This is a genomic window from Haloplanus vescus (genome assembly GCF_900107665.1).
Classification (GTDB): Archaea; Halobacteriota; Halobacteria; order Halobacteriales; family Haloferacaceae; genus Haloplanus; species Haloplanus vescus.
This window is the reverse complement of record NZ_FNQT01000001.1, coordinates 1,042,411-1,153,439: the sequence shown is the minus strand read 5'-3', so window position 1 is coordinate 1,153,439 and position 111,029 is coordinate 1,042,411. Positions and strand designations below refer to the sequence as shown.

The window sequence follows — 111,029 nt, the reverse complement described above, 5'->3', positions numbered from 1 at the left end:
TACAGACTGTGTATATCGGAGACGAGCACCGTCTCCCTGGTGCTGCATCTCATTAACTGCAAAATATACGACTGCGTGCTGGAGATCTTCTACTCGGGATTCAACATTATTTAAATAGTTGAGATACGGTGTGTAAACCCTACGAAGCTGTTCTTCTGTTGGAGATTGTTCTACAGTTTCTTCAAGAGCCAATTGCCGGCGCTCTGCTTTGGATTGTGCTTCATTTATTTGATCTACCAGCTGTGTGATCGGATGTTCCCCGTTGAGATCTAATTCAGAGACGCAATCCTCCAGATGAGAAATTTGTTCGTCAATGCGTACCTTCCGCTCAAGCGATAGTTCAATTGACAAGCTTATCCCTGAATTTCTCGGACTCTGATTCCGAAGCTTGTCCAGCAATTTCGTGGATATCGAATAAAGTTTTCTCAGCTTCTGATAACCCCTCAACAGCCGTCAGTTCCTCTGATGCTCTCTCAAGTATATTGATATTCTCCGCTAATCGAGCCTCTGCTTTCGATGGAGTAATTCTCCAATGATCACAAAGTCGTTGTGAGAGTGCGTAAATATAGTCCTCAGATGATTCCGGGTCACTTAGAGCATTCCTCACCTCTTCAAGAAGTTTTCTTCCCTCTCTAAGCTGTGAACGGAGCTCCTCTTCACTCCAAGATACAGTAAGACCTTCTTCCTCATTCCTGAGCATACCTATGGCTAAGAGCGCAGTATCTGCACGCTCGTTGAAACGGCGATTTTCTTCATATCGCCGTTTCGTTCGCCAGATGCTCATCTCTAGAAGTAGGTTATAGGCGAAAATGCAAATATCTTATTATAATTCTTACGACTATCTACAGGCCGAGATTATGCTTCTCCTCCTATTAGAGAGATCTCGATCTTCCTGCGCAGTAATATATTCATTGTCTATCTTGGAAATCAAAATAGCGGTTTAATACATTCTGGATTCGACTCCTTTTACGAGGTCGGGACATAGAGGGGCGCTCAGATGGATTTGTTGTCTGGAATCGTCGTCGAGTGCTAGTCACAGCATTGAATTTCTCTTGGGATAATATCTGATATTCTGGAACTTCTTCTCGGACCTTTCCTACGTTGTATGTGCCTGCATAGAGCTTATTTCGTAGTATTGTACCGACAGTGTTGGATTTCCAGCTGTTACCGTCTTTCGTCGTTTGTCCGCGTTGATTCAGCAACTGAGCTACAACCGGCATTGAACACTCCTCAAGATATGTTTCAAAGATCCAACGAACGAGTGCTGATTCACCTCCAACTACGGATAACCTTCCGTTAGAGGCCTTTTCATAACCTAGCGGTGGAGTAGAGTTCGGCCACTTGTGTTCCATCGCGAGAGCAGTGTGCCCCATCTTTGTCCGCTGTTTGATGAGCTCGCGTTCGAACTCAGCGGCATTCGCGATATTTCGGAAATTGAATCTACCAGCTGCCGTCGTCGTGTCGATCTGCTCGGTCACGCTGTGAAGAGCGACGTTCCAGTCCCGGAACTTCTTCTCCAGCTGTACGGCGTGCATAATGCTCCTCGAGAAGCGATCGAGTTTCCAGAAGACGACGACGTCGAAGGCCCCCTTCTCAGCCTGAGTCAGCATCTGCTGAAACATCGGCCGATCTGTATCTTTCCCGCTCTTAGCCTCATCTCGGAAGACGTAGACAATATCCCATTCGAGCATTCTACAGCGGCTTACACACTGCCGAACCTGCTCGTCGAGTGAATATCCAAATCGCTGGCTCGTCGACGACGTTCGTGCGTAGATTGCTGCTTGAGTTCCCTTTGTCTCCCCACTGAGTAACGCTTGCTGTGGATTGAGCAAGGCTTCGTGTTTTTCGCTCATCTATCCGAGACTGCTGCTCGACAGTCCAAGAGACGAACACGCACTGTCTCCACTGAGATACCAGCCGCATCCGCTACTACTCGTTGAGTCAGATCTCTCTTTGAGGCTGAATAGACTGCTGCAGCCGCTACACCAGCTGGGTTTGCTCCCGATACTCGGCCCGTATTCACGACCTGTTCCAAAACGTAGTGTGCTGTGGCGACGGTATCGCCATCGAGATTAAGCTCTTGGCGCAGGAACGTGAGATAATCTCTCGGGACTGCTGTGGCTGTCTCGTGGCCGATTTCGTCTGGTAAAATCCGAACTAGTCGCTTGAGTGACTTCGTATCAATCTCGGCCGCCTTAGCGACCGGATGGATTGGAATTGGAACCCCACCGTCCCGTGATGCTAGGACGAGGACTGCACCAATAACGGCTGGCGTCGGCCGACCGTCTGTTGCATTTGCGATTGCGACGTCGCCGTATAGTTTCGCGGCTTCCTGTCGAACGGAACTCGAGACTCCAAGTTCGTCGCCAATTTGCTCCAAACAGAGGAGTGCGTCGACGACGTGCTTCTCGGTGCTATTCGTGACCTTCGAATAGTCTGTCCACGATTCTGTAGTCTGTGTAGTCTCCTCGGTAGATGTATCTGAAGTGGATTCATCAAGATCATCGGAGATAACCACGCCACAGGATGCACAGACCGGATCGAGTCCAAACTCTGATTCTAAGATCGCTTCAGAAGCACACTGAGGACAGCCCTCCAGGCTATCGTTCTCATCGGCTGTCAGCGGTGACTCCGTCATATACTCGCTAGCTGGCGCGCACCGTATATCATCAATCGCCGATTGCATCCTCTATGGGATGTTCTCACCACCAAGTGTACTACTCCGTTCGAGTGATTCCACGGCTGCATCGTTAGTAGCAATTAGAAGGGCTGCGATAGCCAGATTCGTTCCGCGAGAGATAGTCTGGCGCTTGGGGTCATAGATGAGGATGCCTGCCTCGGCAAGAGTAGGCAGATGTGTCTGCGAAAGAGCGTTGTACACGTTCCGGTACGGTTCTCCTGTCGCCAGCTCGGGCCGCACTCTCAGTTCTTCGGCTGCGATCTCACGAGCCAGTTGTCGAATCGGAATAACCGCTTCTTTACTCGTTGCTACGTGCCAGATCGTTCGCCTACGTCTCGGAGCTCGGAGAGCATGATAGAGGATCGAGAGAAACTCAGTCCCGTCATCCATTTCTCTTGTTCGGAGCTAATATCCTACAGAGACTGTCCTGAATCCAGTTTGACTGGGTGGCTGGCCAAGCGACCATGGGCCGCTAGGATAGATGGCCATCTAATTAACTCCTTTGTAGGAATTATTTCTTTCATAGGAGCGAATTCCTAACAAATGTCCTCACTGCCCGTTTGGTGATGAGTGATGGGCCGGGTCGCAAGCCCGATGTGAGCGATGAAGAGATACTTGACGTGTTTAAGCGATCAGATGATCCGATATTAACCGCTTCAGAAGTTTCAGACGCACTCAATATGGGGCGTCGAGGAATGTTGGCTCGTTTAGAAAGTCTTGAAGAGAGAGGATTACTCAAATCGAAAAAAGTCGGTGGACGGAGTGTAGTCTGGTGGTATCCTGGTCATACCTCAACGATGCCTCACGAGAGTCTTTCTTCTTAACCACCATTCGTCTAAGGCAGTTTCAACCACTCTGCTTGGATTTAGTTACGGCGCGTACTATCTCATGGATACGGTTGCTCGGCCGAAAAGATATTTTGAAACCTATCGATGTTTTCTTCGGTTTTAAGGTGTGATCAAAGTCTGATGATTGATTTTCTGGATTCAGTACATTCACCAGTAGGGTAAAGCAAGAAGCCAATTTATACGTCTTAGTGATCCCAGAAAAGAAATCGAGGTCGGATTACTGAAGCAAGGGTAAGCCTACAAAGTAGCACTATTTGAAGTCGAAAATACTCGTCCTGGTGACAACGTCAAAATCAAGATTACCGAAGCCTAGGAGAATTTCGAGCTCGCAAAAGTAATCGAGTGGATCTAGCATGGGAGATAGATCCGAGTAGGTGGTCGAGTTAATCTGACGTAATCAAGAGTTATATTGTCGAAACTAACGCATTTGTCTGGAATCCGATAGTGCGTTCTGGTTTCTGCTCCACTTGTCGGTATTAACCACTAGCTGTACTATTTGCCCTATTACGCTCCTGTATCCATACTATCAGGAACAGCCAAACAAGTAGTCTATAGTGATACCCCGTCAGGGATGACATCCTCGTACGCCTCACTACTCCATCCTCTTTCCTCCTTCCACGGAACCAGTTTGCTGTACGCCCATTTCGTCTTCCCTGCTCCTTTCATTGAGTAATACCAGATGCCACCCAGCTGCGGAGTTGACTGATTAAGTCGATGTCGTCGGTTATTCAGATCCTCTAACCTTCCTCGGATATCCTCGTTAGACAATTTGGGATTGCCGATATCGAAGTGGATGAAGTGATCAAACTCGTCGTATAGTTCCTGATGCTCTTGTCCCGCCTGATAGTAATCGCGGGAACGCAATTTCGGTCCGTAGAACGAGCTAATCAGGGATGTCGAGAGAATTCCGATAGCCAGGTATACTGAAGTCTGAGTGTTTGCATTCGTTCGGAGGATGTAGATGAGTATGCCTCCGAATAGCGCGGTAACCCCGTCGAGAATCCATCCAAGCCAACCGACGTATTTGGCCGCAAACTAGTTTCGCTCGTATGTATAGTAGACCGAACCTCGGTGATCCAGAGCTTTGTTGAACAGCTTTCTACGAGCCTTCCAATCTACGTTCTTACGACCTGTAGTGTCATCCATAGTTTCATACATCACGCAAGCTGCGTATCAATTGTCGAGATCACTGTTTAGCACTTCCTCGTTGATCTCCTTGATCCTTTGGTCGTTACCCAAATGCTTGAGTCTCCGTACTCAACAGATTTTCTTGCGGGCATTTTCGCCTTAGAAATGGCTTCCTCTGAAGCAGCTATGGACTAACTGAGAAGATACTCGGGACTAATCCGTGATAGGGGTGACTACGTCTCTCCTCCTTTGTCCCACCAATTAACATATAGTAGAAAAACAAGAGTGACCCCAAATATAGCCACTGCACCAACTAAAGAATAAATTAATCGTTGCTTCGGAGAGAAGTACACAAGATTACGAGCAACCCCTTGAAATCCACCTGCGAGAACAAGTGCAATCGTGAGATAAGCTACGCTCTTGTTAATTCGAATCTCGCGCTTTCGGTCTTCTTGTCTTTCTTCTCTCTCTAATTTTCGCTCCTCTCGTTCATTTTGACGTTCCTCTCGCTCTTTCTGGTCAAGAACGACTTTGATGCCTTCAGAAGTGAGCTTGGGTGTTCGGGTAGGCCTCCCTACTAAATCCGCTTGATGTAAATTTCCAAGAATCTGCTTCACTTGTGATTCATCAACACCGTCAATCTTCCCAGCTATATCATCTGATTGCAGGTTTGTGTCGTCATCACCAAAGTGATCTTCATATAATATCTCAAGTATTCGGTGTCCTGCTTCTGCATTACCGGTCATAGTCCGTTCATCACAAGAATAGTATAAGATTCCGGTGGGTGTTTTCAGATTTCACCTGCTAACAGGACTATCATTGGAGCTATTTCGAGACAGAGCTGGCGCGAAATCGGTGTTCTTCGTCCACTGCTGACCTACGGGAATCAATCCCTACTCAACTGAAGACACATCAACGGGTCCCTTCCCCCAACGAGGAAGTATTGAGGAGAAAAGCGAATCCAACCGCGACAACTTCCAGATGTCATTTCTCTGTCCGTGACAGATCTCACTGCTCGGATTGAATACAACGCGCGTGTAGATCTGGCCGATTATACATTGAATTCTGCGATGAGGGGAGCGTGATCACTATATTTGAATCCCGCATGATCGTAGTAGCAGTCTTGGGGATCGAGATCTTCGGAGGCAATCATATGGTCGAATCTCTTGCCTTTAACCTCGACTGGATCGACTAATTCCGGCTGTTCGGTTTGCGTGGCATGACTCACATCCAGAATATCGATTTCCCCGTAGCCGTGTTGTGATCGGAAGATGTCGACCATTCCCTTCTCCTCAAGCCCAACGAGAATATTCAGTTCCGCTTCCTCCCATCGTTGAGCAAGCTCATCTTTCTGGTCATGCCGCCAAGGAATAGTCGTCCCATCTGCCAACTCCTCCTTTGGAGAATTGAAATCTCCCGCTAAAATGCAGGGTGATTCAGGCCTCTTCATAATCCGGTTGTACGTATTCTCAAGAATCTTGATCTTCTCTTCACCGTGCATACTGCCAGGGACTGCACGCACATTCCATAGTTCGATCTCACTCCCATTCTGAGTAACCGTGGCATTGAGAATTTTTTCAGGGAAATTGGTATCCCAGTCCTTCAGATCAGCGTTCTTCCATGGCCCGTACCGAATACTCGGACTCAACCGGGTCAGTTCGGACGCATCGCTCAACTCATGCAACGCGATAAGATTGCCATTCACGTGGTTGTAATCTTGGTGTGGCGGTACCGTACTTTCCCGTAGTTCAGCGGCCCACTCCAAAGTATCAACAATATCTGTATACCCAACTTCGAACAGGTACTCCCGCCAACAGTCCCGTTGAATCGTCGTCACCTCATTCAGCATCACCACATCAGGGAGATTCACCTCTTTCTCAAGAAACTCGATTTGGTTCTTGATTCGTTCTATACTCCCATTCGGCGGCACCGCCCCCTGTACATTCCACGACAGTACTCGTAACCCAGAATCGCTGACCATATGTACAGCGCTCAACAATCCCAAATAAGACTATCCTGTAAAGGAGTATACCGATACCCGAGAATTCCTATAGGACGGATTAATCGAAACGCTTGCTGATCCGCAGCACTTCGTCCTCAAGAGTTGGCAGTTCCCGAACGTCATCAGGTCGATACTCCTCCATGAACTCGATGTGCTCGTCTTTGAGCCAGTTGAGCACCTTCCACATCTGCATCACGACTTCATCGCGCTTCTCCTCGCCTACCTCGACGTGGATGTCTCTCATACTCCTGTTGCCTGAATTTGCTTCCGAGTAGCTGGTCTCCGGATCGTACTCGGATAACCGCTCGAGCGCTTCCTCTAGAAGCTCCTCTGAAAACGCATGCTCACGTTGCTTTTGCTCATCACTCTCATCCGGATAATTTACGTAATAGCGAATCATGCCCGGAATATTTCCAGCGATTACGCGCACACGACCCTCATCGAGGTCCTCCACCATGACCGTAGAATTTTTCGTGTTCAAGGTCGCGTTTTCCTGGTACACGGGGAACAGGTACACCTCGTCTGCCTCCTCGCGTTTTCTAAACGAAATGCTCGGGGAGCTCGCCATCAGCGACCCCTCATCTCTGCCTCGGTGGTCGTTGACAAACTGTGCCACTCACTTGGTCGAGTCTTGGGTCGAATCATCCGTTGTCTCTAGTTTGTATGGCTGACTGGTCGACACTGTCCTCCGGCGAATCGTAGGAGACATCAGTGACAATCGGCAGTGGTTGGCGAACAATCGGACTCTCGACGACCGGAGTTCGCTCTTTTTCAACGGCATCCGCTGCGATATCTGATTCCTGTCCGAACAGGTCAATCGCTGCTAACGCCTCTGGATCCACTGATGGGTCCACGAGACCCTTCTCGAAGAGATGGTAGAGGAAAGTTGCCTCACGGTGAGCCTCCTGACGCAGGGCAGCTTCCCGTGACGGTTCAAGATCATCCTCCTCGACGCGGTCCCGAATCTCAGCGATGCGGTTGTTCTTATCCCGCATCGCCGCCAACAACAGATCCCCCTCAGGTGCGGGTTCGGTGTCGAGTTGCACGTCCGCGTGGGCTAGCTTCCCAGCGGCGAACGCGGCCTGTTCGATTGCATCTGCGATGCGGTCTGGGTGCAGATCCTCGTTGGTCCACAACCCAAGTCGAAGAAATGCAATTGCATAGTGGGCGGACGACCGAAGCTTCTGGTGGGCCTGTTGGTCATCGGGGGCGAACAGCAGATGGAGGTCCCGCTCGGGGAGACACGTCCAGAGCAGTTCGAAGTCCGCGAGGCTCTCTTGGATGCGGTCTCTGATACGCTGGCGGGCGTTGCGTTCTGCGCTATCCGAGAGATCTTTTTCGCCGCGGAGATACTGTCTGTCATCGGGTGTTAGGATCCCTCGGGGTCGTTCGTCCAGTTGTGAGTCGGTTGGTTGGTCGCTCATCGCCCGACAAACTCTCGTGTCAGGAGTAACATAAATGAAATCCATTTATATGAAATCGTCACCGGAAACAGATGACGAGATCAGTTAGATATCCGAAAATCCGGGTTTAATAGGTTACTCACACCCTATACTCGGTGAATCCGCACAATTATGTTGGATTTTTGTGATTCAAAGAGCTAGCCCTGCCCAGGCCAGTGATTCTCGACCCAGTAGCGGCTACTAGTAGTTCTTGAATGTGGAACGCCCACATGCCCTTCGTCCCCTACGACGACCGCCCCGTCTCCATCGACGAAGGGAGCCGCGAGGTCCAGCTCCCCCACGAGACGGGCATCTCGCTGACGACGCGAGACCACGAGAACGAGTACAAGCGCGTGTCGATGGCGCGACTGATGACCGAGACCAACTACCTGAACCCCGATATCGAGGTCATCGCCGAAATCAACACGCCCGCCTCCTTCGAGACGTTCGGCGAGACGCTCAACACCGGCCACGGCGTCATCGGCACCACACACGCGGAGGGCGTCGAAACGCTCGTCAACCGCGTCATCGAACAGGGCCTCGCGCCGTATCTCCTGCGCGAAATCGACCTCGTCGTCTTCCCGCATCACGTCGAGGGTGACCGATACGTGGCCGAAGCCGTCGAACTCCTCAGCGAGGCGGAGTACGACGCCCTCGACGGCGGCGGGACGCTCCCCTCGGGCGCCATCGAGAAGGGCGGGCGCACCCTCTACTGGAACGTCGTCGCCCGCCGCGACACCGAGGGCGCGTTCAGTTTGGACTACGCGCACCCGCATCTCGACGACGACCACCGCGCCCTCGGCTTCCGCCTCTTCCATCGCCTCGCCGACGCGACCGACCGCGATGTCGAGGACGTAGAGGACGAATTCCACCGCAAGCACCGCTACGTTCAGTATCTGGTGCGAGAGGGTATCGCTGATTTCGACGACCTGTTCGGGTTCGTCTCCGACCTCCGCACCGACGAGGCGGCGACGGTCGAACGCGCTCGGAGCGAGACGCGGTAATCCGTAAAACGCCGACCGATGCGTCGGTTCTATCCCGAAAGGGAGGGAAAGTAGTGGGGGACTCGTTTGGATTCGTCTCTCGTTTGTACGTCTCACTCACGCCACGTGCGTCGCGTCGTATCGACGTAGTCACGGAGCCGCGTCGCGGTGAACTCGACGGCGACGACGAGACAGAGAATCGCGACGATTGCGGCCATCACGCGACTGTAGTTGCGTGCGCGAAACGCCATGATGAGCGGGTAGCCGATCCCGCCCGCGCCGACGATTCCAAGGACCGTACTCTTCCGTGCGTTGAGTTCGAGGTAGAAGAGCGTCCACGCGATGTACGCGGTCGACACTTGGGGGAGCCGTGCTGCGCTCGTCGCGGTCAGCGTGGCTGCCCCGGCGGACTGCACGGCCTCGACGGGTCTTGGGTCGATTTCCTCCATCTCGTCGGCAAACAGCCGTCCGAGATCACCGATGGTTCCGACGGTGATCGCCAGCACACCGGCGACCGGGCCGAGACCGGCGAGCACGACGAAGAGGAGTGCATAGACCATACTCGGGACGGCACGCACGCCCCCCAGTAGGAGGCGGGTTGGTTCGTGGACCCACCTCGGGGTGACGTTCCCGGCCGCGAGAAGTCCGAACAGGAACGCGAGTGGGAGGCCAAACGCCGTGCCGACACCGGCAATTGCGAGCGTTTCGACAGCGGCCAAGACGAGCATCGGGCCATCGCCGCGAAGCTGGTTCCAGAGTTCGCCGGGGGCAAGCATCTCGTCAAGCAAGATACTCGCGAAGTTCTCCCGGTGTGCGTAGAGATAGGTGGGATTAACCCCGAGCTGGTCAGCCGCCACGACGACGGCAACGATGACGACGAGAAGCCCGACAACGCGATTGAGGTAGCGGCGCCGCCACGCATGCTGGAGATGTGCGAACTCCTCGTCAGGGTCTATATCCGGGTCTATCTCCGCTTCTTGGTTCGGGGAGATATCGTCGGTCATCGTGTCTCTTGGTGTGGTGGGCGAGTTCGTGCGAGCGGTGTGCCAGCGGACTACTCGTAGACCATCGCAATGTCGTCGTCTGAGACGTCGGTAGCGGACGTGTCGAGGGTAATCTGACCGTCAGTCAGGCCGAGATATCGGTCAGCGATGTCCGACGCGAGCGTCGGCTGGTGGAGGCTGATGAGGCCGACCAGATCATGCTCGCGGATGGCATCGGCGAGTAGCGCCAAGATGTCGCGAGCAGTCGCCGGGTCGAGTGAGGCGACCGGTTCGTCGGCTAGGAGGACGACCGGCCGTTGGTGGAGTGCGCGAGCGACACCGACGCGCTGTCGTTCGCCGCCGGAGAGTGTCCGGACGCGCCGGTCGGCCATCCCAGCGAGGCCAACATCGTGGAGACGCGTCACGGCGGCGCGTTTCTCTGCTGGTGCGTGCCAGCCGAAGAGTTCCCGCCATCGTGACTCTCGGGCGAGCCCGCCGTCGAGCGTGTTCTCGAGTGCCGTCTTCCGCCCCGTGAGTGCCCCGCCCTGAAAGACGAGTGCGACATCCGGTGGTGCCAACGGTGTCCCGTCGTACTGGACGGTCCCCTCGTCGGGTGTCTCGAGGCCGTTCACGCACCGAAGTAGTGTCGTCTTGCCAGCGCCTGAGCGCCCGACCAAGACGGTCACCTCTCCCGGGACGAGGTCGACGCTGACACTATCGAGGGCGACTGTCTGACCGTATCGCTTCGTGAGCGCGTCGACGGTGAGAGTCGGTGTCATCGGTTCGGGACGGTGGCTGGGGGTCGTGTGCGAACGGCGTCAGTTCTCGTCGAGATCGCCGATGTCGACGCCCATCTCCTCGACGACATCGCGGACGGGGTCGTACGTGCTGTCGTCGACACGGCCGAACTTGTCGATGCGGTGGTCTTCGAGACGTTCCGATGGAATCTCGAGTAGCCGCTCGGTGATCGCTGTCCGGACGTCTTCGGGTGTGTCCGGCCGCGCAACGATAGGGTCGAAGGGAATTGGGTCGCTTTCGGCGAGTTTCACGATAGTATCGCTGTTGTCAGGATGCTGGAAGTCGCCGTACGCCGCGGCGTCCACGTGGCCTTCCTGAAGCGCTCGCAGCGATGCGTCGTGTCCGAACGCCCACTCGATGTCGAAATCCGCTGGTTCGGTGTCCAGATCGCCGACGTCGAGTCCCGCCTGCGAGAGCAGATACCGTGGGAACATCCCGCCGCTGGTACTGAGTGGGTCGACCATGGCGACGGTCTTGCCAGCGATATCGTCGAGTGACTCGATTTCCGTATCGGCACGCGTCGCGATATATGACCGGTAGAAATCACGCCCGTGCGACCAGTTGAGGACGAGTGGGTTGATGCCGTCTGAGGCCGCAAGGACGTACGTGACTGGCGAAAGGTTCGCGAGTTCGGTGTGCCCGTTCACGACGCTTTCGACGACTGCACTGTAGCTCGTCGTCGTGACGCCCGTGACCGAATCGACATCCTCGAACCCGGATTCGAGCCAATCGAACGTCGGTCGGTAGCTCTCCAAGAGATCTTCGGCGTTCTCGAAGGGGGGAAGTCCGAACTCGATTTCGGCCTCGGCCCACGACCCCACGGGACCCCTGTCAGTCGTCGATGTTCCGAGGCAACCAGCCGCACCGGCGAGTGTGAGACCGCTGAGACTACTGAGATATGTACGCCGTCGCATTATCTACTGGTTGTATTACTCAGAAATAACACCCACGCTTCCGAACTAGCTAAGTGATATCGACCGACAGCGCGGTATTACTTCGCCACGACCCACAGCGGTCCGACCCACGCCATCCCGGGATGCCGGTCGGCGCTCGCCTGCGTCACCCTGAGCGTGTACACGTCGCCGTCGGTGCCGCGCGTCTCGTCCCACTTCATCCCCGTAATCGGGTCCTCGTCCGTCCACTCGTCGGCCACGGTGTAGGTGTCGAGGGCCGCGTCCGGGTCGCTCGTCCCCTCGACGGTCCGCCAGACTGCGTTGTTCTTCACCACTTCGACGGTTTCGATGGGGGCCGTCCCCGCCACGTCGACGCTGACGGTCCGCGGTGATGTCGGCTCGTCGACGGCGACCTCGTCCTCTTGGTCGGCCACGTCGACGCCGTTCACCCGGAAGTCGACGAGGATGCGGTGGGGTTGGGTCGTCGCGTACACCGACCGCGACCGGAGCGCCGTGAAAATCGCCTCGCGCGTGAGTTCCGGCGCCCGGAAGGCGGTGAGGCCGCCCGGATAGCTTCGCTCGTCCCACACGCGCCAGATGTTCCCCCAGCCGAGGCCGGCGTCACGCCACTCGCCCAGTGCGGGGAAGTGCGGGTCGGTGTGGATGGTCGAGTGACCGGGGTTCGGCCCGTGGAAGTCCGCGCCGCCCAGCATTCCGACGCGGTAGCCCAACTCGTGGGCGTCCTGCACGTAGTGACCTGGCTCGTCGATTTCGCCCTGTCCCATCGCCAGCGGGAACTGGTTGCCCTCGCGGCCCGGGCGCTCGCTCGACCCCCACTGGGAGTACACCTCCACCAGGGGCGCCAGGTCGTCGTCGTAGTCGACGCTCGCGAAGTCGAAGGGGTACATCGCCTCCGCGGGGTGGTGGGGAATCGTCACCACTCGCGAGTCGTGGGCGTCGTCCCACTCGCGCAGACGCGCCCACAGGTCTTCGTAGGTGCGCGACTCCTCCCAGAGCGAGTCGATGAGCGTCGCGTCCGCTTCGTCCTCGAAGTAGACGTTGACGTGACCGCCCATGTTCGGCTGTTTCGTCCACTCGTAGGCCGGGAGCGTGACGAACTCGCCTTCGTCGTCGAACGACGCCGCCAGGTCACACAACGCTTCGAAGTACCCGTCGTGCATCCGGCGGCGCTGCCACCCCGGCGGGATGAAAAAGCCCATCGTGTCGTGGTCGGTGTACGCGACGACGTCGAGGTCCATCACGTCGCGCCCGAAGCGATACCCCGCCTCGGCGTGGCCCGACCCGTCGGAGAGCGTCGAATGCAGGTGGATATCGCCCCAGTAGGTCCGGGTGTCGTGTTCGGGGGCGACGCGAATCGGATTCGAGACGAAGCGCTCGCCGTCGACGATCAGGGTCAGGTAGTGTGTCCCCGGCGTGTCGAACTGCACCGTCTCGCGGACGACGCCGCCGTCCGCGTCCGCGAACGCCACACGCTCTGGATGGGTCGCGTCGGGGTCCGTCGCCGCCAGCGTCGCCGTCCCCGTGAACGACCCGTGGAGCCGTTCGCACTGGTCCCACGCCTGCACCGTGAGCTGGCACGACTCGCCCGGTGTTGCCGTCGACGGCACGATTGCGTGCAGGCAGTCGAATCGCTGGCGCCGATTGGCGAGTATCGTCGACGGTGCGGGGGCGCTCCGTGCGAACACCTTCAGCGTCTCGACGGCCTTGACGAGCGGGCCCAGCGCGGCGGCGTTCATACAGAATGAGGGCGGGCGTCGCGCATAGGGATTGTGGCGCGCCACGTCGCCACGGGGGCTGGTTAGTGTTCCTCGACGTCCGCGTCGGGGGCGATGCGCTTGACGCACTCGATGCCCCGCTTTGCCCCCTGTTTGGACACGTATCCCTCGGCGCTGTCGGCGACGATGTTGCCGTTCGCGGCGACGAGCCGCCAGCGCCACTCCGACCCTCTGTCCTCGTACAACTCGAAGACCGGTTGAGCCGCCATACTCGGCGTTCGGCCGAGACTGGTTTACGTGTTCCGTCGACTATTGCTCCGGCACCGTGCCGTCGGTCGTGAACTCGAAGCGCGCCCCGCCCTCGGCGCTCTCGGTCACAGCGACGCGCCAGCCGTGCGCGTCCGCGATGGTCCGCACGATGTTGAGGCCGAACCCCGTCCCCGATGTCACGGTGGTGTAGCCCGTCTCGAACACGTGTTCCCGCTCCGATTCGGGGATACCTCGCCCGTCGTCCGCCACGTAGAATCCGTCCGACAGCGACCCGACGGTGATGGTGATAGGCGACGCGTCGTCGTCACTGGGTCCGTGCTCCACGCTATCATCGGACTTTGTCCGATTATCTGTCGAACCATGTTCGACACTATCGCCGGACTCCGTCCGGCTATCCGTGGAGCCATGCTCCACGCTATCATCGGCGCGTTCCGCGCGCCGATTATTTGTCGAACCATGTTCGACACTATTCCGAAACAGATTCTCGAACAGTTGGACGAGGCGACTCTCGTCGGCGCGCACCGTCCCGAGCTCCCCGTCGAACTCGAGCTGGGCGTCGCCCGCGTCTGTCGTCGACCACGCGTCTTCTACGACTCGCCGCAGGTCGACTGGCTCCACGTCGCTCACCGTCCGTCCCGACCGGGCGAGCGTCAGCAGGTCGTCGATCAGGTCGTCCATTCGGTCGAGCGCATCGTCCGCGCGATCCAGATGCTGGTCGTCACCCGTCTTCCGTGCCAGGTCGACGTTGCCCTGCGCGACGTTCAGCGGGTTTCGCAAGTCGTGGGAGACGACGCTCGCGAACTCGTCGAGCCGTTGGTTCTGTCGGGCGAGCTCCTGTTCGCGCCGAGTGAGGCGCTCCCGCGCCGTTATCGCGTCGATTGCGTGCCCGATGCTCTCTCCGAGGTCGCTGAGTACCTCCTGCTCTCGGTCGTCGAAGACGTTCGCCCGGTTGGCGTAGATGCTCAGAAAGCCGTGGACGCAGTCCATGCCGAGGAGGGGGACGACCGCCATCGATTCGACGCCGGCCTCCTCTAACGCGTCCCACCACGGCTCCAGACGCGGTTCCGAGCGCACGTCGTGGATGGCCTGAATCTCCCGCGTTCGAATCGCCCGCCCACCCGGTCCCTGTCCGTTCGGGTCGTCGGGGTCGACGGTCACCGTCAGCGACTCGATGTACTCGTCATCGTGGCCGGACCACGCCGACGGGCGCACGATTTGGTCGGTGGCGGTGTAGCGCCCGATCCACGCACTGTCGTAGATGTCCGATTCCGTCAGTCGCTCGCAGACGGCCGTTTCGAGTTCGTCGCGGTCGCTGGCGTCGACCACCTCGCGGGTCGCGATGCGGAGCGTGTCGTTGATGCGCGTCAACTGCTCGGCACGCACCTGCTGGCCGGCACTCCGGGCGTCGTAGACGCCGACGACGAGGCCGACGAGTGTGCCCATCGTGGCCGCTTCGACCACGAGGTTCAGGCCACGCGGGATGAGCTCGCCCCGTATCGCCACGCTGAGGAAGAGCCAGCCGATGGCGCCGCTCAACGCCAGCACGCCCACGCCGCTCCAAGCGAGGACGCGCCCGGCGAACTGCGGCGGGACGAGGCGTTCCTGTCGAATCAGCACGCCGCCGCCGACCACGACCAGCGACAGGATAAGCGGCAGGACGACTTCCACGAGCACCAGCGCTGGCCGCGCTCGCAGCCGCACGGCAGATTCCATATGCACGGCCGCGAGACAGAGACCGGCAACGGCGATGACGGTCCCCACGACTCGCGCCGACAGCCGTTCCATCGTCCAAACGGTTTCGGCGTACGGCCATATATACCCTTGCCGATGCCGGTGTGAGCGCAATTGGCCTCGCTCTCTGTACGGATTCGACACTGCATGCACCGGCCGTCGAGCGTACTGCTCACGCCACGACCGAAATCAGTTCTGAGAACGCCCGTCGAACGTTTATATGCGATGGGGAGACACCTCGCCTCATGCACCGACGCCGAGGGGTTTGGCACCGTCACGGGAGGCCCTCGTGACGACGGACAGTCACGAGACTGACGCGGCGCGCAGTGACGCCGTCTCGTCGCCGACCCCTGCCTACGCCTCCTCGCTCGACCGCGTGCTGTACGCACTCTTCGCCCGCCACGCCGACGACAGCCGACACGTCCGCGACCGGAAGCGATACCGGGGGACCGACCTCCGACTCAGTTTCGACGTGTATCTCGCTCGCGTCTACGGCCTGTCGTGGCTCGTCACATTCGCCGTCGCACTCCCCGCCGTCGCCGTCGCCGTGACGCTCGCTGATTCCGCGCCTGCGGTCGCACGACTCGTCGGCCTGCCGGCAATTTTCACGCGCTTCGGCGTCCCCGTCCCGCCCGCGGCGGCCCTGTTCGTCGCTGCCGGACTCGTCCTCGCTGGCGTCGCGAAGGCGGTGACGGTCCGTCTCGGCGGACGGTATCTCCGCTGGGTGGCGAACGCTCGACGGACCGATATCGAGCGAACGCTCCCCAGCGCAGTCCGCTATCTGCACGTCTTGTCGTCGGGGAGTCAGAGCAACCGCGCGATGCTTCGGAAAGTCGCCGATACCGACCCGTACGGCGAGACGGCGGTGTCGATTCGGAAGGTGTTGAACACCGCGGCCCTCACCGGCAGCCTCCACGAGGGGCTTCGCCGTATCGCCCGCGATACGCCCTCTCGTGACTTGCTCGCACCTTTCCTGCTGAAGTTCAGCGAACACGCCCAGCAGGGTGAGGCGGAACTCGCGAACTACCTCGAGATGGAGAGTCGGATGCTCGCTCACCAGCAGGACCGCGCCCGCCAGCGCGCCGCCGGCCTCCTCGAACTCCTCTCGGAGATATTCATGGTGTTGCTCGTGTTGCCGACGCTGCTCGTCATCGTGTTGACGGTCCTCGCCATCATCGCGCCCTCGCTCTCGTCGCCGGTCACGACGCCGTTCGGGACGACCACCTCACGAGCACTCATCGTCTACACGAGCGCGCTGTTCGTCCTCGGTCTGGGCGTCGGCGCGAGCATCGTCGTCAGCGGCCTCCGCCCACCGGGACAGACCGTCACGTACGACCGGCCCGAGACTGGCGTGGCGACGCTCGCCTCGGCGACGATAAACCCCGCGAGCGCCGCCGTCGTCGCCCTCGGCCCGGCGTTGCTCGCCGTCGCGGCGCTCTACGCCGTCGGCTATCCGCCCGCGGACATCGCGCTCCTCGGCTACGCCGCCTACGCCCTCCCAGTCGGTCTGGTCGGCGTCCGTCGTGCCCGCCTCGACGACGCCAAAGACCGCGAAATCAAGGACTTCGTCCACGCCGTCTCGGGGCACGTGAATCTGGGTCGTCCCTTCCCACAAGCGGTGGAAATCGTCGCTCGCGACGTCGACTTCGGCCCGCTCGACCCGGACGTGGCCGACCTCGCCCTCAACCTCGGCTTCACGTCGCCCGAGACGGGGCTTGACGAGAACGCCCGGACCGCCGCGCTCGAACGCTTCGTCGAGACGGTCGGCACGCCACTGGCCGAACAGACCGTCGGACTGGTGACGGGCGCGCTCGACTCCGGCAGCGACGCCGGCACCGTCTTCGACACGCTCCAGACCGAGATCGGGCGTCTCTACCACGAGAAACGACAGCTTCGAGCCAATCTACTCGCCTACGTCGCCGTCGGCTGGACGACGGCGCTGCTCGTCGTTGGCATCGCCGCCGCGGTCGGCATCCACGTCTTCGACGGGTTCGAACAGCTTGCGACCGTCCGCGGCACCACCGGCCACGTCATCGAAGCGTCGGCTATCGACATCGAACGCGACCGCTACCGGCTCTACGTGGTCACGCAAGCGACCATGCTGGCCTCGGGGTGGTTCGCCGGCACCGCGAGCCGCGGGCGCTACGAGGCGCTCTTGCACTCTGGCGCCCTCGTCGTCGTCTGTCACGTCGTCTTCGCCGGGGTGGGGATGATATGACCGCTCGGGCGCAGTCGTCCATCGTCGGCGTGGCCGTCTTGCTCGCGGTGGCCGTCGTGAGCATCGCGGCGCTCACCGTCGCCGTCGGCTCCGTCATCGACGAGGGTGCGAGCGAAGCGGCGTCGCAGGACGTCGCGGCGTCGATTGACGACGCCTTCGACACCGAGCGGAGCGGTCCCCACACCGCCCGCCTCCCACTCTACGACGGTCGCCTCCGGACCGTCGAGCGCTCGGTTCGAATCCTCGACGGGCCAAGCGTCGCCTTCGAGTACGCCGCCGACGGCCTCGTGTTCACCGCCGCCGACCGCGAGGTCCGGTATCTCTCCGGGGCGACGATTCGCAGTACCGGCGGGAACGCCGCCTTCTACACGCCGCCGCCAATCACGACGCGGAACCGGTCGCTCTTCCTGAACGTCGCCACTCTCGACACCACTTCGGTCGCCGTCGACGGCGCGACGGCGGTGACGCTGCGGACGAACGTCACTCACGACCGTCGAGAGTTGAGAGGTAGTGGCACCGCAATCGCTATCGAGACGCGAACCCCCGCGGTCTGGGAGCGGTGGTTCGAGAGCACGGACGCCACGACCACCCGCCGCGACATCGACGACGACGGCGTTCCGAGCGTCGTCGCGCGATTCCCCAACGTTCGCTCGACGTACGTGTTCGTCCACGACCTGCACCTGGAGGTGGGACGGTGACCGACCGCGGATTCGTGCCTGTCGTCGGAAAGACGCTGGAAGCCGCTCTCGTCTTGCTGTACGTCTCCTCGCTCGTGACCGTCCTCCACGGCGGCGTCCTGCCGGAGTACCGGACGACGGCCGCGGCGGAAGTGAGCGACCGCACCCTGGTTACGACCGCCGAGCGAATCGAGGCGACGGTCCCGACGCCGGGGACCACCGTCACCGTGACACGCCCCGTCTCGATTCCCGACACCATCGACCGCGCGACGTATCGCCTCCGCGCCGTGGACGGGACGCTCGTTCTCGACCACCCCGAGTCGAGACTCTCGGGGCGGATTCCGCTCTCGCTCCCGGCGAACGTCACCGTCACCGGGACGTGGCGGAGCGACGACCGGACGGTCGTCCGGGTGCGTGGTCGCCCCGACCGAATCCGGGTGATTCTCGCGTGAGAGCGCAGACCAACCTGTTCGCCCTCGTCGTCGCCTTGCTCCTCCTCACGGGCGTGACGGTAATCGGCGTCAGCGTCGCGGACGCGGCACTCACCGACGCCACGGGCGACCCGCGCGACCGGCACGCGGCGACGGCCGTCGCCGACCGCCTCGTCGCCGCCGACGCCCCCGTGACGGTTCGGGCGAACGCACTCGACTCCGAGGCGGTCGACACGCTCGACGCGAGTCTGGTCGAGACGTTGGCACCGCCCGCCGCAGACGCTGACTTCCGAATCACGCTCGACGGTGCCCCTGTTGTCGAGCGTGGGTCGCCGGACAACGGCGTCACGGTCCGCCGTTCCGTGGTCGTCGTCAATCGGTCCGCTCGGAGCCGAGCGGCCGTCGACGTGGCTCGCGAGTCGACGGTGAGCGTCCCGCAGGGCGTCGGGCGGGTGGCCGTCTCCGTCGACCCCGGTTCGAACGGGACGATTACCACCGTCCGGGCGAACGACCGCGTCGTCCTCCACGACGACACGGGTCTCGACACGAACGCGACCGTCCACCTCTCGCGGTACGCGTCGACGCCGCTCCGAGTCGAGGCGACCGAGAACGCCACGGGGCGAGTCACCGTGACGTATCGCCGCCAGACGAACGAGCCACGAGTGCTCCGGGTGACCGTCGATGTCTAGGGGACAGCTCTCGCTGTCGCTGGTCGAGGCGGCCGTCGGCGTGGTTCTCGTCCTCGGTGTCACCGCCGGCTTTGCCCTCGGCACGGCCGCGCCCACGTCGGCGACGCCCCGACTCGACGCGCTGGCTCACGACACGACGACGGTCCTCGGGTCGGACCCGGTCGACGACGGACAGCGCGCGCGACTGGTCGCGCTCGCCCGTTCCGAGAGTTCGTTCACTCGGGTGCAGGTATCCGCTCGCGAGCGCATCCGTGCGCTGTTGCCGGTGGACGTGCTCTTTCGGGTGCAGACGCCGGTCGGGTCGTTCGGTGCGCCGCGCCCCCCGACGGCCACCGTCGGCTCCGCGACGGCATCGACACGATACGGGTCGGTCACCGTCTGGGTGTGGTACGGATGACGCGCCGTCGCGGCCAACTCGTCTTGCTCGCGGCGGCCGTCGTCGTCACCGCGCTGGTGCCGATGTTGCTCGCGTACGCCCAAGTCGGCGCCAGCGACGCCGTGGTCGACCCTACCGCCGACGAACGTGCGGCGCTCGAAGACACCCGCCGGACGCTCGAACGCTCTGTCAGTGAGACGACGCTCGCTCTCGCGAACCGCTCCGGCCCGGACGCACACGGTACCGTCGCGACCCGAGCCGGCACCCGATTCGAGCAGACGGCCGCGACGCTCCGCGAGAGCGGCACCGAGCGCGGGGTCGCGGTCAGCGTCGAGCGCAACGCCACTGCCGCCCGAGAGTGGGCCAGCGACGCCTGTCCGCGCGGCCCGGCACGGACGTTCGGGACCTGCGTCGCCACCGATGGCGTCGTCACGCAGACGCGCGCGAACACGACGGCCTTCGTCGCTGTCGCTGTCGACGTCTCGATTCGCGGTCCGGACGCCACCGCCTCCGCGACGTTCGTCGTCCGCGGCGTTCGTGGTACCGTCGCCGACCCGAACTCACCGTGACCTCCACTCACGGCGCCTCGCCCGCCGACACCGCACTCGCCGCGGGAAGCATCACCGTGACGACGGCGCCCTCGCGCTCGGCGTTCGCGATGCTGACCGTGCCGTCGTAGGCGTCGACGATCCAGCGCACCAGCCAGAGGCCGACGCCGTCGCTGTGTTGGAGTGCCGTCTCCGTCGCCCCGTTGTGGACGGCCAGTTCCGCGTCGCCGAAGCCCGGGCCGTAATCCCTGACGCGGAGGGTCACGTCGTCGCGTCGCCCGGTCGCGTCGCGGACGGTCACCTCGATGTTCGGGTCGGGACGCTCGTTCGCACAGCCGTGGTCGACGGCGTTGCGGAGTAGGTTGTCGACGACGGGTGAGAGCAGTTCGTTCGCTCGGACGTACGTCTCGGGGTCGACGTCCGTGTCGACGGTCACGTCGTCGGTGCGCCGGACTTCCGCGGCGCGGTCCCGGACGAGCGACGTGAGGTCTATCGGCTCCGTCTGCGTCATGGATTCGAGGTCGTCGAGGTGGTTCGCGGCCTCGCTCAGCCGTTCGATGTGGGCGAGTTGGTCGCGAATCACGTCGCCCGAGGACAGCGGCGTCTGCCCGCCGTCGGCCGCGAGGTCGAGGTGGCCACGAATCAGGTTGAGGCTGGTGCGGATGTCGTGTCTGAACAGCCGCAAGAAGACGGTATTGCGCTGGTTGAGCGTGCGTGTCCGCTCGTGTTCGGCGCGGAGTTCGAGGATAGAGCCGACGAGCACGCCCACGATGCCGCCGGCCGCGATGTCGACCATGACGACGGTTCGCCACTCGATGGCGCGGAACCACTCGGGCGCGAGCGCGACGACCAGAATCACAAGCAAGGTCGGGAGGCCGAGGCCGAGTGTCGACCACCCGGCGACGCGCCAGACGCGCTCGTCGTCAAGCGTGCTCCGCGCGAGGCCGACGCCCGTCGCGAGGAAACTCCCGGCGACCATGATTCCGATGCTGACCCCGAGAATCGACCGGGAGTTCCCGTTCGGCGCGACGAGGCCGGTGCTGAAGAGACCACAGAGCACGACGCCGACTGCGACGAGGTAGCCAACCCCCAAGTCCCCCTTCGACACCATTCACCCGCACCCTCGATAACCCATCATATAAGCGACGCGATTCGTTTATCACGCGTGATTCTTCCGTCCGTCGACCGTCGGACTAAAACCCGGCCCGCGCCTACCGGCGGTAATGACTGACGCGCCGCCGGAGTACGCCGAGCGACTTCGTGAGAACCGCGCCGAGAAAGACCGGATGTTCGCCGAGCGTCGCGGGTCGCCCATCCCGCCCGAGGAGCGCGACGACTTCGAGGGCCTCGATTACTTCGACCCGGACCTGGACTACCGCGTCACGGCGACGGTGTCCGTCCACGACGACCCCGACCCGGTCGAGATGGAGACCAGCGACGGGCGGACAGTGCGCTATCTCTACGTCGTCACCTTCGAGTTCGACCTCCGCGACGACACCCACACGCTCGCGGGCTACCGACAACGGGAGTCTGACGACGATGTCTTCGTCCCCTTCCGCGACAAGACAACGGGTCAGCAGACCTACCGCGGCGGGCGCTACATGGAACTCACGCCGGACCGTGACCTCACCGACGGCGACGAGGTGGTGCTTGATTTCAACCTCGCGTACACCCCCTTCTGTGCGTTCAGCGACGCCTTTTCCTGCCCGCTCCCGCCCGAAGAGAACTGGCTGGAAATCGTCGTCCCGGCGGGCGAGCGCGACCCCGACTGGTAAGCGGCGGAACCGTTTTGGCGACCCGTTCCTTTCGGAAGACGAATGGCTTCGTCACGACTCTGCACCGTCCTCGTCGCCGGGTTGGTCCTCCTGAGCGGATGTTCGGGGGGCCTCGCTGGCGACACGTCGACGGCGACTGAGGCACCGACCGCGACTGCGACATCCGAACCGACCACCGCTTCGTACACCCAGACACCCCATACCGGCTGTCAGCCGGGGGCCATCCGGCAGAACGGCACCTGCCAGCCCGTCGCCTCGGGGAGCAACGCCAATATCTTCGACGCGGAGAACCTCTCCGCAGTCACCACGGAACGGACGACGATCAACGGTACGTCCGGCTATCTCGTCCGCCCGGCTGACAACGGCACCTACCCCTCGGTCGTCATGATTCACGAGTGGTGGGGGCTGAACGAGAACGTCGAGCACATGGCGGAGATTCTCGCCGGTCACGGCTACGTCGTCTTCGCCGTCGACCTCTACGACGGCGAGGTGGCGACCAATTCCTCCGAGGCGGCCAGTCTGTCGGGACAGGTGCGCGAGAACCCCGACGTGGCGGTGTCGAAGATGAGTCGCGCCGTCGACGGCCTACGTGACCGGTCCGATACCACCGACAAGGTGGCCAGCCTCGGCTGGTGTTTCGGCGGCGGCCAGAGCCTCCAGCTGAGCCTCAGCGACGCCGACCTGAACGCCACCGTCATCTACTACGGGACGCTCACGACGAACGAGTCGACGCTTCGCCGCATCGACGACCCCGTCCTCGGCATCTTCGGGTCCGAGGACCAGGTCGTGGGCATCGAGAACGTCCGCGAGTTCGACCGCACGCTCGACGACGTGGGCGCCGAACACGAGGTGTACGTCTACGAGGGTGCGAGCCACGCCTTCGCCAACCCGAGCGGTGAGAGTTTCCGCCCGAACGCGACGCGAGACGCGTGGGGGAAGACGCTGCGCTTCCTCGACGAAAACCTGAAAGACTAGTCGAGTAGCGCCGCGACCATCTCCGCGACGTGTTGCTGTTCGTCCGCGTTGATGGTGTGACCCATCCCTTCGTAGAGCCGTTCGGTCACGTCGGCGTGCAACTGCTCGAGCACCTGCGTCGTCTCGTGGACGCGTTCGGCGGGGATATGTGGGTCCACATCGCTACACCCGACGAAGACGGGCGTGTCCTCGAGGTCACCGTCGTAGTCGTCGGGGTCGATGCGTTCGCCGATGAGGCCGCCGCTCAGCGCCGCGAGACCCCCGTAGCGGTCGGGGTTGCGGGCGACGAATTCGCTGGCGAGACACGCGCCCTGCGAGAAGCCGAGGAGCATGACTCGCTCTTTGGGAATCCCGGCGTCGCCCGCCGTCTCGATGGCGTCCGCGACGGCCTGTAACCCCGACGAGCGCCCGGGTTCGTTCGTCTCGACGGGCGCCGTGAACGGGTTGGGGTACCACGTGTTTCGCTGGGCCTGCGGGGCGAGGTAGGCGACGCCCTCGCGGTGGAACCCTTGGGCCATCTGGACGATGCTCCGGGCCGTCGCGCCCCGGCCGTGGACGAGGACGACGGCCGCCGTCGCCTCGTCGAGCGACGTGCCGGCCGTCACGAGCGGTTGGTCTTGGTGTGGCCCCGTCATCGCTGTGCCTCCACGACGGGTGCGAGCGCTTCGGTCCGTGCCGCGCGACGGCTATCTGTCGTCATGACCCGTCGTAGGCGGGCGACGAGTATAGGCGTTCGCCGACGTGCGCGCCACCCGGTGACATCGGCGGCACCTGCCCCCAAACGGCTTAGTACATCCAATACATTGTGATACATATGCCAATCGACGCCGAGCGGTTCGAGGCCCTCGACGACGATGACGGCGCTACGTCGCCGGGGACGAACGCACACGAACTCCTCTCTTTTCTCGAATCCAACCCCGACCAGGCGTTCACCCAGAGCGAACTCGCCGCGGCGACGAGTGTGACGAAAGGCTCTCTCGGGCCGACGCTCGTTCGGTTGCGGGACGCAGGCCACGTCGAACACCGGGGGAACTACTGGCGCATCAGCGACCACGCCCGAAGTGTGACGGCGGCGACGAACCATGCGAGCGACGTCGCTGCGAGTTACGAAGACGAACCGCCAGCCTACGACGAGTGGCAAGCACACGCGGTCGACCCCCGAGAGACCCGTGAGTGACCGGTACCAGAAGGGGGACGTCTTCTGGGCGCCCGACCCGTTCAAAGACGGCTCGAACCCTCGCCTCTGGTTGGTCCTCGCTGCCGAGCAACTTCCGTTTCCGGGCGAAGAGTATCTCTGTGCCGCGCTCACGACGAGCGACCTGCCCGCAAATCACCGCATCGGTGACGACTGGGTCGCCGGCCGCAATCCCGACACGCAGTCGTACTGTTCGCCCTGGGTCATCGGGACGATCAAACATCGCGAAATCGCGGACCCACAAGGGACTGTCACGATGGCGTTCACCGACCGCATGATCGAGCGGTGCGAACGGTTCCTTCGCGGCGGGTAGTCGCCCCCGGCGTCATCGGCTCAGATACCGAACGCCTGTTCGAAACGCGTCGTCGCCTCGTCGGTGCCGGCGACGATGACCTCGTCGTCGACCTCGAAGACGAGTGTCTCCGGGTCGAAGTCGACGACCGTCTCGCCCTCCCTGACGACGGCGACGACGGTACACCCCGTCTCCGTTCGCACGCGTTCGTCGACGATGGTGCTCCCGGCCAGGTCGCCGACGGGGAGGCGGACGACGCTCACCTGCTCGCCGTATGCGAGCACCTCCTCGTCCTCGAACACGGTGGAGGCGAGCATCCGCCCGCTGACGGTCGCCAGCGACTGGACGTAGTCGCCGCCCGCGCGGTAGAGTTTCTGGACGTCCGCCTCCTCGTTGGCCCGGACGGCGACGTAGAGGTTGGGGTTCAACTCGCGGGCGATGAGCGTCGCGAAGATAGCGGTCGTGTCGTCGCCGACGGCGACGATCAGGCCCGACGCACTCGGCACGCCGGCTTCCTCCAGCGTCTCCGGGTCGCGCGCGTCGCCCACCACGTCGACCGCATCGCCCGCCGTCTGGTCGAGGACGGTCAACTCGGTGCCGGTCGACGAGAGTGCGTCCGCGGCGGCCTGCCCGGAGTCGCCGTAGCCCGCGACGACGACGCGCTGGGGGCCGAATCGGCGGACGGTCGACGCCGTCGCCTGCTTGAGCGTCTCGACCTGTGCCGACTCGCCGGCGACGAGGAGGCGCGTCCGCCCCGCCAACTCGTCGTCGTCGGCGATGGGCGTCCGGAAGTCGCCGTCGACCCACGCCCCGATGACGTTCACGCCGAAGCGCTCGTGCAGGTCGGCCTCGCCGAAGGTCTGGCCGTGGAGGTCGCTGTCCGACGCGACGGTGAGTTCGACGAGTTCGAAGTGGTCGCCGACTTCGACGCCGGCGTCGACGTCGGTCGTGACCGTCGTCGGCACCTGCTTGGCCAGACTCTCGCCCAGCAGGTGGCGGGGCGAGAGCACGTCCGTCGCGCCCGCGGCCCGGTGATAGCGGGCGAGCGACGCGTCCTCGACGAGCGTGATGATTCGCACGTCGGGGTCGGCGTCGCGGGCGGCGAGGGCGATGCTGGCGTTCGTGTCGTCGTCCGCGTCGGCGACGACGGCGATGGCCGACTCCAAGCCCGCCGCCCGCAGGTCGTCGGTCGATTCGGGGTCGCCGTGGACGACGCGATACCCCTCCTCGTGTAACTCGCCCGCTCGCTCGTCGTCCGCTTCGAGGAGGACGTACTCACGCTCTCGGGCGTCGAGTTCGCCCACGAACGCGTCCGTCCGCGGCGTGTGTTCGCAGATGATGACGTGGTCGGTGGCGTCGGGCATCGACTCGGGCGCCGACGGCGAGAGCGCCCCCCGAAGCCACGGCACCGCGAACACGTCGACAGCGGTGAGGATGAGGCCGATGCCCGTGAGCTGCATCGCGATGGCGAGGACGTTCATCTGCGGGGTTCGCCACGGCGCGTCCGTGCCGTAACCCGTCGTCGTGAAACTCTGCACGACGACTTCGAGCGACCGATACAGCGGTTGGGGGCGCCCCTCCCAGACCGCCATCCCCGTGTTGTACACGAGGGTAAAGAGCAGCGTCGTCGCGACCACCAGCCCGAGATAGTAGACAGGGCGCCGAGTACGAAGCGGCATGGTCGGGCGTTCGCCGCCCCGGTAGTTATACCGTTTCCCCGTCGCGCGTGGGATTCTTTACCTGCCCGCCCCACCACCGACCGATGCTCTATCGCCTCCGCGCAACTGGTCCGGTCGTTCTCGTCCCCCTCGCGTGGGGCGTCGTCGCCGCTGCCCATCGCTCACTCGTCACCGAGCGAACGCTCCTCGTCGCCCACTTGGTCATGTTCGCGCTCCTCGTCGCGTTCGCAGCGCTCTCGCGGGCCGACATGACCGCCGGCGCTCTCCGCGTCTGGTGGCTGCTCATCGTCGCCGGACTGGTCCCCACCGCCGCCGGCGCCGTGGGCCTCCTTACCGATTTCCGCCCGCTCCTGTGGGTCGCGCTCCTCGGCTGGGCCGCCCTCCCTGCCATCGGGTTGTGGGACACGGGCCAGCGCGGCGCTTCGCCCGCCGTCGGCTACCTCGCGAGTGGTGCCCTCTCCGCGCTCGGCGCCGTCGCGTGCGCCCTCGGGGTGGTCCTCGGCACGCCCGCGATACTCGCCGGTCTCGTCGCCGTCGGGGTTGGACAGACCGCCGGTATCGCCGCCGCCGTCCTACACTAAGCGGTCGTGCAGGTCGTCGGTCACGTCCGTGGTCGGCGCGCTCCCGCCGATGTCGGCCGTGTGCGGCGCGTCGTCGTCGGCCAACTGCGCGGCCACGCCGTCCCACAGCGCCTCGGCCACCGCGTCCTCCTCCAGATGCTCGAACATGAGCGACCCGGAGAGCACCATGCCCAGCGGGTTGGCGATACCCTCGCCCATGATGTCGAAGGCGCTGCCGTGGACGGGTTCGAACATCGAGGGGTAGGTGCCGTCGGGGTTGATGTTCGTCGACGGTGCGAGGCCGAGCGACCCCGAGATGCCGCCGCCGATGTCGGTGAGGATGTCGCCGAAGAGGTTGGAGGCGACGACCACGTCGAACTCGTCGGGGCGGCGCACCATGTCCATGCTCGCGGCGTCGACGAGGAGGCGTTCGACCTCTACGTCGGGGTAGTCCTCGCTCACCTCCGCGACCATGTCGTCCCAGAAGACCATGCTGTGGGCCTGCGCGTTCGATTTCGTGACGTTCGTCAGTTTGCCGCTTCGCTCGCTCGCCGCCTCGAAGGCGGGTCGGAGAAGGCTCTCCGTCCCCTCGCGGGTAAACACCGACGCCTGCACCGCCACCTCGTTGGCGAAGCCCTCGTGTTCTCGGCCGCCCACGTCCGCGTACTCGCCCTCCGTGTTCTGCCGGTAGACGACGAAGTCGATGTCGCCGCCCTCGTAGTCGCGCAGGGGACTCTGGACGCCATCGAAGAGGTAAGTCGGGCGCTTGCAGACGTGCTGGTTGAAGCCCTTCGTGATGGGGAGACGGAGGCCGCGGAGCGTGACATGGTCCGGGACTTCGGGGTGGCCGACGGCGCCGAGGAGGATGGCGTCGAAGTCCTCCAACTGGTCCAGTCCGTCGTCGGGCATCAGCGCACCCTCGTCCAGATAGCGCTGGCTCCCCCAGTCGAACCACGTCGTCTCGACGCCAACACCGTGGGCGTCCGCCACGTCGATGAGCAGGGGTTCGACCGCCTCGACGACTTCGTTCCCGATTCCGTCGCCCGGAATGACTGCGATGTCGTAGGACATGGGGCGTGGGTGTCGGGGTGCGGTGATAAAGGGTGTGGGCTTCGGTGAGTCGTGAGTGACTGCCGAGGCAGGCTTCCTCGACTCACCGAATCTCCGCCGCCGAGGAGACAGTCGCCGTCGCCTACGAGGAGTACGCCGAAACTCTCCGGGGGATGGGCGTCGACCCCGCGCCCGTCTGTTAGTCCTCCGAGCGCAAGCGGGCGACGATGTCGTCGGTGCGGTCGGTCGAGCCGAGGTCGACGACCTCTGCCCCGACGGCGATTTCGCCGGGGTCGATGACTTCAGCACAGATGCCGCCCCGCCCGTCGCCGAGAGCGCGCGACTCCCTCCTGTTCGGCGAGTTCTTCGACGTGCGAACACGGCGGGCGGGGTCGCGTCCCCGTCAGCGTCGCGTCGCCGACGCGGAATCGGTGGTCGAGCAGGTCGTGGAGGTCGACGCCCTCGGTGACGAGGTTGCGTCGATGCTGGCCGGCGTCGAGCGACAGGCCGAGTGCGTCGTCGATTTCGGCGATGGCCTCGCTCGCTATCAGCGTCACCTCACACACGTCGTAGGGGGTGTAGTGGCCCCGACCCTCGCAGTAGCGGTCGCCGCGAAGCCCGCCCTCGACGGCCTCGACGCGCTCGACCGACTGCATCGGCTCCGAGCCCGCGTCGGCGACGAAGATGTCCGTGACTCGTGACATACCGTCGGTTCGGCCGCGGCGCGGATATACGCTCTGCCGACGCCGTCTTGTGGCTGGCGTCGAACGATAGTCCATGGAGCAAGACCTCTCCGGCGACGTGGTGGACGTCCTCGGCCAACTGTTCGACGCGGGGGCGACGGCGCTCGACGCCCGCGACGCCGACACCGCTCGCCAGGTGCTCACGAGCGCCGAGACGGTGGCGACGAACAAGCTCCCCCACGGCGAATTTCGGACGGCGGTCCTGGCGGACTGCGAGCGGACGTTGACGCTCCTCGACGCCGAGGAATTCGACGATGCCGCGGCGAAGTCTGCCGATATCGCCCACCGGTTCGAGGACTGAGTCCAGCTTTTATGCCGATTTGGCTCCACGGCCTCCCATGCGCCTGCACTGGCACCGGACGGACCTGCGCCCGTCGGACAACCTCGCCTTGGTCTCTCCCGACGCGGACTCGATTCTCCCGGTGTACGTCTTCGACCCGCGGATTCTCGACCACGCCGCCCCCCCGCGGGTCGCGTTCGTCCTCGACAGCCTCGCCGCCCTCCGAGAGTGGTATCGCACCCGCGAGAGCGACCTGATAATCCTCCGGGGCGAGGCGCCGACCGAACTCGCTCGTCTCGCCGAGGCCACCGACGCCGACGCGGTGTCGTGGGCGCAGGCCTACTCCGGACTCGGGCGACGGCGCGACGACCGGGTGCGTGACCGCCTCGCCGACGCCGGCATCGAGACCCACACCGTCCACGACCACCTCCTCCACGAACCGGGGTCGATAACGACGAACGACGGCGACCCCTACGCCGTCTACAGTTACTTCTGGAAGAAGTGGCGGGACCGCGAGAAGGCGTCGTCGGTGGCGGCGCCGGGCGCCGACCGCCTCGCCGACGCCCCCGAGGAGACGGCCATCCCCACCCTCGCCGACCTTGGCTTCGACGACCCCGAGGCGACGATTCCGGCGGGCGGATATATGGAAGCTCGCCACTGTCTCAACGACTTCTGTGGGGACGACATCTACCGCTACGAGGACGCTCGCGACGCGCCGGCGACGGATGCCACCTCGCGGCTCTCGCCCCACCTCACACACGGCACGGTGGGGATTCGGACCGTCCACGACCGGGTGGTGCGCGCCCGCGAGGAAGCACCGGACGACGCGGCCCGCGAGGCCGTCGAGACGTTTCGCGGCGAACTGGCGTGGCGGGAGTTCTACCACCACGTCCTCTACTTCAACCCCGAGGTGGTCACGGAGAACTACCGCGGCTACGAACACGACATCGAGTGGCGCGACGACCCCGAGGCGTTGCAGGCGTGGAAAGAGGGGAAGACGGGCTACCCAATCGTCGACGCGGGGATGCGACAGTTGCGCCGCGAGGCGTACATGCACAACCGCGTGCGGATGATCGTCGCCTCCTTCCTGACCAAGGACCTTCTCCTCGACTGGCGCGAGGGGTACGACTGGTTCCGGCGGAAACTGGTCGACCACAACCCCGCGAACGACAACGGTGGCTGGCAGTGGGCAGCGTCGACGGGCACCGACTCTCAACCCTACTTCCGCATCTTCAACCCGATGACGCAGGGCGAACGCCACGACCCCGACGCCGACTACATCCGCGAGTACGTCCCCGAACTCGGGGGTGTCGACGCCGACGTGATTCATGGGTGGCACGAACTCTCGGACGCGGAGCGTCGTGACGCCGCCCCCGACTATCCGGCGCCCATCGTCGACCACGGCGAGCGTCGCGAAGCGGCGCTCACGATGTTCGAACGGGCCCGCGGCGAGGCGGACTAACGACCCGTCGTCTTTTTGTGCTGGCGCGTGAGCGTCTGTCACCGATGACGAACGACGACCCCACGGTGCCCATCGTCTGTTCCGCCTGCGAGACGACGACGCGGGTACCGCTCCCCGACGTGGCCGAGGCAGTGGAGCGACACAACGAGAACGTCCACGACGGCGAGGAGATAGCGATGGTCGACCCCGACCTCGCCGACAGCCTCGCCGACCTCGTCGCCGAGGACATGGGGCTTCTCGACGAGGAGTGACCAGTCCCGAGTCGCGTCCCTTTAGCGGCTCGACCGCCAACTGGGTACATGAGCGACTCAGACCCCATCACGATTTACTCCGACTACGTCTGCCCGTTCTGCTATCTCGGCCGGAAATCCCTCGCCGAGTATCAGGCGGAGCGCGAGGACACTCTCGAAATCGACTGGCGGCCCTTCGACCTCCGGTCGGGGAAGCGCAACCCCGACGGCACCATCGACCACTCGGCCGACGACGGAAAAGACGACGACTACTACGCGCAGGCTCGCGAGAACGTCGAGCGACTCCAGGAACAGTACGATGCCGACATGGCCCAGACCATCGCGACGGACGTCGACTCCCGTCCCGCACAGGCCGTCTCCTTTCACCTGAAGGAGACCGAACCCTACGAGACGTGGCTGGCCTTCGACGAGGCGGTCTTCGAGGCGCTCTGGACCGACGGGCGCGACATCGGCGACGCCGCGGTCCTTCGGGACTGCGCCGAGGCGGCCGACGTCGACCCCGCCGTCGTCGTCGCCGTCCTCGGCGAGACCGAGTCGACGGATATCGACAGCGACGCCCACTTCGCGGACCTCGACGACCGCTTCGAGGCGGCCCAGCGACAGGGCATCACCGGCGTCCCGACGTTCGTCTACGGCGGTCACGCGGCCCGCGGCGCCGTCCCTCCGGCCCAGCTTCGACGACTCGTCGAAGGCGCCTGAACGCGGTTTTCGGACGCGGGCCACGACTGCGAACACCACGTCGCCGGATTCGACGACTGATAATCGGGCCGGTTGACTGATAAGCCGTCGGGTCAATGCCCGACCGAGACCGTATGGATTCCCGCGTCGCCGTCGCCCTCGCTCTCGCCCTTCTCTGTGCCGGAGCGTCGCCGCTCGTGACGGCGCAGTCGCCGCCCTCGCCAACCGTCTCCGTCGGCGTCGACGCCCAACCCCTCGACCGCGGCGACACCTACCACACCCAGACCGACCCGGTCGTCGACGTGACCGCAGACGCCCAAGCGCCAATCGACCGCATCGAGGTGCGTGTCGACGGCGCGACGCGGCACGCCTTCGAGCCGTCGAGCCAGCACTTCGAGCGCAGCATCGTGCTCGACCTCGAAACCGGCGCCCACCGACTCACCGTCGTCGCTCGGGCCGACGGGGTCGCGACCCACGAATCGACCGTCGTACTCGACGACGAAGCCCCGGTCGTGAACTACTCCGACCCATTCGAATCGGAATCGGACGACGTCGACGAACCGCCGACGGACGAACTCACCGTGAACCGTGGCAACGTCACCATCAACGGGTCACTCACCGATATCTCGACCGTCGATACCGTCCGCGTCGACCACGAGTACACGTACGAGACGGTCCACAGCGCCGAGCGCGAGGGCAAGCGCCAACACCTCATCGCCGGCCCCGGCGGCAACTTCTCACAGCCAGTCTTTCTCGCACTCGGCGACAACGAATTCACGGTGCAGGCCGAGGACGCCGTCGGCAACGCTCGTATCCACCAGTTCACCGTCACTGTCGAGGACGACACGGAACCCTCGCTGACGATTACTGATATCAAGTGGGAGTCGCCGACCCGCCTCTACATCGAGGGATACGCCACCGACAACGTACAGGTACAGAGCGTCTGGGTGGAGTCCGGTGAGGACGCGGGCGGGGATGACGACGAAGACGACAGCGAGGACGACGAAGACGACACTCTCGATGTCACTCGCCACCCGTTCGTCTTCTCGCAGGGCACCGCGCCCGACCGCGACAGACACAACGCCACGTTCGGAACGACGGCTTACCACCCGCCTGACACGGACTACGTCGTCATCGGCGTCAACGACACCGCCGGCAACGAGCAGACGTGGAACTACACGCTCTCGGAGTTCCTCGCGCCGAATATCACGATTCACGACGAGCAGACGGGCTACGTCGCCGACCGACGGGTCGCCGTTGGCGGACGCGTCACCGACGGGCAGGTGCGCTCGGTCCGCGTCGAGACGCTCGACCCCGAAACCGGGCAGATAGTCGACATCCAATCCACGACGCTCGACGCGAACGGCTCGTTCGCGACCCGTCTCGACGGGGCGCCCGACGAGACCCGAATCCGAGTTCGGGTCCGGGACGCGAGCGGGGCCGAACATCTGGCGAACACGACCGTCACCGACCAAGAACCCACGCCGAGCGACCCGGCGGGAACGTCCAGCGCGGCGGCGGACGAGGGTGACGCCCCAGCGGTCCCTGTCGAATCCGGGTCGAACGGGATTCGCATTCCGTTCGTCGGTATCGTCGTTCCCGTGCCCCAACTCGGGAGCCTCCTCGGAGCCTCGGTCACGGTCCCACTGCCGTTCGTGGGGCCAATCGACGTGCCGCTACTGGCGATTGGCGGGCCGGTCGTCCTCGTCGCTATCCTCGTCCGTCGCCGGTGACGCTCAGGCGCCGCGCGGGTAGCGGGTCAGCCCGATTGCGAGGAGACACGCCGCGAAGACGGCGCCGACACCGGCCGCGATTTCGACCGGTGCAGCCGAGATGACACCGATTCCGACCCCGCCGAAGAGCGCGAGGCCCATCGCTCCGAGCAGATAGTCGACACGCCGCGGAACCTCCGGCGTCGAGCGAACGTGCGAGTCCGTCATCGTGGTAATTACATCTAATTACCCACAGGTGTATCTTTCGTCTCGTCGCCACGAACGACGGAGACGTTCGGCCAAACAGATTTGTCCGTGCGCGGCTTCACGTCCCGTATGGCACACTCGGACCCGCCGGAGGACACCGACCCGGCGCGCTGGACGGTCACCGTCGACGGCGCCGTCGCCGACGCGCAGACGATGTCGGTGCCGGACCTCGCCGACGTGGCGACGGCCACCGTCGCGGCGTCGACGGGCTGCGAAGGTGAGAGGCCGGCCGAACAGTGGCGTGGCGTCCGCGTCGGCGCGCTACTCGACCGGGTCGCGCCCGACGCCGACGCCTCGCACGCCCTCGTCCACTCCTCTGACGAGGCGTTCGCCTGCGGGTTCGAACTCGACCGACTCCGAGACGCACACCTCGCCGTCCGTCTCGACGGCGACCCGATTCCCACGGACCGGGGCGGCCCCGTCCGCCTCCTCATCGACGACGCCGACTGCTGGGAGCGGGTCAAGTGGGTCACTCGCATCGACGTCCTCGACGCGCCGCCGGGCGACGCCGACACCGCTCGCGACGTGGTGCCCGCGGACGACTGATACGGACCGTTTTCCGGTGGATGCCCGTCTCGGCGAGCCACCGGTGATGACTTACGTGAGCCGGGACGCACTCCTCGTCACCGTATGGTTGGGTCACGAACCCTGACGGCCGTCGCCGGACTCGCCGCGAGTCTCCTCGTGAGCGCCGCCGCGTGGTACTACTTCGACACCCTGTTGTTCTTGCTCGTGTTGCCGTTCGTGCCCCTGCTGTGGCGCCGGAGTGCGTCGACGCCGTCGGTCCGGCGCTGTCCGGCCTGTGGCTTCAGCAGTCGCGACCCGTCGGTCGAATACTGCCCGCGAGACGGCACGCCGCTGGACTCGCGCGACGAACGGTAACCACGTTCACCTACATTTATACCGTGTCACGACAATCAACTGTCGTCAGTATGGGGGGAGCGGACGGCAGTGAGTCGAGTGGTGTGCCCGAGGCGTCCCGGCCGACCGCGACGTTGCTGTTGACCGACGACGAGACGACGGTCGACGCGCATCTGGACGTCGACCCGATGACGAACGTCCTCGTCGTCTCGGCGGCGCGGACGATGCGGGACGTCGTTGAGGCGTGGCGCCAGCGTGCCGGAACCGTTCCCGCCACCCTCGGCGTCGTCACCTACGCCGAGTTCGACCGCTCCGCGTCCGCGACGGACGGTCCCTCGCGTCGCTCGCTCTCGGGTGGCGACGTCACGCTCACGTCGATGTCGGACCCGTCCGACCTCCGCCGACTCGGCACCGCCATCACGCTCTATCTCGACGACTGGGCCGACGCCGACCGCGAAGCCCTCGTCTATCTCGACGCCCTCGCCCCCTTCCTCGACGCGAGCGACGCCGAATCCGGCTTCCAGTTGCTCCACCTCCTCGTCCAGAGCGCGGCGCGCGCCGACGCGAGCGTCGTCGTCCGCGTTGATACCTCGGCGGTCGACGAGCAGACGATTCGGACGGTCCAGTCGCTGTTCGACGAGGTGTGTACGCCCGCCGCGACCGACGACCCCGACTTTCGAACCCTGTTGTCGAACCGCCGCCGACGGTTCGTGTTGCGGACGCTGTTGGACGCGTCGGTATCCTGTCTCGAATTGGAGCGACTGGCGACGTTGCTCGCTCGCCACGAACACGACGACCCCAGCGGCGACGACTGGAACCGCGCGTACACGGCGCTGGCGTCGATTCACGTGCCGCGACTGGCCGAGGCGAACCTCGTCGCGTTCGACCGCGAGGACGAGACGGTGCGACTCACCGAGGGTGACTGGTCGGCCGAGCGTCTCGACCGCCTTCTCACCGACGAGTACGAGGACTGACTACGGATTCGGGTCGACGTGAATCTCGCCGTCGCCGTACACCGTCACATGGCACCCGGCGAAGTCGAACGAGACCCTGCCGCCGCGTCGCGGCGTGCCGTCGTGCTTGGGGCTGAAGAGCCGATTGAGCGCGTCTGGCTGAATCACGTCGTTGAGGTTGACGTCCGTTGGCTCCTTCCCGGTCGCTTCGAGGACGGCGTGGACGACGGTCACGCTCAGTTCGACGTCGCTCGTCTCGTGATGGTCGACGACGGTCACGTCGTCGGTGGCGTGACAGTCGGTATCTGTGGGTGAAGTTCGCATGGTAAAACGGCTATCCTATCTAACATTTATCTCAGACGATATTAAAACTGTGTGTCGCTCTCCGGGGTGTCGATTTCGGTCGTCGCTCAGTCGTCGAGCACGTCGGTCAGGCCCCACTCCTCGGCCCGCGACCGTGCCTCCTCGCGGGCCTGTTCGCGGATGGCCTCGATTTGGGACTCGTCGGCCAGAAAATCCTCGACAGCGGTGCCGTCGTCGGTACCGAGGCGGTCCTCGGGCGCCGCGTCGCGCGTCCGCGTCACCAGCGCTCGGTCGCCACTCAGACGCTCGGCCGGCAGCCCGGGCGACACGCGGCAGTCGTCGCTCGCGTGGGCGTCTTCGAGCGCCGACGCGTCGAGTTCGTAGAGTTCGACCCGGAACGGCCCCGGCCCTGCGACGTCAGCGAGTGCCTCAGCCCCGCCGCTGTCCGTGTCGGTGCAGTACGCCAGCACCGGCACGCCGTCCTCGAACGTGACGACACCGCGCGTCTCCTCGCCCAGCAACACCGCGTCCTGCGGTTCGAACACGGCGTAGCCCGTCAGCTGTCGGTCCAGCGCGAGCGAGAGCGTCGTCCCCGGGTCGTCGACGACGCGCGACCGGTGCAGCTCGCCCCGTGGAATGTTCATACTTCGTCCGGGATGACCGCGCTCTGGAAGCGCGCGGCGACTGCCTCGCTCTCTCCCTCACGCACTTCGAGTCGACGCGCCGCCTCGCGGAACGCCTGCGACGCCGGCGAGTCCGGCGCGTGTGCCAGCAGGGGTTCGCCCGCGCGCCGCGCCGCCCGCGCCGCCTCGCTCTCGGGGACGACGCCGAGGGTCTCTCCGCCGAAGTACTCCTCGGCCTGATCGACGACTCGGTCCACCGCCTCGTCGTCGCGGACGCGGTTGAACAGCGTCCCGGCCGTGGACGTACCGTACGACCGGGCGTACTCCTGGACCTTGAGGCCGTCAGAGAGCGCGGGGACCGTGGGCTGGAGGACGATGACCGTCCGGTCCGCGAGCGCAATCGGCAGCACGGCACTCTTCGACCCCAGCGCCGCGGGCGAGTCGAGGAGGAGCACGTCCGTGTCGGCGGCGAGTGTCGCCACCACGTCACGGAGTCGCTCGGGGTCGGCGTCGCGAAACGCCGCGAGGCTCGTCCCGCAGGGGACGACCTTCATACCGAACCGCTCGTAGACGGCGTCGGACACGTCGGCGTCGGCGTCGGCGATAAGCAGGTCGTGGAGCGTCGTCGTCGCCTCGTCCAAGCCGGTGTGAAAGAGCAGGTTCGCCATCCCGGTGTCGGCGTCGACGACGGTCACGTCGTGTGTCTCGGCGAGCGCCATCCCGAGGGCGAGCGTGCTCGTCGTCTTGCCTGTCCCGCCCTTACCGCTCGCCACGGCGAACGCCTCAACCATCGGCGCTGAGTTGCGCGCCACCGTGGTTAAACGTTCGGCTGACGGGGCGTCAGCGCACGGGGGTGACCGTCGCGCGCTCGTCGGTCACGACGCCCGCAGACGCCTCGTACTCGCCGTCGGGGTGGCGGGCGTGGAGGCTGGCGGCGACGGCATCGCGGACGCACGCCCGCGCCGCCGCGCCGACCGGCGTCGCACTGCCCGAGAACTGCGCCGGGTCGCCATCGGGGTCACAGGCCGCGACGACGGCGTCCGTCGTCGTTCCCGGCACGCCGACGAGTTCGAGTAGCGTCGCCGCCTTCGCCTCGGCCGCGACGGTCAGGAGGTTCGGGAGCGCGCCCGGGGCGAGCGACCGCGTCGTCCCGACGACGACGTTCACGGTGCCGGCGTGGTCGTCGCCCGCGACGGACACCGCGTCGTCGCCTTCGTCTCGCTCCGGACGCGGGTCGACCGGAAGCGCGGCGGGGTTCGTGACGCCCGTGGTGGCGACGGCTTCGACGCTCCCCAGTCGCGCCCGGCGGGCGTGACGCTGGTCGACGCCCGTCAGGAGTACCGGGCCCGCAGGCTCGTCGCCGAACCCCGCGTCTGCAAGTCGCTCGGCCACGTAGGCGTCGAGGTCGGTCCGCGACCACTCGTCGGGGACGGTGCAGTTGTAGGCCGCGGGCGCGCGACACTCGCCGCCGTCGTGTCCGGTCGAGAGCCAGCGCGTGGACGGGCGCGCGAGTCGGCAGACGCCGTCGCGGACCGTCGCCTCGAAGGTCACAGCAGCGCGTCGAGGAGGCGGTCATTCTCGTCGGGGCGGCGGACGGCGACCCGGACGTGCGAGTCGAGGCCGCGGAAGGTGGTCGCGTCGCGGATGACGATGCCCTCGTTCCGGGCGTCGTCGATAACGCCGTTCACCGACCCGTCCTCGACGCGGAGGAGGAGGAAGGGGGCGTCGGAGGGGCGAACATCGAAGCGCGCGTCGAGTGCGTCGGCCATTCGCTCTCGCTCCCCGCGCACCCTGTCCCGCGTCTCGGCGACGAAGCGGGTCTGCCGGAAGCAGTGGGCGGCCACGTCCGCGGCCGGCGTCGAGACGCCCCAGGGCGGGCGCGCAGCGTCGAGTCGCTCTCGGAGGTCGCCCGTCGCGACGGCCAGCCCCGCCCGGAGGCCGGGCAGTCCGAAAATCTTGGTCAGCGAGCGCGCGACGACGACGCCGGATTCGCCCGCGAGCGTCCGCGCGTCGGTGAAATCGAGGAACGCCTCGTCGACGAGTAATACGGTGTCCGACGCCCGGCACCGCTCGGCGTAGCCCACGAGGTCGGCGCGCGGATACCCGTCGCCAGTCGGGTTGTTCGGGTTGCAGACGACGACCAGTTCGTACGGCTCCGGGTCCGTCTCGAGAATCTGGTCGTGGGCGACGAACGTCGGGTCGGCGCCCTGCAGGCGCACTTCGCGTTCGTACTCGCCGAAACTCGGCATCGGGAGGAGCGCCTCGTCGCCGTCCGACAGCGTCGTCTCGACGGTGAGACGGAGCGCCGCCATCCCCCCGGCGGTCGGCACCACGTTCAGCGGTTCACACCCCAGGTACTCGCCCGCGGTGGTTCGGAACTCGCAGTAGTCATCGCGGGGGTAGCGGGTCGCGGCGCCCAGCGCGGACTCGTAGACGCCAGCGACCCCCCGCGGCCGGTTCGGGTTCGTGTTGGCGCTGAAGTCCAGTAGCGTCGCGTCCGACGCCCCCCCGTGTGGCACGCGGTCGAGGCCTGCCACGGCGTCAGGATCCATGACTGTCGGTACGACGCTCCAGTACCTCAAGCGTTCCGTCCGAGACGGCCTCCATCACGTCAACGCCTCGTACTGTCGGCTGTAAGTCGAGACAGGCGTTCGACACCACGGAGTGCCGAACGTCTTGCATCAGTTACAGCCAACAGTCTCCGCCACCCACAGGTCGCGCGGTCGATTCACGTTCACGGCGAGTCGCGGGTCGTCGCTGACGTACACGTCGTCGTCCCCCGCCGCGACGACGTTGACGCCCGTGGGCGCGAGGGCCCGTCCCTCGCGTTCTAACGTCGTGTCGACGCTCACCCCCAGCCGTCGCTTCAGGTCGACGGGGACGGCGACCACGAGCGACCCCGACGCGGCGTCGAGCACGTCGTTTACGCTCTCGCTGGCGAGCAACGGGAGGTCGGCGGCGACGGTGACTGCGGGCCGCCCCACTCGGTCGAGCGCCGCCGTCAGGTCGCTGACGTACCCCTCGCCCGGCGTGTCGAGGACGGTCACCTCGCGCTCGCGGAGGTGAGCGCGCGTCGCGGGCGTGTGCGGCGAGACGGCGGCGTAAACGTCGTCTACTCGGCTCGCGGCGAGGGCGTCGCACACGCGGTCGACGGTCGCGACGCCGTCGACGGCGACGAGCGGTTTCTCCGTCTCGCCGCCGAGGCGCGTCCCGCGCCCGCCACACATCACCAGAGCGTCCACACGACCACCCCCGCGTGCAGCGCCGCGATTCGCCCGAGTTCGTTCGCGGCGCCGAGCACGTCGCCCGTCACCCCGCCCAGTCGTCGCGTCCCCCAGCGTCCGACGAGGGCCGCGACGGCGGGGCCGGCGAGTAGGGTCGCGACCAGCGCCGGTTCGCTGCCCGGCGGTGCGGCGACGACGGCCAGCGCCGCGACGGGAACGACCGGGAGTAGGCCCGTCCAGTCCGCGGCGCCGACGACGGCGGAACCCAGTCCCTCGTGGCCGGACGACCCGAGGGCGGCGAGGCCGGCCATCCCCGCCTTGGCGCTCACCTCCGCCGCGAGCGCGAGACGGACGGCCACCCGCGGCCCAGCGCCCGCGACGCCGAGGGCGCCGAGGGCGAGCGTGACGAGTGCGAGCGTCACCGCGAGCGCCCCGCCGACGCCCGTCTGGGAGTCTTTCAGCGCGGCCCGACGGTCGGCGTCGGCGCCGTGGGTTGCGGCGGCGTCGCCACAGTCCGCGAGGCCGTCGGCGTGCGTGACGCCCGTGAGGAGGTAGAGCGCGAGGAGATAGCCCGCGACGGCCGTCGAGACGGGCACCGGGAGCGCGAGGGGGATGGCGGCGAGGCCACCCACGACGTAGCCGGCGACGAGGAAGGCGACGGGCGTGGTTCGGAAGGCGTCCCACGCCGCCTCGCCGCCGCCGACAGGGAGGCGCGTCAGGAAGGCGAGCGCGCCGCGAGCGGCCGTCAGCACAGCGCGACCACCCCCGTCAGTCCGAAGGCCAGCCACCCGGCCCGGGAGACGACGGCGACGCCGCGTTCGGCCTCGGCGGGCGTCGGATGCGACGCCGACGGGCGCAGGTCGTACGCGCCGTGCTTGGTCAGGCGGACGCCGAGGACGACGGCGAGGGTCGCCATCGGCCACCCGGCGTTCGGCGACGCGGGCCGACGGGCGAACGACCGCGCCTCCCGGAGCGCGGCGGGGCGCCCCGCGACGACGGCGAGGAGGGCGGCGCTCACGCGCGCGGGCACCCACATCACGATATCGTCGAGGCGTGCGGGCGCCCAGCCCATCGGTATCGAGCGATAGCCGAACGTCGAATCGAGCGTGTTGACGGCCTTGACCCACGCCGCGGCCCCCGCCGCCGCGGGGAGGGAGATGGGTGCGAAGAGGGCAAAGCCAGCGAGTGGGGCGACGAGGCCGTCGCTCAGGTTCTCGGCGGCGCTCTCGACGGCGGCGCTCCGCACCTCGCCGGCGTCGAGGTCGGTCGCGTCGCGGCCGGCGAGCGCTCGTAGCCGCGTTCGGGCCGCGGAGAGGTCGGTATCGCTGGCGGCGACGACGGCACGCGCCTCGTCGAGCAGCATCCGCCGACTGGTGGCGGCGAAACAGCCCAGACCGGCGATGACGGCGCCGATGCGGGGGTCGAGTCGAGCGCCCAGCGTCACGACGGCGGCGGCGGCGGCGGCGACGAACAGGGGGACGGCAAGCGCCACTGCGGCGCCCGCGAGTCGGGGGTGTCGCCACTCGCGGTCGAACGGGCCGAGCGCCCGCCCCAGCCACGCGACGGGATGGAGTGCTGCGGGCGGTTCGGCGACGAGGCGGTCGAGTCCCGCCGCGAGCGCGACGCTGCCGGCCGCCATCAGCGACACGGGTCGTCGCCTCCGGCCGGGAGTTCGGCGTCGAGGTCGGCAAGCGACGTAGTGGTGAGGTCGACGAACCGGCCGCCGACGTCTCTCACGCCGCCGTCGGCGTCGGCGTTGTCGCCGACGTGAATCAGCTCGGTGGCGTCGCTCCCGAGTTCGGTCGCGAGCGTCTCGAAGGGGCGCGGGTGGGGCTTGCGGAACCCGCAGGCGGCGCTCGTGACGACGGCGTCGAACGCGTCCCGGAGGTCCGCGCGGACGAGCGTTCGCGAGACGAGTTCGGGGACGCTACAGTTCGAACACAGGCCGACGGGGCCGTGCGAGCGCGCGGCGTCGAGGGCGATGTCGACGCCGGGCCGACGGGATACGTCGGGGTCGAAGGCGGCGACGACGGCGCGTCTGACGACGCCGTCGGGGGCGTCCACGTCGCGGCTCCGGAGCGCTGCGGCGACGTGGGCCGGGAGCGGAACTTCGGTGTGCCGTGGCACGTCCAGATGTGGCGTCGCGTAGGCCGTCGCCCAGTCGTCGGGGACGGCGACGTCGCGCGCCCGCAGCTCGTCGGCGACGGTGGCGGCCGGGTCGGACGGCATCGCCGCTGTCACGAGCGTTCCGAAGAGGTCGAACGACACGGGCACGGGTTTCCGAATGGTTGGAACGGAGCTACTTGACCGTCGCGGTCCGACCGCTCGTCGGCTGAGTGACAGACAGGCGTCTGACACTCGCGAAGGTTTGAAATAACCGGGGACCGTCACCAAGTATCAATGAGTAAAATCACGTTCCGCGCCGACGACGATCTCGTCGAGCGCCTCGAGGCGTTCGACGCCTCGAAAAGCGAGGTGATGCGCGAAGCGTTGCGCACGTACCTCGACGACGCGGAGCGTGAGGAATCCGGCGACGACGGCGTGGGTCGTCTCGAAGCGCTGCTCGCAGAGCACGCGTTTGCGCCCCGCGACCCACCCGATATCAACGTAAACGTCACTATCGACGGTGAGACGGCCACGCCGTCGGACGTCTCCGTTGACCGTGGCGCCGAACCGTCGGCGCGTAAGACGGACCGCGAGGAACCCCGAGGTCAGTCCCAGTCGCGTAACACGTGCTCGCAGTGTGGCGAGACACTGTCGAGCGGCCACGTTTACTGTCCCAACTGCGGCGAGAAGGGCACACGTCGGGTGTTCTGCGACTGTGGCGACGAAATTCGTTCCGACTGGGCGTTCTGTCCAGGCTGTGGGCGTCGGACGCCAGCGGCGGACGTACTCGACAAATCGTAAGCGTCACTCGCCTGTTTGTCTTACAACGGCCGTTAGTTTTATAAGGTATTGGTTGCTTGGTACTTCCGCGTAAGACGGTCGTCTTACAGGGCGACTGGCCGCACGGCGATACCGCCGCTGCCGGCCGGCTCAGGCCTGGAGACACGAGATGGGGCAATGCCCCGCGCCGTCTTACCGGGGGAATGCAACAATGGAGCGTGTGACACTACGAATTCCGAAGCAGCAGATCGAGGAGGTCGAACAGATGGTCGAAACGGGCGAGTTCCCGAATCGAAGTGAGGCCATCCGTTCGGCAGTCCGCGAGATGCTCAACGAACAGAGCGAGTCCCGTGACGACAACCGTAGCCGCAGCTGGGCCAAGGTGTAACCATGGATGGGTTCATCGACGAGGCCATGAAGCACGAGGAGCGGGAGGATCGCAGCGCGGATGACGACGACGAGTTCGGCAATCCGCGCATCGTCATCGTCGGTGCTGGCGGCGCCGGTAACAACACCGTCAACCGCCTGTACAACATCGGCGTCGACGGCGCCGAGACGGTCGCTATCAACACCGACAAACAGCACCTGAAGATGATCGAAGCCGACACGAAAATCCTCGTCGGCAAGTCGCTCACGCAGGGGCTGGGCGCCGGTGGCGACCCCTCGATGGGTGAGCGAGCGACCGAGATGGCCCAGGGGACTATCAAGGAAGTCCTCGGCGAGGCCGACCTCGTCTTCGTCACGGCCGGTATGGGTGGCGGGACCGGCACCGGTGCCGCCCCCGTCGTCTCCAAGATCGCGAAAGAACAGGGCGCCATCGTCGTCGGCATGGTGTCGACGCCGTTCAACGTCGAGCGCGCCCGCACCGTCAAGGCCGAGGAGGGACTCGAGAAGCTTCGCGGCGAAGCCGACTCGATCATCGTCCTCGACAACAACCGCCTGCTTGACTACGTGCCCAACCTGCCCATCGGCAAGGCCTTCTCCGTGATGGACCAGATCATCGCCGAGACGGTCAAGGGCATCTCCGAGACCATCACCCAGCCCTCGCTCATCAATCTGGACTACGCCGACATGTCCACGATCATGAACCAGGGCGGCGTCGCGGTGATGCTCGTCGGCGAGACGCAGGACAAGAACAAGACCCAAGAAGTGGTGAGCGACGCGATGAACCACCCGCTGTTGGACGTCGACTACCGCGGCGCGTCCGGCGGGCTGGTCCACATCACCGGCGGTCCCGACCTCACGCTGAAAGAGGCCGAGGGCATCGCCAACAACATCACCGAACGACTGGAGGCGAGCGCCAACGTCATCTGGGGCGCCCGCATCCAGGAGGAGTACAAGGGCAAGGTCCGCGTCATGGCGATCATGACGGGCGTTCAGAGCGCGCAGGTGCTCGGCCCGTCGACGCAGCGACAGGCCGAGAAGTCCCGAAAGAGCCTCAACGGCGAGGACGTTTCGGAATTCGACGCGAGCGAGAACGTCGGTCAGGACCAGGCGTCTTGGTCCGACGGCGGCCGCGATCAGGTCGACCAGCGCAACGGCGTCGACGTGATCCGGTAACCGCGACCGCTGCTTTTCCGTTCTCGCGTGTCTTACACCGCTTCGATAGATTCGACTAGGCGACACTTTCGGCAGATGCGACCGCCCGTGCTCGACCCACAGCGCTCGCATTCGCCGAGGTCTCTCGTGTCGTCGTCGCGGTAGCGCTGGGCGGCCAGTTCCGCGAGTTCTTCGTAGCCAGCCATAATCGAGTGACGCGTCCCCGGATGCTGTTCCTCCATCTCGAGGAGCAGCTGTTGAATCTCGCCCCGATACGCTTCGCTGGCGTGGGGACACTCCGTGATGTGAGCCGGGAGGTCGGACAGGTGGGCGTACAGCGCCACCTCCTTTTCCGGCACGTCACGCAGGGGTTTGGCCCGTGGCACGAAGTGGGCACTCTCGGCGCGGCGGTCGAAGGGACCGAGACTCGCGTCGAAGTGTTTGGCCATCTGCTTCAGGTCGCCCTCGAAGAAGTTCATGAGCGCCGTCTGCGCTTCGTCGTCGAGGTTGTGTCCCATGAGGAGTTTGTCGGCCTCCAACTCCTCGGCGTACGACTCCAGCAGGTCGCGGCGGAACACGCCACAGTAGGCACAGGCGGCCATGTTTTCGGGGTCTTTCTCGACGACGTCGTCCATCTGCACCCCGAGTTCGTCGGCGTACGACACCACCTCGTGTCGGAGGTCGAGGCTCTCGGTCAGTTCGCGACAGGCGTCGAGGCTCTCGTCGCGGTAGCCCTCGATACCCTCGTGAATCGAGAGCGCGACCAGTTCGACCCGTGGGTCGCGCCCGAACGTCTCGTCGAGGATGTGGGTGAGGACAACGCTGTCCTTGCCGCCCGAGAGGCCAATGACCCACGTTTCGGGGTCGTCGGGCGTGGCGTCGGGCGACAGCAGTCCGTCTTCTCGGACCCGACGGCGCACGCGTTTCTCGACCGAGGCGCGGAAGTGTTCGTCGCAGAGATGCGCCCCCGAGTAGGCCGCGTGCATCACGGCGTCGCGGCCACACTTGTCGCACTCCATCGGCGCCCCCTTGCCGGGCGGGCCGTATCACGGTTTCGTTGGACAACCGCTTTGTGCGACGAGCGGCAAAGCGGAGTGATGGATAGAGACGCTGCGTTGGACCGTGCCGCCGATATCGTCGACCTCGTCGAACGCGCGGCGACCGACGAGACGTCGCTTCTCCCCGTTCCCATCCGCGAAGTGTGGGTCTACGGCGACGTTGCGCTCGGCCTCGACCCGATCGACCGCCTCGACGTGTACGTCACGAAGGACCTCCACATGCGCGGTGACACCGACCGCGGCGCCGAGTTCGAGGAGCGCTACGGCGTCGCAGGCGTCGGCAAGACCGTCGACGCTGAGTGGGCGGCGGCCCACCCCGAACACCTGCGCGCGAACGAGAACGGTCACGTCGCGCCGGAGCAGTGTCTGGCCGCCCACCTCCTCGACGACGACGAACCCGTCCACCTCGAGGTGTGTAACGCCTCCTTCTCCGACAACGTCACCCAGCGCCTCCGTGGTGCGATGGCGCGGGAGGCGTACGACGAGATTCTCGACCCCCGCGGCGTCTGTCTGTGGGCGGAGGGGCAACGCGACGACGACGCGATGGACAAGCTCCGCGACGGCGAACTTGCCTTCCCGACGCTCACGGGCGCGTTGGAGATGCTGGGGCTGGACGAGGACACCGCGACCGAGGCGGCGGACGTGATGCGCGAGCGTCGCGCCGAAGCGACGGGGCGGACGGTGCGGGGCGACGTAGTATAGAGCGAACAGGTGACGCCGGCGGTGGCTCGCGGGGCGGTGGCGTCACGCGACTGCGGCCCGCCCCGCGGCGACGGTCAGGTCACGGGCCGGGTGGCCGCGCCTCCGCATTTCAAGCCTCGGGCACGCGTCCGACGATGACGTCGAAGGGGACCACCTCGGCCCGGCGGTACGTCTCCGCTCGCATCGCTTCGACGACGTCGCGCCCCATCTCGCGCCACGCGGCCCGCAGGTCGTCGTACTCGTCGCCGACCGCTCGCCGGAGCTCTGTCTCGTGGTCTGCCAGTCCCGCGCCCGTCGCCTTTCGCGTCGCGTCCCGCAGGTCGGCCTCGCTGTACGGCGGTTCGATTACCTTCCGGTGGTAGTGGCGCCGAGTCGAGACGTCGACGAGGCCCGCTCGCTCGAATGCGGCTTCCAGACGCTCGCCGGGAGCCACATCCGTTTCGACGCCCGACAGGTACGCGTCCCGAACCCGGCGGTCGAGTTCGGCTTCGCGGTCGACCGTCGATTCGACCGCCACGTCCGCATTGTTCGGTTCGACGGCGGCGACGGCGTCGCTCGCGACGCGGCGGAACTCCTGGAGCGCCGCGACCGGGTCGGGCAGGTTGACGAGGACCGCCTGACAGGTCACGAGGTCGGCACCGTCCTCTCGAAGGGGAAGACGCAGGGCGTCGCCGACGGCGACGGGAAGGTCTGTCTCCTCGCGGGCGACGCGGACGAGTTCGGGGTCGGCGTCGACGCCGAGGACGGTCCCTGGCGTCTCTTCGTCGAGGACGCGCGTGAACTCGCCCGTCCCACACCCCACGTCGAGGACGCGGTCACGCGACGCTAACCGCAGGTCTTCGAGGGCCGCCCGCGACGACCACAGGCCCGCGCGCGTCCGCCTGAGGTACTCCGCCGAGAAGTTGCGCACGGCCCCCTGTATCCGACCGCGTGCCAAAAATCAGTCGTCCTCGCCCCGTCGGCGCGCCGCGAGCGCCGCGACGACGACGGCGGCCAGTCCCGTGACGCCCCCGAATCCGGCTAGCTCGGCCGTCGTATTGCTGTCTGCCGGTGGCTCGGTCGATGCAGCGGTCGAGGTTGAGGAGTTGGTCGCCGTGTCCGTCGCTGTCGCTGTGTCCATCGCTGTCGCCGTCGGCGTCCCTTCGGCCAGCGTCGCCACCACGCCTGCGTGGTCGGAGGGCCAGAGGCGGTCGCCCCCGACGGCGATTCGGCTGTCGGGGTCGGCCCCGACGCGCTCCGCGCTCCCCGCTCGAAGCGCGCCGCGGACGAGCACGTGGTCGACGCGCTCCGTGAGCGACGCCGCGTCGCTCCGGAGGTCCGCGGGGTGACAGCAGGTGTTCCCGACCCCTGAAGCGGCGTCGCGAAACGTCTCCGTGAGGCGGTCGTAGGCGCTGTCACCCGGGCTGCTGTTGAGGTCGCCGACGAGGACGACCGGGTCGCGCCGCTCGGCGAGTAGCGATTCGAGTTCCGCCGCTTGTTGCAGACGCGTCTCCGCCGACACCGATTCGAGATGCGTATTACAGAACGTCAGTCGCTGGTCGCCGACCGTCGCGTCGACGACGCCGTAACCGCGTTCGAGCGAGATGGAACGCCCGTCGTCTGCCAGCGTGGCCGCGGCGTCGAACGTCCCCGTCGTGACGCCCGCCGTCGACGCGCGCTCGTGAGCGAGTAGCAGGTCGCGGTCGGTCAGTCGCACCGCGCGTCGCTCGCCGTCTATCGTCGTCGGCAACTGGAAGTCCGTCGTCTCCACCGCGCTCACGACGCGGTAGGGCAGGCCCCGGTCGTCGAGTGCCGTCGCCAGACGTTCCCGGAAGTCGTGGCGCACGTCCGTCGCCGTCGGCGTCGTATCCGCCGTCGGCTCGCCCGTTCGTATCAGCGGCGCCTCCTGAATCCCCACCAGCGCCGGCTCCGTCCGCCCGAGTTCGGTGGCGACGCCGTCGAGACGCGCCGCCACTTGACTCCGGTCGACCGACTGTAGCAGGTCGCTGACGGCTGCCTCGACCGTCTGGTCGTCCGTTGCCGTCGCGGCGAGGAGGCGAAAGAGGTCGGCACCGAGATAGCAGTTGCGCGTGGCGACCGTTACCGCTCCCGATTGGGCGCGGGCACGCCCCGACGCCACCAGCCCGCCAACGACGCTCGCGCCGGCCGCGAGCGCGCCCCGTCTCGTGACTCCGTCGCTCATTCACTACTCGATATGGTCGGTCGCGGCAAAAGCGGCGCGGACTACGCCTCGTCGTGAAGTTCCTGCACGCGTTCGATGTTCCACGCAAAGCCCTTGCCGTCCTCGTTGGGGGTTTCGAGGACGAACGGCTGGTCGCGCAGGTCCGGATGGGAGACGATGCGGCGCATGCCGTCGACGCCGATTTCCCCCTCGCCGATGTGGGCGTGTTCGTCCTTGTTCGTCCCGCAGGCGTGTTTCGAGTCGTTGAGGTGGATGCAGTGGAGGTTCTCGATGCCGACGATGTCGTCGAACTCGTCGACGGCGCTGTCGACGGCCGCGGGCGTCGAGAGGTCGTAGCCCGCGGCGAAGGCGTGGGCGGTGTCGATACAAACCCCGAGGTCGTGCCGGCTCTCTTCCAGCACCGTGGCCAGATGTTCGAAGTCGCCGCCGAGTTTCGTCCCGCTACCCGCGTCGCTCTCGACGAGGACCGTCACGCCGTCGGGGATGTCGAGCTCGTCCAGAGCGCTCACGGCGTTGTCGAGGCCGCCGTCGACGCCCGCACCCGTGTGCGCGCCCAAGTGGACGTTTACGTATTCGATGCCGAGTTTCGCGGCGGCGTCGACTTCGCGTTGCATGCTGTCGACGGACTTCTCGCGCAGGTCCGCCTTGGGCGTACAGAGGTTGACGAGATACGAGGAGTGAATCACCCACGGCCCCGTCAGATGTTCGTCCGTACCCTCGCGGAAGGCTGACGCCTCGTCGTCGCCGATGTTCGGATTCTGCCAGACCTGCGGAGAGTGGGTGAAAATCTGTCCGCAGTTGCCACCGACGTCGCGCTCGTTGTCGACGGCGTTGTCGACGCCGCCTGCTATCGAGACGTGTGCTCCGACTCGCATACCGTCTGGTGGCGGTAGGGGCGCAAAGGCGCTTCGAATCGGGGGCGAACCGTTTTGGTGACGCCCCGCAAAGGGGGTTCTATGGACCCGGTAGCCGTCGGCGACACCGTGGCGAACGTGAGCGGCACGCTCGTTCGCCCGGACGGGACGGTGGAAGACGTCCCTCTCGGAGATTTGACGACCGACCGACCGGTGTTGCTCAGCTTCTACACGGCCGATTTCAGCCCCGACTGCATCGACGAGTGGTGTTCGTTCCGCGATTTCGACTGGTTTACCAGCGGCGACCACGTCGAAGTCGTCGGGTGTAGCAAGTCGAGCGTTGGCCTCCACAGGCGGTTCATCGACTATCTCGGTCTGAGTTTCCCGCTCTATGCCGACCCCGACCTCGCGGTGTCGGACGCCTTCGGCGTCACCTACCGGGCGCTCGGCGTCTCGCGTCGCTCGCGCCGCTCTTGTTTCCTGCTCGATTCGGACCTGACCGTCCGCTACCGCTGGCTCGGCGAACATTGGCTCGACCCGACTCGGGACACGCCGCCGGTCAGCGACATTCACGACGCCATCACGGAGGAACTCGGCACGCCCGAGACGGAGACGTTCGGGTTTTAGAGTAGCGAGTGAAAGCCATCACACGCCAGATTTCAGGCATCCAGAATCTGGCGTGTAGACAGTTTCACTCGCTGCTCTCTCGTCGGCCCGGCCGTCGCTTCGTCCACTCGTCGCTCGCGTACTTCTCGGCCGCTCGCTCCCGCGCCCGCGCGAGTTCGTCGTCCGTCCACGTGCCCTCGCTTGCGTCCGCCCACGCTTCCAGCGCCGCTTCGAGTGCCGCGACCGTCTCCCGTCGCGTGACATCGGCGTGGTCGTCAACGCCCGTCACTCGCTCGCGGAACGTCTCGGTATCTACCTCGTCGCTGAAGACTGCGAGGTGGCGCTCCGGGCGCACGGTGTACGTGAGCGAGCCGTGTTGGACGATGGCGTCCGTCCGGCGATGCTGGGCGTTGCCGCTCACTTTCCGCTCGGTGCCGTCCGCCTCGACGACCACGTCGTGAGCGGGGTGGCGTTCGCGCAGGTAACATGACGGGGCGTAGGCTGCCGGCTGTTCCGTCTCCGCGAACTGCGCGGACACGCCGAGGCGGTCGAAGGCGTCGAGCAGCGGGCGACAGAGCAGGTGATAGGAGTCGAAGAGGTCGCTCGGCAGGTCGTCGCTCGGCGCGACGATGCTGTAGGAGATGTCGCCGTGCGTGTCGTGATAGATGCCGCCGCCGCCGGTCTGCCGGCGTGTGACGTCGATATCTGCCGCCTCGCAGTGGTCCCAGTCGACCGTGTCGGGGTCCTGATGGTAGCCCAACGAGAGCGTACTCGGGTCCCACTGGTACACGCGGAGGGTTCGGGGCCCGCCGTCGGCGGCGGTTTCGGCCGCGATTTCGTCGAGCGCCATGTTCATCGGTCCCGACCACGACTCCTCGCGAATCAATCGCCACTCGCAGTCGGCGAGGGGCCTGTCACTCCCGTCCATACTCACCGGTCGGTGCTGGCCGACAAATGGGTTTCGCGAGTGGGGACTTCGGACGTTCGTGCCCGTCGACGGCCCCGTCAGACCGACTCCGCGTCGTCGGGGTCCGGTCGGTACTCGCCGAGCAACGACTCGACCGCCGCCCAGTCGACGGGTGGCGCGTGGTCGTCGAGCGCAGCTTCGAAGTCGGCCAGTTGGTCGCCGTAGCGGTCCCGCCACTCGACGGCCTCGTCGAAGCGGTCACCGAGCGACGCCACCTCCTCTTCGAGGCCCGCGAGGCGGTCGTCGAGGTCGGTGAGGGCCTCGGCGTCGACGGCGCCGTGGGCGTCGTTCGGGCCGGGTTCGGGCCAGTTTCGGAGGTCTTCGACTTCGGCACGCAGGTCTGCGAGTAGGAGTCGAGACACCCGATATCTGAGGGTGGCGTCGAACCAGACGGCGGCGGAGTCGACGTCCGCGTCGCCGTCCGCGAGCATATCGAGGGTCTCCTCGACGCCGTCGACGAAGTCCGCGACTGCGTCGGCGTCGTCGTCGAGAGCGTCGAGCCGTCGGTCGGGGTTTCGGACCCACGCCTCGAACTCCTCGGCGTCGACGCCGAGTTCGTCGGCGGTGTGCTGGGCCGAGTTGGCCGCCGCCTCGAGTTGCCGAATCTCGGCCGCCGTCTCGTAGATGGTCCCCGACTCGTCCGCGAGAGAAATGACCGATTGGAGTCGGTCGCCGAGGCCGTCGACCCGAGACGCGACGGCCGCGTGCCGGTCCTCGAAGTCGTCGAGGCGGTCGGCCACGCTGTCGAGGTGTGCGACGGCCTCGGCGGCCTCGCGAGCGTCGTCGATCAGCATCCCTGCGTTCTCGACGCGCGTCTCGGGCGTGGACACTACCTTCGAGACGTGGGCGAGTGCGTCGTCGACCGCCTCGCGGCGGACTTCGCCCTCCTCGGTCACCCGGTTCAGCGTCTCCCGAACCGTGTCGGGGTCGTCGCCAGTCCGGGCGACGACCCTGTCCACGGCCGCGTCCAGCGACTGCCCGTCGAGCGAGTCGTCGTTGTCGGTCACAGACGGCGTTTTCGCGGTGGTGACGTTATAATTTCCGCCTCAGTCATCGTGAGAGTAAGTACGTGTATGTAGTGGTTTGTTTGGTACAGTTTCACGGGGACCTAGTAACCCAACCTCATATAAACGGTCTTTACCAGATGTACGGCTTCTTCAGGTGATGTCTGACGACTCAGACCGAAACAGTCGCGTTTCACGACGGACGTTCATCGCAACGACTGGCACCGTCGGCATCGCCGGCCTGGCCGGCTGCGGCGGCCAGTCCGGTGGTGGCGGGAGTGGCGGGGAGAGCGGTGGCGACTCCGGCGCCACTGCGACTGACTCCGGCATGGACGGCGAAGGCTCGCAGTCGGGGTCCAGCAGCGATGGGCAGAACGCGTCGCTGCTCACCGCGGAGGGGTCCTCGACTGTCTACCCCATCTCGAACACCGGCAGTTCCTACTGGAACTCCAACGCACCGCCGAGCGACGGCGAGTACTGGGGGTCGAACTCGGAGAGCACCGTCCCCGGCTGGGAACAGCTCGGCGAGCCGGACATGCTCATCGCGGACTACTTCGCCTCGAAGTTCGGCTTCGAGCCGACCGAGCAGCGCTCCAGCCCGCCGTTCCCGACGACGGTCGGCCTGAGCCACTCGGGGACCGGCTGTGAAGCCGTCACCGACGGACTGGTCGACATCGGCAACTCTTCGGGGCCCATCACGGCCGAACTCGACTGGAGCGAGGAGCAGGCCCAGAGTACGGTCGTCGACAACGTCGTCGGCCGCGACGGCCAGCCGGTCGTCGTCAGTTCGGACGTCATCGACGCCGGCATCACCGAGCTGACCGGCGAGCAGGTCCGGGCCATCTATCAGGACGAGATCACCAACTGGAACCAAATCGAAGGGGTCGACTACGACCAGGAAATCTACGCCATCGGTCGCGCCGAGGGCTCCGGGACGGACACCGCGTTCCGTCTCAACATGCTCGGTGATGCGAACGCCTCGATGTCGGGCGTTGACACCCGCTTCGGGCAGAACCAGCAGGTCGCGCAGGCCGTCTCCCAGAACGAGGGCGCCATCGCGTACATGGCGCTGGCGTTCACCAGCGAGTCGGTCGTTCCGGTCGGCATCGACTTCGACGGGACGCTCTACGAACCGGACCGCGACGCGGAGCACACCATCTTCGACAGCGACTACCCGCTCAATCGGGACCTCCACATGTACACGCTCATCGAGGAGGACAACCCCGACGGCGGCGGCTACGACGCGCGAGAAGCCGCGTTCATCAACATGTTCCTCAACGAGTTCGGTCAGACCATCTTCGTGGAGGGGAACAACTACATCCCGCTGCCGACGAGCGACCTGCGGTCGATGAAAGAGCAGGTGTCGGCGCTCGCCACCGAAGACCTGGTCATGCCCTAATCCAGCGGGCCGCTCGGCTCGCCGCCTGCAACCACTGCCACTCCGTTTTTATGACATACTCATATCGACCCACTCCACCACGATGGAACCAGTAACACGCAGTGAACGACTGACCGCGGCCGCCGGCAAACAGGTCCAGTGCGTTCGCGATTTCGTCCACGACACCGACCCCGCGGCGCTGGTCGTCGTCACGGTCATCGCCGTCTCCCTGTTGGCGGCGTTCGTCGGCTTCCTCGCGGTGTCGAACCTGACCATCCTGCCGTTCGCCGTGTTCCTCGCGGCGACGGGGTACGGGTGGGTGCGACATCAGGAGGAGACGGCGCTGGTGTTGACGCTGACGATGACGGTTTCGACCCTGCTGATACTCGGGCTGATTATCGTGTTCATCTTCCGGGAGTCGGTGCCGGTCCTTCAGTACGAGAGCGCGACCGTGTTCGGCGTGAGCGTCCCGGGGCTTCGGATGTTCCTCCAGTCCAACTGGGACGCGGTGTCGCCGCCGATTCGATACTCGATGGTGCCGATGATTCACGGGACGGTGATGGTGACCGTCGTCGCGACGGCCGTCGCCGGACCGCTGGGCGTCGCCGCCGCGCTCTTCCTCTCGGAGATAGCGCCCGACGTCGTCCGGGAGTTCGTCAAACCGGGCGTCGAAATCCTCGCTGGCATCCCCTCCATCGTCTACGGCTTCATCGGCTTCACCATCCTCAGCCCGTGGGCGTCCGACCAGTTCCGGACCACCGGGCAGGGGAGTTACCTCTTCGTCGGCATCGTCGTCGGGTTGATGGCGCTCCCGACGGTGGTCTCCGTCGCCGAGGACGCCCTCAGTAGCGTCCCCGAATCGATGAAAAGCGGGTCGCTCGCCGTCGGGACGACCGACTGGCAGACCATGACCTCGATTACCCTCCCTGCGGCGTTCTCGGGGGTCTCCGCCGCGGTCCTCCTCGGCGTCGGCCGCGCCATCGGCGAGACGATGGCCGCGACGGTCATGCTCCGTGGGGTGCCACGCCTCACCGACCCGCTGGTGAACGTCTTCTACGGTCAGGAGACGCTCACGTCGCTCATCGCCCGCAACTACGGCGAGGCAGACGGCTTCCAGATGGACGCCCTGTTCGTCGCGGGCGTCATCCTCTTCGTCACGGTGCTCGTCATCTCGATTGGCGCGCAGTACATCGAGTGGCGAATGCGGAGCAAGCTCGGGGGTGGGGCCTGATGGCGGGCGCGACGCAGTCGCGACTCGTCGAGGGCGACACGACGCTGACCGACGCCGTCGCCGCGGTGGCGGTCGGTCTCTCCGCGACGCTGTTCGTCCTCGCGGTGGCGGCGATGTTCGAGCGAGTCAGCCTCACCGGCACCCTCGTCGGCCTGCCGACGGTGACACTGCTCGGTGGGCTGTTGGTCGCACTCGGCGGCACGGTGGCCGCCTTCGGTCTCGGGTCGTGGGTCGGCTACGTCGAGACCGACCCCGACGCGACTGCCGGCCTGATAGCCAGTTTCGGTGCGGCGGTCCCGTGGTTCGTCATCGGTGGCGGCGTCGCCTCCCAGACGTTCGGCCTCGGCACCGCCGGGGGCGTCGTTGGGGGTATCGTCGCCGGCGGCGTGGCCTTTGCCGCTACCGCTGTCCCCCGCGAGGACGTGGGGTCGACGGTGCCGCTCGGCGCCTTACTCGCATTCGTCGGCGCCGTCTTCCTCACCGGAACTATCGGTCCGGACTGGCTGTGGGACCTCGGCTGGGAACAGCAGGCCTCCATCACGGCCGAGTTCCTCGTCCCGGTCGCGACGCTGTTCTGTGCCCTCTACGGTGGCTGGGCCGCCGCGAAGGCCTACGGCCGGTTCGGCGCCCGCGGCCGACACATGGGTGCGTACGTCCTCGTCTATCTCAACGCGCTCTCTATCGTCGCCTTCCTGTTCATCCTCATCGCCTTCGTCGTCGTCCGGGGGCTTCCCGGCCTCCTTCACGGCGTCCGCGTCGGCGCCGGCGTCGGCCCGCAGGTGTTCGGGTCGGTTCAGTTGCCCGTGTACGTCCCCTTCGTGATGAACGGCGTGGCGCTCCTGAACGACTTCCAGGGCGTCCTCCCGGCCATCGTGGGGACCATTTGGCTGGTCGTCGGCGCGGTGCTGTTCGCGGTGCCGCTGGGCGTCGGTGCGGCCATCTTCCTCACCGAATACGCCGAGCGCGGCCGCTTTACGCAGGCCGTCGAGGTGGCGACGAACGGGCTCTGGAGCACGCCGAGCATCGTCTTCGGCCTGTTCGGGTTCGCCTTCCTCATCCCCCGGTTCGGCAACCGGAAATCGCTGCTGGCGGGGATGCTCACGCTCGGCTTCATGCTCCTGCCACTCGTGCTCATCACGAGTCGGGAGGCGATGCTCTCGGTCCCCGACGAGTATCGCGACGCGAGCGCGGCGCTCGGCGTGAAGAAGTGGCAGACGATTCGAAGCGTCGTCCTCCCCGCCGCGCTTCCGGGCGTCATCACGGGGGTCATCCTCGGCGTCGGCCGGATTGCGGGCGAGACGGCGCCGATTCTGCTGACGATGGCGGGCGGGACGTTCGTCCCCGGAGGCCAGACTGTCGACGTCATCGGCGGCTTTGAGTTCACCGGTTCGCCGCCCTTCGTCGCCAACCCCGAACTCCTGCAGGCGACCTCCGCGCTCCCCTATCAGCTGTACGCCCTCATCACCGCGGGCGTCGGCTTGGGGAGCAACGTCTCGGACCCCGACGGGTTCCGGTGGGCGACGGCGCTCATCCTCCTCCTCGTCGTCCTCTCGTTCTACGCGATTGGCATCGGCGCGCGGTACTACTTCCGACAGCGACTCAAGCACGAATAACCATGAGTAATTCCCAACAGACCACGAGTCAGCATCAGACCAGAACGACGGACAGCGACCAGTCCCTCGAAACCACCAGCGGCGAGACGGTCGAGGAGACGGAGGAAGCGTGGGTCGAGTACGACTTCCAAGGGGACGCGAAGATGGTCGCCGAGGACCTCGACGTCTACTACGGCGACGACCACGCCCTGAAGGGTGTCTCGATGGAGATTCCCGAGGAGAGCGTCACCGCGCTCGTCGGCCCCTCGGGGTGTGGGAAGTCGACCTACCTCCGCTCTCTCAACCGGATGAACGACCGCATCGACGCCGCCCGCGTCGACGGGTCGGTCCAACTCGACGGGAAAGAAATCTACCAGGACGGCATCAACCTGGTCGAACTCCGCAAGCGGGTCGGCATGGTGTTCCAGTCACCCAACCCCTTCCCGAAGTCGATTCGGGACAACATCGCCTACGGCCCGCGGAAACACGGCGACATCGAAACCGGGCTGTTGGCGCGGATGCTCGGCCGCGACGACAGCGAGGAGGAGCGCGAACTCGTCGAGCGAGCGCTCAAACAGGCCGCGCTCTGGGACGAGGTGCAGGACCGCCTCGACGACAACGCCCTCGGCCTCTCCGGCGGCCAGCAACAGCGGCTCTGTATCGCTCGCTGTCTGTCCGTCGGCCCCGAGGTCATCCTGATGGACGAGCCAGCGTCCGCGCTCGACCCCATCGCCACCGCGAAAATCGAGGACCTCATCGACAGCCTCGCGGAGGAGTATACGGTCGTCATCGTCACGCACAACATGCAACAGGCGGCGCGTATCTCCGACCAGACCGCCGTATTCCTCACCGGCGGCAAACTCGTCGAGTACGGGGATACGGACCAAATCTTCGAGAATCCACAGAGCCAGCGTGTCGAAGACTACATCACCGGGAAGTTCGGGTAGATGACCCGAGACGAGTACCAGCAGTCGCTCGCCGACCTCAGCACGGACGTCCTCGACATGGCCGACCTCGTCGCCGGTCGCCTCGACCGTGCCCTGACGGCGCTGGAGACGGTCGACGAGGACGCGGCCCGCGACGTGGCGACGGCCGACGACGAGGTCGACCGTCGCTACCTCGACCTAGAGGCGACGTGCATCCAGCTGTTCGCCCGCCAGCAACCCGTCGCCAGCGACCTCCGCTTCGTCGCGTCGTCGTTCAAGATTCTCACGGACCTCGAACGCGTCGGCGACTTGGCGGTCAACCTCGCCCGGTATACGCTCGCGGCCGACCGGGCGCGGTTCGAGGAGGTCGACCTCTCGGCCATCGGCGACCTCGCCCGCGAGATGCTCGACGACGCGATGACGGCCTACCGCACCGACGACGCGGCGCTCTGCCGAGAGGTCGCGGAGCGCGACGACGACCTCGATACGCTGTGTCAGCGCGCGAGCGAGCGAATCGTTCGCGACCTGATCGAGCGCGAAGTCGACGACGGCGACACTTGGGCGGTCGAGGAACTGATGGACGACGTATCCCGACTGCTGTTGATCGTCCGCGACCTGGAACGCGTCGGCGACCACGCCGTCAACATCGCCGCGCGCACCCTGTACATGGTCGAAAGCGACCCGACGCTCGTCTAACATGGAAACCCGAAAACTCCAGAAGATCGGTGGATCGACCTACTCCGTCTCGCTGCCGAAGGAGTGGGCCCTCGAACACCACCTCGAAGCCGGAATGCCGATTCATCTCTACCCGCACACCGACGGTTCGCTCGTCGTCCGCAGCGCCGCCCACGACGGCGGTGCGCTCGGCTCTACGACGGTCACGTTACCGCGCGCCGACCCCGAGGCGGTCGGGCGGACGCTCCGCGCGGCCGACGCCGTCGGCTACGACCGGATTACGCTCCGGGCCCCCGCTGACGCCACCTTCACCGACGCCGAGCGACGCGCGGTCCGCCAGTTCGTCCAGACGGCCGTCGGCCTCTCCGTCACCGAGGAGACGGACACGCACGTCACCGTCGAGAACGTCCTCGACGCCTCCGAGGTGTCCATCCGACAGTCGGTGTCCCAGCTCCGGTTCACCGCCTGCTCCATGCATCGAACCGCCGCCGAGGCCCTGTCGGCGGAGACGGACGCCGACCGCCTCGCCGACCGCGACGACGAGGTCGACCGCCTCTTCGCCATGCTCACCCGGCATTTCACGCGCTCGCTCGCGGACTTCGAGGAGATAGACGACCTCGACGTGCGGCGCGCCGCCCTCTTCGAGTATTACGTCGTCGCCCGGCAGCTCGAACGCGTCGCGGACCACGCCGTCAGGTTGGGGTCGCTCGCCGACCGCGTCGACACCGACGCCGACGCTCTCGACGAGGTCACTGCCCTCGCCGCCGACGCCCGCGAGACGGTCGAGGTGGCGACGACGGCGGCACTCGACGCCGACCCCGACCACGCACACGACGCACTCGACCGCCGCGACGCACTCGTCGACGACGTTCGAACGCTCGACGAGGCGCTCTTCGAGTCGTCGCCGGCCAGCGCCTACGCCCTCTCGCGGGTGCTTGCCAGCCTCCAGCGCACCGTCGAGTGCGGGGGCAATATCGCCAGCGTCGCGCTGCGGTCGAGCGTCCGTCCCGAGGCCTGAACCGCCCGCGACTCGAACGTCCGCGGTCGACGCGGCGGCGAATCGCCCCTCGCCCCAGTATCACACGTGATTCTATCGGAGTGACGCTTACGGTGCCCCGACCGATATCCCCGGCAATGTCTGCACCGACGATGAAGTCGACACACCGTGATGCCGGTGGACTCGCCCCCGAAGTCGAGGCCGAAAGCGAAGTCGAACAGCTTCGATACGAGCGCGACTACTGGCGCGGCCTCTTCGAGCAGTTGGTCGAGAACTACCCGAAGATGGCCGTCGTCCTCGACACCGAGGACCGCCTCGCACACCACAACGACGTGGCCGAAGCGGTGACCGGCTTCGACGCCGAGACGGTGCTCGGCGAGAACGTCTACGACGCCTATCCCATCTCCGAAGACGACGAGACGTTCGCCCAGACCGTCACTCGCGAGGGCCAGTCGCGGACCGAAGACGAGTATCGGTCCATCCCGACCGCCGACGGGGAGCGGTGGGTTCAATCGACCGGCGTCCCCCTCCGCGACCCCGACGGCGAACTCGTCGGCGCCCTGGAGACGACGACCGACGTGACCGACCTCGTGGACCAACAGCAGACCATCACCGAGGTGCAGTCACAGGTCTCGGAGGAGGTGTCGACGAAGGCAGATAGCGCCGTCGAGACGACCGAACGCGTCGACGAGGCCATCGAGAGCACGCGCTCGCTGGCCGACGAACAGGTCGAGAACATGGAGGAGGTCGCCGAGGAGGTCGGCTCGCTCTCGGCGACGGTCGAAGAGGTCGCTGCCTCTGCCGAGGAGGTTAACGAACGCGCCGCGAAGGCCGAACGCCTCGCGGCCCAGAGCGCCGAATCGGGCGCCGACGCCATCGAGCGCATGAGCGACGTGGCCGAGCGGAGCGACGAGGTGGCCGACCGGACTCGCAACCTCGCGGAACAGGTCGCGGCCATCGACGACATCGTGGAGGTCATCAACGACATCGCCGAGCAGACGAACATCCTCGCGCTCAACGCGAACATCGAGGCCGCGCGGGCGGGCGAGGCGGGCGACGGGTTCGCCGTCGTCGCCGACGAGGTGAAATCGCTCGCGACCGAGGTGCAGTCCGAGTCCGAGCGCATCGACGAGATTATCCGCGAAATCCGCACCGAAGCCGAGGAGACCATCGAGAGCGTCGAGAACGTCGCCGACGAGGTGCACGACGGCACCGACACGATTCGGGAGCTCGTCGACAACCAGCAGACCATCGTCGAGGTTGTCGACGAAACGTCGACCGGCATGGAGGACATCGCCGAGGCGACCGACGACCAAGCCGTCCGGACCGAGGAGGTGGCGAGCATGGTCGACACCGCCGCTGACCGCGCCAAGAGTGTCTCCGACGAAGTCGAGACAATCGCCGACGCGAACGCCGAACAGGCGGCCTTCGTCTCCGACATCGCCGTGGCCATCGAGCGACTCGAATCGACCGTCGACCAGCTGGACATCGACGAGACGGTCACCATCGAGCGCGGCGGCTGACTACGACGGCGTCGACGCCCTCTCACGACCACTCTCCATCCTTCGGACCGTCGAGTGCCGAGCGGCGTCGCCAGCGTCACGCTCCGATTGCGCGTCCGTTTCGATTGTGCCGACAACGTGACGAGCTAGCATACGACGCCCCCGACCGCGGACGGCGGCTACAAGTAGAGCCCCCGCTTGTCGGCGTCTATGCACGACGTACTGATTATCGGTGGTGGCGTCGCCGGTCTGTCGGCGGCCACGTTCACGGCTCGCGCCGGTCTCGATACGCTCGTTCTGGACGCTGGTGGGTCCATCCTCCGGCGCAACGCGCATCTGGAGAACTACCCCGGCTTCCCCGCCGGCGTCAACGCCCGACAGTTGCTCGACCTGTTCGCCGAGGGCACCGACCGCGCGGGGTGTGAACACCGCGAGGCAGAAGTGACTCGCCTCCGCGCGGACGACCCGTTCGTCGCCGAGACAGCGTCGGGCGACCAGTACCGCGCCGACCGCGTCGTCGTCGCGACGAAAAACGCCGTCGACTACCTACCCGACGCGGTCGAAGTCGTCGACCGAGGCAAGCCCTTCGTCGAGACGGACGAGCGAGGGCGGACGGGCGTCTCGGGGCTGTACGCGGCCGGGCGCCTCGCCGGCAAGCCACATCAGGCCATCGTCAACGCCGGCCACGGCGCCGAGGTGGCGGTGACGCTACTCGAAGAGGCGGACCAGCCCTTCTATCACGACTGGGTGGCGCCCGACGGCTACTTCACCGACCGGGGCCGGGACCTGCCCCCGGGCTGTGAGGAAATCGACGACGACGAGCGTCGTCGCCGCGAGGACGAGGCCCGCGAACTGCTCCGGGAGCGATTCGCGGACCCACATCCCTCCGATCAACCCACCCACCCGAGCCTCGACGACGAGTAACTGTCCCGCGGCACCGATACGCCGAACACCCGATTTCCTATCGCGACATACAGTTTATCGCCCCCGACGCGGGGGGCTTTTGTCCCTTGCGCGCCCAGACGACGTATGGTCAAAAACGTCGCCGGCGTGATGGCCGAACTCGAACCCGAGGACTTCTATCTGCTCTCGGGCGTCGAGCAGGGGATGCGGTTCAGCGAGTGGGTGAACCGCGAGAAACTGCCCGATAACGCCGGTCTGACGGCCGAAGAGGTCGAGTATCGGCTCGACCGCTGTATGAAACGCGACTTGGTCGAGCGCCGGACCATCCAGTACGAGGGCTACCAGCTCACCTTCGAGGGGTACGACGCCCTCGCGCTCCACACCTTCGCAGAGCGTGAGTCCATTGAGGGCGTCGGCGCCCCCCTCGGCGTCGGCAAGGAGAGCGACGTCTACGAGGCCCAGTCCTACCGCCCGCTGGCGCTGAAGTTCCACCGCGAGGGGTACACCAACTTCCGCGAGGTGGACAAGGAGCGAGACTACACCGCCGACAACCACCACGTCTCGTGGCTCTACACGGCGCGCAAGGCGGCCGAACGGGAGCACGACGCGCTCGAAACGCTCTATCCGGACGTGGCGGTCCCGCGACCGGTCGACCACAACCGCCACGCCATCCTGATGACGAAGTTCGAGGGCGTCGAACTCGCGCGGGCGAAACTCGAGGACGAACAGGTGGTCGGCGTCCTGGACCTGATTCTCGACGAGGTGGCGGGCGCCTACGACGCGGGAATGGTCCACGCTGACCTCAGCGAACACAACGTCGCCGTCGCATCCTCGGGTATCACCATCTTCGACTGGCCGCAGTCGGTCCCCACCGACCACGCCAACGCCGACGAACTCCTCGAACGCGACGTGTCGAACCTCGTGGGCTTCTTCCGGCGGAAGTATCCGGCCGTCGTGCCCGAGGTGGACACGGACCGCGTCGCACGGGCCGTCGCGGACGGCGAGTTCGAGACGGTGCGCGCGTTCGCGACGAGTCGAAGTTCTTAAGCGGAGTCGGGCGATAGAGTCGGTAACTCGCTGGTACACGGGCCCCAGCGGGCACCCGACTCGTCGGGACGATATGTGACCCGCCTCGCGGCGGCGTTGAATCGCAAGCGCCCGTGGGTAACACCATGGCACGAAGCTTCTACTCTCACATCCGAGACGCGTGGCAGAACCCCGACGACGGGGCACTCGCCGAACTGCAGTGGCAACGAAAACAGGACTGGCGCGAGCAGGGCGCCATCGAGCGCATCGAGCGCCCGACCCGCCTCGACAAGGCGCGCAACCTCGGCTACAAGGCCAAGCAGGGCATCGTCGTCGCGCGGACCTCGGTCCGCAAGGGCGGGGCCCGAAAGCGCCGATTCAAGGCCGGGCGACGCTCGAAGCGACAGGGCGTCAACCGCATCGGTCGCCGGAAGAGCATCCAGCGCATCGCCGAGGAGCGCACCTCGCGCAAGTACCCCAACATGCGCGTGCTCAACTCCTACTGGGTGGGTGAAGACGGGTCGCAGAAGTGGCACGAAGTGATTCTCGTCGACCCCGAACACCCCGCGATTCAGAGCGACGACGACCTGAACTGGGTCTGCGACGACACGCACCGCGGCCGTGCGTTCCGTGGCAAGACCAGCGCCGGTCAGAAGGGTCGCGGACAGCAGAAGCGTGGCAAGGGGACGGAACACACCCGACCCAGCATCGGCGGCGACCGACGCCGCGGCAAGTAACGCGCCGACTTCCTCCGTTTTTTCACCGCTCGTGTAGCAGCGGCACCAGTTCAAGCAGCTGGTCGACTCAAGCGACTACGCCGACTCAGCGACTGTGCTGATTCAAGCAACTGCGCCGACTCAGTCGTCGGCGACGGTGGGCGCCGTCGTCTCAGCCGCGGCCGTCCACTCCAGTCCGCGCTCGTAGTGGAACGCGCGGTGGTCGCGCGTCGGGTCGACGACCGTCAGCGAGAGCCACTCGTTGTCGAGGAGGGTCGTCAGGTCCTCGTGCGCCTCCAGCACGTCGGTCACGCGGTCGACGGGCGCGTGAATCACCGTCGAGAGGCGGAGCGGTTGGTGGTGCGGGTCGTCGTCCCCGGCCAGCACCGACTGCTGTGGCAGGCCGCTCATCAGGTCGCCGCCGTTCCCTTGGTAGACGCCCAAGTTGCCGACCGGGTTGTGTGTCACCTTCGACCCGCTACCGAAGACGGCGGTGTCGACGGTCGAGAAGTAATACTGCAGGTTGATCCACTGGGTCACGACCATGGGTCCGGTCATGACGGCTTCGAGCGCGTCGCCCTCGTCGTCGGTCTTCCAGTCGTAGTCGTGGAGGAACGAGCGGCCGTCGAGGTCCAGATCCGCGGTCAGGTCACGCGGGCCGATGACGAAGCCGGCGTTGCCGGCCAGTCCCCACTCGGGGCGGGTCTCCGCCCAGTCGCTGGCGCGGCGTTCGGCGTCGCCGACGCCGTCCGGGCCGTCGCGTTCCGCGGCGGCGCCGGTCTGTGCGGTGTCGAGGTCCGCGCGCAACTGCGCGACGTCCTCGCGGTGGCTCTCGGGCACGTCGCCGTCGTAGAGCGTCACCGCGTCGGTCGTCGTGTCGTGTTCGGCCGCGAGGAAGTGGGTGTCCTCGGGAATCTCGACGCCGCGGTCGCGGAGCGCCGCCGTGACCTCGGGGTCGTTACAGATGGTCGCGAGGGCGCGGGCGTTCGGCCCGCCGGGGTTGCCGGCGCAGGCGCCACAGTCCAGACTCGCCTCGAACGGGTTGTTCGCCGTCTGACTCGCGTGGCCGGTGAAGACGACGAGGCGGGCGAACGTCTCCCAGCCCATCGTCTCGAAGGCCGCCGCGGCGTAGTCGACGCGTTCCTCGAACGTCATCCCCGTCGGGAGCGAGCCCTCACCGTCGGGGTCGTGTTCGACGCCCGGCGAACAGAACTCGTGGACGTCCGGGCCGGGGTCGTCGTCGAGGGCGCCGGCGCGCGTCGGTGCGAGCGTCCGCGTCGCGAGCGCGGCCCCGTAGCCCAGCCCCGCGCTCTCGACGAAGCTGAACACCGTCGCGACGTTGGACTTGAGCGTCGACAGCGTCTCCTTCCCGGCGTCAAGCGCGGCCGTCACGCGGTCGCGACGCACCTTCGTCGCGTCGTCGGTGGGGCGCTCGACGACGCGGTGAGCGGCGTCGACGACCGGCGGACACGCGTCGACGGCGTCGGAGTCGTACCCCTCGTACCGGATGGGGAGGCCGAACGACCCCGCGTAGCCGAACGTCTCGTACGCCCCCGCCTGTTCGACGTGCCGGCGGATGACCTCCGAGCGCGTGTCGATACAGAAGACGAGCTGCGCGTCCGGGCGCGCCTCGTCGCTGTCGAGGGACTCGCTCGCGTCGGCGACGGCGTCGGTCAGCGTCTCGCGGTACGTCGACTCCCACGCACGGAGCCAACAGGCAGCGAGGGGAACGTCCTCCGCTGGGTCGTCGGGCACCTCGGGCGCCGGTTCGTCGAGCAGGTCCGAAAGCGTCAGCCTGACGGCGAGGTAGCCGGGGAGCGTGATGGGATACGTCGACTGCCACGCGTCGCCCTCCTCGGCCTGTTGGCGGACGAATCCGGTCCAGCCGGGGAGGGAAGTCAGGTGCGCCTCGAAGAGGTCCTGCCACTCGCCGACGGGGCGGTCGTCGAGGAGGTGGCGAATCGCCTCGATTGGCTCCGCGGGCAAGTCGCTCACCGTCTCGCCGTCGGGAATCTCGCCGTCGTGGGGGGCGACGGCGCGGAACGCGGCGTAGAAGCCCTCCTCGCGGTGGGGCATCGACCACTTCGCGTGTCCTTGGTCGAGGAAGGCCGAGAGCCACTTCGTCACGAGTTGGTCGACGCGGTCGGTCCCCGCCGTCGACGGAGTCGTCGACCGCTCGCGCTCCATCCGGTCGAGGAGCGCCTCGGGGTCGGCGTCGTAGCTGTGCGCTTTCAGTTCCCCTTCGAGGGTGTCCGGGTCGATACGGCCGTCCGCCCACGCCCGGCGGAACACTTCGGTGTCGGGGTAGCCGTCGGCACCGAGTGCGGTTTCGGCGCGGGCGACGGCCTCGTGGAACGGTTGGTCTTCCAGGTCGGCGAGTGGGTTGCTGGCCACGAACGAGTGGAGCGGCCAAACGCGGCCGACTGTCGATGCCGCCTGCTCGATGCTGTCGCGAATCGCGGCGTCAGTACTCATTGTAATCCTCCGTGTTCGTCAGCAGCGTCTCGGGAGCCGGTTGCGTCGCGTTCAGGAGCGTCACGTAGAGCCAGTCGCTGCGCTTGTAGGCGCCGCCCTCGATGGCGACGTACGCGCCGAGGAACGCGGCGAGGACGAGGCCGTGGACGGCGGTGAGGTCGGCGGGCGCCGTCACGACGGGGAGTCCCGCGAGCGCAGCGTCGACGGCGCGGTACGCCAGCCCGTAGCCGGCGATGGCCACGAGCATGGCGAGGGGCATGGCGACGAACCGGGCCGACGCCGGCGCCGCACTGGCTTCGACGGCCGTCCGCGCCGCGTGGAACGTCGTCAGGACGACCAGCGCCACCAGCACCAGCCCGCTGCCGAAGTGCGTCCCCTTCCCGGTGAGGGCGACGAACACCGCGCCGCCGGCGAGCGCCGTCGCGGCGGTGAGGGCGGTGCCGAAGACGCCCAGAGACGCCGTCTCGCCTGTCTTCGTGGGCTGTGTCCGCTCGACGGCGTCGCCGACCGAGAGGAACTGATAGGCCTTGAAGAAGCCGTGGAGGATGAGGTGGGTGATGGCCGCCCCGAAGAAGCCGAGGCCGGCCTGCAGTATCATGAAGCCCATCTGCCCCACGGTCGAGCAGCCGAGTTGGCGCTTGATGTCCGTCTGGACCGTCTTCAGCAGTTTGCCGCCGAGCGCGCTCACCGCGCCGACGACTACGACCAGCTGCATGAACGCCGCGTCGAGCGTGACGAGGGGGGCGAAGCGAAGCAACAGAATCCCGCCCGCGTTGACGAAGCCAGCGTGCATCAGCGCCGAGGCGGGCGTCGGCGCCGTCATCGAGGAGAGCAGCCAGGTGTGGAAGGGGAGAAGCGAGGACTGTACCATCGCGACGAGGAGGAGGCCGCAGACGGCGACGGCCCATACTGGCGTCGAGAGGGTGCTCGCTTCCGCGCCGATGCCGGAGACTGTCGTCGCGCCCGTCGCCCACGCCAAGAGGGCGAGGACGCCGGCCAGTATCGCGCCGCTCGCCACGAAGTACCGGCGAGCGAGCGTCTTCGCCGCCTGTGCCTGCGGCCAGCCGCGGACGATGCCGATGAGGTCGGCCATCACGAGGCCCATCCCCAACCACGCGAGGGCGAAGAGCGCAATGTGGTCGGCTGCCACCAGCGTCATCACGACCACCGTGAACGCGAACAGCCGGTGGAAAAAGCGGCCGAGGTGGGCGCTGCCCGCCATGTAGCGCCGCGAGTAACTGTGGACGATACCGCTGAAGAACGTCACGACGACCCACATCAGGACGGTCAGACCGTCGACGGCGACGCCCGGGAACGTCCAGCCGCCACCGGGTCGGACGACGAGCAGTCCCAGACTCGCGACCCACAGCCCCCACACGAGTCGCGTGAGGGTCGTGGGTGCGAGCGGCGACGACGCCTCCGTACTCGGCAACTGTCCGACCGTCGGTGAGTGGTCCGTTCCTGTCATCGTTCGGTTCGTCGACCCGCTGGGGTGGGTACTCCCCGACGCGTCGTCTCTACCCAATTAACGAACAGACTGCCTATTAAGGCCTTCTATTTTACCAGATTGTTCCTCAAAACACCGATTATAGAACGTTATAGTTTCTCATGGTGTTCGGTTTCACGCCGAACGCTACTCGTCCGACTCTGACGCGAACTCGCCGAACGGTTTCGTCTCGTGGCTTCGGACGAGTACCTCGTCGGCGACGGTCAGGCCCATGTCGAGCAGCGCCTGTGCGACGGACGTGATGTCGCTGTCTTCCTCGCCGACGACGGTGACCAGCAAGTTCTGTTCGCCCGTGACCAGCTCCTGAACGGAGACGACGCCGTCGATGTCGAGGATATTCGGAATCATGTCGCCCCGTTCGGATATCGAGGCGGTGCAGAACAGGAGCATCCGGAGCGGGTAGCCCGACTGCTGGTAGTCGATGGCGGCGCTGTACCCCTTGATGACGCCGTCCGATTCGAGGCGTTGGATGCGCTTGCGGACCGTGCTGTCCGAGGTGCCTGTTCGCTCGGCGATGTCGCCCGAGGACATGTTCCGCGCGTCTTCCTGCAGGGCGTGTAGGATGGCACGGTCAACGTCGTCGATGTCGTCGGCCATACGGGGCCTTTCGCGTGCGCGACAAAGGAAGTTCGGCTCCCCGCCGACGGTGGAGTAAATCACATGTCGCTATATGCAATCCATACCACTCGCCAAAAACAGCGAACTGTGTCCAGTAGTTGCGGTCGAAGACGCTCGGTTCCGACGGTGTCTATTGACTCACTGGACGGAACCGCGCCAGTACATCGACGTCCCACTGGTGGAATCGTTCCCAGAGCAACACCGCGGGCGGGAGTGCGACGACCGCGGCCAAGAACGAGTAGGTGACACTGAGCGCAATCAGCACGCCGAAGTTGCCGAGAATCGGGGTGATGGCTAGTGCGAGCGCACCCGTCCCCAGAGCGGTCGTCAGCATACTCCCGAATAGGGCGCCACCGGTTCCGGTCAGTGTCACCATCATCGCTTCGTGTGCGCCCGTCGCCGAATCGTACTCGTCGATAAACCGGTGGGTCGTGTGCACCGAATACGCGATACCGACCCCGACGGAGATAGAGAGGATGGTCGCCGTCAGCGCATTCAGCGTGATGTCCATATATCGCATCGTCCCGAGCAAGAAGGCGATGGCAATCAGTATCGGGAAGACGTTGACGACGCCGAGCAGTGGCTTCCGTTCCAAGACGCCGTAGATGAGCACGAGGAATGCCGCAGTCAGTCCGACTGCGAGGGCGAGTCCCTGAATCGCCGACTGGAAGATACGGTCCATCACCGCTGCACGGACGACGACGCTCCCCGTGGACGTCGCTTCGAACTGGAGCCTGTCTGCTAATTCGGTTCCGCCAGTCGTCACTTCCGTCTGTGAGGCATCGGCGTCGGTCTGATATTCGATTTGGGCGGACCGGTAATCCTCCGTCAGGTACTGTTTGGCCCGGTCACCCGCCGCGGACGCGAACAGCTCGTCGTAAATTCGCTCGAGATTCTGGTCGGGAATCCCGTTGTCGTTCCGGTCGTTTCGAGCGACTAAGGCCGCGAAGTCCTCGTTTCGATTCGCGTGCGATTCGATGACGGTCACGATGCTCTGTGCCTCTGCTTGCCCACCGGGTCCGACTGCGAGTGATTCTGGGGGGTCGTCGTTCGGGGCTGCGAGGGCTTCGAGCGCGTGGTCCTGCTCGAAGTTTCCTCGGGCGTATATCTTCACCGTACTACTCTGGCTGCTCCCGAATTTGTCGTCGAGCAAGTTGATAGTCGACGTAATCGTATACTCCCCTGGATTGAACGGCTCGGGTAATCCCGTGACGTAGGCCGGGAGCTCTTCGGGTGGCAGGAAGTCCTCGTTTTCGAACGAGGTGCCGACGCCAGCGCCATACGCACCCATGACGGCCCCCGAGAGGAGCAATCCTAGGACGATTACCGTCGGCGCGTATCGGCTCACGCGTGCCGGAAACGCCAACACGCGGCCGAGCACCGAGTCCTCGGACGCTATCGGCGACGAGTTGAAGTCTGGAACGCCGAGACGGACGCGTATCTCGTCGGTCACCAACTTGGCGGCGGGTAGAAATATCCCGAAGATGAGGAACGTGAACATAATACCGACCGCCGACGCGATGCCCAAGTTCCGAATCGGCGTCAGGTCGGAGATGACGTTCGCACCGAAGCCGAACACGGCCGTCACGGTGACGATGACGAACGCAATCAGGAGCTGGGCGTTCGCTTCTCGCATCGCTTCGACCGCTTCGAACCCGCGTTCCGTCTCCTCTCGATAGCGGTTGATGATGTGGATGCCGAAGTCGACGCCGACGGCGAGCAGCAACACCGGCACCGAAATCATCTGCTGGCTGAACGGAATCCCCGAATACCCGAGGAATCCGAACGTCCAGATAATCGTCATCACGAGCGCGACCAGTCCCAACAGCACGTCGATGGGGTCGCGATACGCCACCACCAAGAAGAAGAGCAACAACAGGACTACGACGGGCATCACGATGAGGAGCGAGTCCTGCACGGACTGCGATATCTCCGTTTCGGTCGTTCCAGACCCGAACGCACGAACGTCGCCCGGCGTGTCGTCGGCAATCGTTTGAAGGTCCGTCTGGACGGCAGTCAGGTCGTCGTCACCGAAGCTCTCGGGGAAGTCGTGCGAAACCGTGGTAATCGATGTGGACGCCGAGACGCTCGTCGGATTGAAGTCGTTCGACACGACGCCGGTAAACCGGGAGTCGCTTTCAAGCGCTCGAACCGCCTGTCTGATTTCGGACGGACTCGCGCCTTCGAGCGTTCGCCGGTACTCTGCCGGCGTGGTCGCCGACGGGTCGAGTTGCTGTGCGACACTCGGAGCCGGCCCACTCGCCGATTCCATCCGAAGGTCGTCGCGTTCGGCGACGCGTTCGAGAAGGCGAGCGTCACGGACGAGTGCCTCTTTGGTCAGGACGTTGCTGTTCGTCCGAATGAGTTGTGTCGTGGTCTCGGTGTCCGTTCGAAACGGCTCCTCGAAGTTCTGGTCGACTTGGTCTAGGGCCTTCTGTTCGGGTAAGTCGTCTGTGAACGCGTCGAGCCCTCCCGCACTCATCTGGACGGAGCCCAGTCCGCCGACGAAGAGACCTGTGAGCAGCAAAAAGACGACGACGACCGCACGGGGGCGGTCCACGATGGTCGTGTTGAGGCGTTCTGTCGCCGTTTCAATCTTCTCGGCCAGAGACATTACTGGCGCCTCCGGTAGAGGAGTACGATACCGCCGACCACGACTATCCCCGCCCCGAGGACGAGTGGGAGGGGTGGTCCGCCGGTGTTCTGGGGTTCGACGGCGTCGAGTGGCTTCCTGAACGTATCCGAGAGGTGGGTGTTACCGTCGCTATCCGTATACCGGACGTCGAACGAAATCGGGTACGTGCTTCCGGCCGTCGCAGCGGACGCTGCCGTCACCTCGAACGCCAGCGTCGCGGACTCGCCAGGGGCTAACGACTCGATATAGCTCGTGTCCGAGGCACCGGCGCTGAGGGGGTCGTCGGCGAACAGCCGTGCCTCCATATCGGTCACCGTTTCGTCGAGGTTGTTCGTCACTTCGACCGTGACGACTCGTGAGCTGCCCGCGGTAATCGTTCGGTCCGACACCGCGAGTTCGAACTCGTCCCGCTCCGGTTCGATAGTCGCCGGGAGGTCGAGTTTGTCGTAGGTCCGCTGGTCGCCCTCGCCGTCACGATACCGAACCTCGACGTCGAGTAATTTCTCCCCGACCACGGCTTCACTCGTAATCTCGAACGGTACTCGGAAGGACGTGGATTCACCAGGGTCGAGCGACCCGACGGCGGTGGAATCCTCGCTCGGGATGACTGCCTCCGACGTATTGACGGGGCGAATCGCCACGCTCCGCACCGGTTTGGAGCCGGTGTTCTCGAGCGTGCCGACGATGTCCCCGTCTTCGCCCACTCGGAGTGACGAGGACACGTCCGAGAAGGCGAACGATTGGGCGGGCGTCGACTCGACGGTGGTCGTGAGCGGGTCGGCCGTTCGACTGATTCCGTCGATATCGTCGTAGTCCACGACCAAATCGAGCGCATAGTCACGCACGGCCGACCCAGATTCGAGCGCGGCATTGTACGTCAGCGTCCGATTCGTTCCCGCTTCCCAGTCACCGACGGATGCGGTCGAGGACGTGTCGCCGGACTCGAAGGTCAAGGAACTGCTCTTCGACTCCGCAGTGACACTCGCACCGCTCGCGATTTCCGACCCGGTGTTCCTGAGTGTGAACGAGATATCACTGTCGTCGCCGACTTGGGTCGTCGCGTCTGTGCCGACGATTTCGAACCGAGCGTCTTCCTCGATTCGAATCGTTATCGAGTCCGTCTCCGTTCGTGTGGTATCGCTGCCCTCCGTGGGTCCGCTGGGGCCGTAGCGAACGTGACGCGTGTGCGAATATTCGTACTCGACCGGGAGTCGGTACGTTCCCGGTTCGGCATCTTTCGGGACCGTGATGGAGACTGTCTGTTCTGCGCTCCCCGTCTGGAAGTTGCCCAGAGAGACCTGTCCGGTCTGGACGGTGACCGGCGCGTTCCCGTCGTCTACTTCGAACGTAAGCCCCCGCGCGGTCATCACCTCGTCTTCGTACTGCGATGGGCCGTGGGTCGTAATCAGGCCACGGTTGACGACCGAAACCGTGAGGTCGGTCGTCGTGCCAGCCGAGAGCGACCCGGACGACGTCGCGAACGTGACGTCCGGATGGCCGATGACGTTTCCAGACTGTGACGTTTGCGCCGTCGCCATCGTGGGGAGTGCGCCGACGGCGAGTCCCATCACGAGAACCGCGGTGAGCGCGACGGTCACCGACCGTGAGTTACGCGGTGTCTTCCGTGTCATGCTGAAGTCGCATCCGTACGTGAGTCGAATCGAGCGTGTTGCGTTCCCATGAGACGTAGCATCGACTCGAGAGCAATTATAACAGAATCACGTTTTTCTAACCCGGTAAAACGGCGGTATTAGCGCCCAGAAGTGGAGTTTGGAGACTCGACGGCTCTCCGTCATATCCCGCTTTGGTCCTCACACAGCGCCCGGGAACGCCGTGTCGTCACACCGTCCACGACGGCGAGAGTATATAATCATCGATGATTTTATACTGGGTGGGAAAACGAGCGACTGAATTAACTACTCCTGTGCGAACGACTAGCTGTGACCGAGAGCGTTCTGTCGCACGAGATTTACGCTCTCCTCGACGACGAGTACGCTCGCGAAATCCTCAAGTCGACGAACACGACCGAGAAGTCGGCGAAAGAGCTGAGCGACGAGTGTGATGCGTCACTCCCGACGATTTACCGTCGGACCGAGCGACTCATCGACTGTGGGCTCCTCGAAGAACGCACCCAACTCGGCGACGAGGGCCACCACTACAGCGTCTACAAAGCGCGAATCAAACGCCTCACCATCGAATTAGACAATGACGAACTCACCCTCGAAATCGAAGAAGCACCGCCGGAGACTATGGCAGACCGATTCACCGATATGTGGGGTGATATCTGATGGTCGTGCTTCAAGTTAACCTCGCTACCGTTCCGCAGTTCTACTTCGTCCTGTTCGTCGTGGTACTCGTCACGATTGCGATGGGGTCGTTCGTCGTGTACCAGGCCTATCAGGGATATCGTCGACACGGCGGGCGACGGATGCTGTTTCTGGCAGTCGGAATCGGACTCATCACGGTCGTTCCGCCGCTGTTGGCGATTACGGTCGCCTCCGTCGGCCTTCGAGCGAATTTCAGTCTTACAATCTACACCTATCACGTGCCGTTAGCCGAAAACATCATCAAAATAATCGGATTGGCGTTCATCATCTACTCGCTCGCGCTTCCGAGTCAGTCGTCGTAGTCGGGCCGAACGTTCGTTCGCCCGACAGGCCCGGGAGGTGGTCCGTATTTCGTCTCGCCGACCGACAAACGATTTGTGCGCGGAGCGTCCACGTCGCCATATGCAACGACTGCGTATCGCGACGCGCCAGCGAGTCGACTCGCTGGAGGTGGCGTAGCGTGGCCGACCTTCCGCCCGTCTACGGTGGGCAGGCGCTCCACGTCCACCTCGACGGCGAGACGAGAGTCGAAGACATCGACCCCGCCGACGCGCGGCGCTTCCTCGGCGGCAACGGCTTCGCGGCACGGGCCGTCCACGACCACGTCCCGCCGGCGGCCGACCCGTTCGACCCCGAGAACGTCGTCGCCTTCACCGTCGGCCCGATGAACGGCACGCCCTTCCAGTCGACGAGTCGCGGCGTCGTCGGCTTCGTCAGCCCGCAGACGAACGGCTTCTTCGACAGCACCTTCGGGGGCACCTTCCCCCGCGCCCAGAAGACGACTGGCTTCGAGAGCATCGTCCTCCACGGCGCCGCCCCCGAACTCTCCTACGTCCACGTCGACAGCGAGGGCGCGCGCGTCGAACCCGCGCCGGACCTCGCTGGCCTCGACACCTACGAGACGTGTGCCGAAGTCGAGGAACGCGCCGCGGCCGACGCCGACAGCGACGTCCACGTCATCGCGACGGGGCCGGCGGGCGAGAACCTCGTTCGGTTTGCCTGTCTGCTCCACGATTCCGAGATGCGCGAGGGCGTCGCCGGCCGCGGCGGTGCCGGCGCCGTCCTCGGCTCGAAGAACGTCAAGGCCGTCGTAATCGAGGAGGGCGAGTTCGACCCCGAAGTCGCCGCCGACGGCGACCTGCGGAGCCTCGTGGGCGACCGCATGGGCCCGCTGATGGCGGAGACGGAGATGCTCCAAGAGTACGGCACGAGCGGCCTCGTCAACCCCATCAACGAGATGGGGAAACTCGGCCGGCGAAACAACCAGGTCGAGCAGTCCGGCGACGAGGAGGCCGAAGCCATCAGCGGCGAACGCCTCCGCGAGGAGTACGTCACCGAGGACACGACGTGTGCGAACTGCGCCGTCGCCTGCGGGAAACACGTCACCGTCGAGGCGGAGGGCGTCACCGACGCCAAGATTCCCGAGTTCGAGAGCCTCTTCGGCACGGCGACGATGACCGAGGTGTTCGACCTTGACCGCGTGGTCAAGGTCAACGACCTCTGTGACCGACTGGGGATGGACACCATCTCCTTCGGCGTCTCCGTCGCCTTCGCCCGCGAGTGCTACGAGAAGGGCCTCCTGACCGACGACGACTCCCCGCACCTCGACTTCGGCGACGCGGATGGCCTGGTCGAACTCGCGCGCCGCGTCGCCCACCGCGAGGGCTTCGGCGACCGACTCGCCGAGGGGTCGTTCCGTCTCGCCGACTCCCTCGACGACGAGGCCGACGAGTACCTCCACGGCGTCAAGGGACTGGAGTTCGCCGCTCACTCCCCGCGCGGCCTGAAGGGGATGAGCATCGGCTACGCCACCGCCACCCGCGGCGGCTCCCATCACGACACGCGACCGACGCTCCAGTACGACGGCGAACACGACGAGACGACCGAGGGGACGCCCGAATTCGCCGCCCGCACGCAACACTTCACCGCGCTGGGCGACTCGCTCACCCAGTGTCGGTTCGTGAGCGAGGCCGGGTGGGGCAAGCGCGTCACCGACCGCTACCGCGACGCCATCAACGCCGCGACGGGATGGGACCTCTCGACCGAGGACGTGGAACGCATCGGCGAACGCGTCTACAACCTCGAACGCCTCATCAACGTCGAACGCGGCGTCGCGCGCCGGGAGACGGACACCCTCTCCCATCGCATCATGCACGAACCCATCCCCGACGGCCCCGCGGAGGGGATGTACTGCCCGCCGGAGGAGCTCGACGCGATGCTCGACGAGTATTACGACTTCCGCGGGTGGGACGACGACGGCATCCCGACCGCCGAACGCCTCGACACCCTCGACATGGCGGAACTGGCGGACTGACTACCTCCCCGGACGACCGGCGCGTGTCCCCGACTGCTCACCCGCTCACGCGTCGGCCTCGCGGTAGCCGACGACGAGCCAACTCCCGACGGCGACGACGGCGGCGACGAAGACGAACACCCAGAACGCGGTGAACGCGCCGGCTACAGGGTCCTCGACGTAGAATCCCGCTGCGACGCCCCCGACGGCGGCGCTGACGAAGGGGAGTACGAAGGGCCAGTCGGTCCACTCGCCGCCGGTGTTGTAGTACTCGACGGCGTAGCCCCAGACGTTGCCGACGGTGAACTGGAAGATGACGAGGCCGAACAGCCCCGACAGGACGGCCCGAAACAGGGCGTCGCGGGTGAGTGCTTCGGCACGGGAGAGCGAGACGGCGATGCCGGCAAGCAAGACGACGAGCATCACGCCGTGCCACGGGCGGAGTCGGTCGCGAAGGTGGAGGGCCATACTCGCCCCTCACGCGCCGGCGACAAGAACGTAGCGCCGGCGCAAGTCTTCTTCGCGTCTCGCCGCCAAGGTGGGGTATGGTCCTCCCCCTGGCGATGGGCTGGCGACACCTGCTGTTCGAGAACTGGCCCGTCGACCCCGACGTGATGGACGCGCATCTCCCGGCGTCGCTCGACGCCGACCGATACGACGGGCAGGCATGGCTCTCGGTCGTCCCCTTCACCAACGTCGCCGTGCGTCCGAAGGGAGCGCCTCGCGCCCTGGGGATTCGGTTGCCGGAGATCAACGTCCGGACGTACGTCACCCGCGACGGCGTCCCGAGCGTCTACTTCTTCAGCCTCGACGCGCAGGGCCTCGCCAGCGTCGTCGGCGCCCGCCTCGTCCACCACCTCCCCTACTACTACGCCCGAATCTCGCTCGACGCGGTGGACGGCGAAATTCGGTTCCGGAGTCGACGCCGCCATCCGGGCGCCCGCCCCGCCCACTACGCGGCCACCTACGCCCCCGACGGCGACGCCTTCGACGCACCGGCCGACCCCCTCGCCGAATTCCTCGTCGAGCGCTACCGGTTCTACACCGAGGCGCCCGACGGGTCGCTCCGCTACACCGACGTACGCCACGACCCGTGGACGCTCTACCCCGCCGAAGCCACCGTCGCGACCGATACGCTCGTTCGAGCCGACGGCTTCGCCCGCCCCGACGCGGACCCGGTGTACTACTACAGCCCCGGCCTCGACGTGGTGGCCTCCCGGAGTCGGCGCGAGGAGGCCTGAACGTCGATCTCTCGCCGAAGCTTCGGCCTCGACTCGGCCCCGACATCACGTACCCACACGTCATTTCCTATCGCGATATGCGATTTATCGAACCCTCGAAACGGCACGGATTTATCCTTCTCGACCACGGAGGAAGTGTATGAGCGACCTCTCGCTGGACGCCACGCAGTTGGACCGCTACTCGCGGCACATCATCATGGACGAAGTCGGTCCGGAGGGGCAGAAACGCCTGCTCGACTCCAGCGCCGTCGTTGTCGGGGCGGGCGGGCTTGGTGCGCCCGTCATCCAGTATCTTGCGGCCGCGGGCGTGGGAACCATCGGCGTCGTCGACGACGACGTGGTGGAGCGCTCGAACCTGCAACGCCAAGTGATTCACCGCGACGCCGACGTGGGCGAACCGAAAGTCGAGAGCGCGAAGCAGTTCGTCGGCGCGCTCAACCCCGACGTGACCGTCGAGACGTACGAGACACGACTCGACCGCGACAACGCCGACCTGCTGACCGACTACGATATCGTCGTCGACGCCTCCGACAACTTCCCGACGCGATATCTCGTCAACGACACCTGCCGACTCGCCGGCATCCCCGTCTCCCACGGCGCCATCTACAAGTTCGAGGGGCAGGTCACCACGCTCCACCCCGACGGCCCCTGCTATCGCTGCCTGTTCCGCGAGGCCCCCGAACCCGGGACTGTCCCCGACTGCGCGACAACGGGCGTCCTCGGCGTCCTCCCCGGCACCGTCGGCTGTATCCAGGCCACCGAGGCCGTGAAAGTCCTGCTCGGCGCGGGCGACCCGCTCGTCGGGCGCCTGCTCTTCTACGACGCGATGGACATGAGCTTCGACACGGTGCCCTACACCCAGGACCCCGACTGTCCCGTCTGTGGCGACGACCCCATCGACTCCATTGACGACATCGAGTACGTCGACGGCTGTGCCATCAGCGCCGACTGACCGAACGAAATCCTTTAGCGCCCGCGCGGTGCAAGTTTGAATGCGGGACCGTGGGTTAGCCTGGTATACTTCGGGCCTTGGGTGCCCGTGACCCCGGTTCAAATCCGGGCGGTCCCATTCCCACTTTTTGCTCGGTCGCTTGTCGCCGGCGCGGAGCGCCGGCTCCCTCGCGCTCCTTCGCAAAAACTTGGGGAAAACCGCAGGAACGGATTTGGAGCCATTGTGATATTGGTGAAACAGCGGGCTGCGGAACTGTCAGCCCCGGACGCACCGATCACCCCACTCGGCATCTGCTCCGTGCAGGATGGAAACAGCTCGCTGTACTCCTCCTCCCGCAGACGCAGGCGGCCGCCGACGGGATTGAGGCCAGCACCGAGATGGTACTCGGATACGACGCGGAGATCAACACCTACCTCAAGTCTCCGAAATCAGCTGTTGATGGTCATTGGGTGGCCGATATTTAACTATAACATATCATAAAATTCCAATAGGTGTGGGATCCCCTTCGCACATTTCAACATTGTTGTCTGGTCACCAAATTAACGAGCCGGGAAGATCTATATCTATCAAATTATGTCATCTATCCGGTGAGACTGTCCCTTTTCAGCCCCTTTTAGTCAGTATAACTCACTGAGATAGATATGAATAGACGCCGGTTTTTAGAGCTGGCCGGACCATCGGTGGCCGCTATTGGAGCAGGTTGTTCGGGCAATAGTGATCAGAATGATATCCAGGATACCGATGGTGATGGCGTTATCGACAGTGAAGACTATGCACCACAGGATCCAGAAGTGCAAGAGAAATCTGATCTACAGAATTCCTCAACGCCAACACTGACCCCTGCCCCGTCGTCGACGCCGACATTAACGTCAACACCAACTTCGACTTCGACACAGACTCGGACTCCAACCCAGACTCCGTCACAAGAAACTAACCAGCTTACCGTCAATGATGATTACTGGAGGGACCTCTCACACATTACTACGTTCTCTCTCCAGTCTGTAACTGTGAAAGTTACTGAAGATTATCCGGAGACGGATTACGACTCAGCAAAGCTTCTTGTGCAATTCTTCGAGTTCCCACGTAAGGGGATCATTAGAGAGAAATTCAGTGATACATTTGATCAATCTAAGGGTTCAAACGAAGTTACGGTTGATTTTGATCTTGATCCAGATAACGCGGATCAGTCGGCAAATTATAACTTCTTTGTCGGGATTGTCCCGGAAGATGCGGCTGAGGAAGATATTGATTACTCTGCGGTGGAGCCTATTATGGAAACAGATCCCTTCGATGTCACAGATACGGGAATTGAACGGGCAGATTTTGAAGAGCAACTTGAGGATGACTCTGGAGCGAATTATTCACGAAATAGCATTGAAGGGGCCTATCAGCTCGATATCTCAGGCCGAACAGCGGGAGATGATTGGACTATTGACTTTTTCGCGTATAAGTCCGCACATGCTGAGACTGTACGAAAAGATCGCGGGCGGTCACGCCAAGAATACGTTGCGTATGAACTAACAGAGGGGTCGGCTGAAGAATTAGCCTCGCTGTTGCGAGATGAAGCAGATGCACGCGGCTATAATGAGCGTGAATCTGTCGAATTTGCTATCGATTTTACTCAGGCGCTACCTTACGTCCCTGACGATGTCAGTCGAGGATTCGACGACTATACGAAGTTCATTTTGGCGACGATGACTGAGATGGGGGGTGACTGTGAGGACACATCTATAATGTTGGCTTCCATATTAGAGGCGGACTCATTTGGGTACGATATGGTGCTTATTCAGCCACCAGGCCATATGGCGGCTGGTATTCGTGATAACGACCCATCTGGATGGTACTGGGAACTAGATGGGAAGAAGTATTCATATATTGAAACGACTGGACAAGGTTGGGGAGTCGGTGACTGTCCCGAAGAATATCAAGACCAAGACGCACGACTCCACCAAGTTTAAGGGATTCTTTGGGACCTAACTTGTGTCAGAGAAGTATAGCTAGTCGGACAGAACCGGCCGGGGGCGGCGGCGTGATCCGGAGTGAAGAATAGAATCTCCGCTGTTCTTGACTGTAATACGAGGAACTCGGACACCATGAATCTTCGAGAGTACGAGCAGCGTGACAACTGATGATGTGGTTGAATCAATACGAAGTATCGGCCCTGCTCAACGCGGCCAGTTTCTCTCAATACCCTGCTCGAACGAGATCTTCCACAGCACCACCCCCAACAGACACCCACCTACCCACTCGCCGGTGTCCTTTATCCCACCCCCTGCCGTCCGCATATGTATGACCCCCTACGCATTACTCGGCCTCGCAATCGTCGCCGAGGTCATCGGGACGACGGCACTCAAACTCTCGCAGGGATTCTCGCGCCCGCTCCCGAGTATCGGCGTGGTCGTCGGCTACGGGGTGGCGTTTTACGCCCTCTCGCTCGCACTGGAGGAGCTCCCGGTCGGCCTCGTCTACGCGACGTGGGCCGCCATCGGCATCGTCGCCATCTCCGTTCTCGGAGTCGTCGTCTTCGGCGAACAGGTCGACGTGGCCGGCGTCGTCGGCATCGGCCTCATCCTCGTCGGCGTCTACGTCCTCAACGTCGTCTCCGGCATCTCCGCCCACTGAGGGGTTGGCTGTCGCACGGGCTCACAGCGTGACACGAACCCCAAAGCGTTAGTCGCCGGTGGCCAATCGCTTGCTCGATGCCCTCCACTCGATTGCTCGCCCTCGTGGCGAGTGCCATCGCTACGTGTTCGTTCGCTGGTGTCGCCGTCGCACAGGCTCCGATGGGGTCCGAGACGGAGTTGGTGGTTCGTTTCGGCGTTCAGTTCGGCGTCGCCTTCGTCCTCAACCTGATTCTCGGCGGGGCGGTGCTCGGCATCGCCCCCGACTACACGCGGCGGATGCTCGCCGGCCTGCAGGACGACCCGGTCGAACCCTTCCTGTGGGGCTTGCTCGCCGGCATCGCCGTCCCTATCGGACTGGTGTTGCTCGCGATAACCATCATCGGGCTGATCATCACCATCCCCGGACTGCTGGCGCTCTTCGTCGTCGGACTGGTCGGCAACGCCATCACCGTCTGCTGGCTGGGGACGCTCCTCCGAGGGCGAGAGGTGCCCGATGGCCTGTCGATAGTCGCCGGGGCGTTCGTCCTCGCCGCTGTCGGCCTGATTCCGCTCCTCGGCGGTCTGCTCACGACGCTCGCGAGTTTCTTCGGCCTGGGCGTCGTCGCGGAGGACCTCTACGCCTCGTGGCAGTAATCTCTACGCGCGCCCGCGAGAGCGCACGGCGCGGAGGTCGGGATTGCCTTCGATGACGTCGTCGGCGAGCGACTGCGGGTCGGTCGGATAGAACGATTCGAACGCCGCGACGAACTCGCGGGCGCGTGCTCGCGGTGGGCCGACTGGCACGGCCTCCGCGACGATTGATTCCTCGACGAGAAAGCGGAGACGCGGTTCCTCGGCAGTCAGCGGCGTCGTCTCGACGCGGAGGTCGCCCTCGCGGTCGAACACGGCGCCGTTCGACGCCGGGGTGTGGGTCCACGGGTCCGGCAGGTCGACGCTGACGTGGAGGTCCTCCAAAAACGTCTCGAACACCTGTTCGCACTCCCGACAGAGGTGGTACCGCCCCTGTGAGACGACGCGGTCGTCGACGAGGCTGGTGAGGTCGACTCGCCCCGTGTCGGTCGCAGTGGAATCACAGAAACTGCAGGTGTCGTCGATGGCGTCGCGTTGCTCCCAGTGGCGGGTGAGGTCCACCACCGTTTCGCGGCAGTCGGCACAGACGAACTGCAGGTCGGGGAGGGTCACGTCCGGATTCGCGGTGTGACGACACCGAATCCGGCCGTGGCGACGGTCCGGCGACGGCCGGAAGTGGTCGCCACAGGCGTGACACCGTCTGATGGGTGGCATACCCACGAGTCGCGCGCTGACGCGTATAATCGTTGTGCGTCGTCAGACGGGCGTCTGACCTTCTGGGCCGACGGATTCCGTGAGCAACGCGGCCCGACGCCCCCCGGGTGGCACCGCGTCTGCGGTGGAGGCACCCCCTCGCCGGACCCCGGCGCTCTGGCCGGCCGTCGACTCCCCCCTGTGTCCCGCGCGGCGGCACACGTCCCGGTCGAGACCCCCCACACAATTGAGTGTTTATGCGTTACTTACGTTACGAGCGTTACTTAATTGGCGTCGCCGCGTGAGGACGTGACATGAACGTCGCCGAGCGCGTCCACGTCATGCCGCTGGGGTTCGAACACGACCGCATCGTCGAACCAGCGCGGGAGTACCGGGCCGACCGCGTAATTCTCCTCGATTGGCTCGCCGACGACCTCGAACGTCCCGACTACCACGACGACGTGCTGGCCGACCTCGAAGCGGCCGGCATCGACATCGACTGCCGCGAGTGCGAACTGTTCGACCTGTACGACTCCATCGCGGTCATCGCCGAAATCGCGACGGCCGAAGTGACCCCCAGCGACGACGCCGACGTCGGCAACGACGTGTACGTGAACCTCGCGACGGGGAGCAAGATCACCGCCATCGGTGGCATGATCGCCTGCATGGTCACCGGCGACGCCCAACCCTACTACGTCCGCGCCGAGCGATACGCCTCGGGGGCGGAGCCGGTCGGCTACGGGATGGAACTCGCCATCGACCTCCCGACCTATCCCATGGACCGTCCCGACGCCCAGCAGATTGCCATCCTCGACCGCCTCGTCGAGGAGGGTCCGTGTTCGAAGCGGTCGCTCATCCGATTCGGTGCCGACCGCGACCTCCCCTTCATCAGCGACTGTGACCGCCCGTTCGACGCGTCGGGGAAGCCGACCAAGCAGTCCTACGCCCGCCTCCGACGCCACGTCGTGGCGCCGCTATCGGACCGCGGATTCGTCACCGTCGAATCCGTCGGCACGACTCAACAGGTCGAGGCCACCGACGCCGGCCACAACGCACGCCGTGCGTTCGGCTACCTCTTGGAGTAGCCGCCGACTCGCTTCAGTCCCACGTGAGGACGAGTCGAATCCCGTCCCGGTAGTCACCGTCGAGGGTGACCCCCCAGCCGTGGACGCGCGCGAGCGTGCGAACCATGGGAAGACTGGTGCCGATGGTCTCGTTGGACACGGCGTCGTCGTAGTCGAAGTAGCGGTCGGTGTCGCCCTGTGGCGGCTCGCCGTCGTCGGTAATCGTGATGCCGTCGTCCCAGTCTTCGACGGTGACTGTCGAGGCGCCGTTGTCGAGTGCGAACTCGAACGCGCGTTCGAAGAGGAGTTCGAGCCGGCCGGGTTCGGCCTCGACGGTGGCCGCGGTGTCAACGGTGAGCGTCGCGTCAGCGGCGTCGGGCCACGCCGCGCGCGCCGTCGCCGCGACGTCGACCTGCTTGGTGTGGGTCACCGTCCGGCCGTACTGGGCGAGCGTCGCGAAGTCGTTCATCAGCCGCGTCGTCCGATCGGTGGTGTTCGTCGCCGTCCGCAGGGCGTCACGAGCCTCCGCCACCTCGCCCGATTCGAGCTGGCTCATCGCCCACTCGACGTTGCCGCGGACGATGGTCACCGCGTTCCGGAGTTCGTGACGCATCCCGCCGGCGAGGTCCTCGAGCTGTCGGTTGTGTCGTTCGAGCTCTCGACGCTGTCGTTCGAGCGCGGTCACATCCGAGAAGACGAGGATGCGGCCGAGCGACCCCTGTCCGACCTCGAAGGAGTTCTCGCTCACCACGAAGTGTCGGCGGTCGCCGTCGACATCGAGCGAGACGGTGTCCGCGTCGCTCGCGAGGGCATCGGCCAGCGCCGGAACCGCGTCGACCGGGCTCCCGGCGGCAGCCGACAGGTCCGGAAACAGTTGCTCGGCCGAGCGGTTGTACTCGCGGATTCGCCCCTCGCGGTCGAGAAAGACCGTCGGTCCTTCGACGCCCTCGGTGAGTTGGACGGCGAAAAAGCGGTCCTCGAAGACGAAGAGGACGCCGAGCGCGAACGCCGCGACGCCGAGTGGGGCGTGAATCATGTCGATCAGGTACGGCGTCGCGTAGCCGACGATGTCGAGGACGACCGGCAACCCCGCGATACCGACTAGGCCCGCGAGCGGCGTCGCGTCGTACTCGGAGTCGACGAACGTCTCGAAGAGGGCGAACATCCCTACGGCCGCGAGCGTGTAGGAGAGCCCCGTTACAATCCAGTGGAAGAGCCCTTGCTGAATCGCCAGATGGGGGAACGGTTCCGCGACGACCATCGTCGTGAAGTAGAGGTGGTGGTACGGGTTCGTCACCTTCACACCGACGACGAACAGGTAGAGCAGGACGGCCGCTTGACGGTACGCGGGGCGGCGGTGATAGAACCGCCCGGTGTACGCCGAGCAGAAGTAGAGCCACGCGAAGACGGTGCTGAACCCGAGTATCAGGCCGACGAGATACACGCCGGTCTTGAGTCCGCGACCGGGGAGTACGAGGAGGACAGCGTGTGCGACCGCCCAGCCGCCGCTGGTCGCGAGGAGCGCGACCAGTCCACGGCGGGTGCCGGCGTCCTCTATCTGACGGGCGCGGGCGATGCCCCCGAGGCAGACGAGTCCGGCCAGCGCGAAACCGAGCGCATACGCGACGGTAGGCGAGAGTAACACGTCCTAGTAGAGTGTCCGTCTCGTAACCAATCCTTCGGTCGCCCCCTGTCGTACGATTTGGGGGATTTGACCGCCGCTATGCCCATTTTCACCGTCTCTCTCCGTGTGCATCCCCATCACGGAAGCCTTATCCGTTGATGGCCCCTCGTGTAGATTGCAATGGCAACTGGTACGGTTGATTTCTTCAACGACACTGGCGGTTACGGCTTTATCGAAACTGAGGACGCGGACGACGACGTGTTCTTCCACATGGAAGACGTGGGCGGCCCGGACCTCGAAGAAGGACAGGAACTCGAATTCGAAATCGAGGACTCGCCGAAGGGTCCGCGCGCGACGAACGTCGTTCGCCTGTAACTCGGCGATCGTTTTCGATACAGTACTCCATTTTTACCGACGCATCGACTCGTAGCGACAGCGCGATTCTCAGTCCTGAGAAGGTATCCCACATCTTGAAACCCTCTGGCCGCCGACGGGAGGGTGATGGAGCCCCCCGTGTCGCGTATCGCGCTCGCAATCGTCGTCGTGGCGACGGTCGTCGCCGGGGTCGTACCCGCGACGGTCGTCGGCGCGTCGCCGTCGATCACCGTCACCGTGCAGGGGTCGACGCTCGAACCCGGTGATTCGACGCTCGTCGAGGAGGACCCGACGGTCGGCGTCTCGGTCGACGCCGAGCAGTCGATTCGGGTCGTCTCGGTTCGCGTCGACGGAACGACCGTCCGCCGGGAGACGCCGAATTCGACGGCGTTCGACGACACGTTCGACCTCTCGCTGTCGAGCGGCGAGCGAACGCTCACGGTCGTCGTCAAGACCGACACCGTCACCAGTCACACCGTGACGGTCACGAAAGACGACACGCAACCGTACGTCCAGTACGAGACGCCGTTCCAAACGGAGGAGTTCGCGTCACCGCCGGAGACGGTGACTGTGAATCGTTCGCAGGTCGCCCTCGCGGGCAACTTCACGGACGTCACCGGCGTCAGTCATCTGCGCGTCGTCCGGCAGGCGGAGTACTCCGTCGGCACGGAAACGCAGACCGACCGCGCCGTCTACACCGCGTCGGGCTTCGACGGCTCGTTCTCGCAATCGATTTTCCTCGGCGTCGGCCAGAACAACGTCACCGCACAGTACTACGACGAACTCGGTAACGTCCGCACACACGAGTTCGAACTCATCCTCAAGGACACCGCGCCGCCGTCGCTGTCGGAGCTGTCCGTCGTCCGTACGTCACCGGACTCGCTACGGATTCACGGCACCGCGACGGACAACGGACAGATTCGCCACGTCGCCATCCACCCCGCGGACAGTTCGGGCACGGCGTATCTGGTCGAACCCGGACTCGAACGCCCCGACCCGACGCGCCAGCGCGTGACGTTCGACACGAACCGCTCGCTGTACCCCGGGAGCACCGCCGTCGTCATCGAGGCGACCGACACCGCGGGCAACACCGTCGAGCGAACGGTGACCGTCAGTCGGACCGTCGAGCCAGAACTCCGACTCAACCCGGCCGGCACGCGGTTCGTCGACGAGGACACGGTCGCGGTTCGCGGCCGTGCCGCTGGCGGCGAAATCACCTCGGCGACCGTCGAGACGGTCGACCCCGAGACGGGCGAGGTGGTTGACATCGCCTCCGTCCACGGCGGGTCGGTCGTGACCGACCTCGACGTCGACACGCAGCTGGACGCGCCCGACAACCGGACGGTCACGGTTCGCTTGCGCGTCATCGACTCTGCGGGCGCCGAACACGTCGTCTCGCTCAATCGCACTCGCGAAGTCGAGACGCCGACGGCGACGCCCACGGCGACGCCGACGCCCACGCCCGCCGCGACGGCGACGCCCGGGCCGACGCCGACGGCGACGCCCGCCCCGCCCGCCGCCGCTGGCGTGACGGTCCCCGTCCTCGGCGTGACGATACCGATGCCGGACGTGCTGGGGGCCTCTATCGGGGTTCCGGTCCCCGTCGTCGGCCCGTTCGACCTCCCGCTGGTTCCGGCTGTGGGACTGGTCGTCTTCGGACTGCTCGCCGTGGCGCGTCTCCGGTGAAGCAATTTGGCCTAGACGTTAATTGTCTAGATTCGATACTAGCACCGGGGTGATCTCATTTCGACTCATACCCGCCCGGTGAGCACGCTTCATCTGGCTGATTCGGAGACGACGGTCGATGCCACGGCGTGTGAACGGGTCGCGCCGCGGCCCGACCAGTCTGACGTCATCACCGTCTCCTTCGCCGGATCGACGGCTCGATGGCTCGACGAGTGGCACGCCTCGGCCGGCGTCCCGCCTCGCGCGACGGTCGTCATGAGCGACGGCGCCACGTGGGACGCCGGCGACCCGCGCGAACGCCTCGATTCGGCGGCCCCAGACGACACCGACCTACAGGTCGAACTCGTCGACTCGCCGGGGAACCTCACCGATCTCGGCGTCACGCTGACGGAACTGCTCGAATCGCACGACGAGTACAACCCACACACGACGCTCTGTCTCCGGTCCCTGACGGTGCTCTTGCAGTACTCCGACTCCGACTCGGTCTATCGGTTCCTCCACACGCTCGCCGGCCAGCTCGACCGAGTCGGCGCCACGGGCCACTTCCACCTCCACGGGGACGCGCACGACGACGACGTGGTTGCCAGCCTCGAACCCGTCTTCGACCAGGTCGTGCGCGACGCTTAGAGCGTCGTGACGAGGCCAGCGGCGACGAGCAGACAGCCGATTCCGAGCGCCTGCACGACTCGTTTCCACCGCGTCGACACCGTGTCGGTGCCGTACTCGCCGCCCGTGCCGTCGGGGCGACGGCCGGCGGCCTGGACGCGTACGACGGCGCCGGGTGCGAGCACGCAGACGAGACCGAGGAGGGCGCCGAGGACGATTGCGAGAAGGGTTCGAACGTCGGCCATCTACCGGCGGAGGCGCTCGATGCGTTTCTCGACCGGAGGATGCGTTGAGAGCAGGTTCGCGAGGCCGCCGCGGCCGTCGAAGATACAGAGTGCGTTCACCTGCGTGTCGACTTCGCTGTCGCGGCCTTCGGCGCCGCGACTAATCTTTTCGAGTGCGCGCGCGAGTGGTTCGCCGGTGCCGATGGCGTCTGCGGCGTCGCCGTCGGCGACGTACTCGCGGTACCGGGAGATGGCGAAGACGAACACCATCACCAGCATCTGCGTGAGTTGGCCGACGACGATGGCGAGGAAGAAGTCGGCGATGTCGTTGTCGCCCGTCATGAGGACGGCCCACTGGGCGACGATGGCGACGATGGAGGCGACGCCTTGGCCGAGCACCATCATCACCACGTCGCGGTTGCGGATGTGTGCGAGTTCGTGTGCGAGGACACCCTCGACTTCCGCGTCGTCGAGCGTTCGCAGGAGTTCCTCGCTGACGACGACGGTGCCCGCGCCCTTGCGTCCGACGGCGAAGGCGTTGGGCACGCCCATCCGGGCGATCATGAGTCGTGGCTTGTCGATGCCCATGTCTCGCGAGAGCGATTCGACCCGGTGGTGCAGGTCGGGGGCACGCTCTTCGGACAGGTCCTCGGCGCCGACGCTCCGGAGCGCCATCCACTTACCTATCTTGTACTGGACGCCGACGAAGAGGACGCTCCCGACCAGTACGAGCCAGAGCGGCCACTGGAAGACACCCATCACGACGGCCGCCGCAACTGCGTAGAACGCGAACAGGATCGAGCCGACGATCGCCATTCGGGCTTTCAGTCCAACGTGGCGCATGGACGGGTGTCGACTCCGAGACCACTAAGACCCCGCGGTTCGGCGCTCGTGACGCCGACCAAGTGGATGTCTGACGCACATTTATACGTCAGGGGGCGCCTGATACGGGCATGAGCAACAGGGTGGAGGAGCTCGAATCTCAGGTCGCGGAACTGCAGGCCGCAGTCGATGGCCTCACCGAGGAACTCGTCGAGACGCGAGAGCGGCTCCGACAGCTCGAATCCGACGAAGGCGTCGACAACTCGCGCACACCCGAACCCCGCGAGTCGTCCGGCGTCGAAGTGGACGACCACGACACGCCCGACCCGGCGGCCGAGACGGACGCCGACGAGACGGTTGACGCCGAGGCCGACGCCGAACCCGAAACTGATTCGGCGGCCGACGCGGACACCGAAGACGACGACGGCTCCGACGGGAACGACATCATCGTCGCCTGATCGGGGTCAGCCCCCATGCATATCAACGAACTGGTACTCGACGACTTCAAGAGCTTCGGCCGAAAGACGCGGATTCCGTTTTACGAGGACTTCACCGTCATCACCGGGCCGAACGGCTCCGGCAAGAGCAACATCATCGACGGCGTCCTCTTCGCACTCGGCCTCGCACGGACGCGAGGTATCCGCGCCGAGAAGCTGACGGACCTCATCTACAACCCCGGCCACGAGGACGACACCGAGCGCTCCGGCCCGCGCGAGGCGAGCGTCACCGTCGTCCTCGACAACTCTGACGGCACGCTGGACCGCTCGCAGGTAGTCAACGCCGCGGGCACCGAGGACGTGGGCGACGTGGACGAAATCGCCGTCAAGCGCCGGGTCAAAGAGACCGAGGACAACTACTACTCGTACTACTACCTCAACGGTCGGTCGGTCAACCTCTCTGACATCCGGGACTTGCTGGCGCAGGCCGGCGTGACGCCCGAGGGCTACAACGTCGTCATGCAGGGCGACGTGACCGAAATCATCAACATGTCGGCGGGGGAGCGCCGGACGATCATCGACGAAATCGCCGGCGTCGCCGAGTTCGACGCGAAGAAGGAGGACGCCTACGGCGAACTCGACACCGTCGAGGAGCGCATCGACGAGGCCGACCTCCGCATCGAGGAGAAGGAGGACCGCCTCGACCAACTCGAAGACGAACGGGAGACGGCGCTCGAATACCAGTCGCTCCGCGAGGAGAAAGAGGAGTACGAGGGCTACCTGAAGGCCGCCGAACTGGAGGACAAGCGGACGACCCTCGAACGCACGGAAAAGCGAATCGAGGCCAAAGAGCAGGAACTCGCCGACCGGCAGGCGACCCTCGACGAGGCCGAGGCCGAGGTGGACGACCTCGAAGCCGACCTCGCCGACCTCACCCGCGAAATCGAGCGGAAAGGCGAGGACGAACAGCTCCAGATAAAGAGCGAAATCGAGGAGATCAAGGGCGAAATCGGTCGCCTCGAAGCCACCATCGAGAACCAAGAGGAGAAAATCGAGTCCGCGGAACAGGAGCGCCGCGAGGCCTTCGTCACTCTCGACCGCAAGACCGAGGAGCTCGACGACTTGGAGGACGAAATCCGCTCCATCAAGGTCGAGAAGGCGTCGGTCAAAGGCGACATCGCGGACAAGCAGGACGAGCTCGCGTCCGTCGAGGAAGAAATCGAGAACGTCGACACGGCCTTCGACGAACTCAAGGAGGAACTCGCGGAGCGCAAAGAAGAGATAGAGGAGCGAAAGACCGAGCGCAACGACGCCCAGCGAGAGAAAGACCGTCTGCTGGACGAGGCGCGTCGGCGCTCGAACCGCATCAGCGAGGCCCAAGACGAACTCGAAGCGGCCCACGAGCGGATTCCCGACCTGAAAGCCGAGATTTCGGACCTGAACGGCGAACTCGACCGGGCCGAGAAGAACCGCGAGAAGATTCAGTCGGGCATCGAGGAGCTGCGCGAGGAGAAGAGCGACCTGCAGGAGGAGTTGGACGACATCGAGGACGACCTGCGCTCGAAACAGAACGAGTACGCGGAACTCGAAGCGCGGGCGAGTCGCGACGGCGACGACTCGTGGCCCCGGTCGGTCACGACGGTCCTCAACGGCGGCATCGACGGCGTCCACGGCGCAGTCGGGCAGTTGGGAAGCGTCGACGCCGAGTACGCCACCGCGTGTGAGACGGCCGCTGGCGGACGACTGGCGAACGTCGTCGTCGACGATGACGGCGTCGGGTCGACGTGTATCGACTACCTGAAATCGCGCAACGCCGGCCGTGCGACGTTCCTTCCCCTCACCGAGATGGACCGGCGCGGCCTCCCCCACGAGCCGTCACACCCGGGGGTCGTCGACTTCGCGCGCAATCTCGTCGACTACGAGGACCGCTACGCCGGAATCTTCTCGTACGTCCTCGGGTCGACGCTCGTCGTCGAGGACATGGACACCGCGCGCGACCTGATGGGCGACTACCGGATGGTCACGCTGGACGGCGACCTCGTGGAGAAAAGCGGGGCGATGACCGGCGGGTCCGGCGGTGGCTCGCGCTACTCCTTCACCAAGAGCGGCAAGGGGCGACTCGAACGCCTCGCCGAGGAAATCGAATCCTTGGAGGACGACCGTCGGTGCGTCCGCGAGGCAATTCGCGACGTGGAATCCCGCTTGGACGACGCGCGCGACCGCAAGAGCGACGCGACCGACCGGGTTCGCGACCTCGAAGTCGACATCGAGGACGTGGAGGACGAAATCGATGCGACCGAGACTGAAATCGAGGAACTGGAGACGGAACTTGAGGACCTCCGTGCCGAACGCGACGAGGTCGATGCGGAGATGGGCGAGTTAGAAGACCAGATTTCGGCGCTCGACGACGACATCGCGGCGTTGGAAGAGGATATCGCGGAGTTGGAGGAGGAACTCGCCGACTCGCGCGTGCCAGAGCTCACCGCCGAGAAGGAGGAGATAGAGGGCGACATCGACGACCTCGAAGACCGGATGGACGACCTCGACGCCCAGCTCAACGAGCGCCAACTCGAAGTCGAGTACGCGGAGGAGTCCATCGAGGAGCTGGAGGCGACCATCGAGGACGCCCAGAACCGGAAGGCCGAGGCCGAAGAGCGAATCGAGGCGGCCGAAGCCGACATCGAGAGTCGGGAGGCGACCCTCGAAGAGAAGCGGGCGGCCATCGAGGACTTGGAGGACGAACTCGCGGACCTGAAAGCCGAGCGCAGCGACCTGCAGGACGAGCTGCGGGAGGCACGGGAGGAGCGAGACACCGCCCGCGAACGCGTCGCCGACGTGGAGGCGGCCATCGAGGACTTGGAGGACGACGTCGAGCGCCTGTCGTGGGAGATAGACGAACTCGAAACGGAGGTCGGCGACTACGACGCCGAGGAGATTCCGGACCACGACGAGGTGGCCGAAAACGTCGAACGCCTCGAAGCCGAGATGGAGGCGTTAGAGCCGGTGAACATGCTCGCCATCGACGAGTACGACGAGGTGCAGGACGCCCTCGAAGACCTGCAGGAGCGCCGCGACACCCTCGTCTCGGAGCGCGACGCCATCGAGGAGCGCATCGAGGGGTACGAGGCGATGAAAAAGGAGACGTTCATGGAGGCGTTCGACGCCATCGACGCCCACTTCCAGGACATCTTCGAGCGCCTGTCCGCGGGCACGGGCGAGTTGCACCTGGAGAACGAGGCCGACCCCTTCGACGGTGGGCTGACGATGAAGGCCCAGCCGGGCGACAAGCCGGTCCAGCGACTGGACGCGATGAGCGGTGGCGAGAAGTCGCTGACGGCGCTCGCCTTCATCTTCGCCATCCAGCGTCACAACCCAGCGCCGTTCTACGCGCTGGACGAGGTGGACGCCTTCCTCGACGCCGCCAACGCCGAGCGCGTGGGCGAGATGGTCGACGACTTGGCCGGCGAGGCGCAGTTCGTCGTCGTCTCTCATCGCTCCGCGCTGCTCGACCGCTCCGAGCGCGCCATCGGCGTCACGATGCAGGGCGACAACGTGAGCGCCGTGACGGGTATCCGACTCGACGACGGCGACCCAGAGGTGGCCGCGGATGACTGAGCACGTCCCCGACGACGTGACGCTGCCCGAGGCCGACGATGACGAGGTGGAACCGGTCGAGGTGCTGGTGCAGTTGGCCGAGGAGGGCGACATCGACCCGTGGGACATCGACATCGTCGACGTGACCGACGCCTTCCTCGACCACCTCGACGAGACGGACCTCCGGACCTCGGGGCGGGCGCTCTTCTACGCGAGCGTCCTCCTGCGGATGAAAAGTGACGCCTTGCTCGACGACGGCCCGGACGAACCGGAGCCGGAGCCGTGGGAAGTCGCGATGGAGGGTGGCGACGCGCCGCCGATGGACGGCCACGACCCCATCGACGCCTTGGACGAGGAGCTCGACCGGCGACTGGAGCGCAAGCACGCCCGCGGGTCGCCGGAGACGCTGGACGAGCTGGTCCGCGAACTCCGGGAGGCTGAACGGGACTCGTGGTGGAAGGAGTCGCGGTCGTACGACACCTCGGAGTCGCCGGCCGGGTACGACCGCGGGACGCAGACGCTCGACTACCGCGCGGCTGACGACGTGCGTCCCGGCGGCGAACCCACCGAGAACGACGTGACGGAGACGACGCACACGGAGGACATCGAGACGACCATCGAGTCGGTCCGCGAGGAGGTGTCCACTCACTACGACGCGGGGCGCGCCGAGGTGCTGTTCGCAGAGGTGCGGACGGCGGGCGGCGCGCCCGTGGATACGTTTCTCGCCCTGCTCTTTCTGGCGAATCGGGGCGAGATTCGACTCCGGCAGGACGACCTCTTCGGCGACCTGTGGATTCGTGACCCGTCGGCGCCGACGGTCGGCGACGAAGCGGTGGCAGACTGAGGCTGACGAAGCCGTCGCGGACTAGTTTGGCAGGTTGTCGGTGACGGCGAGGACCATAATCAGGCCGAGAATCGCGAGGAGGAGGATAGCGACTCGGATGTCGACCAGGAAGGAGACGAGGGCGGCGATGCCGGTGTCGTGGGCGAGTTGGACGGCTTCACGCTCGACGACGGCGTAGGGTGGGACGTGGACCGCCGCCAACACCGCGACGACGAGGACGAGTAGGTAGTCGAGGCCGTCTCTCTCGCGCATTCATCCCCACTGGACCGCGCGAGGGCTTAAGCGTCGTGGCTCAGCTCAGACGAGCAACCCCGATTCGAGCGCCGCGATGAGGAGCGTCAGGACGGGCACGCTCAGGAGTGTCGTGACGAGGACGGTAGTGCTGACATACTCGGCGACGGAGAGGCCGTCGCCCGCGGACTCGCCGCCGAATTCGACGACGAGCAAGAGCGGCGTGATGGCGGCCGGCGTCGCGGATTCGAGGACGAACGTCCGCGCGACGGTGGGGTTATCGAAGCCGACGGCGAGGGCGACGCCGACGGCGACGGCGGGCGCGACGGCCATCTTCAGAAGCGACGCGACGCCGACCTGCGGGAGCGCGGCGCCGTAGTCGGTGTCGGTGAGCTGTATCCCGAGAATCAGGAGCATCAGCGGGATGGAGGCGTTGCCGACGAGTTCGAGCGTCGCCATCGCGGTGCCGTCCGCGGGGGGTGCGACGCCCAGCCAGCGGACGAGGAGTGCGGCGGCGACGGCGTAGACGAGGGGAATCTCCAACGCGCGTTTCATCCCGCTCAGGCCGTGGGAGCCACCGCTTCGCTGCGCGATGTAGATGCCGATAGTGTAGACGAGCACCGTCTGTACCGTCAGGTAGACGACGGCGGTGCTCCGGCCGTCGACGCCGAAGGCGAACTCCGAGAGGGGGACGCCGTAGTTGCCGGAGTTGGGGAAGGCGCTCACGAGGACGAGTGCGCTCAGGATGGGTTCGTCGAGGCCGAGCACGCGGCCCACCACCTCCGCGACGACGAGCATGCCGCCCAGATAGGCGGCGGTGGCGACGCCGATGCGGGCGAGCGTCGCCCCCGAGAACGACGCGGTGGCGATGCTGTGGAAGATGAGTGCGGGGACGAGGACGTACACCGTGACGGTGTTGAGCGGGCCGATGTCGATATCGCGGGCCCGCCCAAGCGCCATCCCGACACCTGCGAGGGTGATGATGGGGAGGATGGCCGTCGCGAAGATAGAGAGGAGCGAGCTCACGCCGCCACCTCCGACTGCCTGGAGCGCACGTTACGCGAGTCGCCAGGTGTCCGTCCCCGCCGGTTCGACCACGTCGCGGCGCACCATCTCCGTGAGCACCTCGTCGAGGCGGTCCGGTTGGGCGATTTCCATCTCGATGCGCTGGATGTCGTGTTCGGCCGCCAGCAGGCGTCGGATGTCGTCGCGGTCGAACGTCTCGGCGTCGGCTCGCTCCATGACGCCGGCGACGATGTCTATCATGTCCTCGATGAAGTTCCAGGGGTAGACGATCCACGCCCACTCGTCGAGTCGTTCGCCGACGAAGTCGGGGTCGAACTCGCTGGTGTCGAGGAGTTGGAGGGTCGCGGTCCGCACGTCGTTGGGGTTGCGGCCGGTGACGTAGTCGTGGGCGTGACTGAGCGACCCGCCCGTGTCGGCGATGTCGTCGATGATCAGCACGTCCTTGCCCTCGACGCTCCCCTCGGGCATGGGGTAGCGAACCTCGGGGTCGGCGCCTTTCGACGCCGTGCCGACGTAGTGTTCCATCTTCAGGCTGGTGAGGTCGTCCAGCCCGAGGAAGTCACAGCAACACCGGCCGGCGAACCAGCCACCGCGGGCCAGGGCGACGATGACGTCGGGGTCGAACTCTGCGGCCCGGACCTCGTCGGCGACGTCCCGACAGAGGCCGTAGATGTACTCCCAGTTGGTGATGGTGCAGGTGAAATCGTCCGGGAGATCGCTCATACCACCGACTGTGACGGCCGTGGGGTAAGGACTTACGACTCGGCCGAGACCCCTAACGTCTTGTCGTCGCCCGTTCACGTCGGAGGTATGGAGACGCGCCGAACGCTGTTGATCGACGCGTTCGCGGACGAACCGCTCGCGGGTAACGTCGCGGGCGTCGTCCCCGACGCGACGGGACTCGATGCCGAGCAGATGGTGGCCATCGCTCGCGAACTCGGGGCGAGCGAAACGGCCTTCCTCTTCGACGACGGCGACGCGGACCGTCGCGTCCGGTATTTCACCCCCGAACAGGAGGTCGACCTCTGTGGCCACGCGACGGTCGCGAGCCTGGTCCACCTCGACGACGAGGGTGGACTGGACGAGGGGCGGCTTCGGACGAACGCCGGTGTCCTCGACGTCGAGGTGACCGACGAGGGCGTGGCGTGGCTGGAGACGGAGGACCCGTCGGTCGAGACGGTCGACGTGGACTACGAGCGCGTGGGAGAGGCGTTGGGTATCGACCCCGCGGCCATGCAGGACGTGGGCGCCGACCTCCCGGCCGCCGTCGCGTCGGTCGGCCTGCCCTTCCTGCTCGTGCCGGTGAACTTCCTCGAACGCCTCGCCGAGGCCGACCCGGACATGGCCGCAGTCGAGGAGTTGGCGGCGGCGTACGACGCCACCGGTGTCTACGCGTTCACGTTCGACGCGCTCGATGCGGAGTCGACGCTCCACGCACGGATGTGGGCGCCGGGCGCGGGCGTGCCGGAGGACCCGGTGACGGGCACCGCGAGCGGCGCCTGCGGGGCGTACCTCCACACGGTCGACGCCTTCGACGACCCGCCGGCGTCGATGCGCTTCGAGCAGGGCCATTTCGTCGACCGACCGGGACTGGTCCACGTCGAAGTCGACGGCGAGACGGTCCGTGTCGGCGGGCGAGCGGTCACGTCGCTCGACGGCACGCTCGCCGTCCCTCCGTCCGACGAGGACGACATTCTCGAAGCCTGAAACGGCTCTCGCCGGGGGCGCAAATTTGGCCGTAGTTGCACGGTTCGAAACCTTCTTTATCGTTCTGGTGGGATTCCTGCGTACGAAATGGCTGTAGCTTGGCTGGAGGACGTGCGATCCGCCGATCTGGGGACGGTCGGTGGCAAAGGAGCGTCGCTCGGCGAACTCACGGGGGCGGGACTGCCGGTCCCCCCGGGATTCGTCGTGACGGCGGGTACCTATCGGACGTTCATCGAAGAGGCTGGCATTGACGAGGAACTGTTCTCGGCGGTCGACGTCGACTCCGAGGACTCGGAAGCGCTCGAAGCGGCCCACGAGCGCGCACACGAACTCATCGTCGAGACGGAAGTCCCCGACAAGGTACGCGACGAAATCGTCGAGGCGTACCGGACGATGGGTAACGGCGAGGAGTTCGTCGCGGTCCGCTCGTCGGCGACGGCGGAGGACCTGCCGGACGCGTCCTTCGCTGGCCAGCAGGAGACGTTCCTGAACGTCACGGAAGACGACCTGGTCGACCGCGTACAGGAGTGCTGGGCGTCGCTGTTCTCCCAGCGAGCCATCTACTACCGGAACCAGAAGGGCTTCCCGCACGAGGAAGTCGACATCGCTGTCGTCGTCCAGACGATGGTCGACGCCGAGAAGAGCGGCGTGATGTTCACCAGCCACCCCTCGACGGGTGACCCGCGCATCATCATCGAGGCGGCATGGGGTCTCGGCGAGGCGGTCGTCTCCGGTGCGGTGTCGCCCGACAACTACGTCGTCGACCGCAACTCTGGCGAGGTCGAACAGGAGACGGTCGCGACGAAGAAGGTGATGCACGTCAAAGACGAGGCGACGGGCGAAACCATCGAGACGGACGTCCCCGAGGAGAAACGCGACGAGCGCGTTCTCACGCAGGAGGAAATCGACCGCCTGATCGAACTCGGACGGAAGGTCGAAGACCACTACGGCGAACCGCAGGACGTCGAGTGGGCCGTCGCCGGCGGCGAGGTCTTCATGCTCCAGTCGCGTCCGATTACGACCATCGACGACGACGCGAGCGGCGCCGACGAGAGTGACGAGACCGATGACGAGGAGAGCGACGAGCACCTGCTCTCGGGCCTCGGCGCGAGTCCGGGGGTCGCCTCGGGCGCCGTCCGCATCGTTACCAAACTCGACCACCTCGACCAAGTGCAGGAGGGCGACGTCATCGTCACTGAGATGACGATGCCCGACATGGTGCCGGCGATGAAACGCGCCGCCGCCATCGTCACCGACGAGGGTGGGATGACCTCCCACGCGGCCATCGTCTCGCGCGAGCTCGGCGTCCCGGCCGTCGTCGGCTCCGGCGGTGCGACGCACACGCTCGAAGACGGGCAGGTCGTCACCGTCGACGGCGAGATGGGGACGGTCCGCGAAGGCGCCGTGAACGTCGACTCGTCGGCGAGTCCCGGCAGCGACGACGACGAGACGCCGGTCGGCAAGCGGCCAAAACCCGTCACGGCGACGGAGGTGAAGGTGAACGTCTCGATTCCGGAGGCGGCGAGTCGCGCCGCGAAGACCGGCGCCGACGGCGTCGGTCTGCTCCGACTCGAACACCTCGTCCTCTCGCTGGACAAGACGCCCGAGCGCTACATCCGCGACGAGGGCGTCGAAGCGTACATCGAGGAGCTCATGGACGGCGTCCAGACCGTCGCCGAGGAGTTCTATCCCCGGCCGGTTCGGGTGCGCACCATCGACGCCCCAACCGACGAGTTCCGCCAGCTCGAGGGTGGCGAGGAGGAGCCACACGAACACAACCCGATGCTCGGCTACCGTGGCATCCGTCGGAGCCTCGACCGCCCCGAAGTGTTCGAACACGAACTCGAGGCGTTCAAACGGCTCTACGACATGGGCTACGAGAACCTCGAAATCATGTTCCCGCTCGTCACCGACGGCGACGACGTGGCAGCGGCGCGCGGTCACATGGAAGCCGTCGGCATCGACCCCGACGAGCGTGACTGGGGCGTCATGATCGAGACGCCGGCCAGCGCCCGCGGCGTCGACGACATCATCGCAGAGGGCGTCGACTTCGTCTCCTTCGGGACGAACGACCTCACCCAGTACGTGCTGGCGGTCGACCGCAACAACGAACACGTCTCCGACCGGTTCGACGAACTCCACCCGGCCGTGCTCGAGATGATCGGCGACGCCATCGACGACTGTCGGGCGGCGGGCGTCGACACCAGCATCTGCGGGCAGGCTGGCTCCGACCCCGATATGGTGGACTTCCTCGTCCGCAAGGGCATCACGTCCATCAGCGCCAACATCGACGCCGTCGCGGACGTGCTCGACGAAGTGGACAAGGTCGAGGAGCAACTCATCCTCGATTCGGTCCGCTGACCCCGGAGCGCAACGGCTAAACGGCGCCGCCGGTACGGTGTAGGCATGGAGCAGGCGGTCCCCCAAACCTTCGACCGCGTTCTCTCCAGTATGTGCACCCGGCCACACCCCGTGGCTCGGGCGGCAGCGGAGCGATTTCTCGCGACGAATCCCGGCGACCCCGAGACGTACCGCGCAGTCGCGGACTTGGAGACGGAGGTCGTCGAGACGCTGGGCGAGCTGACGGGTCTCGACCAGCCACGCGGCTACGTCGCCAGCGGGGGGACCGAAGCCAACATTCAGGCGGTGCGGGCGGCGCGCAACCGAGCGAGCACCGACGACCCGAACGTCGTCGCGCCGTCCAGCGTCCACTTCAGCTTTCAGAAGGCGGCTGAGGTGCTCGGGGTCGACCTCCGCATCGCGCCGGTGGGCTCGGACCGACGCGCCGACCCCGAGGCGATGGCGTCGCTGGTCGACGACGACACGGCGCTGGTCGTCGGCGTCGCGGGGACGACGGAGTACGGTCGGGTCGACCCCATCCCCGAACTCGCCGACCTGGCGGCGGAGGCGGACGCGCTCTGTCACGTCGACGCCGCGTGGGGCGGGTTCGCGCTGCCCTTTACCGACCACGAGTGGCACTTCGGCCACGCAGCGGTCGACACGATGACCATCGACCCACACAAGATGGGGCAGGCGGTCGTCCCGGCGGGTGGGTTGCTGGCTCGCGACGCGGCGACGATGGACGCCCTCGCGGTCGAGACACCGTATCTGGAGTCCACGTCGCAGGCGACGCTCACCGGCACCCGGAGCGGTGCGGGCGTGGCGAGCGCGGCGGCGGCGCTCGACGAACTCTGGCCGGACGGCTACCGAGAGAACTACGAGCGCGCACAGGCGAACGCGGAGTGGGTCGCGGACGCACTCGCTGACCGCGGATTCGACGTGGTCGACCCCGTCCTCCCACTCGTCGCCGTCGACCTCCCCGACTCGCTGTTCGCGGCGGTACAGGACCGTGACTGGCGGCTGGCGCGCACCGCTCGCGGCGAGTTGCGACTCGTCTGTATGCCCCACGTCACCCGCGACACCCTGTCGGCATTTCTCCGTGACCTCGACGCGTGCCGGGACGAAATCTGAAAGACTTACCTTACCCCCGTCAGAGGGTGAGGTGTGGAAGCGTTCGTCCCCCTCGCTGTCACCGACCTGTTTGGCTTCGAGTGGCTGACGCGACTCGTCCGAAGCGCCACGGGGTGGGGTGGACTCCTCATCATCTTCGTCTACTCCTTTCTCATCGCCTTCGCGCTGCCCGGCGTCAGCGAAGTCGTCCTCCTGGCACCGCTCGATTTGGGGCTCCCGACGTGGGCGCGACTCGCGATTATCATTCTCGTTTCGGCGACGGGCAAGGCCGCCGGGAGTGTCTTCGCGTTCCACCTCGGGCAGGAGGCCAAAGAGGCCGGGCCGGTGATTCGATTCCTCGAACGGTCGCGGTTCGATGTCATCGAGTGGTCACAGCGCCGAACCGTCGAAATCGCGAGACGCTGGGGGTACGCCGGCCTCGCACTCGCGCTCTCGGTCCCCTTCTTCCCCGACACGCTCTCGATTTACGCCTTCGCCGTCCTCGAAGAGGACTACGTGCGCTTCGCGGCGGCGACGTTCGCGGGCAGTGTCGGGCGCTTGTTGGTCACGCTCGCTCTGAGCGCGGGCGTCCTAGCGGTCCTGTAGCGCCTCGGGCGGGCCGCCCGGCAACTGGTCCCGGTCGTGGCCCTCGGTGAAGTCGATGTCGGGGCCGGTGGGGACCAGTCGCTTCGGGTTCAGGTCCGCGTGGCTCTCGTAGTAGTGACGGACGATGTGGTCCATGTTCACCGTCTGCTCGATGCCCGGTGTGGTGTAGAGGTCCTTCGTGTACCCCCAGAGATTGTCGTACTCGTGGATGGCGCGGCGGTTACACTTGAAGTGCGTGTGGTAGACGTGGTCGAACCGGACCAGCGTCGCGAACATGGCGAGGTCGGCCTCGGTGAGACGGTCGCCGGCGAGATAGCGCTGGTCGGCCAGTCGGTCGTCGTAGCGGTCGAGTGCGTCGAAGAGGTCGGCGACGGCGTCGTCGTAGGCGGCCTGCGAGTCCGCGAAGCCGGCGCGATAGACGCCGTTGTTGATGGGGTCGTAAACGTCGTCGATGAGTCGGTCCACTTCCTCCTGATAGCCCTCGGGGTAGAGGTCCACGTCCCGCGTCGCCAGTTCGTGACCGGCCACGTCGAGCATTCGCATGATCTCCTCGGACTCGTTGTTGACGACTGTCTCCTCCTGCAGGTCCCAGAGGACGGGCACGGTCGGTCGCCCGGTGAACCCGTCGTCGGCGCGGACGTACAGTTCGCGGAGGTAGTCCACGTCGTGATGCGGGTCGGGGTAGGTGTCGGAGAACTCCCAGCCGTCGTCGTAGCGAACGGGTTCGACGAGCGACATCGAGATGGCGTCGTCGAGGCCCTTGAGCGAACGTGTCATCGCGACGCGATGCGCCCACGGACACGCCCGCGAGATGTAGAGGTGGTAGCGGCCGGCCTCGACGGGGAACGCCTCGTCGGGGCCGATGCGGTCACGAAACGCCGACTCCTGACGCGTGAACTCGCCGTCCTCGTTGGTCTCGATGTTCTCCTCTGCGGTCCACTCGCCCTCGACGAGTCGACTCACTGGTCGCTTCCCTCCGAGTTCATACGCGTATCTGGTCGCTGAACGGCGAAAAGCCTTCGGCGGGATGGCGCAAACTATATGAACCACTTGGTAATACTACTGGGTGGTATGTCTTCGTTCGACGAATTCAGCCAAGTCGGTGAAGCGGACGTAACACGCGCAATCGGACAGGAGTGGACCGAGGAGTTCATGGACTTCTCGGACTCGGACGTGCTCATCATCGGTGGTGGGCCGTCGGGGCTGATGGCGGCCAAGGAACTCTCCGAGCGCGGCGTGAAGACGATGGTCGTCGAGAAGAACAACTACCTCGGCGGCGGGTTCTGGCTCGGCGGCTTCCTGATGAACAAGGTGACCGTCCGCGACCCCGCACAGGACGTGTTGGAGGACCTCGACGTGGACTACAAGCCCGCGAAGGATACGGAGGGCCTCTACGTCGCCAACGGGCCGGAGGCGTGTTCCGGCCTCATCAAGGCCGCCTGTGACGCGGGCGCGAAGATGCAGAACATGACGGAGTTCACCGACATCGTGATTCGCGAGGACCACCGCGTCGGCGGCATCGTCATGAACTGGACGCCGGTCCACGCGCTCCCGCGCGAAATCACCTGTGTCGACCCCATCGCCGTCGAGGCGGACCTTGTCATCGACGCGACGGGGCACGAGGCCGTCGCGGTCAACAAGCTCAACGAGCGCAACGTCCTCGACGCGCCGGGCATCGAACACGCCGAGGAGCACAATACCGGCATGGACAACACCGGCGACGACACCTACGGCGCGCCCGGCCACGACTCGCCCGGTCACGACTCCATGTGGGTCGGCCAGAGCGAGGACGCCATCGTCGAGCACACGGGCGTCGTCCACGACGGCCTCATCGCGACGGGGATGGCCGTCGCCACCACCTACGGCCTGCCGCGCATGGGACCGACGTTCGGCGCCATGCTCGTCTCGGGCAAGCGCGCCGCCCAAGCGGCCATCGACGAACTCGGCGTCGACGCCGCCGACGTGGAGCTCACGTCCCGCGCGCCCGCCGACGACTGACGCAGACGCATGCCCGAGACGGTCACCATCTATCGCGCGCCCACCACCGTCGCGGACGCGGACGCCCTCGCTGACTGGCTCCGCGACCGAATCGACGCCGAGGTGCGGGTGCGCGACCGACTGCTCGGCCGCGTCGACGACGGGGTAGCCGAAGAATTCGCGGCCGCCCGCGTCACCGACCCACACGACCCCGAGACGGGCAACACGATGACAGGCATCGTCCGCTACGAGGAGCGAGCGCTCTCGAACCCGTCGCGGGCGGGCGGCATCGTCTACGACGGGCGCGACGTTCAGCGGTCGCTGAACGCGCACGTGCCCGGCGAGCAGAGTCTCGACCACCTGCACATCGCGCTCTTGGACCGTGCCCTCGGGACGTGGGGCGACCACGACGGGCGCTGGCACAAGCGGGTGGCCGTCCTCGGACAGCCGACGCTTGTCTCGGTGCCCGGGCTGTACGAGGCGCCGGCCAAGCCCGAGGCGTACTACGAGGCCAAGAGCAAGCACGCCCTACTGACGGGTGACGCGCCGCCACGCGAGGTGTTAGAGGCCGAAATCGAGGGGGACTTCCTCGTCGCGGACGACCCCCGGACGACCGACGCGCTGAAGGGGTATCTCCTCGCCGCCGTCGATTTCCTCGACACCGGGTCGGCGTTCTGTGACGACGAGCGCTGTCGCCTCCACGACGCCCATCGCCAGCCCGGTGTCGTCCGGGCGCAGCTGCGCGACCCGACCTTCTGCGAGGCGCACGCGGCGCGCTACGACTAGTTAGGTCTGGTCGCGGACGACTCGGGCCGCCGCCGGGGCGTCGTCGGCGAGGACGTACGTGATGGGTTCGATGCCGAACCCGCCGGTCTGGTAGAGGACGAACGGCGACCCTGGGTCGGCCGCGCGCACCGCCTCGACGATTGTCTCGCGAGTGGCGTCGCCGCCGGAGTCCTCGCGGTCGGCATCGAACTCGACGGTCGGGTAGCCGGCGTCTCGCAGGCCGTCGACAAGGGCGGAGTCGTACCGGATGTTCACCGCGCCGCGGACCGGCGCGCCGGCCTCACGGGCCGACAGCAACACGGCGGCGACGTGTTCGCTGACGCCGAACTCGGGGTCAGAGGGCACCGTCGCCGTCCCGCGAACGTCGAAGATGCGGCCCGGGACGCCCGCCACGTCCTCAACGTCGGTCGCCTCGGGGAGACACTCGACGAGGTTCGAGCCGACGTTGGGGACGAGGCTCGCGAACGCGGACGTGTTGCGGAGGATGCGGAGGCCGCGCCGCACGGAGGAGCGGACCTGTTCGGTGGTGCGCGCGCCGCTCTCGGGGTCGTGAACGTCGAAGGAGGCGTCGTACTCGCGGAGTTCGGGCATGACCTCGCGGTGGCGTTCGGCGAGCGAGTCGCCGTTCTCCAGTCGTCGGATGAGCACTTCGAGTTCGATGAGCGCCTGCACGCGACTCATATCGCCCGTCGACAGTCCCTCACCGATTCGCTCGACGAGCGACTGGACGCGTTCGTCCTCGCTGAAGCGCTCGCTGGTCGCCACGTCGCCGTGGGCGTACTTCGAGACGGCGGACTGCGAGATGCCGAGGGCGTCGGCGACTTCGCGCTGGGTGAAGCCACGCTCTCGGAGGTCCGTCGCGAGCATCGACCGGACCGTGGGCAGGAACTCCTCGACGACGAGTTCTTCGACGAACTTCATGATTCGAATTCGGGGTCGGAGCCGATGCGCGAGGCTTGCGGGCCGTCCTGGTCTTGATACTTCGAGCCGCGCTCGCTCCCGTACGGGCGCTTGGCGGGCGAGGAGAGTTCGGTGAAGACGAGCTGGGAGACGCGCATGCCGGGCGTGAGCGCGACGGGGGCGGTGCCGAGATTCGACAGTTCGAGCGTCACCTGTCCGCGATAGCCGGGGTCGACGAAGCCGGCGGTGGCGTGGACGACGACGGCCAGTCGGCCGAGCGAGGACCGGCCCTCGACGTTGGCGACGAGGTCCGCGGGCATCTCGACGCGCTCTTTCGTCGTGCCGAGCACGAAGTCGCCGGGGTGGAGGATGAACTCCTCGCCCTCGTCGACGACCGTCTCGTCGATATACTCGCTCACTTCCTGTTCGCGCGTGGGGTGGATACAGGAGATGTTCGTCCGTTGGAACTCGAGGAACTCGGCGCCGAGACGAAGGTCGACGCTCGCGGGTTGGACCTGCTGGTCCACGTCGTCGAGGGGGTCGATGACGAGGTCACCCTCGCTCAGGCGCGCGAGGATGTCGGTGTCCGACAGTATCATAGCTATGCGCGGGACGCCGAGGAGTAAAATCCCCCCGATGCGGCTGCCTCCGGCGAGCCGAGCGAAGGGTTCGCGTTCGCTCGTCGTCGCGTCGTCAGTTCGTGATGTCGGTTGAACGGCAACGCTTTTTTGAGACGGTCCGAAACCAGTAGCGTATGTCTGATGAGGTCAAGCGTGGACTCGACGGTGTCGTCGTGTTCGAGTCCAATCTGAGTTACATCGACGGCGATGCCGGCGAATTGGGCTATCGCGGCTACGCCATCGAAGACTTCGCACAGGAGGCGAGCTTCGAGGAGGTGTTGTCGTTGTTATGGAACGGCGCGTGGCCGACCCCGGCCGAACACGAAGAGTTCGTCGCCCGACTGGCCGCAGAGCGCGACCTGGCGCCGCCCGTCTACGACCTCATCGAGGAACTCGCCGCACAGGACGAGAACCCCATGGCGATGCTGCGGACGGTCACGTCCATGCTGTCGGCGTACGACCCGGATACCGACGCCGAACCCGACGACCGCGAGGCGAACATCGCGAAGGGCTGTCGCATCACGGCGAAGATTCCGACCGCGCTGGCGGCGTTCACCCGACTCCGCGACGGCAACGAGCCCGTCGCCCCGCGTGAGGACCTCACCCACGCCGAGAACTTCCTCTACATGCTGAACGACGAGGAACCCGACGCGGTTGCGGTCGACGCCTTCGACACTGCCCTCGTGTTGCACGCGGACCACGGGTTGAACGCCTCGACGTTCGCCTCGATGGTGACCACCTCGACGCTCTCGGATCTCCACAGCGGCGTCACGAGCGCCATCGGCACCCTCGCCGGGAGCCTCCACGGCGGCGCCAACCAGAACGTCATGCGGATGCTGAAAGAGATAGACGAGAGCGACGCGGACCCCGACGAGTGGATCGAACAGGCCGTCGAGGAGGGCCGCCGCATCCCCGGCTTCGGCCACCGCGTCTACAGCGTCCGCGACCCGCGAGCCAACATCCTCGCCTCGTACTCGGAGCGTCTCGGCGAGCAGTCGGGCGACCGGAAGTGGTACGACTACTCCGTCACCATCGAGGAGCATATGGCCGAGATGACGCGGTTCTCGCCCAACGTCGACTTCTACTCCGCGTCGATGTACTACCAGATGGGCATCCCGCTGGACATCTACACGCCCATCTTCGCCCTCTCGCGGGTCGGTGGCTGGATTGCACACATGCTCGAACAGTACGACGACAACCGCCTCATCCGGCCGCTCTCGCGCTACGCCGGCGAGCGCGGGCGCGAATTCGTCCCCCTCGACGAGCGGTAGTCGGACAGCGATGGACGTCTTCGTCTACGGGACGCTCACCGAACCCGACCGCGTCGCCACCGTCCTCGACTCCTTTGTCTTCGTCGGCGCCGCGGTCCTCGAGGGCTGTCATCCCGTTGCCGGCCGCTATCCGACGCTCGCGCCCGGCGGTGAGACAGCTGGTCGACTCCTCCGAACCGACGAGCTGGCGGCGCTCGACGACTACGAAGGCGTCGACGAGGGCTTGTACGTGCGCGTGACCGTCCCCCGGACGGACGGTGGACGCGCCGCCGTCTACGTCGGTGACCCCGACGCACTCGACGTGACAGAGGCCGTCACGTGGCCGGGAACGGGGCCGTTCGCCGAGCGCGTCGCCGAGTACGTCGACGCGAACGCCCGCGTCCGGCCGGAACATTCTTCCTGACTATCAATTGAGACGCCCGCTGTCCCGACTCTGTCCGCTACTTTCACTTTCACTGCGCCTTCATGACGTTTATATCCCTTCGCGCCCTTCGGTTATATGCACGTCACACGCGTGCATTCCCCCTTCACGTTCTGCGGCGCTGTGCTACATAAACCGTTAACAGCCACCGACAGGTAGGGACTGACATGATCTCGAACGAGGACGTACTCGACGCCCGTGAGCGAGTCGCGGGCGTCGCGCGACACACGCCGCTCGAATATTCGTTCGCCTTCTCCGAGATGACTGGTGCGGACGTCCATCTCAAACTCGAAAACTTCCAGCGCACGGGCGCGTTCAAGATTCGCGGGGCCATCAACCGCATCGAGACGCTGTCGCCCGAGCAACAGGAGGCGGGCGTCGTCACCGCGAGCGCCGGCAACCACGCGCAGGGGGTCGCGCTGGCGGCGACGCGCGCGGGCGTCGACTCGACTATCGTGATGCCGGACCACGCGCCGGTGTCGAAGGTAAAAGCGACCGAGCGCTACGGCGGCAACGTCATCCTGCACGGCGCCGACTACAACGAGGCGCAGGCCGAGGCCCACCGCATCGAACGCGAGGAGGGCCGGACGTACGTCCACGCCTTCGACGACGAGATGGTGATGGCCGGGCAGGGGACCATCGGCCTCGAAATCGTCGAGGACTGCCCCGACGTGGAGACGGTCATCGTCCCCATCGGCGGCGGCGGCCTCATCTCGGGCATCTCGACGGCGGTGAAAGCCTACGACGACGACATCCGCGTCATCGGCGTGCAGGCCGAGGGCGCGTCGAGCGCCGCCGAATCTCTCCAGAAAGGCGAGATTTACGAACGCGAGAGCGTCGACACCATCGCCGACGGCATCGCGACCCGTCGCATCGGCGACCGTACCTTCGAGGTGATTAAAGAGAACGTCGACGAGGTGGTGACGGTCAACGACGAGGATATCGCCATCGCGCTCACCTACCTGCTCGAACGCGAGAAGGCACTCGCGGAGGGCGCCGGGGCCATCTCCCTCGCCGCGTTGCTCTCGGGCGCTATCGAGTACGAGGAGGGCGAGGTAATCGTCCCCGCCGTTTGCGGGGGGAACATCGACCTCAACGTGTTGACGACCGTCGTGATGCGAGGACTGGTCGCCACGGGCCGCTATCTCCGCTTCCGGACTATCCTGAAAGACCAGCCGGGCGCGCTCGTCGACCTTGGCTCTATCATCGCCGACCACCGCGCGAACATCACCGCGTTCCACCACGACCGCACGTCGCGGGACGTGGCGATGAACGACGCCCGCGTCGAACTCGAAGTCGAGACGCGCGGTCCGGACCACATCGACGAACTCCTCTCGGCCCTGCGCGCGGACGGCTACGAGGTCGAAATCGTCAACGGCTATCAGATGTCAGTCTGAGCGGGGTGCTCAGTATCGGCATTCCGGCGACGGCAGGAACCGCGTAGACGTGTACTTTTAACCGGGTCGCCCGTGACCCAGCGAGCGTGAAACGAACTATCAGCACCGACGACGCCCCCGCGGCGGTGGGCGCGTACAGTCAGGCGACGACCAACGGCTCCCTGCTGTTCACGGCGGGTCAGCTCCCGCTGACGACGGACGGCGAGCTCCTCGACGACGAGAGCGTCGCCACCCAGACCGAGCAGTCCCTGGATAACGTCATGGCCATCCTCGACGAGGAGGGCGCCGACGCGTCGGACATCCTGAAGGTAACCATCTTCCTCGACGATATCGACGACTTCGACGAGATGAACGAGACGTACGGAACGTACTTCGACGCGGAACCGCCGGCCCGCAGCGCCGTCGAAGTCGGCAACGTCCCGAAGGGCGCGGCGCTCGAAATCGAGGCCATCGCCGACGTCGAGTGAGCGGCCGAACTCGCCGATGACCCCCCGACGCAAATCCAGCCTCCTCTGGGGCGTGGTCGGTGCGCTCGCCTTCCTCGCCCTCGTGCAGGGGTATCGACTCCTCGTCGAATCCCTGACGGTGAGCGCTGCCGTGTTCGGGGCTGTCGCGCTCCTCGTCGGCGCGACGGCGGCGGGTGTGACGTACGTTCTCGAACCGCGGATACACGGAAACGGAAGGAGTTAAAGGGCCGAGCGGGTATGCGTAACTGCGAGCCGGGATGGCCGAGTGGTAAGGCGCACGCCTGGAAAGCGTGTTCCCTCAGGGATCCAGGGTTCAAATCCCTGTCCCGGCGCTTTTCACGTTCTCACCCTACGAGCCGGTAGTCTCGCTACCTACGACATCGCGTCGCGCGGCATAATCAGGTCGCCGCCGCAGGCGGGACAGCGGTCCAGCGACCCCGCGACGCCGGTAGTTGACCGGAACTCGTCGTAGTCGCAGTCGGTACACACCCATTCCGCGACGTGTCGCTGTACTCCTCCGGTGGGCGTCTGGTCGGCGCGACTCTCTCTGAGTGACATGGTAACAACTCACACTCTATTCACTTAGTAGTTTGGTGCGAATACTAGAGGTAAGTGACTGTTCGTTTCTAAATTCGCGAGGGTGGTGTGGGTTCCCAAACTAAAATCCTGAAATAGTACTCGAACAGGCGTTTATATGCTCTCGAATCGCCGACGGCGGTCTATCTGTTGGGAATCGTAGAAAAGTTCATATATCGTGGGGGCGTTCGTGTGGTTGACAATGCCTGACACGAAAAGTGGCCGCGAACGCAACGGCAAGAACAAGCGCGAACAGCTCCGTCACCAGCTGTACGAGGCAGAGATGGACTCCCTCGACGACGACGACGACCTCCCCGAATTCGGCGAAGACTTGGAACTCGACGATTAGGTCGCCAGCAACGATTTTCGTCGGTCGGCCTCGGTGAGACCCCGGATTGGTCCCCATCACGGCCGTCGGCGCTCTTATCACGAGGCCGCCCAAATCGGTCGGTCGTGTCACTCCGCGCGAACTACGCGACGGTGTACGTCGGCGCACAACTCGCCCCTCCGGCCCGGGAACTCGACCTTGACTGGGCCGACCACGTCGGCGACGAAACCGATTCCCACGAGTTCACCGTCCCGACGGCGGCAGCCACCGACGGCTACGTCGGCATCCAGGCGTTCGACGTGGGCGAGTACGGGCACGACATCCGCATCAACGGCGAGTCGATGAGTGGATTCGACGTGCCGCCGAGCGAGGGCTGGCAGTACTGGGTCGACACCTTCGGCGACGCCGTCTCCCTCACCGAGGGCACCAACGAACTCCGAATCGTCCGCGACGCCGACACCGAGGACGCCTTCGCTGTCGGCACCGTCACCGTCCACTGGAAGGAACCAGTCGACTGACCTTATAAAGACGCGCCGACGACCGTTCGCTACCCCTATCGAGAGTCGTGATAACAGTTGCCACAATTTTGGCGATTCGGCTCACGTCTGCGACTTTTTCGCGTTCGACTGCCTCCGACTCGACGACGCATCGTCCTCCGCGACCCTCCACTTTTATATAGAAGGACAAACAATCTTTCGATGAACTATGAGTCAGCGAATGCAACAGGGTCAGCCGATGATCATCATGGGCGAAGACGCACAGCGCGTCAAGGACCAGGATGCCCAGGAGTACAACATCTCGGCTGCCAAAGCTGTCGCGGAGTCGGTACGCTCGACGCTCGGCCCGAAGGGGATGGACAAGATGCTCGTCGACTCGATGGGCACCGTCACCATCACCAACGACGGTGTGACCATCCTGCAGGAGATGGACATCGACAACCCGACGGCTGAGATGATCGTCGAAGTCGCCGAGACCCAAGAGGACGAGGCCGGCGACGGGACGACGACGGCCGTCGCCATCGCGGGCGAGCTCCTGAAGAACGCCGAGGACCTCCTCGACCAGGACATCCACCCGACGGCCATCATCAAGGGCTTCCACATGGCCTCCGAACAGGCCCGTGCCGAGGTCGACAACATCGCCACCCGCGTCGACCCCTCGGACGAGGGCCTCCTCCGGAGCGTCGCCGAAACGTCGATGACGGGCAAGAGCTCGGAACTCGACAAGGACCTCCTCGCCGACCTCGTCGTCGACGCCGTGCAGGCGGTCACCGTCGAGGCCGAGGACGGTTCGAACGTCGTCGACCTCGAATTCATCGAAATCGAGACCCAGACCGGTCGCGGTGTCTCGGAGTCTCAACTCCTCAACGGCGCAGTCATCGACAAGGACCCCGTCAACGAGGACATGCCGGTCGACTTCGACGCGGCCGACGTGCTCCTCCTGAACGACCCCATCGAGGTCGAGGAAGCCGACGCTGACACGCAGGTCAGCATCGACGACCCCGAACAGCTCCAGCAGTTCCTCGACAGCGAGGAACGCCAGCTTCGAGAGAAGGTCGACCAAATCGTCGCCACGGGCGCCGACGTGGTCTTCTGTCAGAAGGGCATCGACGACCTTGCGCAGTATCTCCTCGCGAAGGAAGGCATCCTCGCCGTCCGCCGGACGAAGAAGTCCGACATGGGCTTCCTGCAGGAGATTCTCGGCGCACAGATCGTCTCCGACCTCGACTCCGCGACCGACGCCCACCTCGGTCACGGGTCCATTACGCGCGACGCCGACGCGGGTCTGTTCTACGTCGAGGGCGATGACTCCCACGGCGTGACCATCCTCCTCCGTGGCTCGACCGACCACGTCGTCGACGAGCTCGAACGCGGCATCCACGACGCACTCGACGTCGTCTCGGCGACGGCCTCCGACGGTCGCGTCCTCGCCGGCGGCGGTGCCATCGAGGTGGAAGTCGCCAGCCGACTCCGCGACTACGCCGACGACATCAGCGGGCGCGAACAGCTCGCCATCAACGCCTTCGCCGACTCGCTCGAAGTCGTCCCGCGCGTCCTCGCCAACAACGCGGGCCTCGACAGCATCGACACGCTGGTCTCGCTCCGCGCGGCCCACGAGGACGGCGACGAACACGCCGGCCTCAACGTCTTCACCGGCGACGTCGTCGACACCTTCGAGGCTGGCGTCGTCGAACCCGCGCACGCCAAAGAGCAGGCGCTCTCCTCCGCTACCGAAGCGGCGAACCTCGTCCTGAAAATCGACGACATCATCGCCGCGGGCGACCTCTCGACCTCCGGTGACGGAGACGAGGGCGGCCCCGGCGGCGCTGGCGGCATGGGCGGCATGGGCGGCATGGGCGGCGCGATGTAAGCTCGGTGCGCACCCATTCCGACACAAGACCCTTATTTTCGACGCGGATAACGCGGCGGTATGCCCTCCCGACGACGCTTGGTAGCCAGCCTCGGCGCCGCGCTGACCGGACTGGCTGGCTGTCTCGACACTTCGTCCGACTCCACGCCGCCGACCGCCGAAGCGACGCTCGGCGACTCGATTTCCCTCGACGGGACGACGGTGACCGCCACGGAACTGGCGGCCGTCCACTCCTATCACTATCTCAGTGCGCCGGACGCGTTCGGCGTCGAATCGGCCGGCAGCGACCGGTTTCTCTTCGTCGCTCTCACCGCCAGCGGCGAGCGACCGCCGCCGGGCCGGGCCTTCGCACTCGACGTGGGCGGTGACCGCCTCGCGTTTCCGGAGGCCGCGCCCGCACCCGAACGTGACCTCGCACCCGTGGGTGACGGTCGCTACACCGAGGAGAGTCCGCAGGGGTATCTCGTCTTCCGCGTTCCGGCGCCACTCGAAACCAGCGTCGCCGTCACGCTCCGCCAGGCCTCGCAAGTCTCGGACAGTCGAGTCGACGACGACGCGCGGGCCCGGTGGTCGATTCCCGACGCTCGGCTCGACGCCCTGCGCTCACCGCCGCCCGAGTTCGCGGTCAGCTACGACGTGCCCGAGTCGGTCGACGCGAACGACCCCATTCCCGTCGGTATCGACGTGACCAACAAGGGCGACGGCTCTGGGGTCTGTCGCGGTGCCATCAACCACACGCATCCGATGCACGGTGGCGACTCCTTCTCGCTCTCGCTCGATTCGGGCGCCTCGACGACGTACGAGATGACGGTTGACTACCACGTCGACGACCGGGTCGACGCCGACAGCCTCGAATTCGACCTCCTCGTCCCCGGCGACGCGCGGTCGTTCACCGTCACCCTCGAAGGCGCGGCCTGACTACTCCAGATAGATTGCCGGCCGGAAGGGGACGGCGCTGCTGGCGCGGTCGGCCGGGTCCGGCGGGTCGTCGTCCTCGGCGTAGACGTCGACATCGGCGTCGAACTCGCGTTCGAGGAAGTCCACCGCCGACTCGTAGACGGTGCCTTCGTCGAGGTCCTGCAGTCGGTCGACGGTGTCGTCGTCTAGGTCGCGGACGAGCTCCACGAGGTCGCCGACGAGGTCGTTGACGGCGTCGCCGCGTTCCCGCAGGTCGGGGTTGCTCATCGCCTCACTCATCGCCGCGCCCACGTCGGCCCCGGCTTCGACGACGGCGTCGAACACCTCGCGCTTCCAGTCCGCGGCGACGTAGATCATGATTCGTTCGGGGTCGGTCCCCGTCACGTCCACGATATCGTTCACGTCCTCGGTGAGGCGCTCTATCTGTCGCTCCTGCACCTCGACAGCCGGGCGCTCCAAGTCGGCGTCGACTTCGGGCCACGGCACGTCCTCCGCTGCCTCCCCGGTCAGTCGCTCGTGGAGTTCGTTGGCGAGGAAGGGGACGAAGGGCGCGAGGAGGCGAAGCCGCGTCTCCAGCGCGTGGCGGAGCGTCCACTGCGCGCCCGGTCGGTCGCGGTCGGTCCGGCGGCGATACCATCGGAGCGACTCCTCGAAGCCGTAGAAGGCGGTCTGACTCGCCGCTCGCGTCTCCGAGTTCTCCATCGCCTCGG

The 111,029-nt window shown here is 65.5% G+C and carries 119 protein-coding genes, 2 tRNA genes and 1 pseudogene (2 of these 122 only partly in view); 68 read left to right on the top strand and 54 right to left on the bottom strand.

Going from position 1 to position 111,029, the window contains the following annotated elements:
- The 5 genes from BLU18_RS14545 to BLU18_RS15315 all read right to left on the bottom strand — a co-directional run.
- On the bottom strand, window positions 1-351 hold the beginning of the coding sequence (locus BLU18_RS14545; protein ID WP_143025238.1) for a hypothetical protein. Its footprint begins 756 nt before the window's first position; 351 of the gene's 1,107 nt are visible here — the first part of the coding sequence; the start codon lies at window positions 349-351; its stop codon lies beyond the left edge, outside the window.
- Window positions 341-784 carry a hypothetical protein gene (locus BLU18_RS14540; protein ID WP_143025237.1) on the bottom strand — a complete coding sequence of 148 codons (444 nt, stop codon included), beginning with the start codon at window positions 782-784 and terminating at the stop codon, window positions 341-343. Before BLU18_RS14540 ends, BLU18_RS14545 begins: the two co-directional genes overlap by 11 nt.
- Window positions 785-908: 124 nt before the next feature.
- A complete protein-coding gene (locus tag BLU18_RS06130; RefSeq protein WP_092632984.1) occupies window positions 909-1,853 on the bottom strand; it encodes a recombinase family protein in 945 nt (314 codons plus the stop codon).
- A complete protein-coding gene (locus tag BLU18_RS14535; protein ID WP_176791184.1) occupies window positions 1,850-2,638 on the bottom strand; it encodes a hypothetical protein in 789 nt (262 codons plus the stop codon). The genes BLU18_RS06130 and BLU18_RS14535 overlap by 4 nt, the downstream gene beginning before the upstream one ends.
- A gap of 51 nt (window positions 2,639-2,689) precedes the next feature.
- Window positions 2,690-3,070 carry a DUF7344 domain-containing protein gene (locus tag BLU18_RS15315; RefSeq protein ID WP_449272127.1) on the bottom strand — a complete coding sequence of 127 codons (381 nt, stop codon included), beginning with the start codon at window positions 3,068-3,070 and terminating at the stop codon, window positions 2,690-2,692.
- Between the two features lie 206 nt (window positions 3,071-3,276).
- On the opposite strand from BLU18_RS15315, the gene BLU18_RS15010 reads away from it, so the two are divergent.
- Window positions 3,277-3,504, top strand: a complete 228-nt coding sequence (locus tag BLU18_RS15010; RefSeq protein WP_245697889.1) for a hypothetical protein — start codon at window positions 3,277-3,279, stop codon at window positions 3,502-3,504.
- Between the two features lie 1,385 nt (window positions 3,505-4,889).
- Here the strand turns inward: BLU18_RS15010 and BLU18_RS14530 are convergent.
- The 4 genes from BLU18_RS14530 to BLU18_RS06105 form a co-directional block, all read right to left on the bottom strand.
- Window positions 4,890-5,402 (bottom strand): hypothetical protein, encoded by a 513-nt coding sequence (locus BLU18_RS14530; RefSeq protein WP_143025235.1) that lies wholly within the window; start codon window positions 5,400-5,402, stop codon window positions 4,890-4,892.
- A 305-nt stretch (window positions 5,403-5,707) separates the two neighbouring features.
- On the bottom strand, window positions 5,708-6,637 hold the full coding sequence (locus tag BLU18_RS06115; RefSeq protein WP_092632980.1) for an endonuclease/exonuclease/phosphatase family protein: 930 nt from the start codon (window positions 6,635-6,637) through the stop codon (window positions 5,708-5,710).
- Window positions 6,638-6,716: 79 nt separating this feature from the next.
- On the bottom strand, window positions 6,717-7,274 hold the full coding sequence (locus BLU18_RS06110; protein ID WP_143025234.1) for a hypothetical protein: 558 nt from the start codon (window positions 7,272-7,274) through the stop codon (window positions 6,717-6,719).
- 25 nt (window positions 7,275-7,299) lie between these two features.
- Complete coding sequence (locus BLU18_RS06105; RefSeq protein WP_092632976.1) at window positions 7,300-8,082, bottom strand: DUF8102 family protein; 783 nt, start codon at window positions 8,080-8,082, stop codon at window positions 7,300-7,302.
- A gap of 233 nt (window positions 8,083-8,315) precedes the next feature.
- On the opposite strand from BLU18_RS06105, the pseudogene BLU18_RS06100 reads away from it, so the two are divergent.
- Window positions 8,316-9,104 (top strand): annotated as a pseudogene (locus BLU18_RS06100) (ATPase, T2SS/T4P/T4SS family); the annotation flags it as partial.
- 92 nt (window positions 9,105-9,196) lie between these two features.
- Here BLU18_RS06100 and phnE read toward each other — a convergent pair.
- The 6 genes from phnE to BLU18_RS06070 all read right to left on the bottom strand — a co-directional run bounded on the left by phnE (window position 9,197) and on the right by BLU18_RS06070 (window position 15,548).
- The gene (phnE, locus tag BLU18_RS06095) at window positions 9,197-10,087 is read right to left on the bottom strand and encodes a phosphonate ABC transporter, permease protein PhnE (RefSeq protein WP_092632972.1); all 891 of its coding nucleotides are present in this window, start codon (window positions 10,085-10,087) and stop codon (window positions 9,197-9,199) included.
- A 50-nt stretch (window positions 10,088-10,137) separates the two neighbouring features.
- Window positions 10,138-10,845: a phosphonate ABC transporter ATP-binding protein gene (locus tag BLU18_RS06090; RefSeq protein WP_092632970.1), complete on the bottom strand. Its 708-nt coding sequence runs from the start codon at window positions 10,843-10,845 to the stop codon at window positions 10,138-10,140.
- A 39-nt stretch (window positions 10,846-10,884) separates the two neighbouring features.
- Complete coding sequence (locus BLU18_RS06085) at window positions 10,885-11,778, bottom strand: phosphate/phosphite/phosphonate ABC transporter substrate-binding protein (protein WP_092632968.1); 894 nt, start codon at window positions 11,776-11,778, stop codon at window positions 10,885-10,887.
- A 77-nt stretch (window positions 11,779-11,855) separates the two neighbouring features.
- The gene (locus BLU18_RS06080; protein ID WP_092632966.1) at window positions 11,856-13,514 is read right to left on the bottom strand and encodes a DUF3604 domain-containing protein; all 1,659 of its coding nucleotides are present in this window, start codon (window positions 13,512-13,514) and stop codon (window positions 11,856-11,858) included.
- Between the two features lie 62 nt (window positions 13,515-13,576).
- A complete protein-coding gene (locus BLU18_RS06075; RefSeq protein ID WP_092632964.1) occupies window positions 13,577-13,762 on the bottom strand; it encodes an HVO_2922 family protein in 186 nt (61 codons plus the stop codon).
- Between the two features lie 40 nt (window positions 13,763-13,802).
- A complete protein-coding gene (locus BLU18_RS06070; RefSeq protein WP_092632962.1) occupies window positions 13,803-15,548 on the bottom strand; it encodes a sensor histidine kinase in 1,746 nt (581 codons plus the stop codon).
- Window positions 15,549-15,783: 235 nt separating this feature from the next.
- Between BLU18_RS06070 and BLU18_RS06065 the strand changes: the two genes are divergently transcribed.
- From BLU18_RS06065 to BLU18_RS06040, 6 genes are read left to right on the top strand one after another with little or no spacing between them, the layout of a single operon-like run.
- Window positions 15,784-17,712, top strand: coding sequence for a type II secretion system F family protein (locus tag BLU18_RS06065; protein ID WP_394327330.1), 1,929 nt, complete (start codon window positions 15,784-15,786; stop codon window positions 17,710-17,712).
- A complete protein-coding gene (locus tag BLU18_RS06060; protein WP_092632958.1) occupies window positions 17,709-18,410 on the top strand; it encodes a DUF7289 family protein in 702 nt (233 codons plus the stop codon). The genes BLU18_RS06065 and BLU18_RS06060 overlap by 4 nt, the downstream gene beginning before the upstream one ends.
- A complete protein-coding gene (locus BLU18_RS06055) occupies window positions 18,407-18,841 on the top strand; it encodes a DUF7266 family protein (protein WP_092632956.1) in 435 nt (144 codons plus the stop codon). The genes BLU18_RS06060 and BLU18_RS06055 overlap by 4 nt, the downstream gene beginning before the upstream one ends.
- Window positions 18,838-19,509 carry a DUF7263 family protein gene (locus BLU18_RS06050; RefSeq protein ID WP_092632954.1) on the top strand — a complete coding sequence of 224 codons (672 nt, stop codon included), beginning with the start codon at window positions 18,838-18,840 and terminating at the stop codon, window positions 19,507-19,509. Before BLU18_RS06055 ends, BLU18_RS06050 begins: the two co-directional genes overlap by 4 nt.
- Window positions 19,502-19,906: a DUF7262 family protein gene (locus BLU18_RS06045; RefSeq protein ID WP_092632952.1), complete on the top strand. Its 405-nt coding sequence runs from the start codon at window positions 19,502-19,504 to the stop codon at window positions 19,904-19,906. Before BLU18_RS06050 ends, BLU18_RS06045 begins: the two co-directional genes overlap by 8 nt.
- On the top strand, window positions 19,903-20,454 hold the full coding sequence (locus BLU18_RS06040; RefSeq protein WP_092632950.1) for a DUF7261 family protein: 552 nt from the start codon (window positions 19,903-19,905) through the stop codon (window positions 20,452-20,454). The genes BLU18_RS06045 and BLU18_RS06040 overlap by 4 nt, the downstream gene beginning before the upstream one ends.
- Window positions 20,455-20,461: 7 nt before the next feature.
- On the opposite strand, the gene BLU18_RS06035 is transcribed toward BLU18_RS06040, so the two are convergent.
- On the bottom strand, window positions 20,462-21,544 hold the full coding sequence (locus BLU18_RS06035; RefSeq protein WP_092632948.1) for a sensor histidine kinase: 1,083 nt from the start codon (window positions 21,542-21,544) through the stop codon (window positions 20,462-20,464).
- Between the two features lie 112 nt (window positions 21,545-21,656).
- On the opposite strand from BLU18_RS06035, the gene BLU18_RS06030 reads away from it, so the two are divergent.
- On the top strand, window positions 21,657-22,208 hold the full coding sequence (locus tag BLU18_RS06030) for a DUF1684 domain-containing protein (protein ID WP_092632946.1): 552 nt from the start codon (window positions 21,657-21,659) through the stop codon (window positions 22,206-22,208).
- A 42-nt stretch (window positions 22,209-22,250) separates the two neighbouring features.
- A complete protein-coding gene (locus BLU18_RS06025) occupies window positions 22,251-23,183 on the top strand; it encodes a dienelactone hydrolase family protein (protein ID WP_092632944.1) in 933 nt (310 codons plus the stop codon).
- On the opposite strand, the gene BLU18_RS06020 is transcribed toward BLU18_RS06025, so the two are convergent.
- Complete coding sequence (locus tag BLU18_RS06020) at window positions 23,180-23,818, bottom strand: alpha/beta hydrolase (RefSeq protein WP_092632942.1); 639 nt, start codon at window positions 23,816-23,818, stop codon at window positions 23,180-23,182. The genes BLU18_RS06025 and BLU18_RS06020 overlap by 4 nt on opposite strands.
- A gap of 179 nt (window positions 23,819-23,997) precedes the next feature.
- On the opposite strand from BLU18_RS06020, the gene BLU18_RS06015 reads away from it, so the two are divergent.
- Window positions 23,998-24,360 carry a MarR family transcriptional regulator gene (locus BLU18_RS06015; RefSeq protein WP_092632940.1) on the top strand — a complete coding sequence of 121 codons (363 nt, stop codon included), beginning with the start codon at window positions 23,998-24,000 and terminating at the stop codon, window positions 24,358-24,360.
- Complete coding sequence (locus tag BLU18_RS06010) at window positions 24,353-24,691, top strand: hypothetical protein (protein ID WP_092632938.1); 339 nt, start codon at window positions 24,353-24,355, stop codon at window positions 24,689-24,691. The genes BLU18_RS06015 and BLU18_RS06010 overlap by 8 nt, the downstream gene beginning before the upstream one ends.
- A gap of 20 nt (window positions 24,692-24,711) precedes the next feature.
- On the opposite strand, the gene BLU18_RS06005 is transcribed toward BLU18_RS06010, so the two are convergent.
- The gene (locus BLU18_RS06005; protein WP_092632936.1) at window positions 24,712-26,349 is read right to left on the bottom strand and encodes a potassium channel family protein; all 1,638 of its coding nucleotides are present in this window, start codon (window positions 26,347-26,349) and stop codon (window positions 24,712-24,714) included.
- 83 nt (window positions 26,350-26,432) lie between these two features.
- On the opposite strand from BLU18_RS06005, the gene BLU18_RS06000 reads away from it, so the two are divergent.
- On the top strand, window positions 26,433-26,930 hold the full coding sequence (locus tag BLU18_RS06000) for a hypothetical protein (protein WP_092632934.1): 498 nt from the start codon (window positions 26,433-26,435) through the stop codon (window positions 26,928-26,930).
- Here BLU18_RS06000 and BLU18_RS05995 read toward each other — a convergent pair.
- Together BLU18_RS05995 and BLU18_RS05990 are read right to left on the bottom strand one after the other, a co-directional pair.
- Window positions 26,922-27,980: an isocitrate/isopropylmalate dehydrogenase family protein gene (locus BLU18_RS05995; RefSeq protein WP_092632932.1), complete on the bottom strand. Its 1,059-nt coding sequence runs from the start codon at window positions 27,978-27,980 to the stop codon at window positions 26,922-26,924. The two genes, BLU18_RS06000 and BLU18_RS05995, sit on opposite strands and share 9 nt — an antisense overlap.
- 281 nt (window positions 27,981-28,261) lie before the next feature.
- Window positions 28,262-28,663, bottom strand: a complete 402-nt coding sequence (locus BLU18_RS05990; protein ID WP_218124056.1) for an MOSC domain-containing protein — start codon at window positions 28,661-28,663, stop codon at window positions 28,262-28,264.
- Between the two features lie 73 nt (window positions 28,664-28,736).
- On the opposite strand from BLU18_RS05990, the gene BLU18_RS05985 reads away from it, so the two are divergent.
- The 5 genes from BLU18_RS05985 (at window position 28,737) to BLU18_RS05965 (ending at window position 33,106) form a co-directional block, all read left to right on the top strand.
- A complete protein-coding gene (locus BLU18_RS05985) occupies window positions 28,737-29,003 on the top strand; it encodes a DUF8101 family protein (protein ID WP_092632930.1) in 267 nt (88 codons plus the stop codon).
- A gap of 37 nt (window positions 29,004-29,040) precedes the next feature.
- On the top strand, window positions 29,041-30,444 hold the full coding sequence (locus BLU18_RS05980; protein WP_092632928.1) for a cryptochrome/photolyase family protein: 1,404 nt from the start codon (window positions 29,041-29,043) through the stop codon (window positions 30,442-30,444).
- 44 nt (window positions 30,445-30,488) lie between these two features.
- Window positions 30,489-30,695 (top strand): DUF8149 family protein, encoded by a 207-nt coding sequence (locus BLU18_RS05975; RefSeq protein WP_092632926.1) that lies wholly within the window; start codon window positions 30,489-30,491, stop codon window positions 30,693-30,695.
- Between the two features lie 48 nt (window positions 30,696-30,743).
- Window positions 30,744-31,394 carry a DsbA family oxidoreductase gene (locus tag BLU18_RS05970; protein ID WP_092632924.1) on the top strand — a complete coding sequence of 217 codons (651 nt, stop codon included), beginning with the start codon at window positions 30,744-30,746 and terminating at the stop codon, window positions 31,392-31,394.
- A 113-nt stretch (window positions 31,395-31,507) separates the two neighbouring features.
- Complete coding sequence (locus tag BLU18_RS05965) at window positions 31,508-33,106, top strand: hypothetical protein (protein WP_143025233.1); 1,599 nt, start codon at window positions 31,508-31,510, stop codon at window positions 33,104-33,106.
- Window positions 33,107-33,109: 3 nt separating this feature from the next.
- On the opposite strand, the gene BLU18_RS05960 is transcribed toward BLU18_RS05965, so the two are convergent.
- Window positions 33,110-33,313, bottom strand: coding sequence for a DUF8015 family protein (locus BLU18_RS05960; protein ID WP_092632920.1), 204 nt, complete (start codon window positions 33,311-33,313; stop codon window positions 33,110-33,112).
- Window positions 33,314-33,421: 108 nt separating this feature from the next.
- On the opposite strand from BLU18_RS05960, the gene BLU18_RS05955 reads away from it, so the two are divergent.
- The 3 genes from BLU18_RS05955 (at window position 33,422) to BLU18_RS05945 (ending at window position 35,187) form a co-directional block, all read left to right on the top strand.
- A complete protein-coding gene (locus BLU18_RS05955; protein ID WP_092632918.1) occupies window positions 33,422-33,898 on the top strand; it encodes a molybdopterin-dependent oxidoreductase in 477 nt (158 codons plus the stop codon).
- Window positions 33,899-33,982: 84 nt separating this feature from the next.
- Window positions 33,983-34,234 carry a hypothetical protein gene (locus tag BLU18_RS05950; RefSeq protein WP_092632916.1) on the top strand — a complete coding sequence of 84 codons (252 nt, stop codon included), beginning with the start codon at window positions 33,983-33,985 and terminating at the stop codon, window positions 34,232-34,234.
- A gap of 50 nt (window positions 34,235-34,284) precedes the next feature.
- A complete protein-coding gene (locus tag BLU18_RS05945) occupies window positions 34,285-35,187 on the top strand; it encodes a DUF7504 family protein (protein WP_092632914.1) in 903 nt (300 codons plus the stop codon).
- On the opposite strand, the gene BLU18_RS05940 is transcribed toward BLU18_RS05945, so the two are convergent.
- From BLU18_RS05940 to BLU18_RS05900, 9 genes are all read right to left on the bottom strand, one after another.
- Window positions 35,188-35,490: a HalOD1 output domain-containing protein gene (locus BLU18_RS05940; protein ID WP_092632911.1), complete on the bottom strand. Its 303-nt coding sequence runs from the start codon at window positions 35,488-35,490 to the stop codon at window positions 35,188-35,190.
- 86 nt (window positions 35,491-35,576) lie between these two features.
- Window positions 35,577-36,113 (bottom strand): DUF8054 family protein, encoded by a 537-nt coding sequence (locus BLU18_RS05935; protein WP_092632909.1) that lies wholly within the window; start codon window positions 36,111-36,113, stop codon window positions 35,577-35,579.
- The gene (locus BLU18_RS05930) at window positions 36,110-36,883 is read right to left on the bottom strand and encodes a nucleotide-binding protein (protein ID WP_092632907.1); all 774 of its coding nucleotides are present in this window, start codon (window positions 36,881-36,883) and stop codon (window positions 36,110-36,112) included. The genes BLU18_RS05935 and BLU18_RS05930 overlap by 4 nt, the downstream gene beginning before the upstream one ends.
- 49 nt (window positions 36,884-36,932) lie before the next feature.
- Window positions 36,933-37,643, bottom strand: coding sequence for an adenosylcobinamide amidohydrolase (locus BLU18_RS05925; RefSeq protein ID WP_092632905.1), 711 nt, complete (start codon window positions 37,641-37,643; stop codon window positions 36,933-36,935).
- Window positions 37,640-38,644 carry a threonine-phosphate decarboxylase gene (locus BLU18_RS05920; protein WP_092632903.1) on the bottom strand — a complete coding sequence of 335 codons (1,005 nt, stop codon included), beginning with the start codon at window positions 38,642-38,644 and terminating at the stop codon, window positions 37,640-37,642. The genes BLU18_RS05925 and BLU18_RS05920 overlap by 4 nt, the downstream gene beginning before the upstream one ends.
- A gap of 129 nt (window positions 38,645-38,773) precedes the next feature.
- Window positions 38,774-39,319 (bottom strand): NTP transferase domain-containing protein, encoded by a 546-nt coding sequence (locus BLU18_RS05915; RefSeq protein ID WP_092633636.1) that lies wholly within the window; start codon window positions 39,317-39,319, stop codon window positions 38,774-38,776.
- The gene (gene cobS / locus BLU18_RS05910; protein ID WP_092632902.1) at window positions 39,319-40,068 is read right to left on the bottom strand and encodes an adenosylcobinamide-GDP ribazoletransferase; all 750 of its coding nucleotides are present in this window, start codon (window positions 40,066-40,068) and stop codon (window positions 39,319-39,321) included. The genes BLU18_RS05915 and cobS overlap by 1 nt, the downstream gene beginning before the upstream one ends.
- Window positions 40,062-40,955 carry an adenosylcobinamide-phosphate synthase CbiB gene (gene cbiB / locus BLU18_RS05905; protein WP_394327329.1) on the bottom strand — a complete coding sequence of 298 codons (894 nt, stop codon included), beginning with the start codon at window positions 40,953-40,955 and terminating at the stop codon, window positions 40,062-40,064. The genes cobS and cbiB overlap by 7 nt, the downstream gene beginning before the upstream one ends.
- The gene (locus tag BLU18_RS05900) at window positions 40,955-41,590 is read right to left on the bottom strand and encodes an HAD family hydrolase (protein ID WP_092632897.1); all 636 of its coding nucleotides are present in this window, start codon (window positions 41,588-41,590) and stop codon (window positions 40,955-40,957) included. Before BLU18_RS05900 ends, cbiB begins: the two co-directional genes overlap by 1 nt.
- Before the next feature lie 126 nt (window positions 41,591-41,716).
- Here BLU18_RS05900 and BLU18_RS05895 point away from each other — a divergent pair, with 126 nt between their 5' ends.
- From BLU18_RS05895 to ftsZ, 3 genes are all read left to right on the top strand, one after another.
- Window positions 41,717-42,223 carry a double zinc ribbon domain-containing protein gene (locus tag BLU18_RS05895; RefSeq protein WP_092632895.1) on the top strand — a complete coding sequence of 169 codons (507 nt, stop codon included), beginning with the start codon at window positions 41,717-41,719 and terminating at the stop codon, window positions 42,221-42,223.
- Window positions 42,224-42,413: 190 nt separating this feature from the next.
- On the top strand, window positions 42,414-42,590 hold the full coding sequence (locus BLU18_RS05890) for a ribbon-helix-helix domain-containing protein (protein WP_092632893.1): 177 nt from the start codon (window positions 42,414-42,416) through the stop codon (window positions 42,588-42,590).
- 2 nt (window positions 42,591-42,592) lie between these two features.
- Complete coding sequence (gene ftsZ, locus BLU18_RS05885) at window positions 42,593-43,762, top strand: cell division protein FtsZ (RefSeq protein ID WP_092632891.1); 1,170 nt, start codon at window positions 42,593-42,595, stop codon at window positions 43,760-43,762.
- Between the two features lie 32 nt (window positions 43,763-43,794).
- Here the strand turns inward: ftsZ and ncsA are convergent, their stop codons facing one another.
- Window positions 43,795-44,760, bottom strand: coding sequence for a tRNA 2-thiolation protein NcsA (gene ncsA, locus BLU18_RS05880; RefSeq protein WP_092632889.1), 966 nt, complete (start codon window positions 44,758-44,760; stop codon window positions 43,795-43,797).
- Window positions 44,761-44,838: 78 nt separating this feature from the next.
- On the opposite strand from ncsA, the gene BLU18_RS05875 reads away from it, so the two are divergent.
- Window positions 44,839-45,501, top strand: a complete 663-nt coding sequence (locus tag BLU18_RS05875) for a DUF7095 family protein (protein ID WP_092632887.1) — start codon at window positions 44,839-44,841, stop codon at window positions 45,499-45,501.
- Window positions 45,502-45,610: 109 nt separating this feature from the next.
- Here BLU18_RS05875 and BLU18_RS05870 read toward each other — a convergent pair whose 3' ends face one another.
- From BLU18_RS05870 to BLU18_RS05860, 3 genes are read right to left on the bottom strand one after another with little or no spacing between them, the layout of a single operon-like run.
- Entirely contained in the window at window positions 45,611-46,411 is an 801-nt protein-coding gene (locus BLU18_RS05870) for a class I SAM-dependent methyltransferase (RefSeq protein WP_092632885.1), read from the bottom strand.
- A 30-nt stretch (window positions 46,412-46,441) separates the two neighbouring features.
- Window positions 46,442-47,683, bottom strand: coding sequence for an endonuclease/exonuclease/phosphatase family protein (locus BLU18_RS05865; protein ID WP_092632883.1), 1,242 nt, complete (start codon window positions 47,681-47,683; stop codon window positions 46,442-46,444).
- Between the two features lie 41 nt (window positions 47,684-47,724).
- A complete protein-coding gene (locus BLU18_RS05860; protein WP_092632881.1) occupies window positions 47,725-48,558 on the bottom strand; it encodes a deoxyribonuclease IV in 834 nt (277 codons plus the stop codon).
- Between the two features lie 81 nt (window positions 48,559-48,639).
- On the opposite strand from BLU18_RS05860, the gene BLU18_RS05855 reads away from it, so the two are divergent.
- Entirely contained in the window at window positions 48,640-49,164 is a 525-nt protein-coding gene (locus BLU18_RS05855) for a redoxin domain-containing protein (protein ID WP_092632879.1), read from the top strand.
- Window positions 49,165-49,228: 64 nt separating this feature from the next.
- On the opposite strand, the gene BLU18_RS05850 is transcribed toward BLU18_RS05855, so the two are convergent.
- On the bottom strand, window positions 49,229-50,071 hold the full coding sequence (locus tag BLU18_RS05850; protein WP_092632877.1) for a lipoate--protein ligase family protein: 843 nt from the start codon (window positions 50,069-50,071) through the stop codon (window positions 49,229-49,231).
- Window positions 50,072-50,148: 77 nt separating this feature from the next.
- Window positions 50,149-51,117, bottom strand: coding sequence for a hypothetical protein (locus tag BLU18_RS14790; protein WP_092632875.1), 969 nt, complete (start codon window positions 51,115-51,117; stop codon window positions 50,149-50,151).
- 157 nt (window positions 51,118-51,274) lie between these two features.
- Between BLU18_RS14790 and BLU18_RS05840 the strand changes: the two genes are divergently transcribed.
- From BLU18_RS05840 to BLU18_RS05795, 10 genes are all read left to right on the top strand, one after another.
- Window positions 51,275-52,513, top strand: a complete 1,239-nt coding sequence (locus tag BLU18_RS05840; RefSeq protein WP_092632873.1) for a PstS family phosphate ABC transporter substrate-binding protein — start codon at window positions 51,275-51,277, stop codon at window positions 52,511-52,513.
- A gap of 82 nt (window positions 52,514-52,595) precedes the next feature.
- Entirely contained in the window at window positions 52,596-53,723 is a 1,128-nt protein-coding gene (gene pstC / locus BLU18_RS05835; protein ID WP_092632871.1) for a phosphate ABC transporter permease subunit PstC, read from the top strand.
- Window positions 53,723-55,336: a phosphate ABC transporter permease PstA gene (gene pstA, locus BLU18_RS05830; protein ID WP_092632869.1), complete on the top strand. Its 1,614-nt coding sequence runs from the start codon at window positions 53,723-53,725 to the stop codon at window positions 55,334-55,336. The genes pstC and pstA overlap by 1 nt, the downstream gene beginning before the upstream one ends.
- 2 nt (window positions 55,337-55,338) lie before the next feature.
- Window positions 55,339-56,262 (top strand): phosphate ABC transporter ATP-binding protein PstB, encoded by a 924-nt coding sequence (pstB, locus tag BLU18_RS05825; RefSeq protein WP_092632867.1) that lies wholly within the window; start codon window positions 55,339-55,341, stop codon window positions 56,260-56,262.
- Entirely contained in the window at window positions 56,263-56,937 is a 675-nt protein-coding gene (phoU, locus tag BLU18_RS05820) for a phosphate signaling complex protein PhoU (protein ID WP_092632865.1), read from the top strand.
- Window position 56,938: 1 nt separating this feature from the next.
- Window positions 56,939-57,934, top strand: coding sequence for a phosphate signaling complex PhoU family protein (locus BLU18_RS05815; protein ID WP_092632863.1), 996 nt, complete (start codon window positions 56,939-56,941; stop codon window positions 57,932-57,934).
- A 116-nt stretch (window positions 57,935-58,050) separates the two neighbouring features.
- Complete coding sequence (locus tag BLU18_RS05810) at window positions 58,051-59,436, top strand: methyl-accepting chemotaxis protein (protein WP_092632860.1); 1,386 nt, start codon at window positions 58,051-58,053, stop codon at window positions 59,434-59,436.
- 189 nt (window positions 59,437-59,625) lie between these two features.
- Window positions 59,626-60,339 carry an NAD(P)/FAD-dependent oxidoreductase gene (locus BLU18_RS05805; RefSeq protein ID WP_092632858.1) on the top strand — a complete coding sequence of 238 codons (714 nt, stop codon included), beginning with the start codon at window positions 59,626-59,628 and terminating at the stop codon, window positions 60,337-60,339.
- Between the two features lie 105 nt (window positions 60,340-60,444).
- Window positions 60,445-61,365 (top strand): serine/threonine-protein kinase RIO2, encoded by a 921-nt coding sequence (locus tag BLU18_RS05800; RefSeq protein WP_092632856.1) that lies wholly within the window; start codon window positions 60,445-60,447, stop codon window positions 61,363-61,365.
- 125 nt (window positions 61,366-61,490) lie between these two features.
- Window positions 61,491-62,081 (top strand): 50S ribosomal protein L15e, encoded by a 591-nt coding sequence (locus BLU18_RS05795; protein ID WP_092632854.1) that lies wholly within the window; start codon window positions 61,491-61,493, stop codon window positions 62,079-62,081.
- A 120-nt stretch (window positions 62,082-62,201) separates the two neighbouring features.
- Here the strand turns inward: BLU18_RS05795 and BLU18_RS05790 are convergent, their stop codons facing one another.
- The 5 genes from BLU18_RS05790 to BLU18_RS05770 form a co-directional block, all read right to left on the bottom strand.
- Window positions 62,202-64,535 (bottom strand): DUF2309 domain-containing protein, encoded by a 2,334-nt coding sequence (locus tag BLU18_RS05790; protein WP_092632852.1) that lies wholly within the window; start codon window positions 64,533-64,535, stop codon window positions 62,202-62,204.
- The gene (locus BLU18_RS05785) at window positions 64,525-66,003 is read right to left on the bottom strand and encodes a proton-conducting transporter transmembrane domain-containing protein (RefSeq protein WP_092632850.1); all 1,479 of its coding nucleotides are present in this window, start codon (window positions 66,001-66,003) and stop codon (window positions 64,525-64,527) included. The genes BLU18_RS05790 and BLU18_RS05785 overlap by 11 nt, the downstream gene beginning before the upstream one ends.
- A 165-nt stretch (window positions 66,004-66,168) precedes the next feature.
- Entirely contained in the window at window positions 66,169-66,639 is a 471-nt protein-coding gene (locus tag BLU18_RS05780) for an Lrp/AsnC family transcriptional regulator (RefSeq protein ID WP_092632848.1), read from the bottom strand.
- A 151-nt stretch (window positions 66,640-66,790) separates the two neighbouring features.
- Window positions 66,791-69,274: an efflux RND transporter permease subunit gene (locus BLU18_RS05775; protein ID WP_092632846.1), complete on the bottom strand. Its 2,484-nt coding sequence runs from the start codon at window positions 69,272-69,274 to the stop codon at window positions 66,791-66,793.
- Window positions 69,274-70,662 (bottom strand): COG1361 family protein, encoded by a 1,389-nt coding sequence (locus tag BLU18_RS05770; RefSeq protein WP_092633635.1) that lies wholly within the window; start codon window positions 70,660-70,662, stop codon window positions 69,274-69,276. Before BLU18_RS05770 ends, BLU18_RS05775 begins: the two co-directional genes overlap by 1 nt.
- A 573-nt stretch (window positions 70,663-71,235) precedes the next feature.
- Here BLU18_RS05770 and BLU18_RS05765 point away from each other — a divergent pair.
- The 3 genes from BLU18_RS05765 (at window position 71,236) to BLU18_RS05755 (ending at window position 73,936) form a co-directional block, all read left to right on the top strand.
- Entirely contained in the window at window positions 71,236-71,583 is a 348-nt protein-coding gene (locus BLU18_RS05765) for an ArsR/SmtB family transcription factor (protein WP_092632843.1), read from the top strand.
- Window positions 71,583-71,924, top strand: coding sequence for a DUF7521 family protein (locus BLU18_RS05760; protein ID WP_092632841.1), 342 nt, complete (start codon window positions 71,583-71,585; stop codon window positions 71,922-71,924). Before BLU18_RS05765 ends, BLU18_RS05760 begins: the two co-directional genes overlap by 1 nt.
- Before the next feature lie 158 nt (window positions 71,925-72,082).
- On the top strand, window positions 72,083-73,936 hold the full coding sequence (locus tag BLU18_RS05755; protein WP_092632839.1) for an aldehyde ferredoxin oxidoreductase family protein: 1,854 nt from the start codon (window positions 72,083-72,085) through the stop codon (window positions 73,934-73,936).
- A gap of 45 nt (window positions 73,937-73,981) precedes the next feature.
- On the opposite strand, the gene BLU18_RS05750 is transcribed toward BLU18_RS05755, so the two are convergent.
- Window positions 73,982-74,383, bottom strand: a complete 402-nt coding sequence (locus tag BLU18_RS05750) for a hypothetical protein (RefSeq protein ID WP_245697886.1) — start codon at window positions 74,381-74,383, stop codon at window positions 73,982-73,984.
- Window positions 74,384-74,460: 77 nt separating this feature from the next.
- On the opposite strand from BLU18_RS05750, the gene BLU18_RS05745 reads away from it, so the two are divergent.
- From BLU18_RS05745 to BLU18_RS05720, 6 genes are all read left to right on the top strand, one after another.
- Window positions 74,461-75,156: a YqjF family protein gene (locus tag BLU18_RS05745; RefSeq protein ID WP_092632837.1), complete on the top strand. Its 696-nt coding sequence runs from the start codon at window positions 74,461-74,463 to the stop codon at window positions 75,154-75,156.
- A 139-nt stretch (window positions 75,157-75,295) separates the two neighbouring features.
- On the top strand, window positions 75,296-76,108 hold the full coding sequence (gene ubaA, locus BLU18_RS05740) for an SAMP-activating enzyme E1 (protein ID WP_092632835.1): 813 nt from the start codon (window positions 75,296-75,298) through the stop codon (window positions 76,106-76,108).
- Window positions 76,109-76,152: 44 nt separating this feature from the next.
- A tRNA-Pro gene (locus BLU18_RS05735) sits at window positions 76,153-76,225 on the top strand.
- A 524-nt stretch (window positions 76,226-76,749) separates the two neighbouring features.
- Window positions 76,750-78,066, top strand: a complete 1,317-nt coding sequence (locus tag BLU18_RS14520) for a hypothetical protein (RefSeq protein WP_143025232.1) — start codon at window positions 76,750-76,752, stop codon at window positions 78,064-78,066.
- Between the two features lie 331 nt (window positions 78,067-78,397).
- A complete protein-coding gene (locus tag BLU18_RS05725) occupies window positions 78,398-78,730 on the top strand; it encodes a DMT family transporter (RefSeq protein ID WP_092632830.1) in 333 nt (110 codons plus the stop codon).
- Between the two features lie 77 nt (window positions 78,731-78,807).
- Window positions 78,808-79,365 (top strand): DUF8173 domain-containing protein, encoded by a 558-nt coding sequence (locus tag BLU18_RS05720; RefSeq protein ID WP_092632828.1) that lies wholly within the window; start codon window positions 78,808-78,810, stop codon window positions 79,363-79,365.
- 3 nt (window positions 79,366-79,368) lie between these two features.
- Here BLU18_RS05720 and BLU18_RS05715 read toward each other — a convergent pair whose 3' ends face one another.
- Entirely contained in the window at window positions 79,369-80,016 is a 648-nt protein-coding gene (locus BLU18_RS05715) for a hypothetical protein (protein WP_092632826.1), read from the bottom strand.
- Between the two features lie 293 nt (window positions 80,017-80,309).
- On the opposite strand from BLU18_RS05715, the gene BLU18_RS05710 reads away from it, so the two are divergent.
- Window positions 80,310-81,080, top strand: a complete 771-nt coding sequence (locus BLU18_RS05710) for an HFX_2341 family transcriptional regulator domain-containing protein (protein ID WP_092632823.1) — start codon at window positions 80,310-80,312, stop codon at window positions 81,078-81,080.
- 13 nt (window positions 81,081-81,093) lie between these two features.
- On the opposite strand, the gene BLU18_RS05705 is transcribed toward BLU18_RS05710, so the two are convergent.
- Window positions 81,094-82,704 (bottom strand): sensor histidine kinase, encoded by a 1,611-nt coding sequence (locus BLU18_RS05705; RefSeq protein WP_218124055.1) that lies wholly within the window; start codon window positions 82,702-82,704, stop codon window positions 81,094-81,096.
- Window positions 82,705-82,863: 159 nt separating this feature from the next.
- Between BLU18_RS05705 and BLU18_RS05700 the strand changes: the two genes are divergently transcribed.
- The 3 genes from BLU18_RS05700 to BLU18_RS05690 all read left to right on the top strand — a co-directional run bounded on the left by BLU18_RS05700 (window position 82,864) and on the right by BLU18_RS05690 (window position 85,371).
- Complete coding sequence (locus BLU18_RS05700; protein ID WP_049935367.1) at window positions 82,864-83,058, top strand: cold-shock protein; 195 nt, start codon at window positions 82,864-82,866, stop codon at window positions 83,056-83,058.
- A gap of 126 nt (window positions 83,059-83,184) precedes the next feature.
- Window positions 83,185-84,744: a hypothetical protein gene (locus BLU18_RS14785; protein WP_092632820.1), complete on the top strand. Its 1,560-nt coding sequence runs from the start codon at window positions 83,185-83,187 to the stop codon at window positions 84,742-84,744.
- A gap of 78 nt (window positions 84,745-84,822) precedes the next feature.
- Window positions 84,823-85,371: a DUF7504 family protein gene (locus BLU18_RS05690; protein WP_092632816.1), complete on the top strand. Its 549-nt coding sequence runs from the start codon at window positions 84,823-84,825 to the stop codon at window positions 85,369-85,371.
- Here BLU18_RS05690 and BLU18_RS05685 read toward each other — a convergent pair.
- On the bottom strand, window positions 85,368-85,595 hold the full coding sequence (locus BLU18_RS05685; protein WP_092632813.1) for a hypothetical protein: 228 nt from the start codon (window positions 85,593-85,595) through the stop codon (window positions 85,368-85,370). The two genes, BLU18_RS05690 and BLU18_RS05685, sit on opposite strands and share 4 nt — an antisense overlap.
- Window positions 85,596-86,390, bottom strand: coding sequence for a M48 family metallopeptidase (locus BLU18_RS05680; protein ID WP_218124054.1), 795 nt, complete (start codon window positions 86,388-86,390; stop codon window positions 85,596-85,598).
- 137 nt (window positions 86,391-86,527) lie between these two features.
- Between BLU18_RS05680 and BLU18_RS05675 the strand changes: the two genes are divergently transcribed.
- Genes BLU18_RS05675 through BLU18_RS05665 form a run of 3 tightly spaced genes read left to right on the top strand, consistent with a single transcriptional unit; the run spans window position 86,528 to window position 91,271 of the window.
- Window positions 86,528-86,854, top strand: coding sequence for a DUF7518 family protein (locus BLU18_RS05675; protein WP_092632806.1), 327 nt, complete (start codon window positions 86,528-86,530; stop codon window positions 86,852-86,854).
- Between the two features lie 15 nt (window positions 86,855-86,869).
- On the top strand, window positions 86,870-90,448 hold the full coding sequence (gene smc, locus BLU18_RS05670) for a chromosome segregation protein SMC (RefSeq protein ID WP_092632802.1): 3,579 nt from the start codon (window positions 86,870-86,872) through the stop codon (window positions 90,446-90,448).
- Window positions 90,441-91,271: a segregation and condensation protein A gene (locus BLU18_RS05665; protein WP_092632799.1), complete on the top strand. Its 831-nt coding sequence runs from the start codon at window positions 90,441-90,443 to the stop codon at window positions 91,269-91,271. Before smc ends, BLU18_RS05665 begins: the two co-directional genes overlap by 8 nt.
- 21 nt (window positions 91,272-91,292) lie before the next feature.
- Here the strand turns inward: BLU18_RS05665 and BLU18_RS05660 are convergent, their stop codons facing one another.
- The 3 genes from BLU18_RS05660 to BLU18_RS05650 are packed head-to-tail and all read right to left on the bottom strand — an operon-like array spanning window position 91,293 to window position 93,251.
- On the bottom strand, window positions 91,293-91,523 hold the full coding sequence (locus BLU18_RS05660) for a hypothetical protein (protein ID WP_092632796.1): 231 nt from the start codon (window positions 91,521-91,523) through the stop codon (window positions 91,293-91,295).
- Between the two features lie 45 nt (window positions 91,524-91,568).
- Entirely contained in the window at window positions 91,569-92,528 is a 960-nt protein-coding gene (locus tag BLU18_RS05655; RefSeq protein ID WP_092632793.1) for an AEC family transporter, read from the bottom strand.
- Between the two features lie 30 nt (window positions 92,529-92,558).
- A complete protein-coding gene (locus BLU18_RS05650) occupies window positions 92,559-93,251 on the bottom strand; it encodes a phosphoribosyltransferase (RefSeq protein WP_092632790.1) in 693 nt (230 codons plus the stop codon).
- Window positions 93,252-93,338: 87 nt separating this feature from the next.
- On the opposite strand from BLU18_RS05650, the gene BLU18_RS05645 reads away from it, so the two are divergent.
- The 4 genes from BLU18_RS05645 (at window position 93,339) to BLU18_RS05630 (ending at window position 98,291) form a co-directional block, all read left to right on the top strand.
- Window positions 93,339-94,235: a PhzF family phenazine biosynthesis protein gene (locus BLU18_RS05645; RefSeq protein WP_092632787.1), complete on the top strand. Its 897-nt coding sequence runs from the start codon at window positions 93,339-93,341 to the stop codon at window positions 94,233-94,235.
- Window positions 94,236-94,322: 87 nt separating this feature from the next.
- Window positions 94,323-96,596 (top strand): phosphoenolpyruvate synthase, encoded by a 2,274-nt coding sequence (ppsA, locus tag BLU18_RS05640; protein ID WP_092632784.1) that lies wholly within the window; start codon window positions 94,323-94,325, stop codon window positions 96,594-96,596.
- Window positions 96,597-96,641: 45 nt separating this feature from the next.
- Window positions 96,642-97,706: a tyrosine decarboxylase MfnA gene (mfnA, locus tag BLU18_RS05635; RefSeq protein WP_092632781.1), complete on the top strand. Its 1,065-nt coding sequence runs from the start codon at window positions 96,642-96,644 to the stop codon at window positions 97,704-97,706.
- A gap of 33 nt (window positions 97,707-97,739) precedes the next feature.
- Window positions 97,740-98,291 (top strand): YqaA family protein, encoded by a 552-nt coding sequence (locus tag BLU18_RS05630; protein WP_092632777.1) that lies wholly within the window; start codon window positions 97,740-97,742, stop codon window positions 98,289-98,291.
- Here BLU18_RS05630 and BLU18_RS05625 read toward each other — a convergent pair.
- The gene (locus BLU18_RS05625) at window positions 98,277-99,254 is read right to left on the bottom strand and encodes a glutathione S-transferase family protein (protein WP_092632774.1); all 978 of its coding nucleotides are present in this window, start codon (window positions 99,252-99,254) and stop codon (window positions 98,277-98,279) included. The two genes, BLU18_RS05630 and BLU18_RS05625, sit on opposite strands and share 15 nt — an antisense overlap.
- Before the next feature lie 108 nt (window positions 99,255-99,362).
- Between BLU18_RS05625 and BLU18_RS05620 the strand changes: the two genes are divergently transcribed.
- Window positions 99,363-100,289 carry a sulfide-dependent adenosine diphosphate thiazole synthase gene (locus BLU18_RS05620; RefSeq protein WP_092632771.1) on the top strand — a complete coding sequence of 309 codons (927 nt, stop codon included), beginning with the start codon at window positions 99,363-99,365 and terminating at the stop codon, window positions 100,287-100,289.
- 9 nt (window positions 100,290-100,298) lie between these two features.
- The gene (locus BLU18_RS05615) at window positions 100,299-101,054 is read left to right on the top strand and encodes a DUF7001 family protein (RefSeq protein ID WP_092632768.1); all 756 of its coding nucleotides are present in this window, start codon (window positions 100,299-100,301) and stop codon (window positions 101,052-101,054) included.
- Here the strand turns inward: BLU18_RS05615 and BLU18_RS05610 are convergent, their stop codons facing one another.
- Together BLU18_RS05610 and dcd are read right to left on the bottom strand one after the other, a co-directional pair.
- Complete coding sequence (locus BLU18_RS05610; RefSeq protein ID WP_092632765.1) at window positions 101,055-101,975, bottom strand: thiamine-phosphate synthase family protein; 921 nt, start codon at window positions 101,973-101,975, stop codon at window positions 101,055-101,057.
- Complete coding sequence (gene dcd / locus BLU18_RS05605) at window positions 101,972-102,553, bottom strand: dCTP deaminase (protein ID WP_092632762.1); 582 nt, start codon at window positions 102,551-102,553, stop codon at window positions 101,972-101,974. The genes BLU18_RS05610 and dcd overlap by 4 nt, the downstream gene beginning before the upstream one ends.
- Window positions 102,554-102,708: 155 nt before the next feature.
- Here dcd and citZ point away from each other — a divergent pair, with 155 nt between their 5' ends.
- The 6 genes from citZ (at window position 102,709) to BLU18_RS05575 (ending at window position 106,462) form a co-directional block, all read left to right on the top strand.
- The gene (gene citZ / locus BLU18_RS05600; RefSeq protein ID WP_092632758.1) at window positions 102,709-103,845 is read left to right on the top strand and encodes a citrate synthase; all 1,137 of its coding nucleotides are present in this window, start codon (window positions 102,709-102,711) and stop codon (window positions 103,843-103,845) included.
- A gap of 10 nt (window positions 103,846-103,855) precedes the next feature.
- On the top strand, window positions 103,856-104,248 hold the full coding sequence (locus BLU18_RS05595) for a gamma-glutamylcyclotransferase family protein (protein ID WP_092632755.1): 393 nt from the start codon (window positions 103,856-103,858) through the stop codon (window positions 104,246-104,248).
- Between the two features lie 185 nt (window positions 104,249-104,433).
- A complete protein-coding gene (ilvA, locus tag BLU18_RS05590) occupies window positions 104,434-105,663 on the top strand; it encodes a threonine ammonia-lyase (protein ID WP_092632752.1) in 1,230 nt (409 codons plus the stop codon).
- 86 nt (window positions 105,664-105,749) lie between these two features.
- The gene (locus BLU18_RS05585) at window positions 105,750-106,130 is read left to right on the top strand and encodes a Rid family detoxifying hydrolase (protein ID WP_092632749.1); all 381 of its coding nucleotides are present in this window, start codon (window positions 105,750-105,752) and stop codon (window positions 106,128-106,130) included.
- Window positions 106,131-106,146: 16 nt separating this feature from the next.
- On the top strand, window positions 106,147-106,353 hold the full coding sequence (locus tag BLU18_RS05580) for a DUF7981 family protein (RefSeq protein ID WP_092632746.1): 207 nt from the start codon (window positions 106,147-106,149) through the stop codon (window positions 106,351-106,353).
- A gap of 28 nt (window positions 106,354-106,381) precedes the next feature.
- Window positions 106,382-106,462: transfer RNA gene (locus BLU18_RS05575), tRNA-Ser, on the top strand.
- Window positions 106,463-106,502: 40 nt separating this feature from the next.
- On the opposite strand, the gene BLU18_RS05570 is transcribed toward BLU18_RS05575, so the two are convergent.
- Window positions 106,503-106,688, bottom strand: a complete 186-nt coding sequence (locus BLU18_RS05570; RefSeq protein ID WP_092632743.1) for a hypothetical protein — start codon at window positions 106,686-106,688, stop codon at window positions 106,503-106,505.
- Window positions 106,689-106,908: 220 nt separating this feature from the next.
- Here BLU18_RS05570 and BLU18_RS14780 point away from each other — a divergent pair, with 220 nt between their 5' ends.
- From BLU18_RS14780 to BLU18_RS05555, 4 genes are all read left to right on the top strand, one after another.
- A complete protein-coding gene (locus tag BLU18_RS14780; RefSeq protein WP_176791183.1) occupies window positions 106,909-107,055 on the top strand; it encodes a hypothetical protein in 147 nt (48 codons plus the stop codon).
- A 104-nt stretch (window positions 107,056-107,159) separates the two neighbouring features.
- Window positions 107,160-107,552 carry a DUF7383 domain-containing protein gene (locus tag BLU18_RS05565; protein ID WP_092632740.1) on the top strand — a complete coding sequence of 131 codons (393 nt, stop codon included), beginning with the start codon at window positions 107,160-107,162 and terminating at the stop codon, window positions 107,550-107,552.
- Between the two features lie 187 nt (window positions 107,553-107,739).
- Window positions 107,740-109,401, top strand: coding sequence for a thermosome subunit beta (gene thsB, locus BLU18_RS05560; protein ID WP_092632737.1), 1,662 nt, complete (start codon window positions 107,740-107,742; stop codon window positions 109,399-109,401).
- A 60-nt stretch (window positions 109,402-109,461) separates the two neighbouring features.
- Window positions 109,462-110,319, top strand: coding sequence for a hypothetical protein (locus BLU18_RS05555; RefSeq protein ID WP_092632734.1), 858 nt, complete (start codon window positions 109,462-109,464; stop codon window positions 110,317-110,319).
- Here the strand turns inward: BLU18_RS05555 and leuS are convergent, their stop codons facing one another.
- A protein-coding gene (leuS, locus tag BLU18_RS05550; RefSeq protein WP_092632731.1) for a leucine--tRNA ligase crosses the window boundary here: on the bottom strand, window positions 110,320-111,029 show its end. Its footprint extends 2,155 nt past the window's final position; only the last 710 of its 2,865 coding nucleotides appear in the window; its start codon lies beyond the right edge, outside the window — the gene reads right to left on this strand; its stop codon occupies window positions 110,320-110,322.

Excerpts from the sequence above, each read along its gene's own strand:
- BLU18_RS14540 (WP_143025237.1), bottom strand. The coding sequence starts at position 784 with ATGAGCATCTGGCGAACGAAACGGCGATATGAAGAAAATCGCCGTTTC.
- BLU18_RS06130 (WP_092632984.1), bottom strand. The coding sequence starts at position 1,853 with ATGAGCGAAAAACACGAAGCCTTGCTCAATCCACAGCAAGCGTTACTC.
- BLU18_RS14535 (WP_176791184.1), bottom strand. The coding sequence starts at position 2,638 with ATGACGGAGTCACCGCTGACAGCCGATGAGAACGATAGCCTGGAGGGC.
- BLU18_RS15315 (WP_449272127.1), bottom strand. The coding sequence starts at position 3,070 with ATGGATGACGGGACTGAGTTTCTCTCGATCCTCTATCATGCTCTCCGA.
- BLU18_RS14530 (WP_143025235.1), bottom strand. The coding sequence starts at position 5,402 with ATGACCGGTAATGCAGAAGCAGGACACCGAATACTTGAGATATTATAT.
- BLU18_RS06115 (WP_092632980.1), bottom strand. The coding sequence starts at position 6,637 with ATGGTCAGCGATTCTGGGTTACGAGTACTGTCGTGGAATGTACAGGGG.
- BLU18_RS06105 (WP_092632976.1), bottom strand. The coding sequence starts at position 8,082 with ATGAGCGACCAACCAACCGACTCACAACTGGACGAACGACCCCGAGGG.
- phnE (WP_092632972.1), bottom strand. The coding sequence starts at position 10,087 with ATGACCGACGATATCTCCCCGAACCAAGAAGCGGAGATAGACCCGGAT.
- BLU18_RS06090 (WP_092632970.1), bottom strand. The coding sequence starts at position 10,845 with ATGACACCGACTCTCACCGTCGACGCGCTCACGAAGCGATACGGTCAG.
- BLU18_RS06085 (WP_092632968.1), bottom strand. The coding sequence starts at position 11,778 with ATGCGACGGCGTACATATCTCAGTAGTCTCAGCGGTCTCACACTCGCC.
- BLU18_RS06080 (WP_092632966.1), bottom strand. The coding sequence starts at position 13,514 with ATGAACGCCGCCGCGCTGGGCCCGCTCGTCAAGGCCGTCGAGACGCTG.
- BLU18_RS06075 (WP_092632964.1), bottom strand. The coding sequence starts at position 13,762 with ATGGCGGCTCAACCGGTCTTCGAGTTGTACGAGGACAGAGGGTCGGAG.
- BLU18_RS06070 (WP_092632962.1), bottom strand. The coding sequence starts at position 15,548 with ATGGAACGGCTGTCGGCGCGAGTCGTGGGGACCGTCATCGCCGTTGCC.
- BLU18_RS06060 (WP_092632958.1), top strand. The coding sequence starts at position 17,709 with ATGACCGCTCGGGCGCAGTCGTCCATCGTCGGCGTGGCCGTCTTGCTC.
- BLU18_RS06045 (WP_092632952.1), top strand. The coding sequence starts at position 19,502 with ATGTCTAGGGGACAGCTCTCGCTGTCGCTGGTCGAGGCGGCCGTCGGC.
- BLU18_RS06040 (WP_092632950.1), top strand. The coding sequence starts at position 19,903 with ATGACGCGCCGTCGCGGCCAACTCGTCTTGCTCGCGGCGGCCGTCGTC.
- BLU18_RS06035 (WP_092632948.1), bottom strand. The coding sequence starts at position 21,544 with ATGGTGTCGAAGGGGGACTTGGGGGTTGGCTACCTCGTCGCAGTCGGC.
- BLU18_RS06030 (WP_092632946.1), top strand. The coding sequence starts at position 21,657 with ATGACTGACGCGCCGCCGGAGTACGCCGAGCGACTTCGTGAGAACCGC.
- BLU18_RS06025 (WP_092632944.1), top strand. The coding sequence starts at position 22,251 with ATGGCTTCGTCACGACTCTGCACCGTCCTCGTCGCCGGGTTGGTCCTC.
- BLU18_RS06020 (WP_092632942.1), bottom strand. The coding sequence starts at position 23,818 with ATGACGGGGCCACACCAAGACCAACCGCTCGTGACGGCCGGCACGTCG.
- BLU18_RS06015 (WP_092632940.1), top strand. The coding sequence starts at position 23,998 with ATGCCAATCGACGCCGAGCGGTTCGAGGCCCTCGACGACGATGACGGC.
- BLU18_RS06005 (WP_092632936.1), bottom strand. The coding sequence starts at position 26,349 with ATGCCGCTTCGTACTCGGCGCCCTGTCTACTATCTCGGGCTGGTGGTC.
- BLU18_RS06000 (WP_092632934.1), top strand. The coding sequence starts at position 26,433 with ATGCTCTATCGCCTCCGCGCAACTGGTCCGGTCGTTCTCGTCCCCCTC.
- BLU18_RS05995 (WP_092632932.1), bottom strand. The coding sequence starts at position 27,980 with ATGTCCTACGACATCGCAGTCATTCCGGGCGACGGAATCGGGAACGAA.
- BLU18_RS05990 (WP_218124056.1), bottom strand. The coding sequence starts at position 28,663 with ATGTCACGAGTCACGGACATCTTCGTCGCCGACGCGGGCTCGGAGCCG.
- BLU18_RS05985 (WP_092632930.1), top strand. The coding sequence starts at position 28,737 with ATGGAGCAAGACCTCTCCGGCGACGTGGTGGACGTCCTCGGCCAACTG.
- BLU18_RS05980 (WP_092632928.1), top strand. The coding sequence starts at position 29,041 with ATGCGCCTGCACTGGCACCGGACGGACCTGCGCCCGTCGGACAACCTC.
- BLU18_RS05975 (WP_092632926.1), top strand. The coding sequence starts at position 30,489 with ATGACGAACGACGACCCCACGGTGCCCATCGTCTGTTCCGCCTGCGAG.
- BLU18_RS05970 (WP_092632924.1), top strand. The coding sequence starts at position 30,744 with ATGAGCGACTCAGACCCCATCACGATTTACTCCGACTACGTCTGCCCG.
- BLU18_RS05965 (WP_143025233.1), top strand. The coding sequence starts at position 31,508 with ATGGATTCCCGCGTCGCCGTCGCCCTCGCTCTCGCCCTTCTCTGTGCC.
- BLU18_RS05960 (WP_092632920.1), bottom strand. The coding sequence starts at position 33,313 with ATGACGGACTCGCACGTTCGCTCGACGCCGGAGGTTCCGCGGCGTGTC.
- BLU18_RS05955 (WP_092632918.1), top strand. The coding sequence starts at position 33,422 with ATGGCACACTCGGACCCGCCGGAGGACACCGACCCGGCGCGCTGGACG.
- BLU18_RS05950 (WP_092632916.1), top strand. The coding sequence starts at position 33,983 with ATGGTTGGGTCACGAACCCTGACGGCCGTCGCCGGACTCGCCGCGAGT.
- BLU18_RS05945 (WP_092632914.1), top strand. The coding sequence starts at position 34,285 with ATGGGGGGAGCGGACGGCAGTGAGTCGAGTGGTGTGCCCGAGGCGTCC.
- BLU18_RS05940 (WP_092632911.1), bottom strand. The coding sequence starts at position 35,490 with ATGCGAACTTCACCCACAGATACCGACTGTCACGCCACCGACGACGTG.
- BLU18_RS05935 (WP_092632909.1), bottom strand. The coding sequence starts at position 36,113 with ATGAACATTCCACGGGGCGAGCTGCACCGGTCGCGCGTCGTCGACGAC.
- BLU18_RS05930 (WP_092632907.1), bottom strand. The coding sequence starts at position 36,883 with ATGGTTGAGGCGTTCGCCGTGGCGAGCGGTAAGGGCGGGACAGGCAAG.
- BLU18_RS05920 (WP_092632903.1), bottom strand. The coding sequence starts at position 38,644 with ATGGATCCTGACGCCGTGGCAGGCCTCGACCGCGTGCCACACGGGGGG.
- BLU18_RS05915 (WP_092633636.1), bottom strand. The coding sequence starts at position 39,319 with ATGTGTGGCGGGCGCGGGACGCGCCTCGGCGGCGAGACGGAGAAACCG.
- cbiB (WP_394327329.1), bottom strand. The coding sequence starts at position 40,955 with ATGGCGGCCGGCAGCGTCGCGCTCGCGGCGGGACTCGACCGCCTCGTC.
- BLU18_RS05895 (WP_092632895.1), top strand. The coding sequence starts at position 41,717 with ATGAGTAAAATCACGTTCCGCGCCGACGACGATCTCGTCGAGCGCCTC.
- BLU18_RS05890 (WP_092632893.1), top strand. The coding sequence starts at position 42,414 with ATGGAGCGTGTGACACTACGAATTCCGAAGCAGCAGATCGAGGAGGTC.
- ftsZ (WP_092632891.1), top strand. The coding sequence starts at position 42,593 with ATGGATGGGTTCATCGACGAGGCCATGAAGCACGAGGAGCGGGAGGAT.
- ncsA (WP_092632889.1), bottom strand. The coding sequence starts at position 44,760 with ATGGAGTGCGACAAGTGTGGCCGCGACGCCGTGATGCACGCGGCCTAC.
- BLU18_RS05875 (WP_092632887.1), top strand. The coding sequence starts at position 44,839 with ATGGATAGAGACGCTGCGTTGGACCGTGCCGCCGATATCGTCGACCTC.
- BLU18_RS05865 (WP_092632883.1), bottom strand. The coding sequence starts at position 47,683 with ATGAGCGACGGAGTCACGAGACGGGGCGCGCTCGCGGCCGGCGCGAGC.
- BLU18_RS05860 (WP_092632881.1), bottom strand. The coding sequence starts at position 48,558 with ATGCGAGTCGGAGCACACGTCTCGATAGCAGGCGGCGTCGACAACGCC.
- BLU18_RS05855 (WP_092632879.1), top strand. The coding sequence starts at position 48,640 with ATGGACCCGGTAGCCGTCGGCGACACCGTGGCGAACGTGAGCGGCACG.
- BLU18_RS05850 (WP_092632877.1), bottom strand. The coding sequence starts at position 50,071 with ATGGACGGGAGTGACAGGCCCCTCGCCGACTGCGAGTGGCGATTGATT.
- BLU18_RS05840 (WP_092632873.1), top strand. The coding sequence starts at position 51,275 with ATGTCTGACGACTCAGACCGAAACAGTCGCGTTTCACGACGGACGTTC.
- pstC (WP_092632871.1), top strand. The coding sequence starts at position 52,596 with ATGGAACCAGTAACACGCAGTGAACGACTGACCGCGGCCGCCGGCAAA.
- pstA (WP_092632869.1), top strand. The coding sequence starts at position 53,723 with ATGGCGGGCGCGACGCAGTCGCGACTCGTCGAGGGCGACACGACGCTG.
- pstB (WP_092632867.1), top strand. The coding sequence starts at position 55,339 with ATGAGTAATTCCCAACAGACCACGAGTCAGCATCAGACCAGAACGACG.
- phoU (WP_092632865.1), top strand. The coding sequence starts at position 56,263 with ATGACCCGAGACGAGTACCAGCAGTCGCTCGCCGACCTCAGCACGGAC.
- BLU18_RS05815 (WP_092632863.1), top strand. The coding sequence starts at position 56,939 with ATGGAAACCCGAAAACTCCAGAAGATCGGTGGATCGACCTACTCCGTC.
- BLU18_RS05810 (WP_092632860.1), top strand. The coding sequence starts at position 58,051 with ATGTCTGCACCGACGATGAAGTCGACACACCGTGATGCCGGTGGACTC.
- BLU18_RS05805 (WP_092632858.1), top strand. The coding sequence starts at position 59,626 with ATGCACGACGTACTGATTATCGGTGGTGGCGTCGCCGGTCTGTCGGCG.
- BLU18_RS05800 (WP_092632856.1), top strand. The coding sequence starts at position 60,445 with ATGGTCAAAAACGTCGCCGGCGTGATGGCCGAACTCGAACCCGAGGAC.
- BLU18_RS05795 (WP_092632854.1), top strand. The coding sequence starts at position 61,491 with ATGGCACGAAGCTTCTACTCTCACATCCGAGACGCGTGGCAGAACCCC.
- BLU18_RS05790 (WP_092632852.1), bottom strand. The coding sequence starts at position 64,535 with ATGAGTACTGACGCCGCGATTCGCGACAGCATCGAGCAGGCGGCATCG.
- BLU18_RS05785 (WP_092632850.1), bottom strand. The coding sequence starts at position 66,003 with ATGACAGGAACGGACCACTCACCGACGGTCGGACAGTTGCCGAGTACG.
- BLU18_RS05780 (WP_092632848.1), bottom strand. The coding sequence starts at position 66,639 with ATGGCCGACGACATCGACGACGTTGACCGTGCCATCCTACACGCCCTG.
- BLU18_RS05775 (WP_092632846.1), bottom strand. The coding sequence starts at position 69,274 with ATGTCTCTGGCCGAGAAGATTGAAACGGCGACAGAACGCCTCAACACG.
- BLU18_RS05770 (WP_092633635.1), bottom strand. The coding sequence starts at position 70,662 with ATGACCGCGCGGGGGCTTACGTTCGAAGTAGACGACGGGAACGCGCCG.
- BLU18_RS05760 (WP_092632841.1), top strand. The coding sequence starts at position 71,583 with ATGGTCGTGCTTCAAGTTAACCTCGCTACCGTTCCGCAGTTCTACTTC.
- BLU18_RS05750 (WP_245697886.1), bottom strand. The coding sequence starts at position 74,383 with ATGGCCCTCCACCTTCGCGACCGACTCCGCCCGTGGCACGGCGTGATG.
- BLU18_RS05745 (WP_092632837.1), top strand. The coding sequence starts at position 74,461 with ATGGTCCTCCCCCTGGCGATGGGCTGGCGACACCTGCTGTTCGAGAAC.
- ubaA (WP_092632835.1), top strand. The coding sequence starts at position 75,296 with ATGAGCGACCTCTCGCTGGACGCCACGCAGTTGGACCGCTACTCGCGG.
- BLU18_RS14520 (WP_143025232.1), top strand. The coding sequence starts at position 76,750 with ATGAATAGACGCCGGTTTTTAGAGCTGGCCGGACCATCGGTGGCCGCT.
- BLU18_RS05725 (WP_092632830.1), top strand. The coding sequence starts at position 78,398 with ATGACCCCCTACGCATTACTCGGCCTCGCAATCGTCGCCGAGGTCATC.
- BLU18_RS05720 (WP_092632828.1), top strand. The coding sequence starts at position 78,808 with ATGCCCTCCACTCGATTGCTCGCCCTCGTGGCGAGTGCCATCGCTACG.
- BLU18_RS05715 (WP_092632826.1), bottom strand. The coding sequence starts at position 80,016 with ATGCCACCCATCAGACGGTGTCACGCCTGTGGCGACCACTTCCGGCCG.
- BLU18_RS05710 (WP_092632823.1), top strand. The coding sequence starts at position 80,310 with ATGAACGTCGCCGAGCGCGTCCACGTCATGCCGCTGGGGTTCGAACAC.
- BLU18_RS05700 (WP_049935367.1), top strand. The coding sequence starts at position 82,864 with ATGGCAACTGGTACGGTTGATTTCTTCAACGACACTGGCGGTTACGGC.
- BLU18_RS14785 (WP_092632820.1), top strand. The coding sequence starts at position 83,185 with ATGGAGCCCCCCGTGTCGCGTATCGCGCTCGCAATCGTCGTCGTGGCG.
- BLU18_RS05685 (WP_092632813.1), bottom strand. The coding sequence starts at position 85,595 with ATGGCCGACGTTCGAACCCTTCTCGCAATCGTCCTCGGCGCCCTCCTC.
- BLU18_RS05680 (WP_218124054.1), bottom strand. The coding sequence starts at position 86,390 with ATGGCGATCGTCGGCTCGATCCTGTTCGCGTTCTACGCAGTTGCGGCG.
- BLU18_RS05675 (WP_092632806.1), top strand. The coding sequence starts at position 86,528 with ATGAGCAACAGGGTGGAGGAGCTCGAATCTCAGGTCGCGGAACTGCAG.
- smc (WP_092632802.1), top strand. The coding sequence starts at position 86,870 with ATGCATATCAACGAACTGGTACTCGACGACTTCAAGAGCTTCGGCCGA.
- BLU18_RS05665 (WP_092632799.1), top strand. The coding sequence starts at position 90,441 with ATGACTGAGCACGTCCCCGACGACGTGACGCTGCCCGAGGCCGACGAT.
- BLU18_RS05660 (WP_092632796.1), bottom strand. The coding sequence starts at position 91,523 with ATGCGCGAGAGAGACGGCCTCGACTACCTACTCGTCCTCGTCGTCGCG.
- BLU18_RS05650 (WP_092632790.1), bottom strand. The coding sequence starts at position 93,251 with ATGAGCGATCTCCCGGACGATTTCACCTGCACCATCACCAACTGGGAG.
- BLU18_RS05645 (WP_092632787.1), top strand. The coding sequence starts at position 93,339 with ATGGAGACGCGCCGAACGCTGTTGATCGACGCGTTCGCGGACGAACCG.
- ppsA (WP_092632784.1), top strand. The coding sequence starts at position 94,323 with ATGGCTGTAGCTTGGCTGGAGGACGTGCGATCCGCCGATCTGGGGACG.
- mfnA (WP_092632781.1), top strand. The coding sequence starts at position 96,642 with ATGGAGCAGGCGGTCCCCCAAACCTTCGACCGCGTTCTCTCCAGTATG.
- BLU18_RS05620 (WP_092632771.1), top strand. The coding sequence starts at position 99,363 with ATGTCTTCGTTCGACGAATTCAGCCAAGTCGGTGAAGCGGACGTAACA.
- BLU18_RS05615 (WP_092632768.1), top strand. The coding sequence starts at position 100,299 with ATGCCCGAGACGGTCACCATCTATCGCGCGCCCACCACCGTCGCGGAC.
- BLU18_RS05610 (WP_092632765.1), bottom strand. The coding sequence starts at position 101,975 with ATGAAGTTCGTCGAAGAACTCGTCGTCGAGGAGTTCCTGCCCACGGTC.
- dcd (WP_092632762.1), bottom strand. The coding sequence starts at position 102,553 with ATGATACTGTCGGACACCGACATCCTCGCGCGCCTGAGCGAGGGTGAC.
- citZ (WP_092632758.1), top strand. The coding sequence starts at position 102,709 with ATGTCTGATGAGGTCAAGCGTGGACTCGACGGTGTCGTCGTGTTCGAG.
- BLU18_RS05595 (WP_092632755.1), top strand. The coding sequence starts at position 103,856 with ATGGACGTCTTCGTCTACGGGACGCTCACCGAACCCGACCGCGTCGCC.
- ilvA (WP_092632752.1), top strand. The coding sequence starts at position 104,434 with ATGATCTCGAACGAGGACGTACTCGACGCCCGTGAGCGAGTCGCGGGC.
- BLU18_RS05580 (WP_092632746.1), top strand. The coding sequence starts at position 106,147 with ATGACCCCCCGACGCAAATCCAGCCTCCTCTGGGGCGTGGTCGGTGCG.
- BLU18_RS05570 (WP_092632743.1), bottom strand. The coding sequence starts at position 106,688 with ATGTCACTCAGAGAGAGTCGCGCCGACCAGACGCCCACCGGAGGAGTA.
- BLU18_RS14780 (WP_176791183.1), top strand. The coding sequence starts at position 106,909 with ATGCCTGACACGAAAAGTGGCCGCGAACGCAACGGCAAGAACAAGCGC.
- thsB (WP_092632737.1), top strand. The coding sequence starts at position 107,740 with ATGAGTCAGCGAATGCAACAGGGTCAGCCGATGATCATCATGGGCGAA.
- BLU18_RS05555 (WP_092632734.1), top strand. The coding sequence starts at position 109,462 with ATGCCCTCCCGACGACGCTTGGTAGCCAGCCTCGGCGCCGCGCTGACC.